Source organism: uncultured Endozoicomonas sp., assembly GCF_947495845.1.
Taxonomy (GTDB): Bacteria; Pseudomonadota; Gammaproteobacteria; order Pseudomonadales; family Endozoicomonadaceae; genus Endozoicomonas.
This window is the reverse complement of record NZ_CANMAO010000001.1, coordinates 173,015-288,357: the sequence shown is the minus strand read 5'-3', so window position 1 is coordinate 288,357 and position 115,343 is coordinate 173,015. Positions and strand designations below refer to the sequence as shown.

Below are 115,343 nucleotides of genomic sequence, written 5' to 3'. Positions count from 1 at the left end.
TCAACGAATCGTTAATCAACACTAACTGCGAGAAAATCGCCAGGGTTCGAACCTCTGAAGAAGGCCAGGAAGGTTTATCCGCTTTTCTGGAGAAACGAACGCCTGCCTGGAAAGCGGGAGGCAACTCATGATTAAACGACTGTTGATTGCCAACCGTGGTGAAATTGCCTGTCGGGTTATTAACACCGCTCGCGCCATGGGCATCGAAACCATCGCTATCTATTCAGATGCGGATGCTCAGGCCCTGCACACCGAGCTTTCGACCAAAGCCATCTATATTGGGCCGAGCCCTGCGAGCGAAAGTTATTTAAAGGCTGACCACATTCTGGAGATCGCCAAACAGGAAGCGGTTGATGCGATTCACCCGGGCTATGGTTTTTTATCCGAGAACGCAGGTTTTGCTGAAGCATGCCAGAAAAGTGGAATTATCTTTGTTGGCCCACCCGCATCTGCCATCGATGCCATGGGCTCAAAAAGTGAAGCCAAAAAGATTATGGGGGAAGCGGGCGTTCCGTTAACGCCGGGCTATCACGGGGATAATCAATCCGATGAGCAGTTAACAAAAGAAGCGCAGCTCATTGGTTACCCATTATTGATTAAAGCCGCCTATGGTGGGGGCGGAAAAGGCATGCGGGTTGTGGATAACCCATCTTCCCTGCAGCAGCATCTGGACTCTGCACGACGGGAGGCAAGTAAAGCGTTTGGTAACGACAAGCTATTGCTGGAACGTTTTGTCACTACGGCTCGCCATGTAGAAGTTCAGATTTTTTTCGATCACCACGGTAATGGGGTTTATCTCTTTGACCGTGATTGTTCATTGCAGCGTCGCCACCAGAAAGTCATTGAAGAAGCGCCGGCACCGGGCTTATCGGATGAGTTACGCAAAGCGATGGGAAAGGCCGCCGTTGCTGCGGGTAAAGCGATTGGCTATCAAGGTGCCGGTACGGTGGAGTTTCTATTGGAAGGCGAGCAGTTCTATTTTATGGAAATGAACACTCGCCTGCAGGTAGAGCATCCGGTAACGGAGATGATAACGGATCTGGATCTGGTGAACTGGCAGCTTACCATTGCCGCCGGAGAACCTCTGCCGCTTCAACAACAGGAACTATCCGTCAATGGTCATGCTATAGAAGCGCGTCTTTACGCGGAAAATCCCCGACAAGATTTCCTCCCCGCATCCGGTCGAATTTTCTCACTGGCATGGCCTGAAACCCACGGCAATCTGCGCATTGATACCGGCATTAAAAAGGGCGACAGTATCACCGCCTGGTACGATCCGATGGTTGCTAAAGTGATTGCCCGGGGTACAACCCGTAATGCTGCCATCCAACGATTGCACGAAGCGTTAATGGAATACGGTCAGGCGGGTGTTTACGATAATCGTGATTTCTTAATACATCTGCTGAAAACGCCGGACTTTCAACAAGGGCTGTTGAACACTCACTTTATCGAGCAACATCCGTTTTCATCTGAACTAGACGATCAATATCAGGTACTTTCCCTTGCCGCTATTTATCAATATGAAGATCAATGTCAGCGTGTTGAGATAGCTTCCGCTTCCCTACAGCTTCAATCGATCGTGCATCTCACATTGGATGAACAGCTATATCAGATTCGTATCCATAAAGATGTGGATACCTATCATCTCCACTTCAATGATCAATCATTAAGCGTGATTGCCCACTGGCAACAGGAAAGTGAAGGCAAGTCGTGTCAGTTCACATTTTCCGCCTCCAGCAACATGGCAAAGGGTCGTGTGATTCCAATGCCCGGCGAGCAGCTAAAAGTTTTTCTTCCTGACACCAGTTATGAAGTCACTCTGCCTGGCCATAAGATTGACCATGATAACGATCAGGATCATAAACCGGTCGCACCCATGAGCGGAGCGATCACAGCCATTATGGTTAAAGAAGGTGAAATGGTTGATCAAGGCGCACCCCTGGTCATTATGGAAGCCATGAAAATGGAGCACTGTATTGCAGCCCGCGAAGCTGGGGTGATTAAGCAGATTCACTTTCAAACCGGTGATCAGGTGGCGGCAGGTGCAACCCTGCTAACGTTTAACGAATAAAAAACTGGAGACGTCAGATGACTGATAAATCTGTCACGTCATTAAAAGGATTCCCAAAAGCGGTGTCGCTGGTAGAGATGGGAGCAAGAGATGGTTTACAGAATCAGCCGGAAACCTTTTCTGCAAGCCAGCGTGCTGAACTGGTTGATAGTTTAGCCGCAAGCGGGCTTAAACGGATTGAAGCGGGTAGCTTTGTGTCACCTAAGGCGGTACCACAAATGGCTGGCTCGCAGGATGTTTTTTCAGCATTGAACAGAAAGTCTGGTGTCGTTTATAGCGCCTTAACACCAAACTTAAAAGGTTTTGAAGCTGCAATAGCAGCAGGTGCTGATGAGGTGGCTGTTTTTGCTTCCGCCTCTGAGGGTTTTAGCAAGAAAAATATCAACTGTACAATAACAGAGAGCCTTCAACGGTTTGAACCGGTCATGGACGCAGCTCAAAAGCATCACCTGAAGGTCAGAGGGTATGTTTCCTGCGTGATGGGGTGTCCATACGATGGCGAAATATCACCGGAACAGGTTGCCAGTGTTGCTAATGCACTTTGGCAAATGGGTTGTTATGAAATCTCTCTGGGCGACACGATTGGCGTAGGTACACCGCTCAAAGCAAAACGCATTTTTGCAGCCTGTTCCAGAAATATTCCAACTCAATCGCTTGCTGCTCACTTTCACAACACTTATGGTCAGGCCTTAACCAATATTTATGCACTGTTGGAAGAAGGGTTAACCGTGATTGACTCATCTATCGCTGGGCTTGGTGGCTGCCCTTATGCACCCGGAGCATCCGGTAATGTGGCGACGGAAGATGTCGTCTACATGTTGGAAGGCATGGGGATCAAGACCGGCATTGATCTAAAGGCACTCTTAAACACCGCCCGCTTTATTCATAGGGAGCTTGGCATTCCATCTCGCTCCAATGCAGGTGTTGCTCTGATACACTCAAACCTGAATTCATAAGAAAAAGAACAAGAGATATTCCATGACTGCATTATGGAAACCTGATCAAGAAGCCATAGCTTCATCGAACCTTCATGGGTTTATTGAGTATGTGCAAAACCATACTGGCTTATCCATGCCGGACTACCCAACACTTCATAATTGGAGTATCGAGGATCGCCCTCGTTTCTGGCAGTCTCTGTCTGACTTTTACCAAGTCATTTTCCATCATCAGCCATCTGCCATTCTGATCAATGATAAAATGCCCGGCTCTGAATGGTTTCCTGATTCCACTTTGAATTATGCGGAACACCTCCTGAAAAGGCGCGATGATAAAACAGCACTGATCTTTCGTGGAGAAAACGGCCATCGACGTACACTGAGTTATCAACAGCTGTATGAAGCCGTTGCTTCAGCTCAGCAAGGCTTGATGAATGCCGGCGTATCAAAAGGCGATCGTGTTGCCGCGTTCATGCCCAACTGCCTGGAGACAGTTACCCTTATGCTGGCAGCAACTTCTCTGGGCGCTATCTGGTCATCATGTTCACCGGATTTTGGCATTCAGGGGGTAATGGATCGATTTGGTCAAATTGAACCAAAACTGTTGCTTACCGTGGATGGCTATTTTTACGGCGGCAAACAGATCGACTGCCTTGAAAAAGTACGCACTATTTTAGAGAAGATTCCATCTATTCAGCAGTCCGTGATAGTTCCGTTTCTGAACACAAAGCTGGTGACGACGGATTTACCAAAGAGTGTGCTCTGGTCAGATTTTTGCAGCAGTAGTACGACTACAGATGTCATTTTTGAACCCGTTGCGTTTAACCACCCTCTCTTCATCATGTACTCATCGGGCACTACCGGCGTGCCCAAGTGCATCGTGCACGGCCATGGTGGAACATTACTGCAACATTTGAAAGAACTCGGGCTTCATACAGATTTGAAACCGGATGACACCATTTTCTACTTCACCACCTGCGGCTGGATGATGTGGAACTGGCTAGTGTCGTCACTGGCTATTGGCGCGACAGTTGTCCTTTATGATGGATCACCCTTTTATCCAGAACCGGCATCTTTAATAGACATGGGCGACGAAGAGGATGTTTCTATCTTTGGCACCAGTGCGAAATACATTGCCGCATTACAGAAAGCAGGTGTGAAACCAGCCGAATCCCATAATCTTGATAATTTGAAAGCGTTGCTTTCCACCGGTTCGCCCTTGCTTCATGAAAGTTACGACTACGTTTACCGTGATGTAAAACCGAATATTCGTCTTTCCTCCATTTCTGGTGGAACCGACATCATGTCCTGCTTTGCTTTAGGGTGCCCGATACTGCCGGTTTATCGGGGCGAGTTGCAATGCAGAGGGTTGGGCATGGACGTGGAATTTGTCGATCATGAAGGCAACCCTCAAGTTGCCGTGAAAGGTGAATTGGTTTGTCGATCCAGCTTTCCATCCATGCCCATTGGGTTCTGGAACGATCCTGATGGGAGCAAGTATCACGGCGCTTATTTTGATGATTTCAATGGCGTTTGGGCACACGGTGATTATGGCGAACTCACCAAGCATGATGGCGTTATTATCCATGGTCGTGCAGATGCCGTGCTGAATCCTGGTGGAGTGCGTATTGGCACAGCAGAAATCTATCGTCAGGTGGATAAAGTCGTTGAAGTGCTTGATAGCATTGCGGTGGGTCAGGAGTGGGGGGATGACACCAGAGTCGTTCTTTTTGTTCAGCTCAGAGATGGGCTTGAGTTGAACGAAGCGCTGACAAATAAAATCAGCACGACAATTCGCAGCAATACAACCCCGCGACATGTGCCAGCTAAGATACTGCAAGTGACGGATATTCCCCGAACGATCAGTGGCAAAATTGTTGAGGTGGCGGTAAGAGAAGTGATTCACAACCGTCCGGTAAAAAACACCGATGCTCTGGCAAATCCAGAAGCATTGGCGCTTTATAAGAATCGGCCTGAGCTATCAAGCTGAGCTATCAAGCCGAGCTATCAAGCCGTGCTAGCACAGTGATAACTCATTCTTTGTCCCAGCCTGCTTCAAGATATCCCAGCCTTGGTTCAGTCAGGCTGGTGACAATCAGTTCACCATCCGGGCCGGAGATCGCCCCCGTATTCATGGCATAGCGACCTTCTGCATCCTGCAATGTTTCCAGTACCTGACCATCGCCGTCAATATGAACAATATGAGCGTATCGCTGCGGTTTTGGCCTCAGGCTTTCAGGCAGCATTTGTACGATTTTACGAAGATATGGCCAGCTGGATAGCTTATCAATCGCCGCTGACCTTGGGCTAACCAACCCGAGCCAGAAGGTATTGTTTGCTGCCCGGGTCAGGTTATCCGGAAAACCAGGCATATTGGTTAACACTGCTTCACGCTGTCCCTGCTTATGCCCATCTAACCAGATACGATGAACTTTATAGGCTCCCGTCTCAATCACCAGAAGGTATTGTTCATCCTCGGAGAGTGCAATGCCATTGGCAAAGTTAAAACCATCCGTCACCACGTCCACCGTTTTAGACGCCGGGTCATACTTCAAAACCCTGCCGGTGGTTTGATGTTCCATCAAATCCAGCATGGAAGCCGCAAGGGTATCGCCACTGGCTGCAGCCCCAAAACGGGTACTGGAATCGGTAAAATAGATGACACCTGTCTTCGTGATATCCAGATTATTGGCATAGAGAATCGGTGAACCGGACGCTGTTTTATCCGCCAGTAACTCGACTTCATTCTTTTCATTCAGAACCATCAAGCCAAGAAAAGCATCTGCAATATAGAGCAAACCATCAGGGCCAAAAGCAAGGCCTAGAGGACGTCCACCAGTAGAGGCCAATGTCTCAGTAGTGCCTGTCTTTATATCAATTTGAATGATGGCACTGTCATGGGTGGCACCATAAAGATAACCATCGTTGCCTAATACGACGTCTTCCGGACCAGACCGGCCTTTAAGATCAATATACTTAAGGTCTGCCAACCTGTTATTAGTTGCAAAGCTGCCTGTATAACCTTTGCTTGATGGTGCTTCCCACGCTATTGGATCGATCTGAGCAGCCAGCAAAGTTGAACAGGAGAGCATCATCAGGAAAGCGACTATCTGAGGTTTCATATTATGTCTCTACCTGCGTATTAAATGGCCCGTTTGGCCTTTTCACCATACCCGTTAAATAACGCTCTCATTCGTTGGCACCAGATATTGACAGGATCATTCTCTGCCAAAATTTGTATCGCGGAGACACAATGCACCCACTGAAAGGCACCAAATAAAATATAATCTGCCCCTGCCGCCTGCTCGCCACTGAGAAATGGCTGCCACTCCAGCGTTTTTCTTACGGGTTCCAGCAAACGTCTGAAGGAGGCAATCGCTTCGTCCGATCGGTCACACAGCGATTCCAGGCTCATGCCCAATCGCTGCTCTCGGGTCTCCCGAAAGTACGCTTTATCTTTCTCATGGATGGCGTTGTAGATATCCAGAATCGTTATTTTTAATAGCGGTAAAAGTAATGTTTTATCCCCCCACTCTTTCAAATTAAAAGCGGCTTCTTTTGCTATCTGGTCGGCAAACAAGAGGGGCTTATCGCTATAAGCCGTATCCAGATAATTGATAATAGTCCATGAATCACTAATGATTTGGGCGCCATCCACCAGCACTGGCACTTTGCCTTGACCTGACAAAGCAATTGTCTCTTTTTCAGTAAATCGCCAGGGCCTGCTATCCACCTCAAGGCCTTTATGGAGCAAAGCCATTTTTACTCGCCAGCAATAAGGGCTGAAGCGCAGATCATCATTCTGACCGGCTAGATCATATAAGGTCATTCTCGTCATTATTGTTATCGTCCACTTCTAAGACATTAGACAAATGTATGTTAAACCGTAGGTAGATTCAGCATACATTATTCAAAAGAAGATGGCATTTCAGCCTAAGAATGATTTCATATTACATCGGGCATCAGTTCACTTTCCGCGATGTGCTGGTAGAGATTTTCGTACATTTCCCAGAGGTGGGCGCCAAACAGCGGGTCAGCCATCTGCTTCAAATCATCCTGAACTTGAGCCAGGTCATCTTCAGAAAGTAACGCCTGCATGGCCGGAATCATATACTGGTTTTCCAGCTCCATATGCTCTCTTTGCAACTCGCTATAAAGCACGTATTCAGAAAGCAAAAGATTAATCGGAACCACCTGATCTTTGGCTACGCTGGAAAAAGCCGCATTCAATTTCTGGGTCATCGCGGTGATCTGTTGATGCTGGTTTTCAATAAGGTCAAACTGTATACGATCATTCTGTCGTTCAAGTCGTGGACGTAGTCTGACCATCAGTCGAGACTCAATAGGGTGATGAAATGCATCCGGGTAATGATGGAGATAGTCCAGTGCCTCGAGAATCAGATTTATTCTGGGGGCGTATTCATTATCGTCGCGATACCTCGACACTTCCTGGTCGAGAAAGTCCAGCAGCCTGGTCATGTGCTGATGGTCTTTAATGATTTGCTCAATGACTGTCATCTTTCTATCCCTCATTCTATTTGTTCTTGCTTTACTTTGTATAAGGGTAGGCAGTGCCGTGTATTGACCTATATCATATTTTTCCTTTAAAACAATACACTCAGAAAGATCAAGGCCTTTGTTCTTTCTTACATTGCCTTTTCAATACACTACCTTCTTTTTATGCTCTGCATCAAAAAAAACAATATTCTCCATGGTAATATTCCGGCCATATTTTTACCCAAAGCACTTCAAGTTGCTACGCGGCGGCAAATGAGTGAAAACCCATGAGCTTACAGCTAGTAAGTGATTGGGGAGAACGAGTGCAGCCAACAAAGTAGCAACTTGAAAGGCAAAAGATATAACCCAGCCGGAGGACATTGTGCTTAACCCTCTGCACATGCTTGAGTACCTGGAATATGCAGGTATTGATATAAAACCCTTGATTGATGCCAGTGCCATCGAAAAAGAGTATCTGCGACAAATCTACCGCGTTGATTCCCGAGAGAAGGTGCTGGATAGAGAAGGAAAGGTCATCGGCAAGCCTAAGTGCCCGAGATGCCTTCATTGATCAACTGCCGCTTTATTCTCACTTTTTTTCAGCATAGAATGCCTCAATGGATGTATTACTCTGGCTGACCCTGCTTTTTCTCCTGCTCTATTATTGGTTTGATACCGCCAGAGCAAAAGAGGCCGCTGTCGTTTATGGCAAAAAGGCCTGTCATGATATGAGCGTTCAGTTTCTGGATGACTCCGTTGTTCGGTATCGTACCCGTTTCCGTCGTGGTTATTCTGGCCAAATGGTCTTCGAGCGTTTTTTCAGGTTTGAATACACGTTGAATGGCCAGGATCGAGTACAGGGGTTTATCCAGATGCTGGGTACACAACTCAAGCAGATCGATATTGATGACCCTGAAATAAAGCAGCGTTCTGACAATAGCCAGCATTCACCCCGATTGTTTTTGCACACTGAGGAATCCCATGCCGTACGCTCGAGAGCTGGCGTGTCTATTTGCAAAGAACTTCGAGAGGATAATAACTGAATAGATGGCTGTTGTCCTCTGGCTTTCGCCCCTCCGTCGCAGTAACGACTTTTCCACCACTGGTGGATAACTACTTTCCCTTCACCGCAGTAAAACCCAAGCCCTGCATCTAGCCCGATTCGATTCTGAATTAGAAATTTCTGTGAGCGTTTAAGACTGGATAATTCTGTCCGGTGCCCCGTATGGCTTGTTGCTGCATTCAAATTATTTGAACGAGAGTTCGCCTTGATTAAAGTTGCTCTATTGAACAGGGGATACTTCCCGAGAAAGTCGGAGCAAAGTATTCCCTTTACTGAAGCGATGCGGATTAGCTGTGCTTGTGCCTGCTGGCTCGGTGCAGGAGTGGGAATAGTCCCCTAAGTATCTGCTGTTGAATTTGATTTAAGACGCCTGAGAGGGCGTATACGGAGGTTTATTATGAGTGAGAAGAATGTACCAGCTAAGGCTAAATGGCTGACTGAGGAGCGTGTACGGGCGATTTATGACGCTCTGGTAGAGAATGCAGACCGGAAGCGAAAAGGGTACAAGACAAAGACTATTAACCAGATCGCTGAAGAGCATGGCACTACTAATAAGACTGTGCAGAAAGTGAAGAACGGGAGTCATCGAGTATTGCAGCAGATGCAGGAACGAGGCGAGCTGAATTATCAACCGCTGGCTATGGTCGGGAATCATACACAGAGAGCAGAGCTGTATAGGGAATCTACTATGGCAGACCTGAAGCGTATGGTTCGAGCTGGGTTGATTACTAAGGAAGCCAGTAAGGAAGCTGCCAAGGAGATTATGACTGAGTATAACCGCTTGTGTCGTATGAGTCTGTACCAGAGACGGAAGCAAGCCCCTGAAGCCATTGCGAGAGCTAAGGCAAAGATGCGGAGTCTTGAGGGTATGGCACGTTCTGAGGAGCTGAAGAAAGAGATGCGGAAGGAAGCCCGACAGAAAGCGTACTGTAAGCGGATTGAGAATGTAGCCGCTAATCTGGTGACTGCTATTGCTAAGGAAGAGATTAGCCCGAAGTCTGCTAAGAAGATGATGTTCTCAAAGTTCAGAAAGGAAGAAGCCCAAAGCTATTGGGATACAGCTGTTGAGGTACTGGCTGAGCAAGGGATTGAGGTTGCTTGCTGAGAGTGATTGGGCTACAGGGCTGAGAAGCCCAGAGAGTAGCCCCGCTCTTGGGATTCTGGAGCGGATAGAGATAAAGTGTGACACCTTGAAAGCTCGACAGACCAAGAGCCGCAAGGGATTGCGGGGATTCTGGAGTGAGATATACCCCTCTAATTTCCCTTAAGTGAATTGTCTTTCAAATACCCCAAATCTGGGGAGTTTAAACCCCGCAAATTTGCCTGTATTTAACAACCACCTTTTACACCTGATTATCAGGAGAAGATTTATTATGTCTACACCAAAGAACAAGACAGAGTTCAACCAACTTATAAACGAATATATACAGATGGCTGTTGAAGCTGCAACAGTTGCATGGAAAGAACAGAACGTACCGCACACTATTTATTTCTCTCATTTTAAGAAGAGACTGAAAGAGGTGCAACCTACATGGAGTGATGAACTTATTATCAGGGTTGTAATAGCAGCTACTAACACTTGGGAGCAGCTTAATCCGATAGAGGAGGAATGAAGGTGACAACTATTCGTAAACGATGCAGTAATAAGGAGTGCCGTAAACAATTTAGAACCACGGATAAAAGAAAGAAGTATTGCACTGAATGTAAGCCCACCAGCAAAGCAAATAGAAAAGAGTTAGAAAGAAAACAGAAAGCTAAAGTTTGTATTAGGTGCGGTAAACCCACCAGCAAAGGAGCAATCTTTGAGGGAAAGAAACGTATCTGTGAGGAGTGCCAGCTTGAGAATAACTCTATTGTGCTTACTGTTTATTATAAGGCAGAAAGATATGGAACTACCTGTTGCCTTCCAGAGTGGGGAGATGTACTCAACCTAATTGAAGAAGTCAGAAATCAAAATAAATTCTGTTATGTTTTGACCTTTACAGAAGAACAGCAGGAAAAGCTAGGACTAAAGAAGAGAGCTTTCTATATGCCGGGTGATGTTCACCTATGTCATGCTGTTTCCTTCAAAGCTGGAGGGAAGCTCCAAAAGGAGAATATATTCCCGTGGCCTGCTAAAGACAATCAAGGATTTAAAGAAGATCATAGCCGAGTGCTGGAACCTTTGATAAATACTCTTGGAGAAGTTACGCCGCAGTCTGTTAATAGAGAGATGCGTGTAAGGTTTGGCGATAAATGGCTGAAGTTGATTAAGTCAGGAAAGATTAAGGCTGCTGCTAGCAAGAACTGGAAGAAGGAAATTGAACCAGCTATAGGGAAAGTATTCACAACTAAAGAACAGGCTGTGAAGGATGTAATAGCAAAAGGAGGAAAGCTCTATAAGGATGGAAGTAGAAAGGCTTTCTTTGATGCTTACATTCAAAAAGAGCTTATGAGCTATTGGCAACTTGTTAATCACAGGTTTGATTATGGCGTTCCGGTTCTGGACTTACCGCATGAGGTATTAGGTTTTCAGAATGAAGAGGGTCAGCCTGTTAAATGGGCTGAGAAAGAATGGACTGTTGCAATTCACAGAGAGAATGCACAGAGATATATAGAGCTGGTGGCTTAAGCCAGCTCAAAGGAGGTTAATTGTGTTGGAGTTTATTGGTACAACTTTTGAAGTTAAAGGAAAGAAGTTAAATGTAACCGCTGCAATGAGAAAGAATGCTGCTGAGATGCTGGGTGCTCTTATTTATGCTGAACCTGAAGTAGTTAAAAGGAGACAGGATGCTTTGCTATGGGCTACTGAGAATCACGGTGCAGGAAATAAATATAAGGTTCCGCTGCTTGCTTATGCTGGGTACTGGAATTATAGACGTTTGTGCAAAAGAGAGATGAAGCCGAGAGTCGGAATGATGGACAATTACGCTCGGAGTCTTGTAGCCCTGCCGAGAGCTGATGATATTCTTGATTCAATCGAGAGCCGATTGTAAGCCTGCCGCCTGCATAAGCACCTTTCTAAAATTCTGCTGGAAATATTTCTGAGGTCTGCACTCTTGGTTTGTTCTGAGAGTTCGGAATCTATCAGGTTATCTTGTACTTGCCCAAAGCTGGCTGTCCCCGTATGCCGACTAGCCGCTACTTGTTTCTGAGTGGCGGTGGGTATTGCTTGGTTGTCTGGCTGGTGGCTGGATAGTCGAGAACAAAGCAGGAGGATAGTAACTGAATAATCGCTTGTGTCATTTGGGTATAATCTAGTGACACGTGTCATTACTTAGAGAATAGTGTGTCATTTAAGTTGACTTTGATTTATGACACAGTAGAATGAATCACATCTTAGATGTATATGACACACCTCATAAAGATACAAGGAGAGAGAATGACACAAGTTAAGACACAGAGCAGAGAGACAGCTATCAGAATGCAAGACTTAGCTGAAGCACTGGAAGCTAAGACAATGACTCTGAAGGATGTTAAGGCTATTGCTGCTGAAGAGTTCCCAGAGCTGGGAATACATAAGGGAAGATGCACCAGAGAGATAGCGTACAACGTACTTAAGAATAATGCTGAAGGTATCTTTAAGAAGTTGGAGCAAGGAGAGCCAGCCAAAGAAAGCACCAGCAAGCCAGAGCATAAAGGACAGCAAGTAGCTTATGTTAGGGTGTCTACTGTCTTGCAGAATACAGATAGGCAGTTTAACGGGCTGAATGGAAAGATGAGCTTTGATAGGACTTTTACTGATAAAGCCTCTGGTAAAGATGCGGATAGACCAGCACTCCAAGAAATGAGAGAATATGTACGCTCTGGCGATACTGTGAATGTATGGAGTATTGATAGACTGGCTAGGAATCTGGATGATTTGCGGGAGCTGGTTAATAGCTGGCTGGCTGCTGGTATCTCTGTCAGGTTTCATAAGGAGCAACTTTGCTTTGATGCTCAGGCAGAGGGACAGGCTAAAGCAATGCAGGTAATGATGCTCTCTATGATGGGTGCATTCGCTGAATTTGAACTTGCTATCAGAGCTGAGAGGCAGAAGGAAGGGGTAGCCATTGCTAAGGCTGCTGGGAAGTATAAAGGTAGACAAAAGTCAGTGGATAGACAGGCTGTGCTTGATCTGCTGGAAGCTGGCAAGGGTGCTACTGATATTGCTAAAGAGTTGGGCATAGGTCGAAAGACTGTTTATAGGATAAAGGCTGAAGTGGAAGCAGTATGAAGTATTTAGAAAAGCTAGCTGTTGCTGGTACTCTGGTAGCTGGTTTGTCGGTGCAAGGGGCTGTAGCTGGGACGATTATTGATTGCAAGGAAGTTAAAACAGGTGAGGATGCTAGCTTTTATATTGCTGATGATGGCTGGCAGATTACTCATGAGGTGCGGGAGGGAAAGAAGCACATCGGTAGTATGTACAAGATTGTTGAGAGGTCAGAAGAAGGTATACGGGCGAAGTACCAAGGGAAAGAAGACAGAGAACTTGTGTTTAATAAGGAAGGAAACTTTATCGTAACAGTCAAAGGCCAGAACAAACACTATCAAGAGTGTGACGTTTCAGGATCTTACTAAGGATTTATTGAAGTAGAAGAATAATGAGCAAGAAGTTTAAAATTGTAATTGGTAGTTTGTTTGCTGTGCAAATGGTTGTTAATGCTGGAGGCTTTATCCTGTACAGAGAAACTATCAGGAAACTAGACAGTGAAGCGATGAGCATATATAAGGCTACCTCTTCCGGTGATAAGAATACAAAGCTTGAGCTTAACTCTGAGTACAAGAGTGAGCTTGAGTGGTTGACTTATAGGTTTAATGAGCATTTATTGTGGTCGCATAATGAGCGAGCTTTGAGGAAGTTCTCAACACTGGATGAAACTACTATCAAGTTGATGGTAGATCAGAAGGAAAGGGAGCTGAGAAAGTATCCTGATATTAACCTGCACGATTAAAAAGAATGGGGCTACAGACTGAAGTCAGAAGTAGCCCCGCTCTTGGTATTCTGGTGCTCTTTTGTGACGAGCTGTGACACCTTGAACTGCCCATACCCCTTGTGGCTCTAGGAATGGAGGCGTATTTAGGAGCGAGGTATACCCCTCTAGTTTCCCTTAAGTAAAACCTGCCGTTAGGCTGCTGTTTCCTCTGGCTGCATTCTCTCAGATTCACTTTTCAGGCTGGAATTTAAATCACTAATATCCTTGTGTATTAGCCGAATTGTTCCAGTACTGCCGCTCTGTTTCTTTCTGTAGTTAATTGCCTCTGCCTGCTGGCTGGTGTGCTTGCTGGTTAGTACAAGTCTGTACTTCACTTCAGAGTCGTCCTTGTTTACTTGTAGTCCTATAGTTGAGCAATGACGGTGCAGTAAGGCTCTGGCTGTAATTCTATTGTCGTCTGTTATCCCGTTGATGAAGGCTGCTGCCTGCTGTAGGTCTGAATCGCTCTGTGCTGCGTTCTGGGCGGCTTTCTCCTGTTGGAGTAGTGCTAAGTCGGCTTGTGCCTGCTGTAGCTCCTGAGCCGCTGCTGTGAGTTTCTGCTGTATAGCGGGGACAGTGCCAGAGTCCACCAGCAGGAGCGTACTGGTGAGGCGTTCTGTCTGATCTTGGAGGCGTTCTATTTCGGATTGCTTGAGCTGGATTGCATCGGCTTTAGAGTTGTCCTCTGAGCTGCTGTATACGCCCTGTATCAGCCTTTCGAGTGCCAGTAGTGCATAGCCTTCAGCCTCGTAGTACGGCACAGAGGGAGCCTTACAGGTTCCTTCTCGGAGCGATGCCCGACAACGGAGATAATGTTTGTAGCCTGCCCTTGTCTTGTACCTGCTGTACTGTAGCGAGTAGCCGCAATGGTGACACTTGCCAATGCCAGTAAAGACAGAGTTACAGTTACCCGCTGCTGAGCCTGCCAGCTTTGTATTAGCTTTCCTCTGGGATTGCAGGAGGTTGAATTGATCCTCTGTTAATACTGCTGGATAGCAATCCTTGATTAGTCCTTGCTTACTCTGCTGGTGGCCGCAAAGAGCGGGAGACTTTATATACTTTGATATGGTTGTCTGGAACCAGTATTGATTACCTGTTCTGTTATTGGTTCCAGAGGTAAAACCCTTTGTACCTTCAGAGTTAAGTAGCCCTGCTATCTTCTTGCAGCCGTAGCCAGACTGATAAAGCTTTATTATACGTCTGAGTATTGCTGTCTTCTCTGGGTTGAGGCTGAAGCCTTCAGAGGTTTTATCTAACCATGCTGGGTAGCTCCTGCCGTAGACTTGCCCTTGCTGGTATTTCTGCTGATACGCTGCCTTGATACGGTCGCTCTTGATCTGACTTTCTTCTCTGCCTCTTGCCATTACTGAGAGGGAGATTATTAGTTGTGTCCAGTTGTCATTAACTGACGAGGCAGAATAGACCTGCTTATCGGATAAGGTGTGAAGTTCACAGCCTGCGTTTATTAGTTGCATGAAGACGGCTAGAGCGTCGGTTATGCTGGCTCTGCTTATTCGGTCTAGGGATTCAACCACTAAAGCACAGGGAGTTTGTACCTTGCCTGATTGGATAGCTTCAAGAAAGGAGCCGAGAGCCGCTGTGCTTTGAAGGTTCTTCTTGTGGTAGCCGGATAAGCCTACATCTTGCAGGGACTCGATAAGGTTTAGCCCCTTCTCGGTGCAGTAGGTTTCAGTCTGCTGTAGCTGTCTGGCTATGCCTGAGCCTTTAGCTTGTTCTGGTGTTGAGATACGGAGGTATGAGTAAGCTTTCATTCTGATATAGTACGCTGCATAGATTTCAGTTGTTATAAGGAGTTATGCAAATATGTATGCTAGAGAGCTGAAGAGAGGCCAGATCGTATCCATTGATGGCCTGTATTATCAGGTTCGTCTGGTGGAAGCCAAAAGCCCTTCTGCCCGCGGTGCCCAGACACTGTATAAAGTGCGTTTCAATGCTGTACCCGGTGGCCAGAAACTGGAGCAGACATTAACCGGTGATATTCTTTTAGCGGATGTTGATATGCAACGCCGTGGAGTCACACTGCTTTACCGTGAAGGCGATGAATGCACCTTTATGGATTCTGAGGATTACAGCCAGTATCTGGTGAATGCCAGCACCATTGAAGAGCAGTTGCTTTATATCGCTGATAATGCAGAAGGGATTGTTGCTTTGCTGGTTGAAGGTCAGCTGTTGTCTATCGATTTACCGGCTTCTGTAGCGCTGGAGATTGTGGATACCACTCCGGGCATTAAAGGGGCTTCGGCTGCAGCCAGAACCAAGCCTGCAAGGCTAAGTACCGGCCTTGAGGTTCAAGTGCCTGAGTATTTGAGCAATGGTGAAGTTATAAAGGTGAATACTGAGACTGGGAAGTTTATGTCCCGGGCTTGATAATTAAAGCGTTTCTCAGACTTTATTATGTTGAGAAACGCTTTTGCTTTTTATGCTTTCTGACGTATCTGATTCAGAAATTCAACAACATTCTCTATTGTTTTAGGATTTTTAAGGCTTTTGATGAAAGAAATCTCTTCTGTTGGTCTAAGTCCTCTATCATCATAAAGACTGGCACCAATGGAAATAACCAGATTATCCCCATTAACAACTTGAGATCCCTTGGAATGATATTTATCCGCCTTTTCAGCAAATTCTGCCAGCTGTTGAAGCAATAACTGTTGGTATTTGGTTTTTGAATCAAATATTTTATTTGTAGTGTCCTTCACCGTCTCTGGTGTAGAATCTCTAATTCTATCAAAATCATTCATAGAGAGTATCTTTTCATCCTTAAGAATTGATTTGAAAGCACTAGAGACTGCATGAGGTTGAGTACTTTTCAAATACTTGGCATCCAATTCACCGCTCTTGGCTTTCTCTTTTATAGAGTTAATATCTTTTACTGTTCCTGGTTGTCGAAAAAGATTTTCTGTTAACTCCGATAATTTTTCATTAAGAAAACTAGACATTGTACTTAAAGATCGAAGATCCACTTTATAATCACTAACAACCTGATAACTAGACAACTTTTTTTCAGTTAACGTTTCCTTTGCTTTTTTAATACAATAGCTTTTCAAGGAGTTGGGAAGCCTAGTGGTACTTTTTCCCAGATATAGTTTGATACCCTTCCGGACCACCTTCTCTTTTATCCATTGTTTAGGGCTATCTCGAAGCTCAACCTTTAAAGCAAGAAAATCACTCACATACTTAGCATTTTTGGTAACATCATTGGTAAAATGTTTTTGACAATACTGTTCAGTGACAGAGCATCCTAGCTTATCTTGACCTGCTGCTTTATTTAACACTTCCTTTGAATAACCAGTACTGCTGACACCATTACTATTTACCTCCATAAGAATAACTCCTATCCATGTGAGTACACCTTTATTTATACGACATAAAATACATTTCAAACATTATTATTTAGTCGAACATCACCCATACGCACACCAACCTTTGCTTCATTACTTTTCCCGAGTTAAACCCAACACGCTGTTTCCAAAAGCATTTTTCAAATCCAACCTTATACCTTTTTTGAATATAATACTTTGGTTTCAAGGAGTTATTACGAAAAGACCATTAGAATTAAATTTGTAACACGACATTCTTTACCGATTGAAGGATATCTAATGGAACGAATTTTCCATACAGCTATCTCATAGAAATGACATCGGAGATAAAACCAACGTAACTGTGAACGATATATTTAGGAAGGACGCCATGAATATTACCAACCCAGTGAAATATATCATCCATACGCTATGTCTTGCATGGGCGATTACCCACGCAGTCACTCTCCATGCAACAACGCTTCATTCAGAGCCTGTTTCGTCGCTGGAGTATTACACTCCCTACACCCACGGGCTTGCTGACAGCTCAACAGAGATGCCTGAAATAAGCGCCCAGACAACCGGCGCCAACAACAAGCACAATTTTTTCAGGCGAGAAAATAAACGTAACTCTGAACGTGCGGGCTCCTTTGTCTACAAGTCAATCGACGATCCTAATAAGGTAATAAACCAGACTGTCGGCACTGTGCTTCTTTATGGGCTTGATGGGATCGGGCTTGGGGAGAGTGTCAGGGAAGGTGTTGAATTCATCAAAAAGAACACCCGCTACTCTTTTGGCGATTGCGCTGACCTGAAATTGAACCCCGGCAAACTCACTGCTACCAGCTGTATGGCAGATGGTGGTAACGTTGAACTGAATTCCGATTACGACTTCGACGCTGTCAGTGTAAAGTTTCGTTGGCCTTTATAATAAAATTTTGCCGATCATGAAAAAGTGACTGAAGAAAGGTTAAAATAATGCTTGCTTTAACTTACCTCGGAAGTCACATTTGAACACCCGCAGCCTATACTCACAATTCCATCGACAGCTCCAAACGTTCTCCTCATTGCAGCTGACCGCTATCGCCAATGCAGTCACAGAAAGAGCATGGCCCAACTTCGCCCTATTTTGTGAAATCACCGAGTTTGGAGAATCAGCTGAACTACGCCATTGCCTTGATATGCTCTGGGACTTCGTTGCCGGTCTTCAATCATCAAAAAATTTTGAACGCCTGCTTGAACGGCTGGACGAACAATCACCGTCACCAGACGATTTTGACATCTTTGGCGTGGAACCAGCCCTGGACTTTACCGTCGGCCTTCACTGCACAATCAACTGTGCAATGAAAGCGTCTGTTGATGAAGCCGCCAGCGCACTAACCGTATCGTTAAGCACCATCGGCAAATTTATCAAGTATGCGGAAGCGGAAGATCTGAACGGTACGGAACTATCCCAATACATCGAAAATCACGAGCTTTATCAGGTACAGCTGGACTTCATCCATGAACTGATCACTATGATCAGTGATCAGCCCACGCCTTCAAAAGCACTTTCAAAGGAACTTAAAATATTCTCAGCCAATGACTGTATCAGCCAGCTGGGTATCAGTGTGGACTGATAAGTTTCCTCATCAACGTCCAATATTACCCATAATATCTCGAAGCAGGTTGTATATTCTCTGCTGGGCGTTAGACATAGCTTCATAGTTCTGATTGTAAGTCTGCATTGCCCGCTGCAACTGGACTGTTTGCAGCTGGCTACTGCCGGTCAGGTTGTCTCTGACATTGTCTAACGTTGTCCTCAGTGCACCCCAGGCGGCTGGTGTCAGGTCTCCATCGCCAGCAGGGTCACTGAAAGGAACGCCCAATTCAGTCAGAATATCTTTCTCCCGTTGGGTCAGTATGGGTCTTCCCTCAGAAGTAAACTCACCAGCAACCGATCCGTTAAAGGCCAGTTTGCGGGCAAAAAATCCATCAATGGTTTCCCCATCATGGGTTGCGGTTAGATCGCTGACATTTTTACCATTGTATTCCCAGTTATGGAGGCCCCCAGATTCATACAGAACGTAGCCGTCGTCACCGGAGTTGCTGTCATGGGCATAGCCGTTGAGATCAGGTGAAGGTATTGTCGGTGTGGTGGTATTTACATCGGTTATCCACAACCCCTGATTTCTTCGGGTAATAACAACTTGAGAAATATCATGGGTACCCCCGGACAAATCATCAGGATCAAGACCGCCGGTGGCGTTTGGAATTAATGAAATTTCAGTACCATCTTCCAGTAACAAGGTCATCCTTTCCGTGACAGGAATACCCACCTCTAATGCATCTACGGTCGTTCCACTAGGCACAGGAATTAATAATTGATTCCGATAAATCAGCTGATTGCCCATTGCATCCGATAAAACAAAGGATGAATTTGAATCCCCATCTTCACTGAATTGAAGGCTATAACCATTTTCCAGCGTGATATTGCTACCATCCACGCTCCAGGTATTACTGGCATAGTCAGCAGCACCAAACTGCGCCACATTTGACTTGGCAATCATGCCATTAATGGCATCAGCCGCTTTGTTACTGACATCTATTTCATCGATAATCCGCCGGACTTCAGTATCCAGCATCTCGCCTCTTTCCAGATACACAGCGGCAATAAAATCCTGCTGGCTCATTTCCAAAGGGTTTAGGGTACGAACGCCGTTGTTCGTTGTTACGCCGCGAATTGGATCCATACTGTTCTCATCCCTGAAAACTGTTTTTGATTAAATGGCTGACCGTGACTGTGCTGCTAAACAAAACCAGAACGTTTCTTCTTTACCCGCTGGCCTTTTACCACATCGTTTTCCTGCTTGAGTAAGCGCCGGCCAAGTGCCATATCCTTTCGCTTTTCATCGGCTGCCTGCTTCATATTACTTTTCAGCTCTGAATGAAAGCGAAGAAGCTCTTCACGAGCCTTCTGCCTTTGCTTGGCAGACCAATGGCCGCTATTAATAAACGCTCTCAGTTTTTCTCTGTCCATACCGCCTTTTTCCATAAACTCTTCCTGCTTTGCCAGCATTTTTCTGGCACTTTCAACAACGGCCTGAGATTCAGCCATGACTACTGAAGAGGTTTTCTGTAATTTCCGAACATCCACAAGTTTCAGTGTTATCGGCATTGTACCCTCCGTTGTCCTTATGCGTTGCCCTGATGGAAACTCTCTGGATACCTTTATCGGTAAATCTTCACATCTATATAGGGGCTATTAGCGTTTCATTGACTACTCAGCGGGGCGTAACAGCAGGAGAATGACTTTACTTTGAAGGGAAACCCGATAATCTTCACCGGATAAAAGTAAGACACAGCTAAATAGCGAGCAGAATAAAGATGGATGTAGCCGAGTTCGAAGCCCTGATGTTACCAGTCCTCGTGGGTGGGCTTGTACTGTTCATGGCCTTTATCGTTTATGACCTTGCCAAAAAGTCCAATGCTGGAAAATGGGGTACCTTTGTACTTTTTGGCGCACTGGGTCTGGGAGTGCTTGGGTTTTTGATAAAGACCGTATTGGTGGAATTTGTTCTTTAAATGATCGGCACCTTCACAGATAGCCCAGCCATTCCAGCCACAAAATGCCTGGGCCAAGCCATATGGACAAATAGAGCAGGCTCATGATGATACCGGCAAACCACCAACAGCCCAGAGAAACATAACCCGCTCCGAATAAAATGGGGGCAGGGCCATTACCGTAGTGAGTGATCACTCCACACAAACTACTCATAAATGCCAGCATCAGTGCGCCCCCCAACGGCGAAATGCCAGCGGCGAGAATGATCAGCAGAAAGCTGGTATACATTGCACTGATCTGTGCTGTGGCCGCGGCAAAAAAATAGTGAAACAGGTAATAAATCACACAAAGCATCAATAGGGTCATACTTGCTGAAAAGCCGGAAAATAATCCTCCTACGTGGTCACATGTGAACTGCACAACACCATAAACGCTGAGGTAATGAGCCATGGTGATAAAGGCGCCAAACCAGATCATGGTATCCCAGGCACCTTTATTGCCAATCACGTCTTGCCAGTCCAAAACGCCTGTAAGAATCAACAAACTCACACCTAGCATGGCTACCAGCGTTGGCACAACACCAAAGCCTGACCCGAATACCCAAAGCAGTAAAAGTACGATGAAGGTAACCAGCATGATCCACTCATCCCGTTTTAATGGCCCCAGCTGAGCCAGCTTCTCTTTTGCGAGACTGACCGCTCCTGGTGTTTTTGTCATCTCTGGAGGAACCAACTTATAAAGTGCCAAAGGCATAATAATCAGACTGATGATACCGGGTACAATGGCCGCCAAAGCCCAACTTCCCCAGGTAATCTCAATTCCCTGACTGCCCGCCAAGCTTAGAATCATTGGGTTGCCCGCCATTGCCGTTAAAAACATGCCACTGGTAATGGCATTTCCATGAAAAACAACGAGAGTAAGAAACCGACCAAGACGATTTGCCGTTGGCCCTGGGTGGCTGTCATAGATATGGGCAATTGACTTCATAATTGGATGAACAACGGCACCCGCACGGGCAGTGATGCTTGGCATGGCAGGTGCAAGAAGCAAATCCGTAAGTGTTAAACCATAAGCCAGAGTCAGCGTGCGCCTGCCAAGAATACGCATAAAACAATAGGCTATACGCATTCCAAGACCCGTTTTAATAAATCCATGAGAGATAAAAAAAGCCAGTACTGATAACCAGGTAACCGGATCGCCATAGCCCGACAACGCTTCCTTAATTGACAGTGTACCTGTCAGGCCCAGAACAGTTAGCCCAACCAAGGTTACTGCTGACATCGGTGCCGGTGCCAGCATCACACCCAACAATGTTGATAAGAAGATAATCAACATATGCCAACCGAGGTCATCCAGCCCTTCTGGAGCGGGTAATAACCAGAAGAAAAGACCAAGAGAAAAGGGAATCAAATAACCCGATAGCACTTTAAAATTGATTTTTTTTGTATCTGTTTCTTCGCTACCTGCTGCTGACTGCCTCACAATCTGTCCTTCTCGTGTCTGATATTATGAAGGCAAAGTCTAGTAGAGGTCTGGTTATACACTTATAATTCCAACTCTGTTTATTCATTATGCCTTCCCTGCCAATGCACCTACCCAGTAAAAAACAGCCAAAACGGCCCGGTCAATCACCCAGATTGTTTCTGGTCAATAAACCCTATGGCGTGTTGACACAGTTTACGGATCAGGATGGTCGCCAAACGCTGAAGGACTTTGTTGATATTCCGGGTATATACCCTGCGGGCAGGCTTGACCGTGATAGCGAAGGTTTGCTGCTTCTGACCAATAATGGTCAATTACAAAATCTGATCAGCTCGCCAAAACACAAAATGCCAAAAACTTACTGGGTACAAGTTGAAGGGATTCCTGATGAGGCAAGTTTGGAAAAGCTGAGACATGGTGTGATTTTAAACGATGGTCTGACCTTGCCAGCAGAAGTAGACATTATTGAGACGCCTGCCGTCTGGGATAGAAACCCACCCATCCGGGAGCGGAAATCGATTCCTGATTGCTGGCTCCAACTCACCATTAAGGAAGGTAAGAACCGTCAGGTAAGAAGAATGACGGCAGCGGTGGGCCATCCAACTCTTCGGCTTATTCGTGCCAGAATTGGTCCCTGGGATTTGAATAATTTGGAACAGGGGATGTGGAGAGAAATCGAAGTCCCAAAAGATATGATAGAAGTAATTACAAAATACAAACATCAGGCACAAAGAAAAAAGCCCACTTATCAATAAAGTGGGCTTTCAGTAAAACACGTTATCAACTGATATTACTTTTAATACACTCTTCCATTTTTTAGAGACACAGGATAATCCAAAGCTAACCAGGAAAAGTAACCATCCCTGAGGAAGAAAACCCGTTCATATCCCCACAAGGCTGCCAAGTAGCTGCCTATCGCACCTCTCATGTGATAAGTACTATTCCCATAAATAACAATTGGGGTTTCTTTATCAAGTATCCCGGGAACCAATAGCTGACGAAAGCTGCCTCGCAAATCAAGATGTTCCGAACCATCAATATGGCCGTATTTCCATTGCTTTACCGGCCTGACATCAATAAAAAGAGCGCCAATATCGTGAAGACGTTTGGCCTGATGGGTATTAATAGTAATGACACCGTTGATTTGCTCTGGTGCCTCATCTTGCGCAGCAACATTTGTGGATAACAGAAAGCAAACTATCCACAGGGGTAAAAAATTCCATTTCATGATATGCGGATCCATTATTAAACAACACTAATTAAGAATTATATGGAGCTAAGACCCGCCTACTTGGAACGATTAGGATTTAAAAACTCAATGTTCAAAGCAATGCAGCATATAAGCGGCATATATTCCTCATCACGGCCAGATTCCGAAGATTCTTGTCAGAATTAAAGATGAATTACACCAGCCACTGAAGGACCGACAGAAAAATGCCTGAGGACTAACTAAGGGCTAAAAAGCCAACCGAGTAATTAACTCAGCCAGCTTTGCAGCTTGCCTCTAAGGCGTAAGGCAGCCTGTGAGTGAATCTGACTGACACGGGACTCACTGACTCCCAGTACTTTCCCAATCTCTTTCAGATTCATTTCTTCGTTGTAATACAACATAAGCACCAGCTTTTCCCGCTCTGGTAACTTATCGATAGCCTCTACAAGGGCTGTTTTGAACTTATCTTCCTGTATATCCCCTGATGGTCCGCGATCACCAGAGCGGGCCTGCATTCTGGACTCTTCGCTATCGAAAAGCTCTTCATAGCTGAAGAGACGGCAACCTCTTAGATCACTGAGAATGGTGTAGTATTCATCAATCTTCACATCCAGCTCTTTTGCCACTTCCGAATCTCTGGCATCCCGCCCTAATCGAGCTTCAACCACCTGGACAGCTTCAGTAATCTTGCGACTGTTTCGATAAACAGATCTTGGACCCCAATCCCCTTTACGAATTTCATCCAGCATCGCCCCGCGAATACGGATACCGGCAAACGTCTCAAAGCTGGCCCCCTTATCCGCATCGTACTTCGAAGCAGCTTCCAGCAAGCCAATCATTCCAGATTGAACCAAATCATCAATCTGAACACTGGCCGGCATCCTGGCCGCCAGATGATTAGCAATTCGTTTTACCAGAGAGCGGTGATTGGTCACCAACTCATCCATATTTATGTTCTTTTTTTGTATGTCCTGTGCAGTCAACGTCATGATTAGATCCTCTCCTTGATCCTGTCAGACATAAAGAATTCAATACGGCCTTTAGGCTCAGAAATTGGAAGCTTAGCCAGTTGATGTCCTATCCGGTGAAACGCTCTTGCTGCACGACAATCATCATTGACTGTCAGCAGAGCCTTCTGCTGCTGCGTTGCTTCACCCACTGCTTTATCAAATGGTATAGCGCCCAGAAAACTGATCACTATTTGTTTGTCGTCTTTAATAAGTTCCTGCAGTTTTTCAAACTGTTTGGCTCCGCCACGTCGACTACTTACCAGATTCACGACGATGAAAAACTGGTGAACATTGAAAACCCGGTATAGAAGTCGAATCTGTTTAACAGCATCGACAACAGAAACATCTTCCTGACTGATTACAATAATGACTTCGGTGGCTGCCTGAATAAGTGTTACATTATCCGGCGCCAGCCCAGGTGCAGTATCAACAACCAATGTATCCAGTTCTGACTCAAGAGCATCCATGCCCTGGATCAGTTCGACCGCTTTAATAGTCTGGATACTGTCCTGCCACTCGCCATCTTCCATCGGTGTATACAGTCTTACACCAGACGGCCCATCCTGTAATCCCTTATGCTTTTCTTCAATCGTAGAGAACAGCAAATTCGACGACAATAGATCTCTATTATTCTTTTTATTTACTCCAAGAGTAAACTCAACATCAGGAACAGAAAGATCACCATCCATAAGAACGACACGTTGTCCAAGCTTAGTCAGAGCCAGGGCCAGATTAACTGCAACGACGGTTTTTCCAACACCACCTTTACAACCTGAAACCGCAACCACTCTCTTATTTACTTGCGTCATCATTCTCACTTGAATTTTCTATGGTTTAAAAAAACGCATATATAAAAACGACATAGTTTATATATCAATGTGCATGCCAATTTTGTTTCAACACCAAGAAATACAACCATAATCAACGCCAAAAACCAGCAAACTCGTAACTTATTGTTTTTTATGTACTTATAATTATCAATTTCTTTTCAATTTCGTTATTTTTTTGACATAAATTAAATTTCGGTAACCCAAGGAAAAACTTGAGGGTTTTTTCGCTCTCGCCAAAGATAGATATTTGACAGTGTCACTATATAGTGACGTTAATTCGTCGTTTAATATTTTAAAAAAGATGAAATACAGCGGGAAAAACAATGGAAACAAACAACCAATATTGAGAAACACCTGAAAATCAAAAAACCGAAAAACCGAAAAACCGAAAAACCGAAAAACCGAAAAACAGAAAAACAGAAAAACAGAAAAACAACTAGACCAACAAAAACAAAAAAAAACCCTATCTCTAAAAATAAAACAAAAAAAATGGCTACCAATTGGTAGCCATTAAATTCAAGTCAAAACTTAATCAGTCTTTTACCGCTTCCTCATAACGCTGTAATCCATACTTCCTCATTTTTTCAACCAGCGTCGTTCGTCTAATTTGTAGTTTATCTGCTGCTCTGGCAACAACACTATTACAATCACTCAACGCCTGCTGAATCAGACTTTTCTCCAGCCGAGTTAAATATTCTTTTAGATTTAAACCACCAACTGGTAGAACGGCTAAATCTTCAGAAGAGGCCGTACCTGCTGGTTGAATACTATCAGGAAATAAATCAGCAACCCCATCGTCATCTTGATTCATCATATCAAGATGACGGAAGCTGTCTGGTAAATCCTGAACACCAATAACCCCGTACGGATACATTATGGCTAATCTTTCCAGTAAATTGGCCATCTCACGAACATTGCCAGGCCAATCATGCCGACACAGAGACAAAATCGCTGCAGAACTTAGTCGAATAGAACCACGCCCCTGTTTTTCCATATTGTGCGTCAATTCATTGATCATCAGAGGAATATCTTCAGGGCGTTCTTTTAGCGAAGGCATTTCAATAGGGAATACATTTAATCGATAATAAAGATCTTCTCTGAAGCTACCTTCAACAATCATTCCCTCCAGATTTTTATGGGTGGCGGCGATAATTCTGACATCCACCGCAATAGGCTCGGTACCACCAACACGTTCAAACGTTCGTTCCTGTAAAACACGAAGAAGTTTTACCTGCATATGGAGTGGCATATCACCTATTTCATCAAGAAACAGAGTACCACCCTGAGCCAGTTCAAACCGACCTTTTCTGGTCGTTACAGCCCCCGTAAAGGCGCCTTTTTCATGCCCGAAAAGCTCACTTTCCAGAAGATCTGTTGGAATAGCACCACAATTTACCGGTACAAAAGGTGCGCTTCTCCGGTGGGATTGCTCGTGTAAATTTCGCGCAACGACTTCTTTACCTGTACCAGATTCACCGGTGATCAAAACATTGACATCACTTTCTGCCACCTGCGCCATGGCAGATCGAACCTTGCGAATTCGCTCACTTTTCCCCACAAGACCACGGAAAAGCTGAACCTGTTGAGTATAACCAGTTTGATGTGCCTGCTTCCATTGCTCACGGTATACCTGTCCATAATGCAGACTGGATAAAAGCTCTGGTTTGCTGCAAGGCCATTCAACTCTGGAGATAATCTGTCGGGCTAATGAATTAGGAAGGTTACTTGGAAGGTCATCGGCAATTCGGACAACAGGCACCCCGCCACACCAGTTTTGTATTCTGGAGAGCATACCTTGAAGGGAGCTTTCAGCCTGAAGAAAATCACCAAGAAAAAGTGCAGAAAAAGACTCAGGAGGATACTCACTAACCGTATCCTCCCAATAGACCGCACCAATTGCGACGGCTCGATAACCCATAAACTGCAGTATTGTGCTCAGATCATGACGGCGAGATTCGATATCTTCAATGATCAGTACCTGTTCAGCTGTTTCCATAAGACGACGATCCTTGTCATCCAGTAAGTTAGTACAGCGTAGATACAAATATTCTGAATTAAACTACCTCTTTATATTTCAGTAAAGATGCAAAAAAACTTTACGTCAAATTTTTGTTTATTTTTTATTTCGAAAAAATATAAAACTTTTTCTTTCAGATCATATAAACACAAAAAAGCCCCGATGTGAAATCGGGGCTTGATTTAAATCAAATCAGAAAACGTATTGAATTCTACCCACCAGTGCATCGCCACTATCATCGGCATTAGCCACGTTTTCAATAGATGCATGATTATCAACCTGTCCAGTCACGTAATTCATACTCGCCCGTACATTCTTGGTTGGAAAGTAATTAACGCCTAATGTATAGCTTGAAGCTTCTATATCTTTCCCATTAAGTCCTTCAGATACTGCACTACCAGCATCCACGTCCATTACCGTATAACGAGCAAATACCTCCCACTGGCCACCTTTTGGCTTACTGAAGCTGCCTTTCTTATAAGAACGCTTACCGCCATCAATCATGTAAGAGATTTCTCCATAATAACCGCTGAGTTCTACATCTGAATTGGCATCTTTGGAGTCAATTTCTCTTTTGAGGTATTCAGCCTGCAGTTTCAATGACTGCATTTGGAATGCGGCTTCAAGGGCATATTCCGTATCACCGCTGACATTAGATACATCGCCAAACAGATCCACCTTCTCACCTTTTTTGATACCGATCCGGTCACTTCCGCTGGCAGATCCCATATCCGGATTAGCATCGAACAAGCTAAAGCCAAGATGCACTAGCATATCGTCGTTCATAATAGGAGCGTAGGTGCCTCGGAAGGAATAACCCATGGTATCCATGTTGTCATTGTCTTCTTCCTGATACCCCATATTCATCAAGGTAAATTGTGCCGTGTAATTTTTAGCGACACTGGACACCCCAACGCCATAGTCATTGCCATCACCGCCCTGCATAAAGTTATAGATGAAAGGTCTTTCAATGGCAGTAATCCAAGAGGAACTGGTGGAATCCTCAAGGCCAAAATCCAAATCCCAACGGCCAACTTTTAAATTGATCGGCTTGAACCCTGTGTAAGCGATATACGCATCATCCAGCTTGATGGTGTCGTCTTTATTTTTCAGTTTCAGTGCGTACTTCCAAGTGTTATACGCCTTACCACTGAATTTCACCTCGCCTCTACGAATATAGGAGGTCTGGCCATCTCGCTTTTCATCAGCAGACGGCATGCTCTGCCCATAAAGCCCATCGTAACTGGTAATATCCCACTGCAGCTTCCCGCTGACTTTAAAGGAGAAATCGCCATTTTCCGTTTTCAGCTGCAGCCCACCATTCTTGGTGCTGACAATGATGTCTTCACCTTCCGTTTTTACTACACCGGCATTGGCTTGAAGAACAATCCCCATTCCCAGAAACAGAGCAATTGGCTTGAGTTTCATGTTGAGCACTCCCACTTGTAGTTATTGTTGATGCCATATCAGCACAGCCTGTTGGCTGCTTCCCCTTGGCATTTTTTGAATACTGCGGAAGGTATCTTGTAGGTTGGGTATGTCAGATTCGTTAACGGGAAGTGAACGTTTCGTTGCAAAAAAAGCCCTTTTGATGACAAAAGGGCTTTTAAATCAGGATTACACCTCTTCAACCTCCTCCCATAGTTTCCGGAGTCGTTTATCAGAAACCGGGAATCGAGTGCCCAATTGCTGAGCAAACAGGGAGACTCGATATTCTTCAATCATCCAGTAAAACTGCTGAAGATTAACATCGACGATTCTATGCTGAGCATGTGCTTCCTGTCGTTTTTCATACTTCTGCTGAAGCATTGCCAACTCTTCAGTCCAGGCTCGGTCTTTATTCACCTGGGCAGGTAATTTTTCAAACCGGGTTTCCAACGCCTTAAAGTACCTGGGATAGTGAGTCAGCCACTCCATTCCAGCATCTGCCATAAATCCCGGGCGCAACAGCCTTTGCAAATGCTGTTTGATATCCGCCAGAGCCAAAGCCCGATCAAAGCTGATCTTGCCTTTTAACTGTTTACTGACTCTCTGCCCAATTTTGAAGACTTCATTGATGATGGGGTCAATCTTCTCAGCAAAGGGAACAATGTCGCCTTTTCGGCTTTCCAACAGCTCAACAAAGGCCTCGCGATTCTTTGGCAACGCCTGACTTTCTCCCAGATACACAGCACTGATGATCAAATTTTGCAGATCATCTTCCAGCTGGTTCTGATTCATCAGGTTGGTCGCCAGCAGCTTGGTTTCTTTCAGCCCTTTCATCTTGCTCAAAGCAAATTTTAACTGCGTAGACAGCCGAATTCTTAGCAACCTGGTCAACCCTTTTCTATTCTCAGCCTCCGCCAACGCGGGGCTTTCAAACAGCTGAACCGCCACAGAATCCTTTTGATCCACCAAAGCCGGGTAAGATTTCAACACCAAACCACCGGCTTTTCGGGTGATTTCGTGGGGCAACTCACCACAAGTCCAATCCAGTAGGCCTTCCTGCTCCACGTGGCTTTTTGACAACTTACGGATAGTCTCTTGAGCATGATCAGCAAACTGCTTTCGCAGCTCATTCAAGTCTCTGCCCTGACCAATCATGTCACCGTCGTCATTAACGATGCGGATATTCATCAATAGATGTTTATCCAAACTCTCAGTCTGCCAGTGCTCTTCAAGAACCCGTACACCGGACATACGCAGCAACTGTCGTCCGAGCATCTCCGTCAATGGCTCATCACAGGCGGTCAACGATTCCAAAGCGCCATTGACAAAATCCGGAACCGGCACAAAATTCTTCCGCACCGGTTTCGGCATGGCACGAACCAATGCCACGCACTTATCAAACAGCATTCCGGGTACCAGCCACTCCAGACGATGTTTGGGCAGCAATCGCAGTGCTTCCACAGGAACAGTCAGAGTGACACCATCATCCACCTCACCCGGCGCAAAATGATAACTGAGCGGTAACTCCAAGCCTTCAAAGCGGAAGCGATCCGGGTACCGGTTAACCGTCACATGCTCTGCGTCGTGTTTCATCAGATACTCTTTCGTTAGAAAGAGTATCTGTGGCTGTTTACGCTCAACATCCCGCCGCCATTTTTCAAAACCGGCACCATTACTAATCTCAGCAGGAATTAATTCATCGTAAAACTGATACAGCGTCTCGCTGTCCACCAGAATATCCCGTCGACGGGACTTGGCTTCCAGCTCATCCACTTCTTCAATTAATTCAAGATTGTGCTGCTGGAATGGGCCTTTGGAATCAAAATGCCCTTCGACCAGGGCCTCGCGGATAAATATTTCTCTGGAAACCACCGGGTCAATCAGCCCGTAATTAACTTTACGACGGCCGACCACGATCAATCCGTAAAGCGTGACTTGCTCGAAAGCCACCACCTGGGCACGTTTCTTTTCCCAGTGAGGTTCAAAGTAATTGCGTTTCACCAAATCCGTAGCCAGCGGCTCTATCCACTGGGGCTCAACTTTGGCATTGGTGCGGGCAAACAATCTTGAGGTTTCTACCAGTTCACCGGACATCACCCATTTTGGTTTGCGCTTATAAAGGGTCGACGCCGGGAAAATCCAGAAACGACGATTTCTGGCACCCATGTAATCCGCTTCATCATCCTTATTGCCCAGCTGTGATAAAAGGCCAGACAGCAACGATTTATGCACATCACCATAACTGGCAGGGGTATCATTAAACCGGAACTGAAGGTCTTTACAGGCTAACGTCAGCTGTCGATGAAGATCACGCCATTCACGCATCCGCATAAAAGACACAAACTGCTTAGTACAGTATTTGCGAAGTTGGTTTTGCGACAATTCCTGTCGCTGCTCTTCATAGGCTTCCCAAAGGTTCACATAAGTCAAAAAGTCAGAGTCATCGTGGTAAAACTCACGATGCCGTTGATCTGCGGCTTGTTGTTTGTCTTGAGGTCGTTCTCTTGGGTCTTGCGCTGCCAGGGCACTGACAATAATCGAGACTTCATGAACTGCATTATTTTTGTTCGCCTCGATCAGCATCCGCCCAAGCCGTGGATCAACCGGAAGCTGGCCAAGCTGTCGACCTACCGACGTTATACGACGATCTTTACCAACAGCGCCCAGCTCCTGTAACAACTTGAAACCGTCGTTAATCGCTTTGCTGTCTGGCGGATCAACAAACGGAAACGCGGCAATATCTCCCAATCCCATACGCAACATCTGCAGTATAACCGCTGCAAGATTGGTGCGCAGAATCTCGGGGTCCGTAAACTCTGGCCGGGACAGAAAATCCTCTTCGGAGTAAAGCCGGATACAAATACCTTCCGACACACGGCCACAACGGCCTTTCCGCTGATTAGCCGATGCCTGAGAAATCGCTTCAACCGGCAGGCGCTGAACCTTGGAGCGTACACTGTAACGGCTAATTCGAGCGGTACCCGGATCAATCACATAGCGGATACCCGGAACTGTCAACGACGTTTCTGCCACGTTGGTGGATAAAATCACACGACGACCAGAGTGTTCCCGAAAAATACGATTCTGTTCAGCCGCAGAAAGTCGGGCATAAAGCGGTAAAATCTCGGTATGGGCGAGCTTGACATCTTTGAGAAACTGATGGGTTTCACGAATATCCCGCTCACCACTGAGAAAGACCAGAACATCCCCCAGTCGTTTACCCTTTCCAGATCGTTCAAACCCGTCAATGTCTTCCAGGGCAGCCAAAATACTTTGCTGTAGTCGCTGATCAGCATCCCGTCCTTCCAGCTCAAGATCTTCCATTGGGCGGTAAAGGGTTTCGACAGGATAGGTACGACCAGACACTTCGATCACGGGTGCATTATCAAAATGCTTTGAAAAACGATCTACATCGATGGTGGCAGAGGTGATAATCACCTTAAGATCAGGACGCTTAGGAAGAATCAGCTTGATATAGCCCAGCAGAAAATCAATATTCAAGCTGCGTTCGTGGGCTTCATCAATAATCAACGTGTCGTATCGATTCAGGAACCGATCATTCTGAATTTCGGCCAGCAGAATACCGTCGGTCATCAATTTGACCAGTGTCGTATCCGTAGAATGATCCGTAAAACGAACCTGATAACCTACCTGCTCGCCCAACGTTCCACCCAACTCTTCCGCAATTCGAGTGGCAACAGAACGTGCAGCAAGGCGGCGAGGCTGGGTATGTGCAATGGTTCCGAAAATACCGCGCCCGGCTTCCAGGCAGATTTTAGGAAGCTGAGTGGTTTTACCCGAACCGGTTTCACCGGCAATCACAACGACCTGGTGTGACTGAATGGCTTTAGCAATATCCGCTTTTCGATCAACAACCGGCAGTTCTTGTTCATAGCGAACTTCCGGCATAGCAGCCTGACGTCGCTCAACCAGATCAATAGACGACGCAATTTTATTGCTTATCTTTTCCAGACTCGCTTCATCATTCTGTTTGATTCGACGCAATTGCCCCCGCAACCGGTAGCGGTCACGCAGCATGCACTGCTGAATGGATTGGCGAAGTTGTTTGTCGGAAAAGCCGTCACTCAAGCCGGATACTCCAGTAATTACATCGTGATGGAAAAAAGCGACCGGAAATGGTCGCTTCTATTCTTTAGGTAAGCGGCATTAAAACGTACCACCGTTCGTGCTGAGCCTGTCGAAGTGCGTTGCTACAATCCTTCGACAAGCTCAGGATGAACGAATTATCTCGTATTTTTTCTTGCCCCCTATCCGCTTACTTATACGTCAATCGTATAGCGATTAACGTTTACGAACGCCAGTTCTTCGTCACGCAGCTGACGATGGAGAATTTTCCCCACACTGGTGGTTGGCAGTTCGTCACGAAACTCAACCAGTCTCGGGATTTTATAGCCGGTCAGATTTTTCCGGAAGAATTGAATCACTTCTTCGCTGGTCAAATCCGGGTTAGTGGATACCACAAACATCTTAATGGCTTCACCCGATCGTTTATCCGGCACGCCAATTGCAGCGCATTGAATTACATCTGGATGAGCGGTCAATACATCTTCGAGCTCATTAGGATAAACGTTAAAACCAGAAATGCAGATCATGTTTTTCTTACGATCAACAATCGTGACATAACCTTCTTCATCAATATGAGCAACGTCACCGGTCTTCAGCCAACCATTAATCATCACTTCAGCAGTGGCTTCTTCACTCTGCCAGTAGCCCTTCATCACGTTCGGACCTTTGATGCACAACTCACCAATTTCACCCATCGGCAAATCGTTATCATCACCATCAATGGTCTTAAGCTCACAGGAAGGCACTGGCAAACCAATGGTTCCCAGTTTGATTTTGGCCAGCGGGTTGATGGTCACTACCGGAGATGTTTCGGTCATGCCATAACCTTCACAAACACGACAGCCGGTTACTTGTTCCCAACGTTCCGCTGTATCCAACTGTAAGGCCATGCCACCGGAGATGGTGTTTTTCAACCAGGAAAAATCCAACTTACGAAACGCTTCCTGATTCATCAACCCAACAAACAACGTGTTTAAACCAATAAACATGCTGAAAGGCTTGCCGGTCAAGTCTTTAATAAACGACTTCATATCCCGGGGATTGGTGATCAACATATTGTGTGCGCCCAGAAGCGTCGCCACCATGCAGTGCACTGTAAAAGCAAAGATATGGTACAGCGGCAAGGGCGCAATAATCAGTTCTTCGCCTTCTTTCAGGTTGCCGCCCACCAGCGCCTTAACCTGAAACATATTACTCAGAATATTCTTGTGGGTTAGCATCGCACCTTTTGCCACACCCGTTGTGCCACCGGTGTACTGCAGTATAGCGACATCGTCGTTTTCTCGACGGGCATCCACACAATGATGAAGTGCACCGCGGCGCAGAACCGCATTGAACGACACCGCACTAGGCAGTGAGTATTCTGGCACCATTTTCTTAACATGGCGCACCACAAGATTGACAACGGTGCGCTTAATAACAGGCAGCATATCGCCAACCTGAGTGACAATCACATGCTTGATGGCTGTTTTGGACAACACCTTTTCAGCCATATTGGCCATGTTCGCCAGAACCACCAGCGCTTTCGCGCCAGAATCCCGGAATTGGTGTTCCATTTCCCGCTCGGTATACAACGGGTTGGTGTTCACCACAATTAAGCCTGCACGAAGAGCGCCAAACACCGCCACCGGAAACTGCAACACATTAGGCAGCATAATGGCAATACGGTCACCGGGGCGCAAATCAGTATGGTTCTGCAGATAGCTGCAAAAGTGTCCACTGAGTTCAAACAGACGACTGTAGGTCAGCTCGTGGCCCATATTGCTGAACGCTGGTTTGTCAGCAAACTTACGGGTACTGTATTCCAGAACATCGATAATTGAGCGATACTGCCCGACATCAATGGTTGCAGGAATGCCTTCCGGGTACTTGTCTTTCCAGAATCCGGCGATCATGGAATCAGCCTCCTGCATCCCTGATGAAGCTGTAAAGGTATTAAACTAGCTCGCAAATTGTTTGACCTGTCGTTTATAACAGTGGTGTTCACTAGGTGAAAAAATGAGGCTGAGATTACCAGTTTTCTGGCTTTGCTGGTAGACGACTAGTGGAAAATAATACCAATGGCGCTTTTAAATTTTGGAGTGAGCAAGTTATTTTGAGGGACTGGGCAAGGCGAAGTGACGAGGCATAGCTATGGTGAGGAGCTTCAACGCAGATCCAGTCGCTCAAAATGGCTGCACAGCCCATAATTGAAAAGCAGAATTGGTATATAACGCCTTTACTCTCTGAATTTCCGGATGCCTGATAACGAGAAGAATATGTCATACCCGAAACCTGAGTTTTTACTGCCATCGACGAACAATGAACACACCATTCCTGTTTACTGCTGGAAGACGGACCAGTCATCAAAGGGCGTTATTCATATCAGCCACGGCATGGGTGAACACAGCGCCCGCTATGATAAGCTGGCCAAACAGCTAAATGCCATTGGTTTTAACGTGCTGGCCCATGATCATCGAGGTCATGGCGCTGCTATTGAAAACAACCATGCCACCGCCGGTGAGTTTGGTGCAAATGGTTGGAAACATGTCATTCTCGATACAAAACAGATGGTGGAATATATCGAGGAACATTATCCCGGTCAGCCTCTGTTTTTATTGGGTCACAGCATGGGCAGTTATATTCTGCAGGGCTACCTCAATCGTTATAACCCGAAGGTTCAGGGTGTAATTCTTTCTGGCTCAAACTTTGTTCCTACGCCACTGTTAATGCTGGCAAGACTGGTTGCAAAATTTGAGGTTTGGCGTCAGGGAGGTGTTGGACACAGCGCCATTATTAATCAACTGACGTTTGCTGGTTTTAACCGACAGTTTAAACCAAATAAAACTGAGTTTGATTGGTTGAGCAGAAATCCTGAATCCGTTCAGCAATACGTTGATGACCCTCTGTGTGGCTTCCGTTGTTCAAATCAACTTTGGAGCGATGTTTTTGATGGGCTTTATGAAATATGCTCTACAACCACGCTTGAGAAAATTGATAAGAACCTTCCTGTGCTGATTATTGGTGGCGATAAAGACCCGGTCAGCGCTCCAAACGGTTTAAAGCAATTGCATAAAGCCTGGCTGGATTCTGGTCACCAAGAATCACAGTTAAAGCTCTACAAAGATGCTAGACATGAGTTGTTTAACGAAACCAATAAGCAGGAAGTATTTGATGATTTAATGGCCTGGCTTCAGCAGCGCGTTTAAATAGTCAAAGCTTAACCCAACCTCGTTCCCACGGTCCTGAGGTTGTCGCGAAAGGGTGAAAAGGGCTAAATATTCTAATATCGTCTTTCCCGCGTAGGCGGGAACCCACCACGAACAGTGGATCTCCGCCTGCGCGGAGATGACGACTAAGTGTTTTATCCTTATCAATATACCTTTTGCGACATCCTCGGTTCTCCGTGGGAATGCATACCCTAAACATCAGAATTTCCGGCTCCCACGCAAAGCATGGGAGCCAAAGCTAGAGGGTTTAGCGACAACGCCAGAGGATGAAAACAAAGCTAAAATCAACAAACCTACGCAGAACCACGTGCAGCCCTAGTCAATACCCCCCATTTTATCCACAACCCATTTTTTATTAATAAACCATTAAGGTTGGCTGTGCATAATGGCCTCACCAAAACGGTACATGGTGTTTGCAAAAAAGCTTTTCTTAATTAAAGCAGTATTGGATTGCAGCGTTTATTGACAGGAATGTTAATTAACCACCAGACAACACTTAACACAATGATGGCAGATAAATTCACATCGATGACTTTCTGCTTGAACAACTTGGGTAATTCATATGTTAAAACCTATTGCTTCTGCACTGATTGCTTCTTCTGTATTAATGGCTTCCTCCGGTGTAATGGCTGATGATTGGTTTGTTGGTGGGACTGTTGGTAAAGCTAAGATAAAATCCGACACAAAAATGACTGCGGTTGAAAAAGATGGTACTAGCGAAAGCCTTAAAACTCCTGGAGTATCATCCAGTGATAACTATTTTGGACTGAGAGCCGGTAAGTTCGTGAATGATAATATTCGCGTATATATTAACGCTGCAAGAAACAGCGCAGGTGGAGAGAAAACGCTTTTTACTGATGAAGACAAGAAGACTACAGACACACTAAAAGGTGGAAAAATCAAAAACACCGAATTAAGCCTGTCTATGGATTATGTCGACAATCTCTTTAGCATGAAAAATACAAAATATTTTGCTGGTGGTACTCTAGGCCTCAACAAAATGGAAGTAAAATCGACATTCACACACATTGATCACGGTAATCCCGATGAAAGTGGATCAATGTCAAAATCCAAGAAAGACACCGGTTATATTTACGGCGTTCAATTTGGTGTAATCCAAGAATTTACTGACAACTTCTCTGCGGAACTTGGATATAGATATGCTCGTACAAATAACAAAGCAAGCATCAGCTTTCCTGGAGACGACGGCGATAGCATCAAGTCAACTTTCAAACAGAAATCCCAGAAAATGCCTTACATGACTGTCAGCTACCACTTCTAATTTGAGTTAAGACAACGCTGTCAAAAAATCTCCCAACCCCGGACGGGAGATTGCCAGCCTCCGGATGCAAACCCGAACCTTGTTCGGGCTGGGGCTGGCTTTATTCAAACACCTATCCACTGCTCAACATATACCAACAAATTGATTTAACCATCGAATAAAAGCACAGCAACTATAATCCCTAATATCTACCTACCGAAATCAAACTCCGTCGTCTATTATGATCAATCTCAGTCTAAAACACATACTTACTCTCTTTGCCGTCATCTTCCTGCTTGCCGGTTGCACTACGCTAACCACAACTCTGAGATACACAGAAAGTGGTGATCAGGTCGCCATTGGTCAATTTCCTCCCAAGCCCGAATCAGAATGTGTGATGGTTCATAACGAAGAGCTTGAGCAAAGCTTGATCGAACGTTATACCGACACTGGCATGATGATGAATGCTTACGCAAACTCTGAAAAAATGCTGGCACTTGCAGAGAACAAATCCGCCAACTACGTTCACTTCTATATTCCACCCAAAAAAATGCTATTCGGTATCATCGATCTAAACTATGGAGACAAACTACGAGCGACGTATTACCAGTGTAAAGAGCTGCCCTACCTTTAAGGAGCCGAATCCATGAATGTACTTGTGGTGGAAGATGAGGCGCTGCTGCGCCATCATCTGGGCTATCAGTTGAAAGAGGAAGGCTACAATACCTTCGAAGCCGACAGTGGTGAAACCGGCCTTCACTTCCTCCGGGGATTTAAACCGGATATCGCCATTGTTGACCTGGGGCTTCCTGGCCTTGATGGCGTCCAGATGATTGAAAAAGCTCGAAAGGAAGGGTTAACGACACCGATTCTGGTACTCACCGCAAGGGATAACTGGCGAGATAAAGTCACCAGTCTGAATGCCGGCGCGGATGACTATCTGGTAAAGCCCTTTGAACTCGAAGAGTTGAAGGCTCGGATTAATGCACTCATACGACGAAGTGCAGGTTTCTCCAAACCGGCAATGGAGGCGGGACCTTTCAAGCTAGATACACTGTCCAAACAATTCTTTATTAATGAAGAACCCGTTGCTCTTACCAGTTACGAATTTACCTGTTTCGAGCTCTTTCTGCGTAATCAAAATAAGGTGCTTTCCAGAGCCGCTCTGCAAAATCAACTGTACGGCGCAGACCATAGCCCTGAGAGTAATGTGCTGGAAGTGCTAATTAACCGACTGCGCAAAAAAATCAATGAACACGCTGGCTTTAACCCAATAGTGACGGTGAGAAGCAAAGGCTACCGGTTTGATTTACCATGAAAAGACTCACCGGCTCTTTGAAAAGTCGAGCCATCATAGCGCTGTCTATCTTGCTGGGGTTCTCTTTTTCATTGATTCTGCTTTCCGTTCTGGAATCTTTTGATGAAACCATTGATCAAGCCACTCGCGAGCAGATGGCCTCCAACGCCAATGCGTTAATGGCAGCGGCGGCGAAAGAAGTGGATGGTCAATTATTGATGCCAGAGCGTACTGGCGTTAAACGTTTTGATAAACCCAATAGTGACTTACTGAGAGGTTATATCTTCAGTGCTAACGGTAAACTGCTTTGGCAGTCTATTTCCAGCAATGGCAAGCCCATCGATTACCAGCCTGTCTTTGATCTTGACCATAGGGTCGAACTCACAACAATAGAAATGGATGGTAAGACTTATCTGGTCTACGAGGTAGACACCTTACTGGGCAGTAGCTCTTCGGGTTACTGCTTTGTCACCCTGGTGCCCGCCAATAAATATCTATCTATTGTGGAAATATTCACAAATCATTTACGAATGTGGGTATCTATTGCGGTATTACTGGTCGTTGCCGTGTGCTGGATGGTGCTTTGGTGGAGCCTTAAGCCGTTTCGGGAAGTCGAAGAACAGATCAGCGAGATTGAATCTGGTCACCGTGATTCTATTGAAGGCTCATTTCCATCCGAGGTAAAGCGGCTAACGGACAGTATTAATACCCTAATCATCTCAGAACAGCAGCAGCGACAAAAATATCGCACGACCATGGATGATCTTGCCCATAGCCTGAAAACACCACTAGCGGTTTTACAAAGCTTCAGCAGCAGTTTGAAAATTCAAAGCAAGGCACCGAATGAAGCTGAAATCGTGAACCTGTGTAAGAACATTAATAGTCAGGTACAACGTATGAACCAGATTATTGGCTATCATCTGCACCGATCCGTGACGGGGCATCATGGCCTGCTTCGCCAGTCCGTTCAGGTAGAACCGGTAGTAAATGAACTCAAGACCACGCTGGAAAAAGTATACAGTGGAAAACAGATCAACTTTATTACTGCCTTAGATCCATCCTGTATTTTCCATGGTGATGAAGATGATCTTCTGGAAATGCTGGGCAACCTGCTGACCAATGCTTTTAAGTTCTGTAACAACACGGTTTCCCTAACAGGCTATGTTGAATCAAAACAACACAATCAACCAGCACGACTGACGCTCTTGATTGATGATGATGGTTCAGGTATCGACCAAGAGGACAGAGAACAGGTATTCCATCGAGGCATACGGGCTGATTGTGAGAAACCCGGCCAAGGCATCGGACTGGCCGTTGTAAAAGATCTGGTTGAAGGCTATCAGGGGCACATCATCATAGAAGACTCCAGCCTTGGTGGCGCCAGAATAAAACTCATTCTGCCCACCAAAGCCTGATTCTCTATTTAGGGTATCCGGTGATTTCCCGAATGGATTGATACAGCGGCTTCATCCGCTTATACATTTGTAAATACACTTCTTTATACAAACGATCATAGAGCTGCACCGTCGGGTAGTTCGGCTCGAACACATCGCCTTTACGGGTCATATTCTGGATGGCTGTCTGATAATCCGGATACTCCCCAAGCCCTACGGCACAATTGATAGCCGCACCAAGCCCTGAGGCTTCATAGGTATGGGGGCGCTCAGCAGCAATACCAAAAATATCCGCCGTCAGCTGCATAGCCGCATCGCTTTGCGAACCACCACCGGAAACCCTCAACCGTGTGATGGGTACACGACTGCGTTTTTCTATTTGTTCTTTGCCCAATCTAAGCTCGTAAGCGAGCCCTTCTAAAATCGCCCGGTAAATATGCGCACGCTTATGCACATCCCCAAAACCAATCAATGCACCCTTTCCTTCAGGGCCTGGTTGTCGGACACCCGGCGACCAATAAGGCTGCATCATCAGTCCCATGGAACCAGCAGGCACCTGATTTAACAGATCATCAAACAGCTGCTCAGTCTCCAGCCCAAGTTCTTTTGCCTTGCGCTGCTCATAATGAGCAAACTCCGTCTTAAACCAGCTCACCATCCAGAAACCACGGTACACCATCATCTCGGTGTTATAGAAACCGGGAATGGCTGCCGTGTAAGGAGGAATAAACGGAATGGTTTCAATGTACTTTGAGGTCGTCGTATTGATCGTGGCCGTAGTGCCGTAACTTAAACAACCAATATGAGGATCAGAACCACCAGCACCGAGCACTTCACAGGCTTTATCTGAAGCTGCTGCAATCATTGGTAAACCAACAGGGAGCCCTGTTATTTTGGACGCTTCAGCTGAAATATGACCAAGCAACTCTCCGGTTTTTATCAGCTCTGGCATCATATCCCGGGTACAGGATAATAACTTCCATTTTAAATCCGACTTTTTAGCCCAGCATTGTCGCTTATAATCATAGGGTAGATACCCCATGGTAGAGCCAGTGGAATCTTTTAACTCACCAGTCAGCTGATACGTTAAATATGAAGACAGATTCACATAGTGTTTCGTACGGCACCACACTTCCGGCTCATTTTGAGCAACCCAGTTGCATCGCGATTTTGAACGTAAGTCGTTTATAAGATTGCTCAACCCCAGCAGCTTGATACCAACACCTATAAGCCCACCGACCGGTTTCTCCGGTTCAGCTTTTCGCTGATCCATCCAGACAATAGCCGGGCGTAACGGCTTTTTGTTTTCATCAAGATTGATCATGGTGTAGCGCTGAGTCGTCAGAGATACACCTCGGATATCTTCTGGTCGAACAGTTCCCAATGCCCACAGCCCATCAAAGGCTTTACCCATGGACTGCCAATAATATTCCGGATCCTGCTCAGCCCAGCCTGGATGTTCTGAGATATAGGCATCCAGCTCTATTTTGCTCTTTGCAACTTCATTGCCCTGATTATCAAACACCAGAACACGGACACTTTGGGTACCATTATCAATGGCTAAAAAATACGGTGACTGCTTCACATCCAACTTCCTATTTCCTGATTCTTATTATTCTTATTCAGGCTGGGACACTATAATGCCGTTCCCATATTTGTTGATATCGGGCTTTTTCTTCAGCCCACTTTTGCTCTGTCCAACCTAGAGTTTCACGACAGATTTTGTGTATTTTATCTTCGTAGATCATACCGCCCTTTGCCAGCAATAAACCAAGGCGGGTTCGGCGAAGCAGCAGATCATCAAGGTGTATAATGGCTTCATTGGCCGCTGCCCAGCGAAATTCGGCCCAGGTTGAGCGCGTCCCGGGAATCAGTTCAAGCTCAGAGCTTTCCGCATTCGACACCAGAGATTCTGCATCTTTGCCATAAAAACCACAAAGCCTGTTTTTCAAATAGGAAGGTAACTCTGAAAACAGTGATGCCTTCGGCAAATATTGCGAAAAAATCGTCTTCGCGTGAGGCTTGGTTTCATAGCTTGGCAAATATTTACTGGCTACGGATAACACATCCAGCGCAATCAGACGGAACGTTGTTAACTTACCACCACTGACGGACACCAAACCTTTATCGTCCCAAACGCTGTGATTTCGTTTTTCCTTTGAAGGATTCAATGCACCAGAAGCGATCAATGGTCTTACACCCGCCCAAGATGAGAGGATATCACGCTCTTTCAGTTTTGCGGATGGGAACTGATACTGTACGACGTTAATCAGATATTCCATTTCTGCACGGGTCATACTCGCTTCGACGTTCTCAATAGACTTCTCATCAAGATCCGTTGTGCCGATGACGATTCTACCCTCCCAGGGATAGATAAAAATGGGGCGCCCATCTTCTGGATGATGAGTCGTCAACGATTGTGAAACCGGTAAACGCCAGAAAGGCACAATAATATGACTGCCACGGGCGGGGCGTATCTTTTTCTCATCAACCATTTCACTGCGCAGCTCGTCAGCCCAAACGCCGGTTGCATTGATGACCACTGCAGCTTTCAATTCGCAGCATTTCCCAGTGATTCTATCTTCGATAACCACACCGGACACATTCCCGTCTTTTTTAAGAAGCTGCTTCACACCCACGTAGTTGAAAATTGCGGCACCGTCTTTCTGAGCTTCTCGCAGCACGCGCATCACCAGTCTGGAATCATCGGTCACGGCATCAGCAAACTGGGTTCCCCCAAGCAGATTTTCTTCGTTGATATAGGGGCATACTAACCTGGTCTCTTTCAGAGAGTGGTATTTACGGTAACGCCGGCCTGCGAAAAAATCATAGATTGTCAATAACGAGTTAAAGATAAATGGACTGGGAAATGATTTTTTGTAGTGCGACATCATAAATGACATCTTCTCCACCAATCCCGGTGCCTCTCGCATTAAACGTTCACGCTCGTGTACGGAGTGAAGGGTTGTTTTGATATCACCTGCGGCAATATACCTCAACCCACCATGCACCATTTTTGAGGATCGGCTAGAGGTTCCCCAGGCAAAATCCTGACGCTCTAACAACAGGGTTTTCAGTCCTTGTCGGGCGGCTTCCCGGGCAATACCAGCACCGGTAATGCCACCGCCGGCAATGATGACATCCCAGCCTTCTGATTCATTTTCCAGACGACTTAACTGTTCTTCCCGTTGTCCTGACTGCCAGTTCTCTTGCCACATAGGTTTATCCCTGCTCGGTTGTCTGAACCAGCAATGTCCCCGGATTCAGGCGACCATCGCTATCAAAGTCTTCCGTCATTGTGCGGATTAGCCGCATTCCCAGCTTGCCTTTCTCTGCTTCCAGATAAGGTGCATGATCCTTACCTACACCATGCTGATGGGAAATCGTTGCACGACTACGGGCGATCACTTCCGATGCAGATAACTTCATTTTCTGCCAGCGTTGCAAAGTTGCCTCATAACTGTCGGCACAGCGGAAAAAGTATGTCGTATAAATGCTACAACCCTGTGAATACATATGAGAGAGATGGGTAAATACCATCACGTTTTCGTTGTCATCCTTCAGGGCATTTTCCAGGCTGACTTCTATGCCCTGAAGAACGGTGTCGACATTTTCCCAATCGGTAGATGTTTCCAGGGTGTCAATGGCAATGCCTTCCTGCCATGTGGTTTCACGAAGGTATGGAAACTTAAAGCGCCCTTCTGCCCAGATTTTGCCCATTACCTGAGCAATCGGGCCACCAATGCCACCATGCCCTTTTAAGGTTTTACGAATCTGTTTCAGGGAGGTTTTATTTTGAGCCTTTGAACCGGTTACGCCAAATGTCAGCATACAACGATCATCGCCTAACCCACGGAACCGCAGATAACGATCCATCAGCTTAAACTGTGATTCTTTCGTGCCAAGGTGGATATGCGCTTTCGATTCTTTCGCATTACTTACCCGCATCATGGACATGGGCACGTTATTCTGAACCAGCTCACGAACCGCCTTCTTTGCTGAATTCCAGTTCGGCATAAAGACGACGAAGAACTTTTCTTCTTCTGCCAGACGCGTCACCCGCACTTGCACTTCGGTGAAAATTCCAAGCCGACCTTCGGTACCCATGGTCATTTCCCGGATATCAGGTCCTGCGGAGGAGGCTGGAATGCTTGGGATATCCAAAGTTCCATGGAGCGTTTCCATACGACCACCGGCAAACATTTGCTCAATACGGCCAAAACCCAGTGACTGCTGTCCGGAGGATCGTGAGGCAACCCAACCACCCACGGTTGAAAGCTCCCAGGATTGTGGATAGTGGCCAAGAGTATAACCACGAACTCTCAGTTGAGATTCAACCAGAGGCCCCGGTGTACCCGCACCAAACGTTGCGACCTGACTTTCTTCGTTCAAATCCAACAGCTGGTTCATTCTGCCCATATCGATGGTGAGAATGGCACGCTGACTTTTCTGCGGTGTAATATGGCCTGCAACTGACGTTCCGCCGCCGTAGGGAATCACTTCAAAATCATGCTCAACCGCTAGATCTAATAACTCTCGAACCTGCGAACTGCTTTCCGGATAGGCGACACCATCCGGAAATATATCATATTCGCCATTGTGCATGGCAAGCCAGTCAGGGAAGCTCTGTCCGCGGGCATGACGAACACGCTCCTCCTGATCTTTCGAGATCAAGGCATGATCTGGTAAACGAGATGCCGGCACCTTAGCGACGACCTCTTCAAGAGAAACACTGGGTAATGGTTTTGGCTTACCTATAATTGAGTGAATTAAACGACGACCATGTTCGGATACTTCTTTGACATAGCTCTCATCACCCCAGCCATTCCAACGTCGGCCCATGCTTTTTCACCTTCTTATTCTGATTTTTTGTTCAAGCTTGTTTTATCTATTTCTGGCAAACTATAAAGACACAGTGAAAAAACTCACTGACCGAACGGGACAGATGAAGTAGCAAATTCAGCCAGACTATGAACAACAAATGACCAGTTCAAGTACCTTGGGCACTGTTTCAGCCAATGCCATTCGCCAGTATCTTCGTACTGCACAAGACTATGACATCCAAGCGGAATCCGCTCTACTGGCTGCCAGTATTCCTGTTGGTATTTTGGATAACTCAGTTACCCGAGTGCAGGGGCGCGCATTTCAAACGTTAATTCACTGGCTGGTCAAAGAGACCGGTGATCCTCTGTTTGGCTTGAAAAGTGCCCGTTATGTTCAGCCGGGGTCTTATAACCTACTTGGTTATATGGCAATGAATGCCCATTCCGTTGGGGAAATTCTCAAACTTGCCCCTGAGTACGAAGCCATCGTTGGGGACATGGGCATTACTGATATTCAGCAGAAAGATGGCTTGATGATTATGCGCTGGATTTGTCAGTACGATGATCCTGTCGTACGACCCCATATGATTGATAACGTCATGGGTTCATGGTTGATTTTTTCCCAGTGGCTAACCGATTTACCGGATAAAAAGCCGGAGAGCGTTCTTTTTGAATACCCGCAACCCGATGACCGATTGATTCAGACCTATCGAGAAATTTTCGGAGACAACCTGACATTTAATGCCGGGAAAAACGCCTTACTATTTTCTGAAGATGTGCTGGATATTCCTTTACGGCAGCCTGACCCCATTTTGCTAAACACGCTGGAGCAGCAAGCCAGCACCTTTGTTGCCGAACTGCAGCAAGACAAGCCGATTGTCGTCCAAACCCGTGAACTGCTTCGTTCCCTGATGGAGGATGGGATTCCCAGAAGAGAAAAAGTCGCAGAAAAGCTGAACATAACGGAACGCACTCTGCAAAGAAGACTGCAGGAAGCAGGGGCTGGCTATCAGCAATTGTTAGATGATCTCCGGCAGGAAACCGCCATTGAATGGCTGGCTTCCACAGAGCTGCCGTCTGGTGAAATAGCTGAAAAACTGGGGTTCAGCGAAGTTCGTTCCTTTCACCGGAAGTTCAAAAGCTGGACAGATTTAACACCCGGCGAATATCGACAGAAACACAGCCACTTAAAAAAAGGAAGAACCGATTAAAAAGACGACCCCGGCTGTTTAAGAAACTCAACCTCTTCTGTCATGGATTCACGACCCAGTATTTTATTGCGATGAGGGTAGCGCCCAAAACGATCAATGATGTCTTTATGCGCCTGCTGCCAGCGAAGTTCTAGTCCATATTGCTCCCTTAGCTTCATCGCCTCTTCATGGATAACCGAAGATTCACTGTGCATATAGGGCATGATCAGAAAATTCTGTTGCGCTTCATTGAGCTGATCCAAAGCGCCCGAGCGTACCGCTTCCTGAGCTAACACAAGGGACAGACTGTCATATACAAACGCTTTAGCATCATTTCGAAACATGTTACGGCTAAATTGATCCAGAATAATCACTTCAGCCAGCCGTCCTTCCGGCTTATCTCGCCAATGAGACAGCTCCCCTTTAATCGCCCGCTCATGCAGCACTGAAAATTGACTTAGAATCCGCTGATCCAATTCAGCATCTTTCTTAAACCACTGCTCAGGTTTTAATTCATCAAACCAGAAATCCAAAACGGAATGATATTCTTGCATGGTCTCGCTCCCTTTCATGGCAGTACAGATACACAACAGTATCAAAGTAGCTATCTGCCATCACTTAACGAGTTTCATAGCTGACAACCTAAAACTCTGCTTTCATTGGCATTCGTATAATTTGAGCACTTCTTCAGCGATGATCGACAATCCTTTCTCAACGGCTGCATGATCCCGGGTATACGTTAATCGCAGGCACTCATGTTTATGAGGCCAGTCATCATCAATCCCCGGGAAGAAGTAATGCCCGGAAACTACCAGCACATTTCTCGCTTTCAATCGTTCATACAACTCAAGACTGGAGACCGGTAATCCTTCAAACCAGAGCCAGAGGAACATGGCACCTTCCGGTTTATGGACGTGCCAAGGCACCGAATCACCTAAACGCTGCTTGAGGATATTCACCGCAAACTCAGCTTTTTCCTGATAGTAAGGGCGAATCACGTTTTCACACAGTGTGTTGATGCTGTCATCACGAATCATATCCAACGCCAGCAAGCTACCGGTGCTGTTCGGTGCCAGGTTCATAATGGCGTTAATACCCGACAGTGCTCTGATAACTTCTTCGTTCGCAACCACAATACCGGTTCGAGCGGCAGGTAAACCCAATTTGGAAAGACTCAGGCAAAGAATGGTATTTTCATTCCACACAGGCGTGGCTTGGGTAAATATCAATTTGGGGAATGGTGTACCGTAGGCACCATCGATAATCATCGGAATGTCGTGTTGCAAAGCAAGCCCATCAAGGCGCTCAATTTCCTGATCCGTCAGTACGTTGCCCGTTGGGTTCGTCGGTCTGGAGACGCAGATGGCACCTATACTGTCGTCTACTACCAGCTCCTGAAAATCCACCCGATATTTGAAAACATGTTGATCCAGATGTTCGATATCCGGTTTATTCGCCGCAAAGAAATCATGGCTCAGACCCGCATCGGAATAACCAATATATTCTGGCGCCAGTGGTAACTGAATGCGTTTATGACTGCCATCGCCATAGCTGCCGGCAAACATATTGAAGATCATAAAAAAGGCGGACTGGCTGCCATTAGTCAGCGCAATGTTGCGTTCAGTGAGCTTCCAACCAAACTGCCGGTTCAAATAACTCGCCATTTCACGAACAAAATCTTTTTCCCCTTGTGGTGGGTCGTAGGTACCCACCAGCCGGGTAAACTCGGTCTGGCTATCAGTGATTTTTTGCAACCGCTGGCGAAACACAGCCTCCACTTCGGGAATGTGGGCAGGATTTCCACCGCCCATCATGATCATATCCTTGCCATCGGCGAGTGCGTTGCCGAGATCATCCATTAAAGAAAGGATGCCGGAGTGACTGGTAAATTTTTCGCCAAAGGCGGAAAGCTTCATGCTTACCCCTGATTATTTTGGTAAGTACCCGGCCATATGGAATCGAATATTTCTGGCTTGTTGATCAGGTTCTCTGCAAGGCGCAACGCCGGGAGCATAGCGAGCTATGTGACCAGAGTTGCAACGCAGTCAGAGGGGCTGATCAATGAGTCAGAAAATATGATTTCATATGGTTGGGTACTTAACTAGGTAAAAAAGGCTTTATAACAATGCAAACAGCAAACTTCTAGGGGTTTACCACAATTTAGTGAGTTTGAGCCAAAGGACGAGTCGTCAATTCCAGTTCATTGGTTTTCATATTGACGGTCATCAGATACTCAACTGTCGGATCACCATAATGCAGAAATGAGAATGTATAGAGGTGTGCTGGCTGAAAGATCGGGACATCTCTAACCAGTTTTAACTGGTGGCCATCCTGCTGATAAATCTCACTAGCCATCGCCTTGGCGTGAGCCGCTTTGATTTCAAGCTCATTATGATAAACAGGCTGCATTGATGGGTTGCCCGGGTACTTCTCACCATCAAAGTTCATTTTCCGCATAGCGCCATCATTCCAGACGTAGATCGCCCGCCACCCATTATTTTTGTTGTCAGACAGTAAAACAGGCTCATCAGTCACGCTCATCTGGCTCAACTCGTTGCCTTGATTATCAAAAATAAAGGCAGAACAGCCTCCCGTTCCACAAAACCATAGGCTTTGCATCAGAACAAAGATTTCTTGACGACCATCGCCGTTTAAATCAGCACAGCCAGCTTTGTAACCTATGGGTTTCTCGCTGTTTGATAACCCTTCCGGTGCCAGAATTTTCTGTTGCACCAAAAGTTCAACAACATCGGAATGACAGGCTGATAAATCAGAAAGTGGTTTTGTTGATACCTGGCTGCAGCCAGCAAGCACAGTCAGAAAAAGCACGGGAATTCGTTTGATGGGGGAAAAGAGATGCACAACGTCCTCTCTATAAGCGCTTAGGAAATCATATCACTAAATGATAACTCAGCTTGAGAGAACTTTTTAAAAATAAGAGACTAAAAATAAAAGGCTAAAAATAATCGGAGGAAAAAAAAGAAATGGCGTCCCCTAGGGGACTCGAACCCCTGTTACCGCCGTGAAAGGGCGGTGTCCTAGGCCACTAGACGAAGGGGACGTAAACCTTCGTGCATTGGTGCAGCGGATGCGTATACTAATGACCCTCAGGCATTGAGTCAAGTACTCTGATGTGACCTATTTCCTTGTAATTACAATTGATTACCGATTATAAAGGTTGTTATGAGACATTCCGTCTCGATGTTTAGGGTCTGTTGATGCTACGTTGCGAGGCTCAGTGCCCCAGAAAACGTCAACCACGCGGAAGGCTTGTGCAGTGCGTAGTTATTCTACGCCAAGCAAGCCTGACAAAGTGGGTGGCGTTTTTCTGGGGCACCTGCTGAGCCCGCAACGAAGCATCAACAGACCCCAGCCAGGGATCGGCCGAATAATGAATTTCAGAGACAGACTTTCGTACAAGCAAGTCAGGTACACGGTTACCGTTGCGTTTATTCTGGGACTAGTGTTTGGATCGCTAGAGGTTACCCACGACTATCTTACTCAGGACAACAGTATCGATGCCTCGATACAGGCCTACCTGGATGTCAGTATGGCTCCAGCCTCCCGCATCGCCTATAACCTTGATGAAGAGTTGGCATCGGAGCTGGTTAGCGGCCTCACTGAATCGCCGTTGATCCTTCAGGCAACCATCGCTACACCTGAACAATACCTATTGGGGGATGCAACCCGCCCGGTTGACACTGTCGAACAGGTAGACGACAGCCAACTGGTAGAATATTTATTTGGCACTACCCGTGTATATCAACAGCGACTCTCAGTCCCTTATGACCGCGAAGAAGACCTCGGCAACCTGACAATTGTTGCTGACACCCGAGCCTCTGCCCAGGCTTTCATCGACCGTTCCGTACTGACTCTAACCTTTGGTATTGCCAGAACTCTGCTTCTCGCCCTTGCCCTGCACTTCATGCTCTACATCATGCTCACTAAACCCCTGCAGAGATTGACCCAGCATGTGCAAAGAGTCCGCGCAGGTAGTACACGACAACCAATGTCTATACCCCGAAGTCATCAACATGATGAAATTGGCCAGCTCAGTCAGAGCTTTAACGACTTCCAGGAAGATATAAAACAACAGTTATACCGCCGGAGTCTGGCGGAAAGTGAGCTACGTGTTCACACTCAGGAACTTGAGAACCGCATTGCTGAGCGCACCCAGGAACTGCAGAAAAATAACGACGCCCTGTTCAAAGCCAACAAGGCATTAGACAATGCAAGACAAGCGGCGTTGCAATCCGCAAGAATTCGCGGCGATCAACTTTCCAGCCTTAGCCATGAAATCCGGACACCACTCAACGGTATTCTTGGCATGCTGGAGCTGGCCATTAATGACGAACTGAGCCCGGACCAACACTCCCGGCTTGAGCTCGCTCACCAATCCGGTGCCAGATTAGTGAAGCTATTGAACAATATGCTGGACCTGGCTCGCTTGGAATCGGGTAAAACCGTTGTTGATCAGGTGCCGTTTAATCTCAAAAAAGTGCTTGAAGAGTCCGTGATGGTCATGGGTCAAAAAGCCCATATGAAGGGAATTCCACTCACCTGTCAAGTTGACCCGGCATTGCCTGCAACCTTGATGGGAGACCCTATTCGCATCACTCAGGTAGTCAATAACTTGCTTGGCAATGCGATCAAATTCACGCACTCTGGCATGATTAGCCTGTCACTGGTCAGCGAGTCACTTGAGGATAATAAGGAGCGTATTGCCATTCATGTGCGTGACACTGGAATAGGCATATCCAAAGACGCCCAACAGGCAATTTTCTCTCCCTTCACTCAGGCCAACAATGATATCTACCAGCATTACGGTGGCTCCGGTATGGGCCTTGCCTTAACGAAAGAAATCATTAAAGTGATGAATGGCACCATTGAGGTTAAGTCATTAGAAGGCAGTGGCAGTACCTTTACGGTCCAATTAACACTTGGGGCGATTGTTGCTAAAACCAGCGATACCAGCACAACATCTGTCGTTCAAAATTTTGAACCCACAGAACAACTGTTTTATCAGAAAAAGAAAATACTGGTGGTTGAAGACAACGCCATTAACCGACTGGTAACAGAAGGCATGCTGGAACAACTGGGCCACGAAGTAACCCTTGCCCATAACGGTGAAGATTGTATTTCAGCCTGTATCAGCGATACGTTTGATCTTATTCTGATGGACTGCAACATGCCCGTTATGGATGGATACACCGCAACACAGCAACTTCGGGAGCGCTCAGAAACGCGAGATATTCCGATTGTAGCGTTGACGGCCAATGCACTGAACGAGCACCAGGAACAATGCAAGCAAGCGGGTATGGATGACTACCTCTCCAAACCCTTTAACAAAAAAGCATTAAGTAAAGTGATCTCAGACTGGCTATGAACGCCGATCCTTAAAACTCATCGCCACAGAGTTAATGCAATATCGTAAACCGGTGGGCTCTGGCCCATCGGGAAACACATGCCCCAAGTGGGCATCGCAGTTTGCACACATGACTTCAATACGCTGCATTCCAAGACTGTTGTCTTCTACCGTTTTCACCGCATCACTATCGACCACTGCATAAAAGCTTGGCCAGCCACAACCGGCATCAAACTTAACGGTGGAATCAAACAGCGGTTGCTGACAACAAACGCAATGGAAGACGCCCTCTTTTTCAAAAAAATTATACTCTCCGGTAAACGGGCGCTCCGTTCCTTTTTCCCGGCAGACCCGGTATTGCTCATCGGTCAGCGCTTCCCGCCATTGCTGTTCTGTTTTTTTTGTCGTCATTATCAACTCTTCACAATCGAAAACACTATTTACGGGTATACCCATCGCCTTTCAAGTTGCTACTTTGTTGGCTGCGTTCACTCACCCCGATCACCTACTACTTGTAGGCTCTCGGGGATTCACTCACTTGCCGCCGCGTAGCAACTTGAAATCCTTTGGGTATACTATGCATCCAGATCCAAATACACAAAATATCGGAAAGGATATCAATGGAAGTTACCCAGCTGGCCATCTACCCCGTGAAGTCGGCTCAACCAATAAACCTGAATTCAGCAAAGGTCACTCTCAGAGGCTTTGAGCATGACCGCCGATGGCTACTGGTGGATGAAAATGGCCGGTTTTTGACTCAGCGTCAGCATCACAAAATGGCATTAATTCATATCTCTGTTGAAGCAGATGGACTGCAGGCATCCGCTCAGGGGGCAGGCAAACTGCATATTCCAACTCCGACGACAGATGCCGCTCATAAGCCAGTAACGGTCTGGAAAGACAAATGTGACGCACTGGATGCCGGCGACCAGCCTGCCGAATGGTTCAGCCGTTTACTTGGCTTGCGCTGCCGACTGGTCTATCAACCTGTTGAGGCAATCAGGGTTACTGACCCACAATTTTCCAACCCCGGTGACCACACCAGCTTTGCCGATGGTTTTCCATTTTTGCTCACCAATGAAGCCTCATTGCAGGATTTGAATCAGCGCCTTGAACAGCCAATTACTATGAACCGGTTCCGCCCAAACATCGTTGTTAATGGTAAAACCCCATTTGATGAAGATAACTGGAATACCCTGAAAATTGGTGATATCACCTTTCGTGTAGTCAAACCCTGCTCCCGTTGCATTATGACCACCATCAACCCTGAGACCGCTAAAAGAGACGGTACTGAGCCACTGACGACTCTGTCCAAATATCGCCGTACCGATATGGGCGTTATTTTTGGGCAGAATCTAATTCCGGATGGTGAGGGCGTCATTCATATTGGTGATAAAGTTTCTATCTTAAGCTAGTGCAACAGAGGCCATATCCCTTCATAATCCAAGGCTGAGTCACACCCAGCACCGGAAAAGCACCAATGAAGGATATAGAGAAATCCACCAAACTGGATAATGTCTGTTACGACATCCGCGGCCCTATTCTTCGGGAAGCCAAACGGCTTGAAGAAGAAGGACATCGTGTTATCAAGTTAAACACGGGCAACCCTGCGGCGTTTGGTTTCGATGCACCGGATGAAATCACTCAGGATGTCATCCGCAACTTGCCTGTCTCCCAAGGCTACTGTGACTCAAAAGGCTTATTCTCTGCCCGCAAAGCCATCATGCAGTACTGCCAGCAGAAGAACTTTCCGCCCATTACCGTGGAAGACATCATCGTTGGTAACGGTGTCAGCGAACTGGTCGTAATGACCATGCAGGCCTTGCTGAACAATGGCGATGAAATGCTGATTCCGTCTCCGGATTACCCACTGTGGACAGCTGCCGTTAATCTATCCGGCGGCCGCGCCGTGCATTATCGCAAAGATGAACAATCCGACTGGTATCCGGACATTGACGATATCCGCAGTAAAATCACCGCAAAAACCCGTGGTATTGTGGTAATTAACCCAAACAACCCAACCGGTGCCGTTTATCCAGATGAGATTCTGAAAGAGATTATTCAGCTGGCCAGAGAACACGACCTGATCATCTTTGCCGACGAAATCTACGATAAAATTCTTTACGACGGCGTTGAACACACTGCCATGGCGTCTCTTGCTCCGGATGTGCTTTGCATCAGTTTTAACGGCCTGTCCAAATCTTACCGCGTAGCTGGCTACCGTGCTGGCTGGCTGGTAGTTTCTGGCCCGAAAGACCATGCCAAAAGCTATCTGGAAGGTTTAGAAATGCTGGCCTCCATGCGCCTTTGCGCCAACGTACCTTCCCAACACGCCATTCAAACGGCATTGGGTGGCTATCAAAGTATTAATGAATTAATCGTTCCGGGTGGTCGCTTCTACGAACAAAGCCATCGCGCCTGGGAAATGCTGGAACAAATCCCCGGGGTCAGCTGCGTAAAACCCAAAGGGGCACTCTACCTGTTCCCAAAACTGGACCCGAAACACTTTGGCATTATCGATGACCAGAAGCTGGTATTGGACTTTCTGCTGCAAGAGAAAGTACTGCTGGTTCAAGGCACCGCTTTCAACTGTCCAGACCCGGATCATCTACGCATCATCTCACTGCCTCGGGTTGACGAGCTGGAAGATGTGATGACTCGACTGGAACGTTTCCTCAGCCGATACAGACAGTAATAGAAGACGGATCGCCCATGGCTGATATACACATTGACGAGTTCTATCAGGATTGTTTGAAAACCCTGGTTCAGCTGTACAACGCTTTTCCAAGGCTGACCACAGTGTATGTGGATGACCTGATCAGTAATGCCGGCACCGATGAGTTTGGCATTCCCAATCGCCGCCATAAAGCGTGCTTCGACACACTGCTATGGCTGGCGTCGGAAGGCTATATTCGTTATCAGGACAACATCCGCCAGGATGCTTTGGACCAGGTAGTTCTGACCGAGAAAAGTTTTCTCCGACTGAGCTTGCCGACCTTCCAGCCAGCATTGGAGGAACAGGCTCTCAACCTGCCACCATTGGTTGCCAGAAAACAATCCACCCTTGCCTGGCAGTGCAGAGAGGCTTTAAAAGACAAAGGTTCCGACGCCATTGCCGCCGCCGCACAAAAGTTCTTCACCGCTGATTAATGCTGCTAACCGTGGCTGTGTCAGCAGGTTGTAAAAACCAAAATACGCACTCCATCAATGCTTGAAAGGTGGGGTGCGCATCTCCATACATACCCAAAGGATTTCAAGTTGCTACGCGGCGGCAACCGAGTGAATCCCCATGAGCCTACGAGTAGTAGGTGATTGGGGTGAGCGAGGGCAGCCAACAAAGTAGCAACTTGAAAGGCGACGGGGATACCCCTTAATGATAATGATGACGATGAGGTCACCCTAAAGAATGAAGAGGATTCTCTTGTTTCTGGCCACCAACATGGCAGTTATTCTGCTGGCCAGTGTCACACTGAATATTCTCGGCGTTGGCAGCTACCTGACCAGTGAGGGGCTGAACCTGAGCTCTCTGCTGGTGTTCTGTGCGGTATTTGGCTTTGCCGGCTCTTTTGTGTCCCTGCTACTTTCCAAAACCATGGCAAAGATGAGCACTGGCACCCAGATTATTGACCAGCCACGAACTGCTCAAGAACGCTGGTTGCTGGATACGGTAAAAGAGCTGTCGGACAAAGCCGGTATCGGCATGCCGGAAGTGGGTATTTTCAACTCTCCGGAATCCAATGCGTTTGCGACGGGCTGGAACAAAAACTCAGCACTGGTTGCGGTCAGCCAAGGACTATTAGATCGCTTTAGCCCCAGCGAAGCCCGGGCAGTGATTGGTCATGAGATTGGTCACGTTGCCAACGGCGATATGGTGACATTGACGCTTATTCAAGGTGTCGTGAATACCTTTGTGATGTTCTTTGCCCGCATTGTGGGTTATGCCGTTGACTCGTTCCTGCGCCGGGATGATGAAGGTGAAGGCGGTGTGGGTATTGGCTTCTACATTGCAACGTTTATTGCCGAAATCATTCTTGGCTTTCTGGCCAGCGCCATTGTTATGTGGTTCTCCCGTCTACGGGAATTCCGTGCCGATGAAGCCGGTGCCGAACTGGCCAGCCGTGGCGATATGATTGCCGCCCTGGAAAGACTTCGCTCCGAATACGAAGCCCCTTCAGCCATGCCAGCAACCATGAGTGCTTTCGGCATTCGCAGTGGCGGCAAGAGTGGACTGGCAGCGCTGTTTACCAGTCATCCGCCGTTGGATCAGCGTATCGAGGCATTGCGTAACCACGGTTAACACTCTCAACCTATTCCCCCTTCAGACCGGCTTTCGCCGGTCTTTTTTTGTAATAATCTCAACGTATTAACAATCAGCACTCCACTCTAAATCGCTTTAATGGGAAGAATGTATAGTTATATCTAACTTAATGGAACTAAAATCGCTTTTTTATATCCGAGATAGTAATGACAGCTGCGGCTATTGCACCCCAAACCACGCACAAATCCAAGTAACGGTTACATGGCTGTGTAAAAAATAAATCAAATAATGATTGCAGGAGAAACTCAAATGGACAGAATACGCATTTTGCTAAATACTCAATTTAAACAACGGGGTACGAGCAACCCTCCGGAAAAAACTGAAAATAACATAACGCCCATGATGGTGGATGATGCATCCAACACTTTTGATGGGCAATCAATCCGTAATCGGCATGCGACTGAAATCCCGCCAGAACTACGACTTTCTCAAGAGATATCGAAAGTAGCGAAACACCTATCAGCGCTGGCAGGCTCTGCAAAAACCATCAACCCGGATATTCAAGCACAGCTAACCAGCATTTCAACCCACTTGCAAACCATTGCGCCACAAGCGCTACAACCTTTTAGTGACTCTCTGAAGCGCCAATCGGACGTGATTGAGTATCTGCAACTGATGAAACAGGTGCAATCAGAGATTACTGAGCACAGTAACCTGGCAGCTTATGACAAAGCCTTTCTGGTGTATCAGAAAAATTTGACACAAACACTCAATTCTTCACTGGATCATCAAAAACGGGTTGCCAGAAACCCGGAGTACAGACCAAAACTTTATGCCCACGACACCACTGAAGGAAAATTTGTATCCGCAAAGATGGAGACCCTCTCATATTATTTTTATTCCAACAAACTGCATAATGTCGATGGCTATGGTATATATGGCAACTGTAGTGTTATGGCGCATAAACTCTATGTCAGCATTAAAAAATCCCACCCTGAAAAACACATATTTCTTGTGCACTTAAATCATGATAAGGCTGGTGACCATCAGTTTGTTATCGTTTGCAACACTCCTGATATAGACGACCCTGAAAACCTTGTATTAGACCCGTGGGCAAATATCATTTTCAAACTTAAAGATCGCGCTACCTACCTTTATAATCCAACCAATGCTAATCTTATTTTATCAACCCCCTCCAATAAATTAATAAGCTCTTTCTCGGGAGAAGACAATTTTGAACCTGAAAAGCAGTGTGCCAATAAATCTCTCGCATACAAAATTTCAGCATCTAACACAGATGTCGGTATCATTAGCTATGGATATTCAAATTCTAAAAAAGGAATAGCGGAAATACTGAGTGACATGAAGCTTCCCGATTCTGAACAGTACATACTCATCTCTATAGATAACAGCAGTAGTGGCTTTACAGACAGAGGCAATGTAAGTGACATTGTCATGACAGATCACAATAAAAAAGAATTGGATAATGATAACAGACTCATTCTCGCTTGGCCGGCAAAAAATAAAAACCATTTATTCCATTTTTCGAAAACATACACAGAAAATACATTAAATGATAAGTACTTGAGATTAGATCTTGTTTCAAAACTGTTGAGACAATTGATCGATTGCCGCCCAGGCTATGCAGACGAGGCCGTAAAGGCATGCGCCCAGCACTGCACTCAACAGATCCTTAAAAAACTAGATACAGTTTCAACATCTAAACCAGTAGAATTGATAAAAAATAAAGATTTCATCTACCTTACAAACATCATATTAAAGCTTTCCAGCAAGAAGGAGGTAAATAATTATTTTCTTGACTTTAACACACCGATAAAAAAATTATTTGAACATTATTCAAATAAAGTGGGATTAGGTTTCATCGTTGAAGAAAGTGTCTCTTTACACTTATGTTCAACGCAATGGATTCAGCAAGCTGTAGATATCATCCAATCCCATTTGAAAATACACTCCTCATACTTTGAAAGATATGATCACACACGTATCAAAAATATGAAAAAACCATTAAAACAATGCTATCAAGCATTATCCGCTTATAGCTGTAAACTGAAGATTGATATAGCTGGGCATCTGAGTACGTTCAATGACCTGATAAATGAATTAATGAATAGCCCAGAAGCAGATGAAAACGTCGACGCTGTTCTTAACAAGTATAGAAAACTTGCTGCATACTTAACGCAACAGGACCCTGACAAAAATCCTTCTTGGACAGGCTTTGAATTATAGGCACTCTGTAGCCCCCAAAATGTAGCAACGTTCTCTGCCTGTTTTCGACATCCTATGGTAACAGCAAGGCCTTTGGGTATAATGAGATTTTCTGATCTAACATCTGATGATAAAAAATCGCTTACCCTCGCCAATCTGGATAAACAATAATCAAACACTGGAAGACCACTGCCAGCAGTGGTCCGAGCTGGACGCCATCGCTCTGGATACAGAGTTTATCCGCACCGACACCTTCTACCCGCTGCCTGGCTTAATACAGGTTGGGACTGGCACAGAAATTTTCCTGATTGACCCACTGACCATTGACCAGTGGCAACCGTTAGCGATGTTGTTTGATAACAACAGTGTCATCAAAGTGTTGCACGCCTGCAGTGAAGATCTCGAAGTGTTCAAACTGCTCACCGGCACCGTTCCACGACCACTGTTTGATACCCAACTGGCCGCAGCCTTTGCCAATCTTGGCTTCTCTCTTGGCTATCAAAAACTGCTCAATCAATTGTTAAACATTGATGTACCCAAGGATGAAACCCGCTCCGACTGGCGTCAGCGCCCTTTGACCGACGCTCAAATCAACTATGCCAGTCTCGATGTTGCCCATCTTCTGGATGTGTATAAGACATTGGATCAGAAATTACCCGCCAGCTCTAAAAAAGCATGGCTGGAAGACGAATGTCTTGCGATAACGTTGAACGTGCTACCCAATGATCCGGACAATGCCTGGCAGGATGTGAAAAAAGCCTGGCAGCTTAACCCACAACAGCTTGGTGTACTGAAAGCGCTGTGTACATTTCGTGAAACAGAATCACGGGCGTTGGATGTACCAAGAAACCGGGTCATCCCCAAAGGCAGCCTTTGGCCTCTGGCAAAATACCAGCCAAAAACTGTCGGAGAACTGCACCGAATACCGGATATGCGTTCCAATATTGTTCGTCAACAGGGCGAGCAGATGGTGGCCGTTATCAAAGCCGGCAGTCAAATACCTGATCACGAGCGCCCTGGCAAACTACCGCCTCCGCTACCAAAAGCCGCCAGAGACTGGGGCAAACGTATCAAGACTATATTAACGCAGCTGGCCGACGAGCTGGATTTACCCCTTGAGCTGCTGATACCGGGCAAATTAACCACGCCAATTCTGAGAAACTGGCTGAATACCGGACACTTTGCCCTACCCGATACCCTCACCGGCTGGCGACGTGATATCATCGGCACCCCGCTGATCAAGCGTCTACATCAATTAAGCGAATCGGATCATTGAATGAAGTCTCTGGTTTCCATCTACAAAAGCCCGAAACGGGATGAGATGTACCTTTATGTCAGAAAGGGTACGGTACTGGATAAAGATCTGCCGGAAGCGCTGATTCAAGTCTTTGGCAAACCAGCACACGTATTTGATATGTTACTGACGCCAGAAAAAAAGCTGGCACGGGTTGCAACGGCAACCGTTCTGCAATCCATTGAAGACAGTGGTTTTTATCTGCAAATGCCGCCCGCAGAAACGGAGCAGGATGATTACCTGATCAAACTTCCCGATGAATTTCTGTCGTTTAATGACCCGGTATGAACAACTCACTTAATAGCTCCCCCTTCTGGCAGACCAAATCTCTGGAAGAGATGTCGGCGGAGGAATGGGAAAGCCTGTGCGACCGCTGCGGAAAATGCTGTCTACACAAATTGGAAGACGAAGACACCGGTGACGTGTATTACACATCCGTTGCCTGCAAGTTGCTGGATACCAAAAGCTGCCAGTGTACTGATTACCCAAATCGCAAACAGATTGTGCCGGATTGTACTGTGCTGACGATTAAAGATATCCGACACTTTCACTGGCTGCCGGATACCTGCGCCTATCGGCTGATTAGTGAGAACAAGCCTTTATACGACTGGCATCCACTGATTTCAGGCTCTGGAAAATCCATTCACACCGCAGGCATTTCGGTAAAAGGCTGGGCGCTGTCGGAAAATGATATTGGGGATGACGATCTGGAAGATTTTATCATCCCTCATCAAATGGTTTAGGACCTACCCTTAGGAACTGTCACAAAATAACTTCCACCTTTAACCAGAACCGTTATCCGTTATCCGTTGTCCGTTGTCCGTTGTCCGTTGTCCGTTGTCCGTTGTCCGTAAAAGCCTTGCTGCTTGTGCTTTTACGGACAACGGAATACGGAATACGGAATACGGAATACGGTAAACGGTAAACACTTCTCTGACCAGTGAAGTTATTCAGTACCAGCTCCTTAATTACCCGACCATTCACTGACAAAATCGGAAACCTCCATCACCGGCAGCTTTTTCTGGCTGCCTGATGGTGTGCCCAGATAAATAAAGCCCATTAATGCTTCATTCTCCGCAAGCCCTAAACCCTCTGCCACCACCGGGTGATAGCACAAATCACCTGTCCGCCAGACTGCACCTACGCCCTGAGCATAAGCCGCCAGCAGTAATGACTGCACAGCCGCAGCTAGTGACATTTTCTGTTCAATCTCCGGTACTTTGGGGTGCTCTTTGACCGGGCAAATCGCCAACACCAATGTGGGTGCTCTTAAGGGCATGCCGCGAAAACGACTAAGGGCGTCTTCTGAAAGATCCTGCTGATCGAACCTAGCCGCCTTAGCCAGTAATTCACCCAATGCTTCCCGGGCTTCTCCACTCACGGTCAGGAAACGCCAAGGCCGAAGTCGAGCATGATCCGGTGCTCGCAATGCCGCCTGAAACATAACTTCCAACTGTTCAGGGGTTGGCCCGGGGCTTTCTAAAACGGGAGACGATCTTCGATTCAATAAAAGCTCTATTCCATCCATTATTCTTTTCTCGACTATTCTTTTTCAAGCCTGCGTTTTATTTAACGCCATAGACAACACGATTTCAGCTAACTCAATCAGTGAAAGACCTCCATCGGGCTTGTACCAATTAATCGTCCAGCTGATGGCGCCCGTTAATAATCGTCGGAGTACGACAGGTTCAACAGACGTCATCTGTTGCTCATAAGCTTGACCCAGTATATCCAACCATAACTGCTCGTAGGTGTCTCTAAGCGAGAGAATCTCTGCCTGATTTTCTTCGTTTAAACCCCGCCACTCATAAACCAGAACCACCATCTCAGAACCTGTGTCCACCAACACCGATTGCAACTCGCACACAATTAAAGCAAGCAGCTGTTCTCTTACACCGTCATTTAAGACAAGCGACTGCTTCATGATTTCAAGATTGAGCTGAATGGTTTCTTCCACCACGCTGCGAAGAATAGCTTGTTTGCTGGGATAATGATGAAAAAGGCTGCCGGACTGAATACCGACTTCTCTGGCGATATCCCGCACCGTCGTCCGCTGAAACCCTTGGGTTTTGAAAAGCTGAGCGGCCTGTTTGAGTAAACGCCCTTTGGCACTTTGCGGATCAACAATCGTACCCTGCGCGATGAGTTGTTGAGTCAACTGCTCAATGTCCTGGGAGCTCAATAAAATAAACGACATATAACGCTTGAATGATACCTGATTAATTATTCTGTTCTTGAAATGAGTATGCCTGAGAAGCACAACAAAGCAAACGCTTGGTTTTTTTGCCTCAAGGTATTCCCAACCAATCATGTGCTTGGTAGCCTACGCGTTATAACAATTTATAATGATCAGGCTTCACCATGTCTGCAGAATTTTCCAAAGAAAAAACCGTCCGAATCGGCTGTGCTTCCGCCTTTTGGGGAGACACCGGCGCCGCAGCCCACCAGCTCGTTCATGGGGGGCAGCTGGATTACCTGGTTTTTGATTATCTGGCCGAGATGACCATGTCCATCATGGCCGGCGCCAAAATGAAAAACCCCGATGCAGGTTTTGCGCCCGACTTCATCGCTACCCTGAAACCATTACTCAACGATATTAAATCCCAGGGCATTAAAGTCTGCAGCAATGCCGGTGGCATCAATGCCAGAGGCTGTGCTGAAGCCCTTGCTCATATCATCAAGGAATCCGACTTAGAGCTGACCGTTGCCGTTGTGGAAGGAGATGACCTATCACAAATTATCAATTCCGGTGACTATAAGACCAATGTCGTTGATATGTTCAGCGGTGAACCTTTCCCGGAACGGCTGGCCAGTGTTAATGCCTATTTGGGCGCACCCGCCATTGCCGAAGCGCTTGATGCCGGAGCCGACATTGTTATCACTGGTCGAGTCGTCGACAGCGCCGTGGTGCTCGCCCCGCTGGTGCATGAATTTGGCTGGTCATGGCAGGATTACGACAAACTGGCACAAGGTTCTCTGGCCGGTCATGTCATTGAATGTGGCACTCAAACGACAGGTGGCAACTTTACCGATTGGCATCTGGTCAAAGACGGCTACGCCAATATGGGCTTTCCCATCATTGAGTGTCATGAAGATGGCAGCTTTGTCGTGACCAAACCCCCGGAGACCGGCGGACTGGTCAGTTGCCATACCGTCAGCGAACAGATTCTTTACGAAATCGGCAACCCACAGGCGTATTTATTGCCCGATGTGACCTGCGATTTCAGCCAGACCTCACTACAACAAATCGACAACAATCGAGTTCTGGTAACCGGCGCCACCGGACGACCAGCGTCTGACAAATACAAAGTCAGCGCTACCTATATTGATGGTTATCGCTCTATCGCCAGCTTTATGATCGGCGGTATTGATGCGGCGGAAAAAGGTCAGGTGGTGGCGGAGTCCATTCTTAAACGGGTGCGCGATTTGCTGTCAGCTCGTGGATTCAGTGACTTCAGCGATACGGCCATAGAAGTGCTCGGTAGTGAAGCTACTTACGGTGCAAATACCACCGCACTGTCTACCCGCGAAGTGGTGGTAAAACTTGCTGTTTCCCACAGTGACAGAAAGGCACTGGGTTTATTTGGTTTGGAAATTGCCCAGGCGGCAACGGCCATGGCGCCCGGAATTACAGGCCTTGTGGGAGGCCGACCGAAAGCCAGCCCGCGAATTTGCCTGTTTTCATTTTTGCTGGATAAAACAGCCATCGCACCCACATTCACCCTGATCAATGACGATGACAAACCACAAAGTGTCTCCATCCATACCGGCGAATCTGTTCAGTCATCACCAGCACAGTGGATTGAAAAAACACTCCCTGAAAAGCTGGACGACACATCTACAATAACACTTCCTTTGATCAAACTGGCTCTGGCCCGCAGCGGCGATAAAGGTGACCACTGCAATATTGGTGTGATCGCCAGAAACACGCTTTTTCTACCTTATATGGAGGCCGCTCTGACACCAGAGAACATTGCCGCCTACTTCAGCCATATGCTAAGCAATAAGAGTGAAGTCACCAGATACCAACTTCCCAACATGGAAAGCATCAATATTCTGATCACCCACTGCCTCGGTGGCGGTGGTATGGCCAGCCTGAGAATTGATGCCCAGGGCAAAGCCGTTGCTCAACAACTGCTATCCATGCCAATCCCCATCAATAAAAAGCTATACGAACAGGTGACGGGAGAAGTCCAATGAGAGTCATCGAATCTCAGATAGACGTCTATGGATCAGAGTTTAACGATAATCGTGCATCCATGCAGGCAGCCATTGAACAGTATCGCACTCTGGAAAAGGCTGTTTTTGATAAAGCAGACAGTGCTCGTGAGAAATTCCATAAAAAGGGTAAGCTTTTACCCCGTGAGCGACTGGCACTGTTGTTAGACCCCGGCTCAGGTTTTATTGAACTGAGTTCATTAGCCGGTTATAAAATGCACGATGATAAAGATGGCTCTTCTGCCGGTGGCGGTATTATTGCCGGAATCGGTTATGTGGCCGGTGTCCGATGCATGTTGCAGGTAAATAACAGCGCTATTAAAGGCGGCACCATTTCGCCTGCTGGCCTTGATAAAACACTCCGCCTTCAGGAAGTAGCCAGAGACAATAAATTACCACTGATCACTCTGGCAGAAAGTGGCGGCGCTAACCTGATGTACGCCACCGACGTGTTTGTTCCCGGCGCTCGTGCTTTTGCCAATCAGGCTCGACTCTCTGCAGATGGTATACCTCAAATCACTGTCGTACATGGCAGTGCAACGGCCGGTGGTGCTTATCAACCCGGGCTTTCGGATTATGTAATTGCCGTAAAAAATCAGGCCAAAATGTTTCTGGCAGGCCCTCCCTTGTTGAAAGCGGCAACCGGTGAAATCGCTACCGATGAAGAACTGGGTGGCAGCGATCTGCATACTTACGAAGCGGGAACTGCTGACTATCAAGCTCACAACGATCACGAAGGCATCGCCATTGCCCGGGAAGTGGTTGAAAGTCTGGGTTGGAATGAGCAACTGACATTACCGGAAAAAGCGGTTGCCAAACCTCCCCGCTACGACATTGAAGAACTGCTGGGCATCATCCCTTGTGAAAGCAAAAAGCCCTACGATGTTCGCGAAGTCATTGCCCGACTGGTGGATGATTCCGCCTTCAGCGACTTCAAAGGCGATTTTGATCTGCAAACCGTCTGCGGATTTGCAGCGATAGATGGCCATCGAATCGGCATTATAGGCAACAATGGCCCAATAACTGCCAAGGGCGCCAACAAAGCCGCGCAGTTTATTCAACTCTGCCAACAGAGCAATCGTGCCCTGCTCTTTTTACACAACACCACTGGTTTTATGGTCGGCACAGAGGCAGAGCAAAGCGGAATCATTAAACATGGTTCAAAAATGATTCAGGCCGTTGCTAATGCCACTGTTCCCAAACTGTCCATTTTAATTGGCGGCTCCTATGGCGCAGGTAACTATGCCATGTGTGGCCGAGGCCTAGACCCACGATTTATCTTCTCCTGGCCTAATGCCAAAACGGCCGTTATGGGCGGTGAACAGGCGGGCAAAGTACTCCGGATTGTCAGTGAAGAAAAACTTCGCAAGATGGGACAGGAACCAGACGCCACCCAAATGGAACAACTTGAAGTAGCAACAGCAGCAAAACTGAATGCCGGATCCACCGCAGTCTTTGGCACTGCGCGCCTTTGGGATGATGGATTGATCGACCCCCGGGATACCCGTGAGCTGTTGATTAATTTTCTGGACATCTGCTGGCAAGCTGAACACCGGAATTTGCAAAAGAATACATTTGGCGTCGCTCGTTTCTAACGAACCTATTTTAGGCGTCTCGTTCCCACGCTGTGAGACTGCCGCAAAAGGTGTTTAAAAACAGATCTCGTAGGTCGGTAACACTCAGGGTTGCCGACAATCAGCCTCTACAGCGCGGCGAGATGTCGGCAATTCTTGCAGAATTACCGACCTACGTGGTTTTGCGACACCCTCGCTGTGCTTGGGAATGCATACATAAGACTCCCACGCACAGCATGGGAGCCAGATTTTTAAAACCAACTATAAGAATGAAGGACTAACCATGCTACTCACTCAGGAACACCTTGAACTCAAGCGCACCATCGCCAATTTTGTCGAAAAAGACATCAACCCTTACGTAGATGAGTGGGAAGCCTCCGGCATTTTTCCAGCCAAAGAAGTCTTCAAAAAGATGGGAGACCTTGGTCTTTTAGGAATAAGCAAGCCTGAAGAATTTGGTGGCATGGGACTGGATTACACCTACGAAATGCTCGCCGCCGAAGAATTTGGTGCCATTCGCTGTGGCGGTATTCCCATGGCCATTGGCGTGCAAACCAATATGGCAACACCAGCGCTGGCTCGTTTTGGTAGCGACTATCTCCGGAAGACTTATCTGGCACCTGCCATTGCCGGTGATATGGTGGGCTGTATCGGCGTCAGTGAACCCGGCGCTGGCAGTGATGTAGCCAACATAAAAACAAACGCCGTTAAAGACGGCGATGATTACGTAATCAATGGCACCAAAATGTGGATCACCAATGCGACACAGGCAGACTTTATCTGCCTCTTGGTGAACTCTTCTGACGAGCCGGCCCATAAAAATAAATCGCTTATCGTGGTACCTACCAACACCCCAGGCGTTTCGTTCTCAGAAAAACTGAACAAACTGGGAATGCGCAGTTCTGACACAGCCCAGATTTTTTTCGACAATGTTCGCGTACCTCAAAAGAACCTGATTGGTCATGAAGGTGCAGGCTTTGTCATGCAGATGCAGCAATTTCAGGAAGAGCGGCTTTATGTGGCGGCCATGTCGATCAAGGGCATGGAAATCTGCATCAATGAAACCATGACCTACACCCGAGAGCGAAACGCATTCGGTAAGCCGTTAATTGCAAACCAATCTGTTTTATTCCGTCTGGCTGAACTGCAAACCGAAGTGGAATCACTTCGGGCACTCACCTATCAAGCCTGCGAGCGTTACAGTCAAGGCGAGGATGTTACAAAACTGGCTTCCATGGCCAAATTAAAATCCGGTCGCTTGTCCAGAGAAGTGAGCGACGCTTGTCTTCAATACTGGGGCGGTATGGGCTTTATGTGGGACAACATTGTCAGTCGCTTCTATCGAGACAATCGCCTTGGCTCCATTGGAGGCGGTGCCGATGAAATCATGCTGGGGATTATTGGCAAATACATGACATCCACCCAAAGGTAAGCGCCATGACGACCTTCAGTGATTATAAGACATTGCTCGTTGAACAAGCGTCAGGCGTGACAACCGTGACTCTGAATCGCCCGGAATTGGCGAATGCCATGAATCTGCAGATGGTAAAAGAACTGTCTCAAGTCATGAGCTCTATTGAACATCACCCCACCAGAGCGCTGGTTATTCATGGAGCCGATGGCAACTTCTGTGCCGGTGGTGATATTCGTGAAATGCAGTCTATTGCCAATGACAAAATTGAGTTAGCAAATTTCAATCGCTCTTTTGGCTTGATGATTGAACAGGCGGATCAACTTCCCTGCGTAGTGATTACTCTCTTACAGGGCGCAGTGCTCGGTGGTGGCTTTGGTCTTGCCTGCATTTCTGACGTTGCTATTGCCGATCATTCCGCGCGCTTTGCCATGCCAGAAACATCACTCGGAATCATCCCCGCGCAAATAGCGCCTTTTGTCGTGCAACGCATAGGCCTTACTTCAGCACGAAGGCTTGCCCTTCTTGGCGTGAGAATCCAATCAGAAGAAGCCTTACGGCTCGGCATTATTCACCAAATTGCTGATGATCAGGAAGCACTTGAACAACAACTGACGTCGGCGGTTAATCTTGCTCTGAACTGCGCACCGGTTGCTACCGTAACCACTAAAAAACTCCTGCATCAAATGTCCATAAATAATGACCTGCCCTCTATTCTGGATCAGGCCGCCGTCGATTTTGCCAATAGCATTCAAGGCGAAGGTCGTGAAGGTGCCATGGCATTTGCCCAGAAAAGAAAGCCCAACTGGCAATAGGAAAAGACCATGTTTGACAAAGTATTAGTGGCAAACCGTGGTGAAATTGCCAAACGAATTATCACGACGGCAAAAGCATTGGGCTACAGGACAGTGGCAGTTTACTCCGAACCTGACAGCCAAAGCCCTCATGTGTCATTAGCGGATGAAGCGGTTTGCCTCGGCGCTGGTGCTGCCAGCGACAGTTACCTGAATATCGATAACATTCTGAAAGCGGCCAGAATGACGGAAGCGAATGCTATTCATCCGGGCTACGGCTTCCTGTCTGAAAACAGTGCATTCGCAGAAGCCTGCCAACTGGAAGGCATCATCTTTATTGGCCCAAATACGTCGGCCATTGAATTGATGGGCAGCAAGCGCGCAGCCAAAGAAGCAATGATTACAGCCGGCGTGCCCTGCATTCCCGGTTACGAAGGAAAAGACCAGAGTGACTCTGTTCTGATAGACGCGGCAAATGACATTGGCTTTCCTCTTATGGTGAAAGCGTCTGCTGGCGGTGGTGGCCGGGGAATGCGTATTGTTGAAGCTGCCTCGGACCTTGCCGGCGCGATTAAATCAGCGCGTTCAGAAGCTCTCAATGCCTTTGGCTCTGATGAGCTGATTCTTGAGAAAGCATTACGCGCCTGCCGACATATTGAGATTCAGATCTTCGCTGATAATCATAACAATGTCGTACATCTCGGTGAGCGGGATTGCAGCATGCAGCGCCGTCACCAGAAAGTCATTGAAGAAGCACCTTCTCCGGTCATGACACCAGAGCTGCGTGACAGCATGGGAAAAGCCGCCATCGCTGCGGCAAGAGCTTGCAATTATCAAGGCGCTGGAACCGTTGAATTTTTGCTGGATCAGCATAATGAATTCTATTTCCTGGAGATGAATACACGACTACAGGTAGAACATCCGGTCACCGAACTGATTACCGGATATGACCTTGTTGAATGGCAGCTCAGAGTCGCTGCTGGTGAGCCACTGCCACGCACTCAGGATCAGCTGACCATTAACGGCCATGCCATTGAAGTCCGTCTTTATGCCGAAGATCCCGCCAATAACTTTATGCCGCAAACGGGAGAAATTGCGCTTTGGCACCCAGCTTCCCATGATGATCAAACGGGTGAAGCTTATCCCGGCGTACGGGTGGATTCAGGCATTCAGGAAGGCAATACCGTTAACGCTTTCTATGACTCTATGCTGGCAAAGTTTATTACCTGGGGAGAAAACCGGGAACAAGCGCGCCGTCGTCTGGTTCGGTTAGTTCAGGATTCCCACCTGCTCGGCCTTCGAGATAACCGCAGCTTCCTTAGTGAACTTCTGCACAGCGATACTTTTATTCAGGGTCAAACCACAACAGATTTCATTGAAACAGAGTTTACGGCTAACCCAAGCCTGTCTGTGCAAGAAGTATCCGACAATGAATGGATGCTGGCTGCTCTGCTGCTAAGTCATGGCATTGAAAACGACAATAGCCGATTACAAACCAGCATGATAGGAGAGCGGCAACTGTCTTTGGGCTGTGGGGATGTCAAAAAGATCTGTCGGATTCAGCAGATGGACAGTCACCAGTTCTGCCTGCAGCTGGATGACACAGTATCCATTTTTCATGTGATTAGCACTGACGACAATCAGCTGTGTTATCAACTCAATAATGTGCGAAAAACCATCACCTTTCACAAATCAAAAGCCAACGGATTCTGCTACAGCCTTTGGTTAGCATGCGCAAAGGGTAACCTTCATTTTCATGATCTTACTTTTCAAACCAGCCAGGATGAAAAAGCAGGTTCCAATAAGGTGCTGGCATCCATGGACGGTGTGGTGATTGACGTGCTGTTCAGTGAAGGCCAAACCGTGAAACAGGGCGAAGTGGTTGCCATTATCGAAGCCATGAAAATGGAACACCCATTGAAAGCCGGCGTGGATGGCAAAATCCGCCAGATTCTCGCGAGCCCCGGTGATCAGGTCAAAGGTCGACAGTTACTGATCGAAGTAGAAGAATAAGGAAAGCTGAAATGATCCAATCAATATTACCCGAACAGTGGCAAGACAGATTATCAATTCCTGTGGTGATGGCACCTATGTTTCTGGTGTCTGGCCCTGAAATGGTCATTGCTGGTTGTAAGAAAGGTGTCGTCGGTACGTTCCCGGCTCTTAACCAGCGAACCAGTGAAGGCTTTGAACAGTGGCTGATTCAGATTACGGAAGCTCTGACAACGTTTGAACAGGAAACCGGTAAGAAGGCAGCACCTTTTGGCGTTAATCTGATCACACATCCATCCAACCCACGAATGGAAGCGGATCTGGCACTTTGTATAAAATATAAAGTGCCACTGATCATTACCGCCTTGGGTGCTATGCGCAGTGTGACGGACCAAGTGCATCAGTATGGCGGTGTCGTATTTCATGATGCCATTAATATTCGTCATGCCAGAAAAGCAGCCGACGCCAATGTGGATGGTATTATCGCCGTCAGTGCAGGAGCCGGTGGCCATGCGGGCGCCATCAACCCTTTTGCATTAATTGAAGAGATCCGCGGTTTCTGGACTAAAACGTTACTACTTGGGGGCTGTATCAATCGAGGCCATCAGATTCATGCTGCGCAAGTGATGGGTGCAGATCTTGCCTATGTGGGTACTCGTTTTATCAACACATTAGAAAGTCGGGCACCGGAAGGCCACAAAACAATGATTCTGGAATCCACTGCCGACGATGTTGTGCATACTCCTGCAGTCACAGGCGTTCCTTCTAATTTTATGAAGCAGAGCCTACTCAATTCTGGTTATGATATGAAGGCACTGCTCGATCAAGGCCATATTGATTTCGGGAAAAAACTCACACCCTCTGGTTCCGACAGCTCTAAGGCCTGGCAGGATGTGTGGTCTGCTGGTCATGGTGTTTCAGGCATTAAAAACATTGTCAGCTGTGAGCAGTTAATTGAACAATTAGTCCTTGAATATAAAAACAGCAACTGTCGTTAGATTGCAGGGGTTATGCATGGGTTAGTATTGTATCAATCGGCACTATTTCAGGGTCACTTATGAATTTTCATTCATGAAAGAGCATGAGTCCCTGAAGATTCCTATGATATTCCATGTTAGAATAACTAAATTACTGAATCCATCGGACAGTCATAAAACCTGAGAATCATGCAAGCCAAAAACTACACCCCTGCAGCATCCTTAAGCACAACGGCGCCTATTCAACCACGAGTACTTGCCTACTGGATTGCTGCGTCTGTAGTTGTCTACTTTCTCGCCAACGAACTGCTTTCCTGGACATTTCTGAGCCTTGTTGGCTACTTTTCTATTTTCCCCTGGGCTTCTAATAAACTGGTCAACAATTTTATTCAGAGTGAAAACAAAGCTGTTGTTGAGAATAGAAGACGCCTTACCCTGTTCCTGCTCGACAGCCTGAACACAGCGGCTGTGATCACCTTTATGAACTTCCCGCTGGTCAGCAGCATGTTGATTGCCGCACTGATGATCTCCAGAGCCCTATATCTGCAAGGAGCAAAAGGATTTCTTCTATTAGTGCCTGCTGCCGGTCTTGGGTTTGCTATACAACAGTTTATTGATATTCAGACCAAGATTACCAAAGGTCAGGATTTAGTTTTTATCAGCCTGCTGGTCTTTACGCTATTTTCAGCCTTTCTGGCTTTTGTCATGCGGGATAAAGAAAAAAAATACCAAGAAATTCAGATGAATGCCCAGCAACAACGACAGCGTTACAGCAAACTCGCCAGTAACCTTTCCAAATACCTTCCCCCTCAAGTGTGGGAATCTATTTTTGCCGGCAAGCGCAATGTAAAGCTGGAAAGTCAGCGAAAAAAACTGACTGTTTTCTTTTCGGATATCAAAGGCTTTACGGATCTTGCTGAAGAGTTAGAACCGGAAGCCCTGACCGGCCTTCTGAATACCTATCTGAACGACATGTCACGTATTGCCATGAAGTATGGTGGCACCATCGATAAGTTTGTTGGTGACAGCATCATGATTTTCTTTGGTGACCCCAAAACCAAAGGTGCACGCAAAGATGCGCTGGCTGCAGTAAGCATGGCCATTGAAATGCAAAAGCATATGCAAGTACTGCGCAAACAATGGATTGGAGAGGGGATTGAAAATCCACTGAGGATCCGCATTGGTATCAATACCGGCTTTTGTACGGTGGGTAATTTTGGCGCTGAGTTCCGGATGGATTACACCGCTCTCGGGCGGGATGTAAACCTGGCAAGCCGTCTGGAAAGCTCTGCAGAGCCTGATCAAATTCTGGTTTCCCACGAAACGTGGTCACTGGTAAAGGATGTTGTTCTGTGCCAATCCAAAGATGAAATTCAGGTAAAAGGCTTTAGTCGTCCAGTTCCGGTTTATAGAGTCATTGATCTTCGCCGGAATATGGGCCTGCAGAAAAGCTATTTGGAATACGATGCTAAAGGGTTTTCTTTAAGCCTTGATACTGACGACATCAATGTTTTTGAACGCAAAAAAATTCTGCAGAAGCTGGAAGAAGCCACTCAAAAGCTCTTGAAGGATGATGTAGCGACGACAGCAAACCCGGAAGTATAAGAAAGAGAAATCATTGACGATAAATCTATAAATATTTCATCCATCCAATCTGCTGCCAATAGCTAAGCTGAACTGATTTATATAAAGGCTTTTCAGCGCTTCATGGATCAGTTACTACATCAAACCTGCAGCCTTGGCTCAGAGACTTGTTCCAGCTATTGGGAATCGTCTTCACGATCAAGCTCAGTGAAAACAGTCCTTGCTTACAGAAACCATAAAGTTACAAAACCGGATCCGGAAAAAGTCCCCACCTCTGTTCAACTGGCTATGGCCCGCGTCAAAAGCGAGTTAGGTGGTGCCCCTGATTATTGTTCGAAGTTGGCTATAGCAGGATATGTGATTTCAGTCGTTAATAATTCCGATATAAATAAAGGGCTTTATATAGCGCCCAAGAATAAAACAGAACACGAGCAACCAATCAAAGAATTCATACCAAACCCGCCTTGCTGGCATGAACGGCTTGACGCACTTATCGAACAGTATAAAGACACACAGGATAAGAAGGACATCAAAACCAGTTGGCGACATCGTCTTCTAAGAAACCCCTTTACACGACACCAATCCAGCCACGTTTCACACCTATGTAAGGAAATGAAAAACCACCTGCCTGATGACACCTATAAATCCATCCATAAATATTACAAAGCGGGCACTAGCAAACAAAAGCTTGAAAACCTAGCCAAAGCAATAAAGAGTCATGGTGGTGATGAGGTTGTCACAGCCTTTGAAAAGGCAATGGGCATACAGCATACAGACGCTCTTAATCAAGATACCCAGCCTCATTCATCAGGTTATTCCCTTCCCAGCCCCCCACTCGATGAAACAAAGAATGTTGAAGTTACTCTTGAGGATTTTAAACCCAAGGAAAGCGAGTCAAACTTTGCAACCATCAGGCGCACACCTTCAGGGAGCAGCAGAAGGCACCAACTAAGGGGAGAAGCAAAACAGAATTTACCAGCCACCCGTCATTCCCACGCAGGAGGGAATCCACCACGAACAATGGATCCCCGCCTTCGCGGGGATGACGATGGTAAGAAACCGAATGCCTCTCCCCTAAGGACGCCTATGCTCTATGGCACGCCAAGGCTTGGTGAAAATACAGCCAGCACCGATCTACTTCCTCATAGAAGCAATCACAATGCATATCTACAGCCACAGCGCCCTTTTTCCATTGCCGAAGAACCTCGAAGAAATAAACCTGAAGAAATGACTCGACACTGGGCCTTTGACAGCAGGAGGCAAACAAGTGGCACTCAATGTCAAAGCAGTGAGTCGCGCCCCGTGTCACTCAGTGGTACTTTGCCCACTAATAAACTTAAGCCACTAATACCAGAGCGGCGTTCTAGCCGTGCTTCAACCATCTCTAATTACACGAACGTCAGGGCTGACCAAAGACCTTCCGGTCAGCAGTATCCATCCACGCATTCTTATCAACAATCATTATTAGAATATAAATATCCAAACTTAGACCCGGATGATAAAGAAGAGGATTATTCGTTCATGTGGGGTAGCCCTTATTACCCAGAATCTCCAGAGGAAGGTTCATTTGACTTCTGGTCATCATCATCAAATGCAGCCCAGCCCTCAGGCGTTTTGCCACCCTTATCATCAGTAGCCGGAGTAGGTTCATCGAACACATTAAAAGCTGTGCTCATTGAGTCGCCTTTCTCTGCGGAGCCATCTTCTGACACTCCTGAAAGCTTGCTTGATGAAGCAAAAAGTACACCTCCACTTCTATGCTCTCGATTCCCAACGCTGGTCTGATGAGCCGATAGCTTCAGTCTGCTTGCGGCAGAGCCTTGATAGGAGGAGCGCAGCCCCCCTCTTGTAAACATGCCAAAACTGGTTTCCGATGAAGCTGTTGTAACTAGACAATCAAGCCTGGAACTGGCAGGACTTCTCCTTTCCAAAAATGGTGTTTGCAACAAAAATCGGCTTGAGCTGACAGGTATTTGTCTATTGAGTACTCTTTCGACATCACCTCTCAGTGATGACATGCCAGCCTGCCCCAGCACTGCCAAAAAAGCATCATACGCCTCTATTCCAGTAAGCTTGATTGCTTTGAGTAGCCTATGTGAGTCAGATCCCATTTGTTTTTCAAACTCCTGTTTTAACTCTTTGGACTTATCTGGCTTTCTTTGTATCTCAAGTTCACTGCTGATGCTTTGAAGCAGATTTTTCCCATAAACATCATCGCTTCCCAATAATGACTTAAAAGATTGTTTTTTTGTTTTCCTGGGAAAAACGCTTTCCATTAATAAAGTAATTTCGTCATGCCAGCATATTAGTTGATAAGGAATATCTTGATTTTTAACATCTACTTCTTCCACTGTTTCTTTTTTGGGGTTACCCCTGAGAGTTTCAATTATTAAGGGGGGGGAGTTCTCCTCCCATCAGCACTGCAATGGCTCTCTGTTTATGTTCGGGCATATCAGAAGCAAGCGCTCCAATCTGTGTAATAAGACTAAAGACGTGTGAAAATTCACCGCTATCAGACACTATGCTTACATCATGACCGAAAAAAGCGTTTTTTTTCGGTGTTTCAGGAGCAGACCCATTTTGACAAAATGGGTTCGTGCTTTTACTGAGATTCACTTCTGAGTTTGTAACATAGCTATCAAAGTATGCCGAGTCTGATCCACTTCCAAATTTCACTTCCATAGTGAGCCTTACCACCTTAAAAACTGAATTTAGATAGTCAAAATAGCAGCTAATTTCACTCTAATATGCAATTTATGAGATAGCACATTTTACTTTTATAAAAAAAGCTCATAGCGAATAAGATAATAGAAAACAATATCTCTGTCGATTGAAAAATCTACTATGCTAAATCACCTAATTACTTTCATAATCAAGTCATGGATAACTCTTCTTCATTAAGCCGAACTTCGTCTGACTCTTACGGTTTACATAAAAAACCAGATCAATCAGTCGGGAGCCGACCCACTTCTGTTAAATACAGTTCAAGTCAAAGTACATATTACGTAACCTGTGTTTTTCTGGCGGAAAATCTGGCGATATACAGCAAAGAACTTCCCCCCGAAGAAAAGAAAGAGATTAATGTTCTTTTAAGGAGAGTCATAGAACACTCATCTTCTCCCACAAAAACATCCACTAACCAGGCACAAAACAGCTCTAATGAAACTCAACTCTGGCACGATGAAGTGAGTAAATATTTCACCGATTTAAAGCATGGCATTGAAGCAAAAAAGACGACCTCCACCTTGTCGCTCAATAAAGGTAAAAAAGGTATCTCAGAATCAACCATATGCAGAGAGCTTTGCGATATAATAATTCATCAGGTAGGACTAACAGACAAAGCATCAACAATAAAAAAGTTAACCTCATTAACTAAATTCGAGAAATTTCTGTTAGAAAATGAGAAAAAAACATATGACGCTTTTAGAACAGTAATAGCTCTTAGTGGGCAACTCCAACAATATTTTCCTTTGAAATCTGAATCGGAGCAACTTCAACTAAGCTCTGTTCCAATGAATATAACACCCTCTCAGGAAAGTCATTTTAAACGTGGAGGCAACAGAGGCAACAGAGCCATCGTACCATCAGGGGATAGATATGAGATGCCAGCACCAATGACTGCAAATCCCTCCGATTCCTATATAGAGCGAGATGAACGTAGCCGCACTGGCTCAATGTCACAATATGAGCAAAATAGAGTAATAACACCTGACAGGCCCTGTAGAGCTACAAAAGATAGCACTAGCTCTCCTTTAGCAAGGCATACGCGCCATCCATTAATACCAGTAGCAAGCAACCCCCTGCCCAGAATAGATAAGAGCTTTCCGGAAACATCTATAGTTACTGCTACAAACGTTCACTCATCTCCGGTTTCTGCTCCTTGTTTTCCTATACATTTTTCACAAACCGGAAATATAGACCGGACAGGTCAGGAGGAGCCAATATTATCTTCCGGAAATGTTCATAATTTTACGACCCAAAAGACTGAGCAGCCCAATAGTGTTAAGCAACCTCCTGCTAAACCAAAAAGAAATAAATTATTGCAACAAAGTAATCATGGCTCAGCAGTAGTGATCACAAACCAGCCAGCAGATGGTAAATCAGGAAGAAATCATGCAAATATTGCGTCGGTGTTAACAAATGAATTACATTCCAGCAAACACCAAAATCGTAGAGATATACCGTCAACAAGTTTTATAAGGGACACTGGTGATAGCGATGATGAGGTATTCCCTGTCTAACCAAGGAGAAATATGAGCAGAGCAAGAAACACTCTGCTCCATCACTGAATCAGCACTACATGTACGTAATAATAGATAGAAGTTACTGCCGAACAAACCGAAGCGCTTCCGGATTCACATCCAACGTGCTGCGCCAGGGGTTTATGTCCAACCCTCCCCGTCGCAGGTATTGGGCATAAACCGTCAAGACATCCAGCTTGTAGTGTTTCTGCAAATCCACAAACACCCGCTCGGCACATTGTTCATGAAACTCTTGATGGTTGCGAAAGGAACAGATGTATTTCAGCAACGCTTCACGATCAATGGCTTGCCCACGATAACTGATCACCAACGTGCCCCAGTCGGGCTGATCCGTTACCGGGCAGTTGGATTTCAGCAGGTGGGTATTCAGGGTTTCGTTGATCATTTCCCCATCATTGGGAACACTTCCAGCCAGTAAATCCGGGTTGTATTGATAGCAATCGATGGCAATATCCAGGTCATCAATATTCACTCCGGGAGTGCTATCAACACCGCGGTCTTCGAATGCTTCTATCGTCATCAGCATTACTGAAACCTGCGCCTGAGCCGTGTTGGAAAGATCACAGATCAGGGCTTTTTCAACATCGTGTTCACTGTCGAACCGGGTTTCATTGAATGAGTTCAGATAGAGTTTGAACGACTTGGATTCAATCACACAGGCGGAATCGCAGGGAATTTCAAACCGGGCAACCCGCACCATCGGCTTGCCGGAAGCACTCAGCCACGAGAGCTCATAGGCATACCAGAGATCACGACCAAAAAAAGGCAGGATATCTCCAGAAATGCCCAGCTCTTCGCGCTTCTCCCTGCGCTCAATAGGATACAGAATCGTCGGATCGTATTCGGATTTGTAGCCACTGTTTTTACCCAGCGGCGAAGCGTGCAGAGCATCAGACATAATTCAACTTCTTATGGAACGAGCTACTTATAAAACAAGCAATTTCCTAAGCAATCAACTTCTCAGCCCCCGGCCACTTTTCAGCAGGTGCAAACTGAACACACCCAGTGCAACAATGGCCAGTAGCATCACAGCAAAAGCAAAACCGGTATCAATGCCACCGGCTTCACCCAGAAGTCCATAGCGAAAGGTATTCACCTGGTACAAAATCGGGTTCAGCATGGATGCTTTCTGCCAGAACGCCGGAAGTATCTCGATAGAGTAAAATACACCGCCCAGATACGTTAGAGGCGTCAGGACGAATGTCGGAATGATGGATACATCATCGAACTTTTTAGCATAGACGCCATTGATAAATCCGCCCAGTGAAAAGAGGCTTGCCGTCATCACCAGCGCAAGAATCGTAACAGTCAAATCGTATAACTGGATATCGACAAAAAACAACCCGAGGGTCATCACTATCGCACCGGTGATCACGCCCCGGGCAACACCGCCAAGCACATAACCCGCCAGGATAATCCAGTCCGGCACCGGCGAAATCAGCAACTCTTCAATGCTGCGCTGGAATTTATTACTAAAAAACGACGATGCAACATTGGCAAAACTATTGGTAATGACAGACATCATTACCAACCCCGGCAATACATAGGTCATATAATTGAAACCGCTCATGGTACCGATTCTGGAACCAATCACTGCACCAAAAATCAAAAAATAAAGCACCATGGAGATGGCTGAGGGCAGCAGCGTCTGCGGCCAGATCCTCATAAATCGACGGACTTCTTTGACAAATATAGTGACAAAAGCGACCCAATTATAATAATACTCTGTGCGCCACTGTCGTTTTTCACGGTAGGATTTCATACTGCAGCCTCCTGCCCTGACGCCCTTTCCTCACTATTTGCCAAACCACCATTGGTCATGTTGACGAAGAGTTCCTCAAGTCGATTACTTTTATTTCTCATACTGGCGACTTCTATTTGATACTCGCTGAGCTGACGAAACAGATCATTTACTCCGCGATTTTTATCCACTTCCACTTCCAAGCTCATCGGATCTAATTGGCGCACTTGATAGCCGGAAAAGGTCGGTAGCGCTTCCATTGGCTTACTCAAATCCAGAACAAAGCTCTCTTTTTGCAGCAAACTCAGCAGTTCTTTCATGCTGGTGTTTTCAACAATGTCGCCCTGATCGATGATGGCAATATTCCGACAAAGTTGTTCTGCTTCTTCCAGGTAATGTGTGGTCAGGATGATGGTCGTGCCCTGATCATTTATCTCTTTAATAAACTCCCAGAGACTTCTTCTCAATTCGATATCCACACCCGCAGTGGGTTCATCGAGAATCAACAACTCCGGTTCATGCACCAGCGCCCGGGCAATCATCAGCCGTCGTTTCATACCACCGGAGAGCATTCTGGATTGACTGTGTCGTTTATCCCAGAGGCCAAGTTGCTTCAGGTAATAATCAATCCTTGGACGAGCCTGTCGAGTAGAAAGGCCATAGTAGCCGGCCTGTGTGTACAGAATATCTTCCACTTTCTCGAACAGGTTAAAATTAAATTCCTGGGGAACCACACCAAGAGATCGCTTGGCTTTCACCAGATCATGGTCAATATCATGCTCAAACACAGAAACTGAGCCCGATGTCTTACGAACCAGTGAAGAGATAATGCCAATAGTGGTGGACTTGCCAGCACCGTTCGGGCCCAGCAGGGCAAAGAAGTCACCGCTGGAGACATTGAGATCAATGCCTTTGAGAGCGGTAAAACCGCCGTCGTATATTTTCTTAAGATTTTTAATGGACAGAGCCTGGGTCATGATCCTCAGCCTTGAGATCGTTTTATTCTGTCCACGATTGTATTACAAATTCATATCTTAATTTTCATTTTTATAATGAATATACCCAAAGGATTTCAAGTTGCTACGCGGCGGCAAGTGAGCGAAGCCCGTGAGCCTACAAATAGTAGGTGATCGGGGTAAGCAAACGTAGCCAACAAAGTAGCAACTTGAAAGGCGACGGGTATAGTACTTTTCATTCATCTCAAACCTGAGTAATCCAAGGTTACAACAGAGATGACAGGGCTTGAGTAATATTGCGATAACTAAACGTAAAACCAGCTTCCTGCAAACGCTTGGATTGTACGGCCTGCCCTTCTGTTAATAACTGAGCCGCTTCACCAAGCGCCAACTTTAAAGCACAGCCTGGCACCGTAAAAAAGGTTGGCCGCCTCAGCGCTTTTCCCAAAGCCTGAGTCAACTGTTTGTTCGTCAATACCTCGGGGGCAACACCGTTAAAGATGCCACTGGCACTGTCTTCTGAGATCAAAAACAGCAGTGCATCCACCAGATCCTGTCGGTGAATCCATGGCATCACCTGTTTGCCATCACCAATGGCGCCACCCAGCCCAAGCCGGAATGGCGGTAGCATCTTTTTAAGTGCACCTCCGTCCGGATGCAACACCACACCAATGCGAACGATACAGGTTCGGACGCCAAAACGCTCAACTCGCTTGGCGGCACGTTCCCAGTTTTCACAGAGCTTGGCGGCATAATCCTGCCCGCGACCTGCAGACTCGTCTAATGGTTCAGAGCTGATATTCACGCCGTAATACCCCACCGCTGAGGCACTGATAAAGCAATCCGGCTTGTTTTCCATCTGATCAATAAGATCCACAAGCTCTGTCGTTAAACCTATACGACTGTCTTCCAGTGCTTTTTTACGGGCTGGGGTCCAGCGTTTATCCATTATCCCCTCACCAGCAAGGTTAATAACGGCATCGAAGTAGGTAGAAGGATTCACCGCAGAAATGGACGAGACTGACTGCACCCGGTTAGACAGTTTGGATCGAATAGTAGATGCTGGCTGCCGACTAAGCACCATCACCTGATGGCCACCATCCAGAAGGTGGTTAACTAATTGACTGCCAACAAATCCAGTTCCGCCAGTAATTAGAACTCGCATTATTCAGGAAACTCCCATAATTGAGACAGCCTTTAAACTTTATATCAGCAGAGCAGCATAAGTTCCATCATAAAAGCTTCACCTGATGCCTACAAAGACCTCCGGTGTTATCAGTACAGATTAAAGCCCCAACTTCTCAACAACAAAATCGAGATCTTTATCACCGCGCCCACTAAGGTTAACCAGAATACTCTGGTCAGAGGGCAGGTCTCCTGCCAATTTCATTGCATACGCAACCGCATGAGCGCTTTCCAACGCCGGAATAATGCCTTCTTTACGAGACAACGCCATAAATGCATCCAGACACTCCTGATCCGTTGCGCTCTGATACTCCACACGACCAATGTCTTTCAAGTAACTGTGCTGAGGGCCAACACCCGGATAATCAAGACCGGAAGCAATAGAGTGAACCGGTAAAGGCTCTCCGGCTTCATCCTGCAACACATAGCATTTGAAACCATGGATCGCACCCGGTTTACCCAACGTCATGGTTGCTGCATGTTCTGGAGTGTCCAGCCCTTTACCGGCTGGCTCTACGCCGATAATCTTTACATCGTTATCGTTTAAAAATGCGGTAAACAAACCAATGGCATTACTGCCACCGCCGACGCAGGCCATCAAATATTCTGGCAGCTTGCCTTCCATCTCCTGAAACTGATCACGGGCTTCTTCACCGATAATCTGTTGAAAATCACGAACCATCATGGGGAATGGGTGTGGGCCAACCACTGAGCCAATGGCATACAGTTGAGTTTCCGGATCAGCAAGATAGGCTTCAAAAGCACTGTCTACCGCATCTTTCAGCGTTCGGGTACCAAAGGTCACAGGCACCACTTTACAGCCCAGTATTTTCATACGTGTGACATTGGGCGCTTCTTTTTCGATATCAACCTGACCCATGTGGATTTCACACTCAATCCCCACCAGGGCACAGGCAGTTGCCATGGCGACACCGTGCTGACCCGCACCGGTCTCTGCAACCACCTTTTTCTTGCCCAGGTATTTTGCCAGCAGTGCTTCACCAATGGCGTGATTGATTTTATGGGCGCCGGTGTGATTCAAATCTTCCCTCTTGAGGTAGATTTTCGCGCCACCGATAGCATCTGATAGTCGTTTGGCATAAAAAATCGGGCTGGGCCTGCCTACGTAGTGCTTGTATAACGTATGCAATTCTTTGCGGAAAGCGGGGTCCTGACGAATAGTTTCGTAAGCTGCTGTCACGTCAGCAATGGCTCTTTCAAGCGCCGGGGGAACCATGGAGCCACCATACTCACCAAAATGGCCAGTGGCATCTGGCATGGGTGCGAATTCTATTGTTGTACTCATGTCGCTTACCTGCTGTTAGATAATCTCTGTTATCTTGGGGCTAATCATTGCCCTGACTTGTTATCTTTCTATCATTGTAAGAATGCCATTATTTACAATATTTGTCCTACCGTTTTGAACTCGTTAAGTACCCGTCCATATGGAATCGAATATTTCTGGCTTGTTGATCAGGTTCTCTGCAAGGCGCAACGGCGGGAGCATAGCGAGCTATGTGACCAGAGTTGCAACGCAGTCAGAGGGGCTGATCAATGAGTCAGAAAATATGATTTCATATGGTTGGGTACTTATATGAAGTGATAAACAGAATCAAAGCCATCAGGACGTTTTCTGTTTGTACTCACATAGGTCTTCAATGATACAACTGCCGCACTGGGGCTTTCTGGCTTTACATACATATCGGCCATGCAAGATCAGCCAGTGATGAGCATCCATCAAAAACTCTTTTGGAATAAGTCTCACCAAACGCTTTTCAACTTCCAGTACATCTTTGCCAGGCGCAATGCCGGTCCGGTTGGAAACCCTGAAAATATGGGTATCCACCGCCATGGTTGGTTGTTTAAACGCAGTATTTAAAACGACGTTTGCCGTTTTTCTTCCTACACCCGGCAAGGCCTCAAGGTCTTCACGACTGTCCGGAACGATACTGTTGTGTTTTTCTATCAGGATACGGCAAGTCTTGATGACGTTCTCCGCCTTAGCGTTAAACAAACCGATCGTCTTTATGTATTCTTTCAACCCATCGACTCCCAACGCCAGAATAGCCTCTGGTGTATTGGCTGCCGGGTAGAGCTTATCCGTCGCCTTGTTCACTCCAACATCGGTTGCCTGGGCAGACAGAATAACCGCCACCAACAGCTCAAAGGGTGAGGTGTAGTTTAACTCTGTGGTTGGATTTGGATCAGCATCACGGAGCCTGCTGAAAATCTGGGTGCGTTTTTCTTTATTCATTTTTTCCAACAAAAACAATCGGTTAAAAAAAAAGCAACAAAAATCGATTGATATTTGAACGTTCGTATCATTTTTTGGTCTAAAGAGTAAACCCAAATGCGACGGAGAAGAATATCATGGATGTCAATAATGTCACCCCAATACCAGATCAAGCTCAACTTCACAATACCCAATACCGTTCAGTCAGGAAAGAAACTAATAATTCCGGTACGTTTACCAATCCAAAAAAAGTAGAGCCCACATCTCATTTATCATTTCAAACGATGAAACCGACCAGAGGTGAAAGTATCATCTTTAGAGAAGTCGCTCACAAAAATAATGGTGCACTCTCTCTTAAGTTTAAAGAAGCCTTGGAGGATGAATTTTCCACAGCTGCAGAGACGATACTGGAAGACACAGAGTTATTTGCTGACAGCATTGTTATTGAGGCTGAGCAGTTGAACGAACCTGAAGGACCGAGTCCAGATACCCGAGCCATTGAGGACATGATAACTCACACTGAGCAGGAGGATTTGCGGATACAACAAGCTGCCGAGGAGCTCTCTGGTGATGCACTCAATAGCGCTATGTCGGAACTTATGGATGAAGAGCTTTCCACCAGCACCCAGCCCCACCTTGCAGATGAGCAACCTACAACGTCCTCTGCAATACAGAACAATGAACATCCGGTAAATTTCGAAGCGACACCTTCTATCGTGACACTATGCAATATGTTGCAACACTCTACCTTCTCTCATGATCAGATAGAGATCGTTCACAGTGTTTTAAACGAACAATGCAGGCTCTTTAATAATAAGCATTTGGGAGACCTGGATGAAGCCAGCCGAAGAGCATTTGTTACTGAGCGCTTTTCTGCCTGCGACTACCCCAATATGCCTAAAATCTCTGACATATTGTCCCCTTTGAACAGTCATCATATTAACGCAGAGTCGGTGCTAACTATTTTACTAAGTTACGACTATCGACTGGAGTACAAGCTCAAGAATACGCCTGAAAGTTCAATGACAACATCAATGGGAAACCGCCTTCAACAGCCTTCATCCCTGATAACATTGAGCGGAATGCTACAGTATTCACGCATAAACCCATCACAGCTTGATTATATCCACTCTGTTTTAGAGGCAGAATGTCGACTATTTAAAAAATGTAAACTCATGGAACTGAACGCTGTCGATCAAAGACAATTTATTTCGCAGCGATTTGACGTTCGGAATTATTCCAAGCCTGGCAATATCAGCAAGGTTCTTGAGCGTGAAAGAGCACAACAAGTAGAACCTGAATATGTTGTTGAACTGTTTACAGAATATAAATACAAGCTGGAACATGCGATCCAAGTTTGGATGAAGAACAATAAAACAACATCGAGTGATCCCCTCACTCTATACCGGTTTGGTCGATGTGACCTCATCCCTGGACGATTAAATGAAGCTGGAAGAATCACTGAATTTAAGCTGGGTTTAGGTGCGCCGCTTTACGATAGTGACTACAAGACACCCGCCAATCAGTTTAATGGCAAAGGGATAAATGCAACGGACAGAAGAGTAGGTACTTACGAATACATTGATTATGCCCATAACAAGGGACAATGTGGCATTCTGGAGATCGAACTCAAATCAAAAACAACAGTGATTGACCTGACTGAAACATCAAAAATATTCACGAAAGAAGACCTCTCCAAGTTCAGGACCGCCATCGAAAATGGTTATTGTCATAATACGGGAGTGATCTATAAAACCCAAAATCATAAAGATAATCTTGGTCACCCCCATCATTATTACCTGATTCGGGATGATAAGGTTATTGCCAATTTGGAACTATACCATCCAAGCATGGCAGCTAAAGCTCATTATAATTTTCGGCCTGAGCACTTTGAAGGCTTTTCCTTATTCCCATGCATGACTCAATATCCGACATCTGAAAAGATTCCTGACTGCAAGTCTTTAGGGAAACGGAAAGTATACTCTCTTCGGCAATCGGGTGGTTTCAAAACAAAGGTGTATGCTTATAAAGTAGGTATTTTACAACCCGACTTACACAGACGATGTGTCACTTTTGGAGACTATGAAACCCGCTATTGCATTAAAGGGGTTAGTAACGAGCAAAATTACGTAGAGGTCAGACCTGCAGCACCTTTCAACAAAAAAGGTGACACATACTTTGATGAACCAACTTTTAAAGATTTTCATGTCCAGTATGGTTTACGCAAAAGGTAAGTTATGACTCCTCAAAGCAAGTATGTTGTTTTAAATTCCCATGGAGAATCATATAGTCAAATATGCATTTCATAAAAAATGCACCATCGCATGGTAGTTGCAAAATTCAAGACCTCTGCGAATATATGACTTCCTGATTATTTAAGGACAACAGCTGATGGCATTCACCTACGGCGTCATTGAAGGGCTGTACGATAAAGAAAACCTGTGGAATTGGAATTCTCGACAGGCGTATGCAAATTTCTGTGCCAACCGTGGTATGGATTTCTTTATCTATGCGCCTAAGAATGATCCCTATCTTCGGGAGCAATGGCAGCAGCCCTGGCCTGATGCTGAATTTGATGAATTGAAAAAGCTGGCCTCGGCGTTTCAAACAAAGGGGATTCGCTTTGGCATGGGCTTCACACCGTTCAATGTTCGTGAACTGGACGATGACAACCGCAAGCAGCTGAAAGAAAAGATATCCACAATCAACGAACTGAAGCCGGATATCCTCTGTATTCTCTTTGATGATTTCACCAATGATGTGGGCAACCTTGCCATGGTGCAGGCAGACATTGCTGACTATATTGCCAGTGTCAGCACGGCTCAGCAGTTTATTGTTTGCGGCACTTATTACTCAAACGATCCACTGTTGCAGCGAGTTTATGGCCCGATGCCGGAAAACTACCTGTCAGACCTTGGAAAATTTATGGATCCCCGGTTTGACCTTTTCTGGACCGGTGACCACGTCATTTCGTTGGGTTATGACCAGCCGGGGCTGCAACAAATCGCAGATGACTTCCGCCGAAAGCCTTTTCTCTGGGACAACTATCCGGTAAACGACCCTGACTGGCTAAAAAATCGCCTGCGCATTTACACCTTCACCGGGCGACCCTGGCAAATCAGTGAATGGTGCAGTGGTCATGCTGCCAACACCATGATTCAACCCTGGTTATCCATGATCCCGATTGCCACGTTGAGCGATCTTTATCAGCAGAAAGAGCGCTTTGACGGTCACGCCAGTTTCAGAAACACGGTTCATGATCTTTGCGGTGATTCACTTGCGAAGGCTATTATCGATAATCTGATTTACCTCACCGAAGAAGGCACCCTGAACTTTTCGGAGTTTACCCGACAACGATTACAGGATACCTTTTCCGTCCTGCAGTCACCGGTTGAAAAACCTTTTTCTGACGAAATAGTGCACTGGTTGAGCCTGAAGCAGTGAACTAATCCGATAAATTTGAATCCAACAAAAACAGCGACGACTTACAGGAATAGTGAATGTTATCAAAGACGCTTGAGCTGGCCATAGATTTGATGAGCCGTGCATCGGTTACCCCTGATGATAAAGGTTGTCAGGAGTTAATGATCAGCCGCCTCGAGCCCCTTGGCTTTAAAGTAGAAAGACTGCGCTTTGGTGAAGTGGATAACATCTGGCTGCGCAAAGGCGATACAGCCCCCGTTCTCGCCTTTGCCGGTCATACCGATGTCGTACCTACCGGACCAGAAGAGAAATGGGACAATCCGCCTTTCAAACCGGCCATCATTGACGGCATGCTCCATGGCCGTGGCGCTGCTGACATGAAAGGTAGCCTCGCTGCAATGGTCACAGCCTGCGAAGAGTTTCTTTCTGCCCACCCGGATCATGAAGGCTCCATTGCCTTTCTCATCACCAGCGATGAAGAAGGCCCGGCAAAAAATGGCACTGTGAAAGTCATTGAGCATCTGGAAGCACGCAATGAAAAAATAGACTGGTGTCTTGTGGGTGAGCCTTCCAGCACCAATACTGTGGGTGATGTGGTCAAAAATGGCCGACGCGGCTCTCTACATGGTCATCTGACCATCAAAGGCATTCAAGGTCATGTGGCTTATCCACATCTGGCCAGAAACCCGGTGCATGAAGTGGCGCTGGCCATTGCTGACCTGACTGGCGAGGTTTGGGATGAAGGTAATGAATACTTTCCACCGACCAGCTTTCAGATTTGGCAAATTCACGCAGGCACCGGTGCCAGTAACGTGATTCCCGGTGAGTGCCAGGTGAACTTCAACTTCCGCTTCTCTTCGGAGCTGACTGCGGATGATATCCAAAAGCGCGTGCTTGGCATTCTTGATGGCCATCAGCTGGAATACGATATTGAGTGGCACCTCAGCGGTCAGCCATTCCTGACGCATCCGGGCGCGCTGGTTAACGCCGCCCGGGAGATTATTCGTGAAATCACAGGCACTGAAACCGAACTTTCCACTTCTGGCGGTACCTCTGATGGTCGCTTCATTGCGCCCACAGGTGCCCAGGTTGTGGAGCTTGGCCCGGTGAACGCCACAATTCACAAAGTGAACGAATGTGTTAAAGCGGAAGATCTGGATACCCTTCATAAAATATATACGGGTATACTGAAGCACCTGCTCAGCTGAAATCATTTCTTCTGGTTCTCTGGTCATGCGCTCTACTGTGTTGCAACTTTGGTTACATAGCGTTGCTATGCTCCCTCCGTTGCGCCGTGTATAGCGCACAACCCGAAAACCAGCTATAAATGCTTTCAACTAACCAGGTACTTTCCGCTTACTAACCAACAAATGATGTTTTACGATGTCTGCTTCCCATCAAACTGAAGTGGATGACATTGAGATTTACGCCAAAGGCCTCTCGATGGAATCCATTCAACAATGGCTTGAAAACACCTTCGAGCACCTTGCCACCCTAAACAGCGGCAAGGTGGTTCATGATCTGGAAGTTACCTACCAAGGCAACACAATCCCAGTCATGATTGTGGCCAATGCCGTTGGCAAAGCCTGGACCAGTATCTGGTTCAAAAGCAGCGGCACCCCCTGGGAAGATGACACCCAATGCGCCAGAAGTCTAAATCAATTTACCCAGTGTCGTGTACGCTGCAACTCCGGCCCATGGCAGGAAGGTGCAGATATGGATGAATGGTGGCAACTGGATGAAAGTGGACAAGACAGCCTGATCAAATGGCCGAATGCCAGCTAATCTGATCTTCCATATTGGGTTTCATTGATTTGATACCAATGTCGTTTTTAAATTGTGGAGTGAGCAAGTTATTTTTGACGACTGGGCAATACCCACAGGGCATAAAGGCGAAGCGACGAGTCATAGCCTTTATGCCCTCGGGTAGTAGCTATGGCGAGGAGCTTCAACGCAGATCCAGTCGCCTAAAATGGCTGCGCAGCCCATAATTTAAAAACAGAATTGGTATTAGACCCTTTTCACAGGATTAAAACCTGTGGTTATCTTTGCGTAACAATAGGTAATCACGCTAAAATACCCTATTAAATCACTACAAACTTGAGTAGAGGCTAAGCCTCTCAAGCCAGAGATCACTGGCAATCCACTTGCCTTCTGATCGTTTTTATCTCCTTTTATTTGACGGATGCAGGCCAAGAGCCAATTCCATGCTGAAGCCTATTACCCTGAATCGCTATGTCTTTCATAGCCTGAGAAAACTGTTATCCACGTGGGTTCGCCCTACCGTTGAGAATAACAGTACCGAAGCCCTGGGTCTGAAACCTGGGAAACCTGTCGTCTACGTTATGCATCAGCGATCGCTGACAGACCTATTGGTTCTGGAAAGCGCCTGTATTAAAGCTGGCCTGCCGCGTCCTTATCATGCCATTGACGCCAATCATCCGGAAAAGAAATCCCACTTCTTTCTTAGCCAGCACGAAGGCTTGATTCTCCAGCGAGAACGGCCGGAGCCACCAGAGCTACTGGAAAACCTGGTTAGCCAGGTCGAGTCTCAGCAGGATGACATACAACTGGTACCGGTAACGATTCTCTGGGGACGCTCTCCTGAGAAAGAACAGTCTGCCTTTAAATTGCTGTTTGACTGGAACTTCAGCCTTGGCGGGCGTTTTCGCAAATTTTTGGCGACGCTGCTTCATGGTCGTCAAACTATGGTTTACTTCAGCCCAGCCCTGTCTCTGCAAGAAATTGTAGGCGACAGTGACAACGTGTCCCGCAGTGTTCGCAAAGTAAACCGTATTCTCCGGGTTCACTTCCGCCAGAAAAAAGCGTCAGTTCTGGGGCCTGATCTGTCTCACCGCAGGCAGCTGGTGAATACGCTGATCGGCACACCGAAAATTAAAAAAGCAATTGCCGCTGAAGCCGCTGCCCAGGAAATCACCCTGGTTGAAGCAGAGTCTAAGGCGCGTAAATACGCGAACGAAATTGCTTCCGATTTCTCCATGCCTGCGATCCGTTTTCTGGATATTCTGCTGACCTGGTTCTGGAACAAACTCTATAGCGGCGTCAAAGTCAGCCATGTTGAGCCTCTGAAAAAACTGGCTCAAACCCATACGGTTGTTTATGTGCCGTGTCATCGCAGCCACATTGACTATCTGCTGCTCTCCTACGTGCTGTTCTACGAAGGTTTACCACCGCCGCATATCGCTGCTGGCATCAATCTGAATATGCCAGTGGTGGGAACCATTCTTCGTAAGTGCGGTGCGTTCTTTATGCGTCGTACCTTCCGTGGCAATCCGCTGTACAGCACTGTGTTTCATGAGTACATGTACACCCTGACCAGCAAAGGCTTTGCAACGGAGTACTTTATTGAAGGTGGCCGCTCCAGAACCGGACGAACACTGACGCCTAAAACCGGCATGCTGTCCATCACCGTAAGAAGTTATCTGCGAGATAACCGTAAGCCACTGGCTTTTGTTCCCGTTTACATCGGTTATGAAAAGCTGCTTGAAATGGCCAGTTATCTGGGAGAGCTTCGTGGCGAAGCCAAAAAGAAAGAGTCGCCTTTTGATATCGTGAGAACCCTCGCGGCTCTCAGAAATGAATTCGGTAAAGCCTGGATCACCTTTGGTGAAGCCATTGATCTGAACAGCTTCCTTGATCAGCAAGCGCCGCACTGGCGAGACAGTTCATTGCCAGAAGAGAAGCCAGAATGGCTGATCAAAGCCACCGGCAACCTTGGTGATCTGATTGCCAGCAAGATCAACTCGGCGGCAGTCATCAATCCCGTAAACCTGGTTGCCACGGCACTGTTGTCTTCACCTCGGCATGCACTGGGTGAAGAAGAACTGATCCGACAGCTGGATGCATATACACGTCTTCTGTCCATGGTTCCGTACAGTGATAAAACGACAATGACAGAGCTTGATGCCCGCAGCATGGTTCACTATGTGGAAAAACTGCAGCTGGTCACCCGTCAAACGGATGCCCTTGGCGATATCATCAGTATGGATGAGAAAACCGCCATTTCCATGACCTACTATCGCAACAACGTGCTGCACATGTTTGCGATTCCATCACTGATCAGCTGCTTCTTTGTTAACCATGCGGATATCGCTGGCAAAGACTTATTGCGCATCTGTCGTATTCTCTACCCATATCTGAAAGCGGAGCTTTATCTGCAGTGGACTGAGGAGGAGATCGAAGCGGTTGTACAACAGTGGTTGGATTGCATGGTGGATGAAGGCCTGATTACCTGCACTGAAGACAATGGAGAACGCTATTATCATCAGCCAGATCCAGCCTCCTCCGAGTACATCATGCTGAATGTCATGTCCCGCGCTATTATGCAGACGCTGGAACGCTTCTACATGGTGATTAGCCTTCTGCTCAGAAATGGCAGTGGTAATATCGAAGCAGAAGCTTTGGAACACCAAAGCGGTGTGCTGGCTCAGCGCCTGTCAATTATTCATGGTTTAAATGCGCCAGAATTCTTCGATAAGGCACTGTTCAGAAGTTTTATTACTCAGTTGCAGCTTCATGGTGTTCTGAACATTACTCAAACCAACAAACTGGTATTCGACGACAATGTTCAGAAGGTGGCTAATCAGGCGCATATGCTGCTGACGACGGAAATACGTCACAGCATTGATCAGACCAGCCGCCACGGTGTGAGCAATAGTAGCGAGACAGTAGCGAGCCAAGGGTAAAAACATTTAAGTGTTTACCCTCGTTATTCCCGCACAAGAAGTTGTCGGAAAACGCCAGAAACCTCGCTCCCATGCTTTGAGGTTTTCGCGAATCCTGTAGATACAAGGTCGGTAATTCTGTAAGAATTGCCGACATCTCTCAGGGCTGTAGGTGCTAATTGTCGGCAACCCTTTGGGTTACCGACCTACGACACCTGCTTTCAATAATCTATCGCGACAGCCTCAGCACCGTGGGAACGAGGATTAAAGTGAACAAAGCTCAAACGAGCATTTGAACAGAAAAAAAGCCCTAGAGAATAAACACTGATTTGATACGATTAAATACAAACAAATAGACGTGTAATTACAAATACCAGGCACAGTAATTACGATATTGTGTCAGGATTTCTTAAACCTATAATCCTCTGACTTTTTAATATATCAGCGTTGTCTATTGCATGATCAAGAATGTAATTAAAGCTGTATCTGCAGTGATTATTGCAGCTCAATTATCCGGCTGCATGGGTTCCATGGGCGTTTCCCAAAAGGTCACTGACTTAAACCTTAAGCTAACTGATAACAAATATGGCCGTGCTGCCATTTATGTTCCAGCGTGGTTGGTTGTATACCCTATTGCAGGTTTATCCGATGTTGTTATTTTTAACAGCATCGAATTCTGGAGTGGTGAAAACCCAATTACAGGAAAGCCTGCGATTATTGATGTTCCCTACAGAAACATTAAGAAGTAAAAAAATTAACAAAGGACGCATTGGCGTCCTTTGTTATTCAAAACCACGTTATTCATCCTATCAAGAATAGACATTGCGCTGATTGGTATCGTCAGTCAGGTACTCAACAAACTCCACTTCAATACCATCCGGATCCAAAAAGTAGCGGTTTTTTCGATGTTCCTCATCGCCACCACTGTCAGTCGCTTCAAAACCGGCATCCTGCATTCTCTTCACTAAACGATCAATATTGTCCGTCACATAGGCAAAATGGGCCAGACCTGGCTGGGTTCCCTTGAGGTCACGGGATTTTCCCTGACCATGGTCGCTTATCGCAATATATTGGTAGTCATCGCCCAGATGAACCCACTTTCTTGGCCTGCCATACCATTCACCTTCTCCACCACCCCGTATTCGCCAATGGGGGAAAGCGGCCTGATAAAATTCCAGAGATTTTTCCAGATGACTGACCACCAGGTTAACGTGTTCTAAATGAATCATTTGTAGCCTCCTGAGTTTATTTATCCTTGTTATAAAGCAATAAACTCAGTCTAATACTTAAAGTTAAGTTTAAGTAAAGGGCTTTTTTACTTATCAACTGTCATTCAGATCCGAAGGCTTTCAATGCATAAATATCATGGCGACAGGATTTACCTTCGAGGCGATAAGTCGGTACTTGGCCATTCAAATCCGGAGCCAACTTTGGCCTTTTCACTACAACGCGATAGCGAGCAATTGCCAGTGCGGGCTGCAACAATTCGTCCGCGTCCAGATCCTCGCCAAGAAGATCCTGAAATAAGCGCATCTCTTTTTTGACCAGTGCGGATTTTTCCCGATGGGGAAACATTGGATCCAGATAGACAACATCGTATCGCTGATCCGTTGACGTCATCCAGTCAATGGCATTGTGTTTCATCAGTGACATTCTTTTCGCAATATCACTGATCTCATTATCTGCCAGCCCTCGACGTAAACCATCTTCAAGCAGCGCCGCCACAATGGGAGAGCGCTCCAATAGAGTGACGTTGCAACCCAACGTTGCTAGCACAAACCCATCCCGTCCCAGCCCGCCCGTAGCGTCCAGAACAGAAGGGGTAGCCCCCTTATTCAGTCCGACGACTTTGGCGATATCCTGGCCTTTGCCACCACCAAACTTGCGTCGATGCCCCGCCTTACCGCCGACAAAATCCACCAGTATGGGCTTGTCTTTATTGCCTGAACGAGCAACAGACAGGGCACCAGAATGTTCAGAAACCACAATCACACCGTCAGGTATAGGGGCGTTATCGGGATGAAAATCAATACACAACTGCTGTGCCAGTGACTCCAGTGTTTTCTGTATATCCGGGTGGCTGGCGGGAAGAATCAGGCAGTGAGTGGACATCGGAGGAAAGTACTTTCTATGGAAAGTGCTGAATTTACCACCTCACCGCCGATAGAAACAAATGAAGCACCAAGATTTTTCCAGCTAAGCTTGGTATTGATTCAACACGTTCAAGGAGTGAACCGCCATGTCTCAATTAATTCAAGAATTCAAGAATGAGCATTTACAAATCAGTGACTTACTGGTTCAAGCCAGTGCGATCGGGGTAGAAAACCCGCAGGCAAAAGACCTTCTATTTTCCGCAAAAAAACTGCTTCTGGCGCATCTAAATAAAGAAGACCAACATTTATACCCTGTTCTGCGGGAAGCGGCGGAAAAGGATGACAGCCTAAGGTCAACCCTGACCGATTACGCGCTGGATATGGATAAAATCTCCACCGATGTGATGGCCTTTTTCAGTCTTTACGAGTCGGGTGAAAACACTGCTGCTAACTTCCAGTCCGATTGCAAAAACATTCTGACAGCCCTGAGTAAGCGTATCGCCAAAGAAGAAGCTGTGCTCTATAAAACCTACGACAAGATCAAGCCAAACTGATTCTACCTATGACTGGTATTCGGCCTGGTTTCCGGGCTGGCTTCTCAGTAAGCCAGCCGATACCAACAATACCCAATATATTCCCGCACCGCTTTCTCACTGTCCATTAGATGCCTCGCACTGGGTATCCACCGGCGAAGTTTGAAGCCGCTGTCGGCTTTTTCGGTCAGCATGCCCGGCGCGGGAATCACATCAAACCCTGCCTGCTCATAACTGTAAACCGCCCTTGGCATATGCCAGCCATGGGTCACTACTATCACACGGGTGATTGTTTCTGGCAGCACTTCCCGAGAGTAAAGAGCATTTTCCCAGGTGTTGATACTCTGATCTTCCTGCCAAGTGACAGGAATGCCAAATTCCTCATTCAGGCTGTGAGCCATGATCTCCGCTTCCGGTCGAAAACCACCGCCACTGACCAAGACTGGTAAATCGGTCTGCTTTTGCAACCAGGCACCGTATCGCAAACGTTCCAGAGTGAACGTTGAGGGACGAAATCCCTGCGTCTCCGGGCTTGGCCTGGGTAACCCACCACCGAGAATAACGATCGCCTGAGCATCCGATGTCGTATGTGCGGCAGGTTCAAATACAGGATAACGCTCAAGGCTTCGGATCAAAAACGATGAAACGGGCTGTGTAGACGTGAGGTACACAATAATCAGAGCCAGCCAGGCAATCCATGATTTAAAAAGCAATCCCATTACCAATAACTCGCAAACCAGTGGCGTGATAGAAAGTGAACTTCTCAGTATGCTGCGCATGTTCATCATCGGGTTCATTCTTTCATTTCAGACATTGTGACATTTAACTCAATTATCGGGCAATCACCGTCTATTCTGAGAGACCAATGACGTTTATTAAACGGTTTATCGACAGTGCATGGATCCTTTGACAATCTGGTTCTGGAGATGGCGATCATCTTTGGTGGCGCCTCAATACTGGGCACACTGTTTGTCTGGCTGAAGCAGCCTATTATCCTTGCTTACATATGTTTGGGAATTATTGCCGGCCCCTACGGGTTCCAATGGATCAGCAATAACGGTCATATTGACGCCATCTCAACCATGGGCATTATTTTATTGATGTTTCTTCTGGGATTGCATCTTCATCCTAAAAACCTCCTGAAACAGCTGAAACAAACGGCACTGGTCACGTTGTTGTGCCTCAGCATAACCAGCTGCCTGATATGGGCATCCATGGTCTGGTTATTCCAGTTCTCAACCATGGATGCGATCATTGCCGGCGTTGCACTCTCCTTCTCCAGCACCGTGCTGAGCCTGAAACTCATTCCGACCACGACTCTGCACCACCAACGGGTAGGGGAAGTGATTGTCAGCATCCTGCTGTTTGAGGATATTCTGGCCATCATTACCATTCTAATTTTATACAGTAATGGCGAAGCCGCACATATGCAGGTACTTCTGCTTCCACTGAAAACGCTGCTGTTTGCGTTAGCCGCCTGGTGCTTTGTTCGATATGTTCTTATCTCTCTGATGTCTTGTTTCGACATTATCTCCGAGTATATTTTTCTGGTGTCTCTTGGCTGGTGTCTGACGGCGGCACAACTGGCACATATGGTTGGTTTATCCCATGAGATTGGTGCATTTATTGCCGGCGTTAGCATCGCCACTTCGCCTATTTCTTTGGTCATTGCCGAGGGGCTGAAACCGTTGCGCGAGTTTTTTCTGATACTTTTCTTTTTTTCTGTGGGTGCGGCGTTTGACCCTGTTTTACCAAGCCGACTACTCTGGGCCATTGGCTGTTGTGGATTGATTGTCTTGATCACAAAGCCATTGTTGTTTAAGTATTTTTTGAGATACTTTTCTGGCGAGAGCTCAGGCAATGCACGGGAAATGGGCTGGCGACTTGGCCAGAGCAGTGAGTTTTCACTGCTTCTGGCCTATGGGGCATTAAATGTGGGGCAGATTCACCAGGATGCCGCCCTGGTGATCGAAGGAGCAGCCATACTGACCTTTATTATCTCTACCTATCTCGTGGTTTTCAGATTACCCACACCTATTTCACCCACCAAAGCGCTTAGAAGTGATTAGCCTCTCAGCGCTCGGCCACACCCGTTATGCGTTACACCATCCAGAGTAATATCAACTCTCACAGAATAAGTTTCATCGGCCATGGAATCGTTGCAGGTTTTTCCTTCAAGCTTCACTTTTAGAGTATGTCCGGCAGAACTGGCCATGTACTCGGTTATACCTGACCGTTTATCAACCACTTTTTGTGCTGATGAAAAATGATAACTTTCCTGTCCATAGGCGTAGCGCAAATTCAGCTCATTACTGTTGCGAATGGTCAGCACCCAGCCCGGCTCATTGCCAACCCCACGAAACTCATAGCCTTTCAGTTTCGCATCCTCCCAGATGGATCGTTTGCGATTTATCTTGCACTGTTTATAGGCTTTTCCCTGATACTCGACCAGCGCTTCCTCTTTAGAGCTCCAGTAAGTATTCGCACCATGATTAAACTTGGCTCCGGAAGCTGAAACCGCTCTGGGTAAACTGATGGTTTCACCAGAGATAAACAGCCAGGCATGATCTGGCTCGACACTGGCAACAAACCGAAAACCATGCTCGCAGTCATAAGCCAAGTTCGTCGCTTCCGCTGTACTCAACACGCGAGTATCTCTCTGAACACAACCAGACAAATAGAACACACTGACCACTATCAACGAGATGGCGCAAAATGATTTATAAGGAACAAAAGTAGCCATTAAAAAATCCTCTAAAAACTTTTCTCGGAATAAGAAAGCAAATCAGTGAGTTACCCCACAACCATACCAGCAAAAAGGCATAGGATAAGAAAACCTTATGACCGTAAGGCTGTACTGCAGCAAATTTGATCTATGCTTGCGTTTGCGATGAAAATTTGATCGATATGTCAGGAGGTGGCCATGATTAGTTTTATATGTGCTCTAGCAATATTGATTGGTGGTTACCTTACCTATGGAAAGTGGGTCGAACGGCAGTTTGGCGCTGACCCTGATCGGCCAACACCCGCCATCACCCATAATGATGGCGTGGATTTTGTGCCACTGTCCTGGAAAAAAATTTTCCTGATCCAGTTTCTTAACATAGCTGGTCTTGGCCCTATTTTTGGCGCCATTTTAGGTGCACTTTATGGGCCAATCGCATTCCTCTGGATCGCCTTTGGCTGCATTCTGGGTGGGGGGGTGCATGATTATTTTTCAGGCATGTTGTCCATTCGCCATGAAGGTAAATCTATTCCTGAAATCGTAGGGCACTACATGGGTGACAACACTCGCCTTGTTATCCGTGGCTTTACCGTTGTGCTTCTATTATTGGTCGGTGTTGTCTTTATGGTAGGCCCTGCCGAACTACTGGCCAGTCTTGGAATGGGCGGTGTGTTTGCAAAATCCGGCTTCTGGCTTGGCGTTATTCTATTCTATTATTTCATCGCTACCATTCTTCCTATCGATAAAGTCATCGCTCGGATTTATCCCGTATTCGGCATCACTCTTCTCATCATGGCCTTTGGTGTTGGCGGTATGATGCTGTTTAACGATTTACCCATTCCTGAAATCACTGCCAGCCATTTGCATCCAGACAACCTACCCGCCTGGCCGATGCTCTTTGTCACCATCGCCTGTGGCGCGATCAGTGGATTCCATGCCACACAATCACCACTGATGTCTCGCTGCTTACCCACTGAAGCTTATGGTCGTCGGGTTTTCTTCGGTGCCATGGTTGCTGAAGGTATTGTCGCGCTAATCTGGGCGGCGGCGGCTATGTCCTTTTTCCCCAATGGTATTGGTGGGCTGGCTGAAACTCTTAATAAAGGTGGCGCTGGCCTGGTGGTCAATGAGATATCTATGGGGCTGCTCGGCAGCTTTGGTGGCCTGCTTGCCATCCTGGGTGTTATTGCCTGCCCCATCACTTCGGGGGATACCGCCTTCAGAAGCATACGGCTGATCTTCGCCGATGCCTTTAAATTAAATCAAACCAGCATATTATCCAGACTATTGCTGGCCACCCCCGTTTTTGGTTTTGGCCTTGCCCTGGCCTTTGTGGATTTCAATGTGATCTGGCGCTACTTCGCATTCTCCAATCAGGCCTTGGCAACCATTGTGCTCTGGACATCGGCAATCTTCATGGTTCATCACGGAAAAAGACACTGGATCGCTTCTTTACCCGCAACATTTATGACCGCAGTTTGTGCTACATACCTATTGATTGCCCGCGAAGGACTCAACCTGCCGACTTCCATTGGTTATCCGTTGGGCATCTTGTTGGCACTGGGCTGCCTGGTGTGGTTCAGTTTTTCTTCTCAGAAGGAAGAGAGTCCTACCAGTAGTAGCTCACCATCCGTATAGGCCGCAGAATGGAAAGGTAGTATTGCTGCATTTGTTGATGTATATCTCCATAAGCATAGGTAGTTAGTGATAAGTAGGTGATCATTTGGAATCGAATATTTCTGGTTCATGGGGCAGGTACATGGCAAGGCGTCACGACGGGAGCATAGCAAGCTATGTGACCAGAGTTGCAACGCTGACAGGTGCTTGAACAAGGAGTCAGAAAATATGATTTCATGTGATCACCTACTTAGCCCGGATATTTCATAAACTGCCCCGAATCTCGCACAGGCATTTGTCGTACTAAGGGATTTTGCGATGGAGCGCCGTACCCACAGGGCATAAATACCGGGGAGTACGGTCGACTGAGTAAAGCTCCCTTAGTGCGGCAAAGGGCAAGTGAGAACGGGAGCATGTTTATGAAATATCCGGGTTAGCCCAAATGACAAAGTCAGGAGTTAAACATGGCAAAAGCAATCAATACTGAACAGGCACCTGCCGCTATCGGCCCTTACGTACAGGCAATGGATACCGGCTCGCTGGTCTTCACTTCCGGCCAGCTGCCTATCGACCCAGCGACTGGTGAAATGCCAGCCGATGTTGCCGAACAGGCACTTCAATCTCTGAAAAATGTTCAGGCGATCATTGAAGCGTCTGGCCTGACGATGAACTCTGTGTTCAAAATGACTGTGTTTGTTAAAGACCTCAACACCTTTGGTACCGTAAATGAGGTTTACCAGAAATTCTTTGACGACATGGGTGCTGGCTATCCAGCCCGTTCCTGCGTAGAAGTTGCTCGTCTACCTAAAGATGCTCTGGTAGAAATTGAGGCGATTGCTCAGCGTTAAACGTAAAACGCACTAAGTACCCGGCCATATGGAATCGAATATTTCTGGCTTGTTGATCAGGTTCTCTGCAAGGCGCAACGGCGGGAGCATAGCGAGCTATGTGACCAGAGTTGCAACGAAGTCAGAGGGCCTGATCAATGAGTCAGAAAATATGATTTCATATGGCTGGGTACTTACATTAAGAAGCGGGTCTATGGGCCTGCTTTTTAATGAGCGTTTATCTCACATAATCTGACAGCATGATGTTTATTAATATCTGCCTCTCGCCTTCTTATAAGGTTCAATTTGTCCGAATATTGTAATTTCCTTTCACTTCTTCTTGCACTTATTTTGTCCGTCGCTACATTGAGAGCTGCATCTGAATCGATAACGCTCAAGACCTCTTTAAAATCTTTCAATCCAAAATACATGCTCGCATGCATAATTATTTCAATCTGAGTTTTTTCATTTACCCCTTCAAAGCTACCTTTCGCCTTTAGAAATTGAAAACAATTAAAACATTTATATTCCATGGCACTGATAAACGTTTGAACCAGACATTCTTTTTCCCAAGAAAGCTCATCATAGAAAAAATCGAGAATACTTACGTTATCTTGCTGCAACACCTCCTGTAAAAGAGACATCTTCATCTCTTGAGCTAAAGGTACTTGAAGCTTCCCATAAAGGTAACGAACAGTCTCAAGCTGTCCTGAAGCAGTTGCCACCTGAAGATAGTTATAAGTGGTCGGACGAATAGCATTTAAGGGCCATAAGTTATGATCCGGATGATTATTTTCCAAAAACTCAAGGTTACCCTCCTGACATGCCAGCTTCATCCTTCTCTCCTGTGACAAACTTTCTTCCCAGTCCACTGGGGAAGAAAATAATATCGAACTATCTAACTTTTCCACTTGTATTTCTTTCGCATAAGATTTAGCAGAGCAGAGATCAATTTCCCACGGATCATCAGGCATTTTCTTAACAAAAAAGCCTTTCCTTAGTAAGAGGAATGTCAGGAGTATAAAAAATGTACGACCATTTCCATCAGCAAAAGGGTGCAGCCTTTGAATATCCCTACATGTTGCTACTGTTGCTGTTAAAAAACCAACATCATCCAAAGACTCAGACATAGAGTCAAGCCATTGAAAATAGGTTGCCAAAATACTTTTCGCCTTTTCTTTTTTTGGCTGAGCGCCTATGTATTCAATTTTAATCTGGCCGGCCAGGGGATGATTACTATTTTTAAGAACCAGCAAATAATCATACTTCCCGCTAGACCTTATCACTTCAGAAGATGGCTCTCTATTGATCGAGTCTTTTAAATCTGGGCGACATTGAAGAAATTGTTTTTTCAACTCTTGATCAAAATCACATAAACTCGATTTCAGTAACCTCCTGAGCTCTTCTTCATCTAGCTCATTTTCTGGTTTTATTTTCTTTACGCCAAATCCGTACCAATACCCTTCCCCAAGCACTATACCACCCGTTACTCTGTTGAGCTTGAGTAGCTCATCATAGGAAAATACTCCCTCCATACCAACCATGTTGAATGAGCATATCAATGCACAAAATGCATTGACCAGATATCCCGGTTCATCTTCAAATGCAAAGCGTCCATAGTGGTGTGAGCGATTATCTATGAGTAGCTTCCATAGTTCGTCAACCTGCACAGCATCAGACACAACCTTGTCTTTACATTGCTTAACTACTGATTCATAGTTAAAAGCATTAGTAAAAAACTCTCTCAGTAGATCAGGCAAACCGAGGCATGCTTGATTTAGCGTTACTTCATCCCCATAAGTTTTCGCCAAAAGCACAGCAAATATGTCACATCGCCAACCATCCATTGAGCGATCTTCATAAATAATCCGCTCAAGCTCTCTCGATAAGTTTTTTACAAGCCCTCTGCCCACCGAGCAAAGTCTCTTTAGCGTCCCCGAAGCGGCTTGAGATAGTGAATCAACCCTAAAACTACAAAGAGGCTCATCCATAAAGGTTTTACTATTGCTTCCAACGCTACAACCATGAGCTATATTATTTGCACCATCCTTGATTTCTTGAATGTCATCCAGAACAGTCTTGAGAACCTGATCAGCTTTGTCTGTTATGTTCCTTGTTCTGACAAGAGTCATGACACTTTTTTCACTGCCAGTATTTAAAGCTTCACCACCTCTTGGGGTTTCAGGAAGGGTCCCACCTAAAACCTTAACTTCATGAGTAGCAAATGAAGATACTGCGTTGCCAGAGCCTTGTTGGATACTCTCTTTAAAATGTACTGTGCTGGGTATCAAAGATAGTTGCGTGCACGATGCCATTACACCTCCTACAGGCAATAAACATTTTTATAAAATAATTATTAATAGAGGTATTTTAAGAGCAAAAGTTCCTAAAACCGTTGGCGGCGCTGGTCTTTCCTTCATAAGTACCCGGCCATATGGAATCGAATATTTCTGGCTTATTGACCAGGTTCTCTGGAAGGCGCAACGGCGGGAGCATAGCGAGCTATGTGACCAGAGTTGCAACGCAGTCAGAGGGCCTGATCAATGGGTCAGAAAATATGATTTCAGATGGCTGGGTACTTAAGTGACTGAGATTGAACAGGAACAGTGCAGTCAAGCATGCAGTGTTGTATCCTACCCGATTAGTATGTATTACCGACCTCTTACTGCTGAAAACAGGCAGTACACCTTAATTGATTAAGCCCGTTGAGCGATGATGGAAGAGCATTACCAACCGCATCAGATTGAGAGCGAAGCCCAGAAATTCTGGGAAGACAACGACAGTTTTGCTGTCACCGAAGACACTTCTTCAGAAGAGAGCAGGAAAGAAAAGTATTATTGCCTCTCCATGTTCCCGTACCCCAGCGGTCGGCTGCATATGGGGCACGTGCGTAACTACACCATTGGTGATGTAATCTCCCGTTACCAACGCATGCGTGGCAAAAACGTATTGCAGCCCATGGGTTGGGACGCTTTCGGTCTGCCAGCTGAAAACGCAGCGATCAAAAACAAAACCGCACCCGCACCATGGACTTACGAAAACATCGAATACATGAAAGGTCAGCTGAAGCGTTTAGGCTTTGGTTATGACTGGAACCGTGAAATCGCCACCTGTAAGCCCGACTACTACAAGTGGGAACAGTGGTTCTTCACACAGCTCTATGAAAAAGGCCTGGTCTACAAAAAGATGGGCACCGTTAACTGGTGCCCTAATGATCAGACGGTGCTGGCCAACGAACAGGTTGAAGACGGCCGCTGCTGGCGTTGTGATACCACGGTTGAGCGCAAAGAATTACCTCAGTGGTTTGTAAAAATCACCGCCTACGCGGATGAACTTCTGGCGGATCTGGATAAGCTGGAACACTGGCCTGATCAGGTTAAAGCCATGCAGCGTAACTGGATTGGCCGCTCTGAAGGTGTTCAGATGACCTTCAAGGTAGCCAACCCTGCCGACGGTACTCCAGAAGAATTCAAGATTTACACCACTCGCCCAGACACCCTGATGGGTGTGACCTATGTGGGCGTTGCGGCAGAACACCCTCTGGCGAAAGCAGCAGCGGCTAACAACCCTGAATTGGCTGCCTTTATTGATGAATGCAAATCCAACGCAGTCACCGAAGCCGAAATGGCGACCATGGAAAAGCTCGGTGTTGATACCGGCATTCGCGCCATTCACCCAATCACTGGTCGCGAAGTGCCCGTGTGGGCAGCTAACTTTGTATTGATGGATTACGGTACTGGCGCCGTTATGGCAGTGCCAGGACATGATCAACGTGATTTTGAGTTTGCCACCCGCTATGGCCTTAATATTGAACAGGTCATTGCACCAACCAATGGTGAAGAGATCAGCGTTGCTGAAAGTGCGTTCACTGAGAAAGGCATACTGGTCAATTCTGGTGAGTTTGACGGTCTGTCTTCAGAAGAAGCCTTTACTGCGATTTCCGACAAACTGGTTGCTGAAGGCAAAGGTGAGAAACAGGTTAATTACCGCCTTCGCGACTGGGGCGTAAGCCGTCAGCGTTATTGGGGTTCTCCAATCCCCATGCAATATCTGGAAGACGGCACAGAGGTACCTGTTCCTCTGGAAGAACTGCCCGTTCTTCTGCCAGAAGATGTAGAAATGGATGGCGTTCAGTCACCGATCAAAGCGGATCCTGAATGGGCGAAAACCACCTACAACGGCCAGCCTGCAACCCGTGAAACAGACACGTTTGATACCTTTATGGAATCAAGCTGGTACTACGCCCGTTACTGTTCACCAAAATCCGATGATCAGATGTTGAACCCGGAAGCTGCCAACTACTGGCTGCCAGTGGATCAATACATCGGTGGCATCGAACATGCGGTGATGCATTTGCTTTACTCCCGCTTCTACCACAAGCTGCTCCGTGACGCCGGCTTGGTTAACAGCGACGAACCCTACAAGCGCTTGCTTTGCCAAGGTATGGTGCTGGCAGATACGTTCTACAAGCTGGATGAAAAAGGCGTTAAACAGTGGATTGCTCCTACTGACGTAGACTTTGAATTAGACGATAAGGGTCGTTTGGTAAAAGCTACCCTGAAAGATACCGGCGAAGCCGTTGAGCATGCGGGCATGAGCAAAATGTCCAAATCCAAGAACAACGGTATTGACCCTCAGGAACTGATTAATCAGTACGGTGCAGACACCATTCGACTCTACACCATGTTTGCCTCACCACCAGAGCAAACACTGGAGTGGTCTGAAAGCGGTGTTGAAGGTGCTAATCGCTTCTTGCGCCGTGTCTGGAAACAAGTTGCTGAACACATTGCCGACTGCGAAACCAGCGGCAATCCTGTTGCACTGGACTCCAGCGCACTGACCAAAGAACAGAAAGACCTGCGCCTTAAGGTTCACGAAACCATTAGCAAAGTGTCTGACGATTGTGAGCGTCGATTGACGTTCAACACCGCTATCGCGGCCATCATGGAACTGAGCAACGCCATCAATAAATTCAAGGCTAACAGCGATCAGGATCGAGCTGTGATGCGTGAAGCTGTTGAAGCGACGACCTTGATGCTGGCACCTATTGCACCTCATGCTATGCACAGCATTTGGAAAGCACTGGGTCATGGCGATTCGGTATTAGACGCGAGCTGGCCTGTAGTCGACCAGGAAGCGCTAAAGAAAGACGCTATCACCATGGTCGTTCAGGTTAACGGTAAGGTGAGAGCTAAGCTCGAAGTACCTGCAGAGTTAGACAAAGATGCTGTCGAGAAACTGGCTTTGGAAAACGATAACGTGACGAAATTTACGGATGGCCTGACGGTTCGTAAAGTAATCGTCATCCCAGGAAAGTTGGTGAATATTGTTGCTAACTAAGTGAACGGGTTACAGTTCAGGGTGGAACATCACCTTGGACTGTAATTTCTAATCATCAAGATTATCGTAAAAGTCGTCGTCATCAAACTGACCATAAGAATCTTCTTTTTCTTCTTCGTTATCATCTCCACGATCGCTCTTACCTTTTTTCTTCTTATTTATTCGACCGTTGTTTCCTCCGCTACCCACTCCCGGAATAATAATATTGGTTGGCAATTGTTTCTGCAAACCTTCTATCATAGCTATAGGAGCAGCCATCGTTGCCATATTCAAAGCCATCGAACCCACTAATGAGGCTGTTGCTGCTGATGCCAAAGGTGCTGCCTGATTGAGAGCCGAGCTTGAAAAAAGCGTTAGGCTCGACTTTAAAGCTGCTTCCAGCATCGTCCCTATTTTTTGTTGTCCCTCTTTTAATAAAACTGCGTTTTTGTTAGCCAGACGATGATCCGAAGCAAGATCCGATTTATCATCAGACTGACTAGACGACAACAGGCTAGAAAGCTTGGGGTATTCGGGATCACACTCCACTTGCGAACAAAGTGTTAGCAGCTCAGGCAATTGCTGTTCCAGTGCTGTGGCTAAATCAGCATCACTGACCATTTGATTGACAGTCTGAGATTGATCACCTCTTGAATCCTGAATATCAAGATGACTCGCTCCGGGCGTCTGTTCCCTGAGAATCATCGATAAATCCACCCCCTCATGTACCTTCACACCAAGGCTCAAAAGCACATCACAGAGCAACATTTGCATAGAATACATATGCGCTCTAATTCCCAGATGACCACCCTGCAGCATTCCCTTGCACAGCTCCGGGTTATCCGAAATCCCCAAAAAGCACTGAATCACTCGAATGATTTGCGCACTCTCATCTGAATCAGCACCCTCCATCGATAAAATCAGCCCAGGTAACATCAACAGCACAGGCCGGATTTGCTGGAACTGGAAGTCACTGGGAGAAAAGCTTGGTGGCGGCAACAGTGATAGTCGCGGCGCAAGCAGCATTGGGCGAGCCAGAAGGTCGGCAGGTGTCAGCTGAGGTGTCGGGTAAAAACCCATCAGCCTGGAAGGGCTTGGGGACATCGGACAAATTTGCCGATTAACCATCAGCAACGAAGACTGAGCCCGGTACTCAGCCCTTTGCCCAATGAAGGCACTCTTCACATTCAACGAGGCAGAAATGCCCCGCATTTCGCAGGAGCCTGCTCCGGTTTTACTGAGCAACGAAACGGTTTTTATGGCTGTCTGTGAAATCACAGCCGCTCTGTTAGTGCTTACTCCCACTGTCATAATGAGGCCAAAATCCCCCAGCAAAACGCTGACACGTCTCAAATCCCCCCATTTTCCTGATAAAACAATAAAACAAAGGCTCCCTGTAGTGATATTTCAGACCCTTGAATAACAAATAAGTTCCTGTTTTCGATTAAAAATCAGCCATTTATTGTAACCATCGCACATAGTTACAATTCCCCCTATAACAAGCTGGAATCAATGAGCATTTGCTGGCAGAATTTTGCAACATATAACCCATGCTCAAATCAGGACTCATACCGTGTTTCGTCTATTAAAAGGAATTTTCATTGTTTCAGTTCTGCTGGCTTCCATAGCAGCGGGCATGGGCTATTTCTTTTCCAATAAAATCGGCCTGATGGCCAATCAATGGGTAGCCAACCTATCCCCTTACGTCCGTATAAGCTATGAAAATCTAGACGTGGATCTGAGCGGCAAGGTCATTTTGAATAATGCCTATGTGGATATCCAAAACGATACCCAGCCACCCATTCATGTTCAGCGTATTGTCGTACGATTCCCGGATATTTATGGCCTTTATCAAATGGCCATGAGTGGTGATTTCTACCACGTCCCTCCTCGCCTGAATATCGAGTTTCAAGGTGCCAGACTGTTCTTCCTGGACAACAGTCGGCTGGCCTCACACTTTACTGTTCGAAATGCGTTGCTCAACAGCAACTCAGTGGCAACCTGTGGCGCTAATTATCTGATGGGCCCGGAACAGCTCAAACGCATGGGGTACTCTTCAAATACATTGTTCAATCTCGGTGTTAATTTCGAATATTTTGCCTTCAATCAAACCATGGACCTGGTGTTTGATGCCGAAATACAAGGCCTTGGCTTTTCGACTCTGGGTATGACTCTCAGCAATGTAGCTGGATTACACTACGAAGCACTGGACGCTAGCGATAAGGTGGCTATCCAACGATTATCGATCAATTATCTGGATGATGGTTACACTGATAAAAAAGTCAGCTTCTGTGCTAATGCTTCAGGCATCAGTAAAGCGCGCTATATAAACAACCTAGTGACTCAGGACGATGCTTACTTCAGTTCCGTTTGGGGTATTATTCCCGGTCAGGAGTTCAGAGCGACCTACGGAAGCTTTTTCCAGAATCCACGTCGCATCGCCATCAATTTGGAACTGCAACAACCGCTCCCTCTGGCCAAGCTCAACTGGGACAGCACACCTCCTCCTATTAGCCAGCTCTATATCGCCATCAATAATGAAGAGCTATTGATGCCGGAGCTGGCACTGAATCCTGTGGCGCTTGGCAATCGGGTAGATGACATACTGATGGCTTTCACTCAACCTGAAGTACCCAAACCCCTACCTGAAACAAAAGCAACGCCTGTCGTCGATACTCAGGTGCCGGCACAACCTTCAACAGAAGATCGTGGTCAAAGAGAGATGTATACGGGCCAACACCAAGTTTTTACACCGATATCTATAGAAGAACTGGCAGAGGGTGAACCACGCCCGATACGAATCACATTGTTCAGTGGTCGACAGTATGAAGGCTTTCTGGAAAGCCTTGATGAAAGACTGATGAAACTGAAAAGTGATCAGGCCGGCGGTGAAGTGATCAGACCAGTAACCCTCAGTCGTATCGCCTCTGTGGAAGTCTTAATGTAAGACAGATTGCTTTTAATACCTGCTGGCATAAACAAAGCTTCTGCCAGCAGGTATTAAACGAATACTCAAAATCGCTCAACCCTCACCTTTTGTTCGCAAAGACAATCAAGCATTAAAAAATACACCTATCCTTATTCGATATTTACAAAACAAACACCGCTTTATCGGTAGAAATACTGACCAAAATCAAAACTCACTCACCCAATGTTTTTGATAATGATTACAGTTAACCTTCACGAAGAACTGGAAAATGAGTAATTCTCACGCTGGAAAATGCCCTGTGATGCACGGTGCCGTCACAGAAAGCGGCAAGTCTAATATTGATTGGTGGCCAAAAGCCCTCAACCTGGACATTCTGCATCAACACGATCAGAAGACCGACCCGATGGCACCGGAATTTAACTACCGGGAAGCGGTAAAAACCCTCGATTTTACTGCTCTAAAACAAGACATCAAAGACCTGATGACCAACTCCCAGGAATGGTGGCCTGCGGATTGGGGACACTACGGCGGCCTGATGATTCGTATGTCCTGGCATGCTGCCGGCACCTACCGAACTGCCGATGGCCGTGGCGGTGCTGGCACCGGCAACCTGCGCTTTGCACCATTAAACTCCTGGCCAGATAACGTCAATCTGGACAAAGCCCGTCGTCTACTGTGGCCAATCAAGAAAAAGTACGGCAACAAACTGAGTTGGGCTGATCTCATTGCCTATGCTGGCACTGTCGCCTATGAATCCATGGGCCTGAAAACCTTTGGTTTTGCCTTTGGTCGGGAAGATATTTGGCATCCAGAAAAAGATACCTATTGGGGTTCAGAAAAAGAATGGCTGGCGCCTTCTGGCGCGGAAGGCAGCCGTTACTCCGGTGAACGTGATCTGGAAAACCCTCTGGCTGCCGTCATGATGGGACTGATCTACGTGAACCCGGAAGGCGTTGACGGCAACCCTGATCCGTTGAAAACCGCTCGCGATATGCGCATCACCTTTGAACGCATGGCTATGAGTGACGAAGAAACCGTGGCACTGGCTGCCGGTGGTCATACCGTGGGCAAATGTCACGGCAACGGCAAAGCTGAACTGCTGGGCGAAGCGCCAGAAGGTGCGGAGCTGGAAGATCAAGGTTTGGGCTGGCTGAACAAAACCAATCGCGGCATTGGTCGCAACACTGTGTCCTCAGGCATTGAAGGCGCCTGGACCACCAATCCAACGAAGTGGGATAACGGCTTCTTTTATCTGCTGTTCAAATACGATTGGGAACTGAAGAAGAGCCCAGCCGGCGCCTGGCAGTACGAACCTATCAACATCGAAGAAGCCGATATGCCGGTGGATGTGGAAGACTCTTCCATTCGCTATAACCCGATCATGACCGATGCGGATATGGCACTGAAGGTTGATCCGGAATATCGCAAGATTTCCGAGCGCTTCCGTGATGATCAGGCGTACTTCTCTGAAGTGTTTGCCCGGGCATGGTTCAAACTGACCCACAAAGACTTCGGGCCAAAATCCCGTTACATCGGCCCGGAAGTGCCACAGGAAGATCTGATCTGGCAAGATCCAATTCCTGCCGGTAAAGCGGATTATGATGTAGATGCCGTTAAAGCCAAAATCGCAGCCACTGGCCTTAGCAACAGCGATATGATTGCCACTGCCTGGGACAGCGCCAGAACCTTCCGCGGCTCCGACAAACGAGGCGGTGCCAACGGTGCCCGCATCCGTCTGAACTTCCAGAAAAACTGGGAAGGCAATGAGCCTCAGCGCCTTGATAAAGTGCTGACTGCACTTGAGCCGATTGCCGCAGAAACTGGCGTCAGCATGGCGGACTTGATTGTTCTGGCGGGTAACGTAGGTTTGGAGGCATCCATTAAAGCCGCTGGCTTTGATGTGAAAGTGCCTTTCGCTGCAGGCCGTGGTGATGCCACCCTCGAGCAAACCGATGTAGCGTCTTTTGAAGTACTGGAACCTCTGCACGATGGTTTCCGTAACTGGCTGAAGAAAGACTATGCAGTGGCAGCAGAAGAAATGCTGTTAGACCGTGCTCAGCTTATGGGATTAACCGCCCATGAAATGACAACACTGGTGGGTGGCATGCGTGTTCTGGGTACTAACCATGGCAGCACAAAGCATGGCGTATTCACGGATCGTGAAGGCCAGCTGACCACCGACTTCTTTGTCAACCTGCTGGAGATGAATTACAGCTGGAAGCCTTCAGATAACGGTCTTTATGAGATTTGTGACCGTAAGACCGGCGAAGTCAAGTGGACTGCTACTCGGGTTGATCTGGTGTTTGGCTCAAACTCCATCCTCCGGGCTTATGCCGAGGTGTATGCTCAGGATGATAATCAGGAAAAATTCGTGACTGACTTTGTTGCCGTCTGGACGAAGGTGATGAATGCGGATCGGTTTGATTTGATCTAACTGGAATACTTCTGAAAATAAACACCGCCGCATTCATTGCGGCGGTGTTGTATGTTTGAATTTTCTTTTCCCGCCCTATCCTCCTCGTGATAAAGTTAGCCGTTATTGTTCCTGTATCAGTGATACTATCTATGAAGAGAACATCGGACTATGAAGAGAGCATCGGAGAGATCATGAAACACACCCATCGTTCAGTAGCGTTGTCCATGCTGCTGCTAATGACCAGTCTGTTGACCGCCTGCGGCTTCCAACTCCGAGGGCAGATGAACGCTACAGGCGATCTCAAACAGATTGCCATTGCTGGTGAAAATGGTGGTGGTGAATCCGTGTTCAGTCGTTACCTGTCCAGAGCCATGGAAAACAGCGGTATCGATGTTTCGGCTGATGCACCCTACAAAATCCACCTGCTTGAGGTAGAACAACGCTCTGAGCAGGAAAATGTGGCTATTGCCGATCGGTATGAACAGAAAATCAATTTCTCCGTCACCTATCAATTAGAGACGATGTCTGGTCTGCCGTTGTTTGCGCCGGTTAAATTGAACCGTGAGCGTTATCTGACTCTGAATGAAAACACCACCAACGCTTCTGATTCCGAACAGGCGGTTGTATTCAACGAACTTCGTCAGGAGCTCATCGCTGCCACGCTGATGCGCATCAGCAGTTTGAACAAAGCAGACGTTGAAGCCGAAGTTCAACGAATGCGAAATATCGAAAAACAAAAAAAGGAAGCTGTTAAGCCTTGAAGCTTCGAGTTGACCAGCTTGAGGGGCAGCTGAAAAAACAGCTTGCCCCCGTTTATATTATCAGTGGTGATGAACCTTTTCAGGTATCCCAATGCTGCGACCAGGTTCGCCAATATGCACGGGCTGCCGGTTTCTCTGAACGACACGTTTACCACGTTGAGAACAATTTCGACTGGGGCGATTTTCTAGCCACAGCCAACAGCCTTTCATTATTCGCCGAAAAGCAAATTCTTGAAATCCGTATGCCCAGCGGCAAACCAGGCGATGCTGGCAGTAAGGCGTTCATGGAATATACCAGTCACCTGTCTCCGGACAACTTGTTGCTGCTGATCACCGATCGACTGGATAGCACCCAGCAAAAAGCCAAATGGTTCCAGACATTGGAAAAAGTGGGCAACTTTGTCGCTATCTGGCCCGTTGAGTCTGCACAGCTGCCAAGCTGGCTGGGGCAACGATTGCACTCTGATGGTTATCGGGCAACCCCTGAAGCACTTAGCCTTGTGGCTGAACGAGTGGAAGGTAATCTTCTCGCCGCCTCTCAAGAACTTGAGAAACTAAAACTGCTGGCAAAAGACCAAACCATTGACGAAGAAACGGTTCGGAACTCTGTTGCTGACAGTGCCCGCTACGATGTTTATCAGCTTATTGATACGGCACTTGCCGGTAATACACGACAGTGCACTAGAATCCTTGGGGTATTAAAAGGTGAAGGGCTTGAGCCGCCAATTATTCTCTGGGCTTTGGCTCGAGAAATTCGGCTGTTGAGCCAATTGAGCCGATCCCTGTCCAGAGGGTTGGCACTGGATCTCGCCATTGATCAATCGGCAAAAGCCATGGGCTTCAATGCCTTCCTGTTAAAACGCAGAAAAGGGTTGTTAAATAAAGCGATTACCCGTCATAGCGAAAGAGACTTCCGGGCGATGCTGAACGCCTCCGGAAACGTCGACCGTTGTATAAAAGGCATTGAGAAAGGCAATGTCTGGGATCAGCTCTTATCGCTCACCCTGTATCTTTCTGGCCTTCCCCCCATGGCAGTTATTCGATGAGACTGCTTTGACCATGATAAAAATACCTACGACCACCCCCTTATAGGCGACATAACTTTTATTTATAGTGGGATCAAATTGTCATTATAATGCTCGACATAAATCACGGCTTTTTTAATCAAAACACTATTTACGGCCTATCTTGATGCAAAACCCAATACTCAAACTCTGGTTAGCGTTCTGCACACTGTTGCCGCTTGGGATTTTTCTGCTGATCGGCGCCAGCTATAAACCGCCCGAATCCCTGTTTTATTGGTCCTGGATTCCATCACTGGATATTAACTTTTCGCTGCGTCTTGATGGTCTCAGTGTTTTGTTTGCCAGTTTAATCAGTGGTGTCGGGTTTCTGATACAGCTTTACGCTGTCGCTTATATGAAACCCTATAAAGGCCGGGCTGCGTTTCATCTGTACCTGACGCTGTTTATGCTGGCTATGTTGGGATTAGTGCTGGCTGATAATCTACTTCTGTTATTTGTGTTCTGGGAGTTAACAACACTCACCTCCTATCTATTGATTGGCTTTAACCACGAAAAAGAAATTTCACGTAAAAATGCCCTGCAAGCCATGCTGGTCACTGGTTCCGGCGGTCTGGCAATGCTGGCTGGTTTAATTATGCTTGGCGAAATGGCGGGTACCTACAGTATCAGCGCCATCATTACTCAAGGTACATCGCTGGTTCAGCACTCGTGGTTTACCCCTTCACTGTTGCTTATTCTGCTCGGCGCATTTACCAAGTCGGCACAGTTTCCCTTTCATTTCTGGTTACCCGGTGCCATGGCTGCGCCAACACCGGTCAGTGCTTACCTGCACTCCTCTACTATGGTGAAAGCTGGCATTTACCTGCTGGCGCGAATGCTCCCTGTATACGGTGACAGTGCCTTATGGTTCACTCTGCTGTGCAGCGCCGGTGCCTTTACCGCGCTGTGGTGTGCGATACAGGCTTACCGTCAAACTGACTTAAAGCTGATGCTCGCCTTCAGTACCAATGTCATTCTCGGTCAGTTGGTGATGCTGATCGGTATTGGCAGCAGTTATGCGGTCACTGCCGCTTTATTGTTGATTGCCGCTCATTCCTTTTATAAAGCCGGGCTGTTTATGGTGGTCGGCAATATCGATAAAGCCACCGGCACCCGCGAATACCATGAACTGGCAGGCCTGCGAGCCGTGCTTACGATCAGCTTTATCGCCGCTTTAGTGACCGCTGCCTCCAAAGCGGGTCTGCCACCGTCGTTTGGTTTTCTGTCCAAAGAATATCTCTACAAAGCGGGGCTCGAATTTGGCTGGTTGCTGTCCGGTTCCATGCTGCTGGCTAACGCCATCATGGTTGCACTGGGACTGTTGATCATCATCAAACCGTTCTTAAGCCCCCATCACGAAAAAGCAGCACCGATGAAAGCGATTGAGCATAACCAGCTGTTATGGATACCGCCTATCGTGCTGGCACTGTTATCTGTTGTTGTTCCTGTGGCACTGCTGAACTGGTATCAGGGGCTGGTGATTGATCCGGCTGCTGCAGTAATGCTGCCTGACACTCAGGTGAAAACCGTCAAACTTTGGGAAGGGTTCAACCTGCCACTGCTGCTCAGTGCGCTAACGCTGATATTGGGTATTGTGCTCTATGTCGTTTATCCACGTTTGAAGCCACGGCTCGATCAACTGATGTCTGGATTACCATCAGGTCCGGGGGTTTACCAGCATATTCTGAACGCTGTGATTAAATTGGCGAACTGGCAAACCCGTATTTTACAGCACGGCCATCTGACTCAATACAGTTTGCAGTTTTTCATTGTTCTGTTGGCTTTTCTCGGGACAGCTCTCTGGAAAATAGTACTCTGGCAAGTACATCCATTGCCGTCTATTGAATTGGATTTATATTACTACGACATCATACTCGCGGCATTTCTGGTTATTGCCGCTTTTGTGGTGGTCAAGGCGCGAACCCTGCTGTTGGCGGTTGCCGCACTCGGTACCATTGGCTTCCTCACCACAATGGTATTTCTGGTTTACAGCGCACCGGACGTGGCCAAAACGCAGCTACTGGTAGAAACCTTGATGGTCGTCTTTATCGCCATCGTGTTGCGCCACTTATCCGCAGTCAATTCCGTCCCCAGGCATTCAACCTCTCGTCGTCTGGTTCATGCCTGTGTCGCCATCGGCATCGGGGTCAGCATCAGTCTGGCGTTGTGGATTATTACTGCAACCCCCATGAATCAGGAGATTTCCGAATTCTACGCTCAAACCAGCGTCAGCGGTGGTAAGGGACGCAATATTGTCAATGTTATCCTGGTGGATTTCCGCGCTTTCGACACCCTCGGTGAAGCCGTCGTTGTCGTGATCGCCGGGCTGGCTGCTGTCGCGGTCATGGCCGGTAAACGGATTAACAAACTGGTCTCTGAAAGCACCAGGGAGAATCGTTAATGTCATCGATTATTTTTCGCACCAGTGCCCATATTGTCACGGTGCTGATGCTGGTGTTTTCCGTTTACCTGCTGTTGCGTGGGCATAACAATCCGGGGGGTGGGTTTATTGCCGGCCTTATTGCTGTTATTGCCTTTGCCCTGTTAATGCTGGCCGAAACCACTGACTACGTTCGCCAGCGTCTGGTTTATTCGCCCGCCGCCTTTGCAGGCTCAGGTATTCTAATCGCACTATTGGCCGGACTGCTGCCATTGTTTTTCGGGCAGCCTTTTCTTTCTGGTCTGTGGTGGGGAAAAATTGGTAGCCCACTGTTGTTTGATATTGGTATTTATCTCGCCGTCATCGGATCCGTGCTCATGGTTCTGCTGAATGTGGAAGAGGAGTTAAGTTAATGGAATTTCTCTGGTGCCTGGTGGTCGGCCTGATGACTGCCTGTGGCGTATTCCTGATGCTGGAGCGCCATATTGTGCGCTTCCTCTTCGGCATGATTCTGGTGAGTAACGCCATCAACCTGGCTATTTTTGTCGCCGGCCGCTTAACCCGCGGAAACCCACCGCTGATTGCCAGCGATGCCTTACTGCCTGCGGCCGGTTATGCAAACCCGTTACCACAGGCGCTGATTCTTACCGCCATCGTCATCGGTTTCGGTCTATTGCTGTTCACCCTGTTATTGGCCTATCGAGCCATCAAAGAGCTTGGCACTGCTGATATGGATAAAATGCAACACGCGGAGACTGAGCAATGATGCAATGGCTGCTCGTTATGCCTATTTTTATTCCGTTGCTGACGGCAACGGCCTGCGCTTTCAGTTTTCGTAAACAGTCACTGTCGTCGGTGATCAGCTGGACGGGGGCCATTGCTAATCTGCTGGTTGCCATACTGTTGATTCAAACGGTTATTTCCAATGGCCTGCAAGTGACCGCTTTTGGCGACTGGAAAGCCCCCTTCGGGATTGTCTTTGTAGCCGACCTGTTGTCGTCCAGCATGGTGTTAATTACCGCCATCATCGGTATTGCCATTGTGCTGTACAGTACTGCCGATTTGCGCAGCAAACCTTTCTACGCCATTTATCACAGTTTGATTCATGCGCTGCTGGCCGGTGTGATGGGCAGCTTTTTAACCGGTGATATTTTCAATCTCTATGTGTTTTTTGAAGTCATGCTGATTACTTCTTTTGGCTTGATGGTATTGGGGGCGAATAAAGCACAGATTGATGCGGCGGTGAAATACGTTGTGCTCAACCTGATCTCCACCATGGTGTTCCTGCTGGCCATCGGGCTGCTGTATGGTGCCACCGGTACATTGAATATGGCCGACCTGCACGCCAAGGTTGCAGAACTGCCTGATACCACGATGATGCTGATTTCCGGCCTGTTTCTTTTTGGCTTTGCTATTAAAGCATCTGCGTTTCCAGTTTTCTCATGGCTGCCTGCGTCCTATCATCACCTGCCCAGTGCCATTGTCGCCTTGTACGCAGCACTGTTGACCAAAGTGGGTGTTTACGCATTGATTCGCGTCTTCACCATTGTGTTTGACTTGGTTGATAGTGGCTACCAGCCTTTACTGATTGTGATTGCCGGCCTGACCATGCTGACCGGCGTTCTCGGTGCTGCCAGCCAATTTAATATTAAACGTATTTTGTCGTTTCATATTATCAGTCAGATTGGGTATATGTTGATGGGACTCGCCATCTACACACCACTGGCCATTACGGGTGCGATTTTCTACATCATTCATCACATCATTGTTAAGGCGAATCTGTTCCTGATTGGCGGCTTCCTGAAACGCAAGCAAGGCAGCGATAACCTGCGTGAGCTGGGTGGCGCTTATAGCGCCATGCCCTGGCTGGCGTTGCTGTTTCTGATTCCGGCCTTTTCTCTGGCGGGCTTTCCGCCTCTGTCCGGTTTCTGGGGTAAGTTTCTGGTGATTAAGGCAAGCCTGCAAACTGAAGAATATCTGCTGGCAGCAACCGCTTTGTTTGTTGGCCTGATGACCATTTATTCAATGACCAAAATCTGGGCCGAAGCGTTCTGGAAACCGCTGCCGGAAAATGCGCCTGCACCCGTCACCCTGTCCTGGAAGGAAAACTGTCTGTACATCACACCTATTGCGGCACTGGCGGTGATTACCATTCTGATTGGTTTTATGGTCGAGCCGATTTACCAGCTGGCTGAAACCTCCGCAATGAACCTACTCAATCCACAGCCTTATATTAATGCCGTGCTTGGTGGCGACAGTATTTCACACACTGCGCCACTCTCTGCAAACGGAATCGCAGGAGGATCGCATTAATGAACCTGTTTTTATTAAACATTCTATTAGCATTTGGCTGGATGCTGCTAAACGGTAATTATGCCAGTACCGATTTTACCATTGGTTTTGTGGTCGGTTTTTTTGCACTGTTATTGACAGAGCCTTTCAGGAATAAACCTCATTATGGGCGCAAGTTTCTGGCGGCCCTGAAACTCTTGGTTGTTTTCCTCTATAAACTGCTGACCAGTAGCCTGCAAGTTGTTTGGGATGTGATCACGCCAACCCATCTGAGTCATCCGGCCATCATCAAAGTGCCGCTGGCAGTGGAGTCTGATTTAGAAATTATGTTACTGGCGAATATTGTGTCGCTAACGCCAGGTTCTTTGACGCTGGATGTCAGTGAAGATCGTAAATTTTTGATCGTACACGCCATGTTCAGCAAGGACGAACAATCGGTGATCGACGATATCAAAACATCATTAGAGCGTCGTATTCTGGAGGTAACCCGTGACTGATATTATGGGTTTTGCGATCAATTTTGCCTTTGCCGGTTTGCTGGCTGGCCTCGCCCTGGCATTTATACGACTGTGTAAAGGTCCATCACTGGCGGATCGAGTAATCGCTCTGGA

General features: G+C 46.7%; 101 protein-coding genes and 1 tRNA gene (2 of these 102 running past the window's edge). 62 read left to right on the top strand and 40 right to left on the bottom strand.

Annotated elements, in window-relative coordinates; genetic code table 11:
• The 4 genes in view from Q1B11_RS01240 to Q1B11_RS01225 are tightly spaced (at most 22 nt apart) and all read left to right on the top strand, a layout consistent with a single transcriptional unit that may run on beyond the window.
• Positions 1 to 131 carry the 3' end of an enoyl-CoA hydratase-related protein gene (locus Q1B11_RS01240; RefSeq protein WP_299726132.1) on the top strand. The gene continues 691 nt to the left of window position 1, outside the view, so 131 of the gene's 822 nt are visible here — the last part of the coding sequence; the start codon falls outside the window, past its left edge; it ends in the stop codon at positions 129 to 131.
• Complete coding sequence (locus Q1B11_RS01235; protein WP_299726129.1) at positions 128 to 2,071, top strand: biotin carboxylase N-terminal domain-containing protein; 1,944 nt, start codon at positions 128 to 130, stop codon at positions 2,069 to 2,071. The genes Q1B11_RS01240 and Q1B11_RS01235 overlap by 4 nt, the downstream gene beginning before the upstream one ends.
• A gap of 17 nt (positions 2,072 to 2,088) precedes the next feature.
• Positions 2,089 to 3,027: a hydroxymethylglutaryl-CoA lyase gene (locus Q1B11_RS01230; protein WP_299726126.1), complete on the top strand. Its 939-nt coding sequence runs from the start codon at positions 2,089 to 2,091 to the stop codon at positions 3,025 to 3,027.
• Between the two features lie 22 nt (positions 3,028 to 3,049).
• The gene (locus Q1B11_RS01225; RefSeq protein WP_299726123.1) at positions 3,050 to 4,996 is read left to right on the top strand and encodes an acetoacetate--CoA ligase; all 1,947 of its coding nucleotides are present in this window, start codon (positions 3,050 to 3,052) and stop codon (positions 4,994 to 4,996) included.
• A 43-nt stretch (positions 4,997 to 5,039) separates the two neighbouring features.
• On the opposite strand, the gene Q1B11_RS01220 is transcribed toward Q1B11_RS01225, so the two are convergent.
• The 3 genes from Q1B11_RS01220 to Q1B11_RS01210 all read right to left on the bottom strand — a co-directional run bounded on the left by Q1B11_RS01220 (position 5,040) and on the right by Q1B11_RS01210 (position 7,524).
• Entirely contained in the window at positions 5,040 to 6,128 is a 1,089-nt protein-coding gene (locus tag Q1B11_RS01220; protein ID WP_299726120.1) for an SMP-30/gluconolactonase/LRE family protein, read from the bottom strand.
• Between the two features lie 20 nt (positions 6,129 to 6,148).
• On the bottom strand, positions 6,149 to 6,844 hold the full coding sequence (locus tag Q1B11_RS01215) for a glutathione S-transferase N-terminal domain-containing protein (RefSeq protein ID WP_299726117.1): 696 nt from the start codon (positions 6,842 to 6,844) through the stop codon (positions 6,149 to 6,151).
• Positions 6,845 to 6,951: 107 nt separating this feature from the next.
• A complete protein-coding gene (locus Q1B11_RS01210; RefSeq protein ID WP_299726114.1) occupies positions 6,952 to 7,524 on the bottom strand; it encodes a hemerythrin domain-containing protein in 573 nt (190 codons plus the stop codon).
• Positions 7,525 to 7,885: 361 nt separating this feature from the next.
• On the opposite strand from Q1B11_RS01210, the gene Q1B11_RS01205 reads away from it, so the two are divergent.
• From Q1B11_RS01205 to Q1B11_RS01165, 9 genes are all read left to right on the top strand, one after another.
• Positions 7,886 to 8,074 carry a hypothetical protein gene (locus Q1B11_RS01205; protein WP_299726112.1) on the top strand — a complete coding sequence of 63 codons (189 nt, stop codon included), beginning with the start codon at positions 7,886 to 7,888 and terminating at the stop codon, positions 8,072 to 8,074.
• 46 nt (positions 8,075 to 8,120) lie between these two features.
• Complete coding sequence (locus Q1B11_RS01200) at positions 8,121 to 8,546, top strand: DUF3301 domain-containing protein (RefSeq protein ID WP_299726109.1); 426 nt, start codon at positions 8,121 to 8,123, stop codon at positions 8,544 to 8,546.
• A gap of 417 nt (positions 8,547 to 8,963) precedes the next feature.
• Positions 8,964 to 9,671, top strand: coding sequence for a hypothetical protein (locus tag Q1B11_RS01195; RefSeq protein ID WP_299726106.1), 708 nt, complete (start codon positions 8,964 to 8,966; stop codon positions 9,669 to 9,671).
• A 268-nt stretch (positions 9,672 to 9,939) separates the two neighbouring features.
• Positions 9,940 to 10,179, top strand: a complete 240-nt coding sequence (locus Q1B11_RS01190; protein ID WP_299726103.1) for a hypothetical protein — start codon at positions 9,940 to 9,942, stop codon at positions 10,177 to 10,179.
• Between the two features lie 2 nt (positions 10,180 to 10,181).
• A complete protein-coding gene (locus Q1B11_RS01185; RefSeq protein WP_299726100.1) occupies positions 10,182 to 11,177 on the top strand; it encodes a hypothetical protein in 996 nt (331 codons plus the stop codon).
• Positions 11,178 to 11,199: 22 nt separating this feature from the next.
• The gene (locus Q1B11_RS01180; RefSeq protein ID WP_299726095.1) at positions 11,200 to 11,541 is read left to right on the top strand and encodes a hypothetical protein; all 342 of its coding nucleotides are present in this window, start codon (positions 11,200 to 11,202) and stop codon (positions 11,539 to 11,541) included.
• 593 nt (positions 11,542 to 12,134) lie between these two features.
• Positions 12,135 to 12,761 (top strand): recombinase family protein, encoded by a 627-nt coding sequence (locus Q1B11_RS01175; RefSeq protein WP_366139425.1) that lies wholly within the window; start codon positions 12,135 to 12,137, stop codon positions 12,759 to 12,761.
• A complete protein-coding gene (locus Q1B11_RS01170; RefSeq protein WP_299726089.1) occupies positions 12,758 to 13,105 on the top strand; it encodes a hypothetical protein in 348 nt (115 codons plus the stop codon). Before Q1B11_RS01175 ends, Q1B11_RS01170 begins: the two co-directional genes overlap by 4 nt.
• Positions 13,106 to 13,128: 23 nt before the next feature.
• A complete protein-coding gene (locus tag Q1B11_RS01165; protein ID WP_299726086.1) occupies positions 13,129 to 13,479 on the top strand; it encodes a hypothetical protein in 351 nt (116 codons plus the stop codon).
• 173 nt (positions 13,480 to 13,652) lie between these two features.
• Here Q1B11_RS01165 and Q1B11_RS01160 read toward each other — a convergent pair whose 3' ends face one another.
• The gene (locus tag Q1B11_RS01160) at positions 13,653 to 15,272 is read right to left on the bottom strand and encodes a recombinase family protein (protein WP_299726083.1); all 1,620 of its coding nucleotides are present in this window, start codon (positions 15,270 to 15,272) and stop codon (positions 13,653 to 13,655) included.
• A gap of 52 nt (positions 15,273 to 15,324) precedes the next feature.
• Between Q1B11_RS01160 and yeiP the strand changes: the two genes are divergently transcribed.
• Complete coding sequence (gene yeiP, locus Q1B11_RS01155; protein ID WP_299726080.1) at positions 15,325 to 15,888, top strand: elongation factor P-like protein YeiP; 564 nt, start codon at positions 15,325 to 15,327, stop codon at positions 15,886 to 15,888.
• 50 nt (positions 15,889 to 15,938) lie between these two features.
• Here yeiP and Q1B11_RS01150 read toward each other — a convergent pair whose 3' ends face one another.
• Positions 15,939 to 16,841 carry a RhoGAP domain-containing protein gene (locus Q1B11_RS01150; protein WP_299726077.1) on the bottom strand — a complete coding sequence of 301 codons (903 nt, stop codon included), beginning with the start codon at positions 16,839 to 16,841 and terminating at the stop codon, positions 15,939 to 15,941.
• 367 nt (positions 16,842 to 17,208) lie between these two features.
• On the opposite strand from Q1B11_RS01150, the gene Q1B11_RS01145 reads away from it, so the two are divergent.
• Together Q1B11_RS01145 and Q1B11_RS01140 are read left to right on the top strand one after the other, a co-directional pair.
• The gene (locus tag Q1B11_RS01145) at positions 17,209 to 17,748 is read left to right on the top strand and encodes a hypothetical protein (RefSeq protein ID WP_299726074.1); all 540 of its coding nucleotides are present in this window, start codon (positions 17,209 to 17,211) and stop codon (positions 17,746 to 17,748) included.
• Positions 17,749 to 17,827: 79 nt separating this feature from the next.
• Positions 17,828 to 18,436 carry a DUF416 family protein gene (locus tag Q1B11_RS01140; protein ID WP_299726071.1) on the top strand — a complete coding sequence of 203 codons (609 nt, stop codon included), beginning with the start codon at positions 17,828 to 17,830 and terminating at the stop codon, positions 18,434 to 18,436.
• A 12-nt stretch (positions 18,437 to 18,448) separates the two neighbouring features.
• On the opposite strand, the gene Q1B11_RS01135 is transcribed toward Q1B11_RS01140, so the two are convergent.
• Positions 18,449 to 19,549: a hypothetical protein gene (locus Q1B11_RS01135; RefSeq protein ID WP_299726068.1), complete on the bottom strand. Its 1,101-nt coding sequence runs from the start codon at positions 19,547 to 19,549 to the stop codon at positions 18,449 to 18,451.
• Between the two features lie 56 nt (positions 19,550 to 19,605).
• Positions 19,606 to 19,974 (bottom strand): hypothetical protein, encoded by a 369-nt coding sequence (locus Q1B11_RS01130; protein ID WP_299726065.1) that lies wholly within the window; start codon positions 19,972 to 19,974, stop codon positions 19,606 to 19,608.
• A gap of 209 nt (positions 19,975 to 20,183) precedes the next feature.
• Between Q1B11_RS01130 and Q1B11_RS01125 the strand changes: the two genes are divergently transcribed.
• Positions 20,184 to 20,381 carry a DUF2788 domain-containing protein gene (locus tag Q1B11_RS01125; RefSeq protein WP_299726062.1) on the top strand — a complete coding sequence of 66 codons (198 nt, stop codon included), beginning with the start codon at positions 20,184 to 20,186 and terminating at the stop codon, positions 20,379 to 20,381.
• A 13-nt stretch (positions 20,382 to 20,394) separates the two neighbouring features.
• On the opposite strand, the gene Q1B11_RS01120 is transcribed toward Q1B11_RS01125, so the two are convergent.
• The gene (locus tag Q1B11_RS01120; RefSeq protein WP_299726059.1) at positions 20,395 to 21,843 is read right to left on the bottom strand and encodes a DASS family sodium-coupled anion symporter; all 1,449 of its coding nucleotides are present in this window, start codon (positions 21,841 to 21,843) and stop codon (positions 20,395 to 20,397) included.
• Between the two features lie 104 nt (positions 21,844 to 21,947).
• On the opposite strand from Q1B11_RS01120, the gene Q1B11_RS01115 reads away from it, so the two are divergent.
• Complete coding sequence (locus tag Q1B11_RS01115) at positions 21,948 to 22,598, top strand: pseudouridine synthase (RefSeq protein ID WP_299726402.1); 651 nt, start codon at positions 21,948 to 21,950, stop codon at positions 22,596 to 22,598.
• A 41-nt stretch (positions 22,599 to 22,639) separates the two neighbouring features.
• On the opposite strand, the gene Q1B11_RS01110 is transcribed toward Q1B11_RS01115, so the two are convergent.
• From Q1B11_RS01110 to Q1B11_RS01080, 7 genes are all read right to left on the bottom strand, one after another.
• Positions 22,640 to 23,071: a rhodanese-like domain-containing protein gene (locus tag Q1B11_RS01110; RefSeq protein WP_299726056.1), complete on the bottom strand. Its 432-nt coding sequence runs from the start codon at positions 23,069 to 23,071 to the stop codon at positions 22,640 to 22,642.
• A 248-nt stretch (positions 23,072 to 23,319) separates the two neighbouring features.
• On the bottom strand, positions 23,320 to 24,042 hold the full coding sequence (locus Q1B11_RS01105) for an RNA polymerase sigma factor FliA (protein ID WP_299726053.1): 723 nt from the start codon (positions 24,040 to 24,042) through the stop codon (positions 23,320 to 23,322).
• A 2-nt stretch (positions 24,043 to 24,044) separates the two neighbouring features.
• Positions 24,045 to 24,872 carry a P-loop NTPase gene (locus Q1B11_RS01100; protein ID WP_299726050.1) on the bottom strand — a complete coding sequence of 276 codons (828 nt, stop codon included), beginning with the start codon at positions 24,870 to 24,872 and terminating at the stop codon, positions 24,045 to 24,047.
• 553 nt (positions 24,873 to 25,425) lie between these two features.
• Positions 25,426 to 26,889 carry a sigma-54 dependent transcriptional regulator gene (locus tag Q1B11_RS01095; RefSeq protein ID WP_299726047.1) on the bottom strand — a complete coding sequence of 488 codons (1,464 nt, stop codon included), beginning with the start codon at positions 26,887 to 26,889 and terminating at the stop codon, positions 25,426 to 25,428.
• Positions 26,890 to 27,102: 213 nt separating this feature from the next.
• The gene (locus Q1B11_RS01090) at positions 27,103 to 28,338 is read right to left on the bottom strand and encodes a porin (RefSeq protein WP_299726044.1); all 1,236 of its coding nucleotides are present in this window, start codon (positions 28,336 to 28,338) and stop codon (positions 27,103 to 27,105) included.
• Between the two features lie 189 nt (positions 28,339 to 28,527).
• On the bottom strand, positions 28,528 to 32,427 hold the full coding sequence (gene hrpA / locus Q1B11_RS01085) for an ATP-dependent RNA helicase HrpA (RefSeq protein ID WP_299726042.1): 3,900 nt from the start codon (positions 32,425 to 32,427) through the stop codon (positions 28,528 to 28,530).
• A gap of 191 nt (positions 32,428 to 32,618) precedes the next feature.
• Entirely contained in the window at positions 32,619 to 34,319 is a 1,701-nt protein-coding gene (locus tag Q1B11_RS01080; protein ID WP_299726039.1) for an AMP-binding protein, read from the bottom strand.
• 363 nt (positions 34,320 to 34,682) lie between these two features.
• Here Q1B11_RS01080 and Q1B11_RS01075 point away from each other — a divergent pair, with 363 nt between their 5' ends.
• The 5 genes from Q1B11_RS01075 to Q1B11_RS01055 all read left to right on the top strand — a co-directional run bounded on the left by Q1B11_RS01075 (position 34,683) and on the right by Q1B11_RS01055 (position 39,606).
• Positions 34,683 to 35,612, top strand: coding sequence for an alpha/beta hydrolase (locus Q1B11_RS01075; RefSeq protein WP_299726036.1), 930 nt, complete (start codon positions 34,683 to 34,685; stop codon positions 35,610 to 35,612).
• A gap of 583 nt (positions 35,613 to 36,195) precedes the next feature.
• Positions 36,196 to 36,915: an outer membrane beta-barrel protein gene (locus Q1B11_RS01070; protein ID WP_299726033.1), complete on the top strand. Its 720-nt coding sequence runs from the start codon at positions 36,196 to 36,198 to the stop codon at positions 36,913 to 36,915.
• 220 nt (positions 36,916 to 37,135) lie between these two features.
• Positions 37,136 to 37,528: a hypothetical protein gene (locus tag Q1B11_RS01065; RefSeq protein WP_299726030.1), complete on the top strand. Its 393-nt coding sequence runs from the start codon at positions 37,136 to 37,138 to the stop codon at positions 37,526 to 37,528.
• A 12-nt stretch (positions 37,529 to 37,540) separates the two neighbouring features.
• Positions 37,541 to 38,212, top strand: a complete 672-nt coding sequence (locus Q1B11_RS01060) for a response regulator (protein ID WP_067519278.1) — start codon at positions 37,541 to 37,543, stop codon at positions 38,210 to 38,212.
• A complete protein-coding gene (locus tag Q1B11_RS01055) occupies positions 38,209 to 39,606 on the top strand; it encodes an ATP-binding protein (RefSeq protein WP_299726023.1) in 1,398 nt (465 codons plus the stop codon). Before Q1B11_RS01060 ends, Q1B11_RS01055 begins: the two co-directional genes overlap by 4 nt.
• Before the next feature lie 4 nt (positions 39,607 to 39,610).
• Here the strand turns inward: Q1B11_RS01055 and Q1B11_RS01050 are convergent, their stop codons facing one another.
• Genes Q1B11_RS01050 through Q1B11_RS01040 form a run of 3 tightly spaced genes read right to left on the bottom strand, consistent with a single transcriptional unit; the run spans position 39,611 to position 44,427 of the window.
• Complete coding sequence (locus Q1B11_RS01050; protein ID WP_299726020.1) at positions 39,611 to 41,170, bottom strand: FGGY-family carbohydrate kinase; 1,560 nt, start codon at positions 41,168 to 41,170, stop codon at positions 39,611 to 39,613.
• 37 nt (positions 41,171 to 41,207) lie between these two features.
• Positions 41,208 to 42,803, bottom strand: coding sequence for a glycerol-3-phosphate dehydrogenase/oxidase (locus tag Q1B11_RS01045; protein WP_299726017.1), 1,596 nt, complete (start codon positions 42,801 to 42,803; stop codon positions 41,208 to 41,210).
• 4 nt (positions 42,804 to 42,807) lie between these two features.
• On the bottom strand, positions 42,808 to 44,427 hold the full coding sequence (locus Q1B11_RS01040) for an FAD-binding oxidoreductase (protein ID WP_299726014.1): 1,620 nt from the start codon (positions 44,425 to 44,427) through the stop codon (positions 42,808 to 42,810).
• A 139-nt stretch (positions 44,428 to 44,566) separates the two neighbouring features.
• Here Q1B11_RS01040 and Q1B11_RS01035 point away from each other — a divergent pair, with 139 nt between their 5' ends.
• Entirely contained in the window at positions 44,567 to 45,619 is a 1,053-nt protein-coding gene (locus tag Q1B11_RS01035) for an AraC family transcriptional regulator (RefSeq protein ID WP_299726011.1), read from the top strand.
• On the opposite strand, the gene Q1B11_RS01030 is transcribed toward Q1B11_RS01035, so the two are convergent.
• The 4 genes from Q1B11_RS01030 to Q1B11_RS01015 form a co-directional block, all read right to left on the bottom strand.
• Complete coding sequence (locus Q1B11_RS01030; RefSeq protein WP_299726008.1) at positions 45,616 to 46,152, bottom strand: DUF924 family protein; 537 nt, start codon at positions 46,150 to 46,152, stop codon at positions 45,616 to 45,618. The genes Q1B11_RS01035 and Q1B11_RS01030 overlap by 4 nt on opposite strands.
• 102 nt (positions 46,153 to 46,254) lie before the next feature.
• Positions 46,255 to 47,514, bottom strand: coding sequence for a valine--pyruvate transaminase (locus Q1B11_RS01025; RefSeq protein WP_299726005.1), 1,260 nt, complete (start codon positions 47,512 to 47,514; stop codon positions 46,255 to 46,257).
• Between the two features lie 244 nt (positions 47,515 to 47,758).
• On the bottom strand, positions 47,759 to 48,460 hold the full coding sequence (locus tag Q1B11_RS01020) for a hypothetical protein (RefSeq protein ID WP_299726002.1): 702 nt from the start codon (positions 48,458 to 48,460) through the stop codon (positions 47,759 to 47,761).
• 123 nt (positions 48,461 to 48,583) lie between these two features.
• Positions 48,584 to 48,659 (bottom strand) — tRNA-Glu (locus Q1B11_RS01015).
• Positions 48,660 to 48,989: 330 nt separating this feature from the next.
• On the opposite strand from Q1B11_RS01015, the gene Q1B11_RS01010 reads away from it, so the two are divergent.
• Positions 48,990 to 50,984, top strand: a complete 1,995-nt coding sequence (locus tag Q1B11_RS01010; RefSeq protein ID WP_299725999.1) for a response regulator — start codon at positions 48,990 to 48,992, stop codon at positions 50,982 to 50,984.
• Here the strand turns inward: Q1B11_RS01010 and msrB are convergent.
• On the bottom strand, positions 50,979 to 51,374 hold the full coding sequence (gene msrB / locus Q1B11_RS01005; RefSeq protein WP_299725996.1) for a peptide-methionine (R)-S-oxide reductase MsrB: 396 nt from the start codon (positions 51,372 to 51,374) through the stop codon (positions 50,979 to 50,981). The genes Q1B11_RS01010 and msrB overlap by 6 nt on opposite strands.
• A gap of 209 nt (positions 51,375 to 51,583) precedes the next feature.
• Here msrB and Q1B11_RS01000 point away from each other — a divergent pair, with 209 nt between their 5' ends.
• The 8 genes from Q1B11_RS01000 to Q1B11_RS00965 all read left to right on the top strand — a co-directional run bounded on the left by Q1B11_RS01000 (position 51,584) and on the right by Q1B11_RS00965 (position 59,484).
• Positions 51,584 to 52,378 (top strand): MOSC domain-containing protein, encoded by a 795-nt coding sequence (locus Q1B11_RS01000; protein ID WP_299725993.1) that lies wholly within the window; start codon positions 51,584 to 51,586, stop codon positions 52,376 to 52,378.
• A gap of 65 nt (positions 52,379 to 52,443) precedes the next feature.
• Positions 52,444 to 53,658 carry a pyridoxal phosphate-dependent aminotransferase gene (locus Q1B11_RS00995; protein WP_299725990.1) on the top strand — a complete coding sequence of 405 codons (1,215 nt, stop codon included), beginning with the start codon at positions 52,444 to 52,446 and terminating at the stop codon, positions 53,656 to 53,658.
• A gap of 17 nt (positions 53,659 to 53,675) precedes the next feature.
• Complete coding sequence (locus Q1B11_RS00990) at positions 53,676 to 54,113, top strand: hypothetical protein (protein WP_299725987.1); 438 nt, start codon at positions 53,676 to 53,678, stop codon at positions 54,111 to 54,113.
• Between the two features lie 256 nt (positions 54,114 to 54,369).
• Entirely contained in the window at positions 54,370 to 55,260 is an 891-nt protein-coding gene (gene htpX / locus Q1B11_RS00985; protein WP_299725984.1) for a protease HtpX, read from the top strand.
• A 270-nt stretch (positions 55,261 to 55,530) separates the two neighbouring features.
• A complete protein-coding gene (locus Q1B11_RS00980) occupies positions 55,531 to 57,468 on the top strand; it encodes a hypothetical protein (protein WP_299725981.1) in 1,938 nt (645 codons plus the stop codon).
• 106 nt (positions 57,469 to 57,574) lie between these two features.
• Positions 57,575 to 58,723, top strand: a complete 1,149-nt coding sequence (gene rnd, locus Q1B11_RS00975; RefSeq protein WP_299725978.1) for a ribonuclease D — start codon at positions 57,575 to 57,577, stop codon at positions 58,721 to 58,723.
• Positions 58,724 to 59,029, top strand: coding sequence for a YcgL domain-containing protein (locus Q1B11_RS00970; RefSeq protein WP_299725975.1), 306 nt, complete (start codon positions 58,724 to 58,726; stop codon positions 59,027 to 59,029).
• Entirely contained in the window at positions 59,026 to 59,484 is a 459-nt protein-coding gene (locus tag Q1B11_RS00965) for a YcgN family cysteine cluster protein (RefSeq protein ID WP_299725973.1), read from the top strand. The genes Q1B11_RS00970 and Q1B11_RS00965 overlap by 4 nt, the downstream gene beginning before the upstream one ends.
• A gap of 39 nt (positions 59,485 to 59,523) precedes the next feature.
• Here Q1B11_RS00965 and Q1B11_RS00960 read toward each other — a convergent pair whose 3' ends face one another.
• Genes Q1B11_RS00960 through Q1B11_RS00950 form a run of 3 tightly spaced genes read right to left on the bottom strand, consistent with a single transcriptional unit; the run spans position 59,524 to position 60,938 of the window.
• A complete protein-coding gene (locus Q1B11_RS00960; RefSeq protein ID WP_299725971.1) occupies positions 59,524 to 59,670 on the bottom strand; it encodes a hypothetical protein in 147 nt (48 codons plus the stop codon).
• 35 nt (positions 59,671 to 59,705) lie between these two features.
• Positions 59,706 to 60,269: a nitroreductase gene (locus Q1B11_RS00955; RefSeq protein ID WP_299725969.1), complete on the bottom strand. Its 564-nt coding sequence runs from the start codon at positions 60,267 to 60,269 to the stop codon at positions 59,706 to 59,708.
• A gap of 24 nt (positions 60,270 to 60,293) precedes the next feature.
• On the bottom strand, positions 60,294 to 60,938 hold the full coding sequence (locus Q1B11_RS00950) for a TetR/AcrR family transcriptional regulator (protein WP_299725967.1): 645 nt from the start codon (positions 60,936 to 60,938) through the stop codon (positions 60,294 to 60,296).
• Between the two features lie 164 nt (positions 60,939 to 61,102).
• On the opposite strand from Q1B11_RS00950, the gene Q1B11_RS00945 reads away from it, so the two are divergent.
• The 7 genes from Q1B11_RS00945 to Q1B11_RS00915 all read left to right on the top strand — a co-directional run bounded on the left by Q1B11_RS00945 (position 61,103) and on the right by Q1B11_RS00915 (position 71,312).
• A complete protein-coding gene (locus Q1B11_RS00945; protein WP_299725965.1) occupies positions 61,103 to 62,941 on the top strand; it encodes an acyclic terpene utilization AtuA family protein in 1,839 nt (612 codons plus the stop codon).
• Positions 62,938 to 64,554, top strand: a complete 1,617-nt coding sequence (locus tag Q1B11_RS00940) for an acyl-CoA carboxylase subunit beta (protein WP_299725962.1) — start codon at positions 62,938 to 62,940, stop codon at positions 64,552 to 64,554. Before Q1B11_RS00945 ends, Q1B11_RS00940 begins: the two co-directional genes overlap by 4 nt.
• A gap of 262 nt (positions 64,555 to 64,816) precedes the next feature.
• Positions 64,817 to 65,965 (top strand): acyl-CoA dehydrogenase family protein, encoded by a 1,149-nt coding sequence (locus Q1B11_RS00935; protein WP_299725959.1) that lies wholly within the window; start codon positions 64,817 to 64,819, stop codon positions 65,963 to 65,965.
• Between the two features lie 5 nt (positions 65,966 to 65,970).
• The gene (locus tag Q1B11_RS00930; protein ID WP_299725956.1) at positions 65,971 to 66,759 is read left to right on the top strand and encodes an enoyl-CoA hydratase/isomerase family protein; all 789 of its coding nucleotides are present in this window, start codon (positions 65,971 to 65,973) and stop codon (positions 66,757 to 66,759) included.
• 9 nt (positions 66,760 to 66,768) lie between these two features.
• A complete protein-coding gene (locus tag Q1B11_RS00925) occupies positions 66,769 to 68,751 on the top strand; it encodes an acetyl-CoA carboxylase biotin carboxylase subunit (protein WP_299725952.1) in 1,983 nt (660 codons plus the stop codon).
• A gap of 11 nt (positions 68,752 to 68,762) precedes the next feature.
• Positions 68,763 to 69,728: a nitronate monooxygenase gene (locus Q1B11_RS00920; protein WP_299725949.1), complete on the top strand. Its 966-nt coding sequence runs from the start codon at positions 68,763 to 68,765 to the stop codon at positions 69,726 to 69,728.
• Positions 69,729 to 69,896: 168 nt separating this feature from the next.
• Complete coding sequence (locus tag Q1B11_RS00915; RefSeq protein ID WP_299725946.1) at positions 69,897 to 71,312, top strand: adenylate/guanylate cyclase domain-containing protein; 1,416 nt, start codon at positions 69,897 to 69,899, stop codon at positions 71,310 to 71,312.
• Between the two features lie 1,517 nt (positions 71,313 to 72,829).
• Here the strand turns inward: Q1B11_RS00915 and Q1B11_RS00910 are convergent.
• Both Q1B11_RS00910 and Q1B11_RS00905 read right to left on the bottom strand, forming a co-directional pair.
• Positions 72,830 to 73,642: a hypothetical protein gene (locus Q1B11_RS00910; RefSeq protein ID WP_299725943.1), complete on the bottom strand. Its 813-nt coding sequence runs from the start codon at positions 73,640 to 73,642 to the stop codon at positions 72,830 to 72,832.
• Between the two features lie 31 nt (positions 73,643 to 73,673).
• Positions 73,674 to 73,973 carry a hypothetical protein gene (locus Q1B11_RS00905; RefSeq protein WP_299725940.1) on the bottom strand — a complete coding sequence of 100 codons (300 nt, stop codon included), beginning with the start codon at positions 73,971 to 73,973 and terminating at the stop codon, positions 73,674 to 73,676.
• Positions 73,974 to 74,170: 197 nt separating this feature from the next.
• On the opposite strand from Q1B11_RS00905, the gene Q1B11_RS00900 reads away from it, so the two are divergent.
• A complete protein-coding gene (locus Q1B11_RS00900) occupies positions 74,171 to 75,532 on the top strand; it encodes a hypothetical protein (RefSeq protein WP_299725936.1) in 1,362 nt (453 codons plus the stop codon).
• 82 nt (positions 75,533 to 75,614) lie between these two features.
• Here the strand turns inward: Q1B11_RS00900 and queF are convergent, their stop codons facing one another.
• From queF to nth, 6 genes are all read right to left on the bottom strand, one after another.
• Positions 75,615 to 76,451, bottom strand: a complete 837-nt coding sequence (queF, locus tag Q1B11_RS00895; protein ID WP_299725933.1) for an NADPH-dependent 7-cyano-7-deazaguanine reductase QueF — start codon at positions 76,449 to 76,451, stop codon at positions 75,615 to 75,617.
• A 54-nt stretch (positions 76,452 to 76,505) separates the two neighbouring features.
• A complete protein-coding gene (locus Q1B11_RS00890) occupies positions 76,506 to 77,315 on the bottom strand; it encodes an ABC transporter permease (protein WP_299725930.1) in 810 nt (269 codons plus the stop codon).
• Positions 77,312 to 78,271 (bottom strand): ABC transporter ATP-binding protein, encoded by a 960-nt coding sequence (locus Q1B11_RS00885; protein WP_299725927.1) that lies wholly within the window; start codon positions 78,269 to 78,271, stop codon positions 77,312 to 77,314. Before Q1B11_RS00885 ends, Q1B11_RS00890 begins: the two co-directional genes overlap by 4 nt.
• 244 nt (positions 78,272 to 78,515) lie before the next feature.
• Positions 78,516 to 79,415 (bottom strand): TIGR01777 family oxidoreductase, encoded by a 900-nt coding sequence (locus Q1B11_RS00880; RefSeq protein WP_299725924.1) that lies wholly within the window; start codon positions 79,413 to 79,415, stop codon positions 78,516 to 78,518.
• 120 nt (positions 79,416 to 79,535) lie between these two features.
• Complete coding sequence (gene trpB, locus Q1B11_RS00875; RefSeq protein WP_299725921.1) at positions 79,536 to 80,741, bottom strand: tryptophan synthase subunit beta; 1,206 nt, start codon at positions 80,739 to 80,741, stop codon at positions 79,536 to 79,538.
• A 315-nt stretch (positions 80,742 to 81,056) separates the two neighbouring features.
• Positions 81,057 to 81,689, bottom strand: a complete 633-nt coding sequence (nth, locus tag Q1B11_RS00870) for an endonuclease III (RefSeq protein ID WP_299725918.1) — start codon at positions 81,687 to 81,689, stop codon at positions 81,057 to 81,059.
• Positions 81,690 to 81,805: 116 nt separating this feature from the next.
• Here nth and Q1B11_RS00865 point away from each other — a divergent pair, with 116 nt between their 5' ends.
• The 6 genes from Q1B11_RS00865 (at position 81,806) to Q1B11_RS00840 (ending at position 90,525) form a co-directional block, all read left to right on the top strand.
• Positions 81,806 to 83,902 (top strand): hypothetical protein, encoded by a 2,097-nt coding sequence (locus tag Q1B11_RS00865; RefSeq protein WP_299725915.1) that lies wholly within the window; start codon positions 81,806 to 81,808, stop codon positions 83,900 to 83,902.
• Between the two features lie 157 nt (positions 83,903 to 84,059).
• Complete coding sequence (locus Q1B11_RS00860; protein WP_299725912.1) at positions 84,060 to 85,112, top strand: beta-N-acetylglucosaminidase domain-containing protein; 1,053 nt, start codon at positions 84,060 to 84,062, stop codon at positions 85,110 to 85,112.
• A 56-nt stretch (positions 85,113 to 85,168) separates the two neighbouring features.
• Positions 85,169 to 86,299, top strand: a complete 1,131-nt coding sequence (gene dapE, locus Q1B11_RS00855; protein ID WP_299725908.1) for a succinyl-diaminopimelate desuccinylase — start codon at positions 85,169 to 85,171, stop codon at positions 86,297 to 86,299.
• Positions 86,300 to 86,474: 175 nt separating this feature from the next.
• Positions 86,475 to 86,876, top strand: coding sequence for a hypothetical protein (locus tag Q1B11_RS00850; protein ID WP_299725905.1), 402 nt, complete (start codon positions 86,475 to 86,477; stop codon positions 86,874 to 86,876).
• A gap of 422 nt (positions 86,877 to 87,298) precedes the next feature.
• Positions 87,299 to 89,797 carry a glycerol-3-phosphate 1-O-acyltransferase PlsB gene (gene plsB / locus Q1B11_RS00845; protein ID WP_299725902.1) on the top strand — a complete coding sequence of 833 codons (2,499 nt, stop codon included), beginning with the start codon at positions 87,299 to 87,301 and terminating at the stop codon, positions 89,795 to 89,797.
• 437 nt (positions 89,798 to 90,234) lie between these two features.
• Positions 90,235 to 90,525: a DUF3332 family protein gene (locus Q1B11_RS00840; RefSeq protein ID WP_067517215.1), complete on the top strand. Its 291-nt coding sequence runs from the start codon at positions 90,235 to 90,237 to the stop codon at positions 90,523 to 90,525.
• 60 nt (positions 90,526 to 90,585) lie between these two features.
• On the opposite strand, the gene Q1B11_RS00835 is transcribed toward Q1B11_RS00840, so the two are convergent.
• Positions 90,586 to 91,005, bottom strand: a complete 420-nt coding sequence (locus Q1B11_RS00835) for a VOC family protein (RefSeq protein ID WP_366139423.1) — start codon at positions 91,003 to 91,005, stop codon at positions 90,586 to 90,588.
• Between the two features lie 100 nt (positions 91,006 to 91,105).
• Positions 91,106 to 91,888 carry a class I SAM-dependent methyltransferase gene (locus Q1B11_RS00830; RefSeq protein ID WP_299725889.1) on the bottom strand — a complete coding sequence of 261 codons (783 nt, stop codon included), beginning with the start codon at positions 91,886 to 91,888 and terminating at the stop codon, positions 91,106 to 91,108.
• 127 nt (positions 91,889 to 92,015) lie between these two features.
• On the opposite strand from Q1B11_RS00830, the gene Q1B11_RS00825 reads away from it, so the two are divergent.
• Entirely contained in the window at positions 92,016 to 92,423 is a 408-nt protein-coding gene (locus Q1B11_RS00825) for a hemerythrin domain-containing protein (RefSeq protein ID WP_299725886.1), read from the top strand.
• A 44-nt stretch (positions 92,424 to 92,467) separates the two neighbouring features.
• Here the strand turns inward: Q1B11_RS00825 and Q1B11_RS00820 are convergent, their stop codons facing one another.
• Entirely contained in the window at positions 92,468 to 93,181 is a 714-nt protein-coding gene (locus tag Q1B11_RS00820) for a YdcF family protein (protein WP_299725883.1), read from the bottom strand.
• A gap of 114 nt (positions 93,182 to 93,295) precedes the next feature.
• On the opposite strand from Q1B11_RS00820, the gene Q1B11_RS00815 reads away from it, so the two are divergent.
• Positions 93,296 to 94,471 (top strand): cation:proton antiporter, encoded by a 1,176-nt coding sequence (locus Q1B11_RS00815; protein WP_299725880.1) that lies wholly within the window; start codon positions 93,296 to 93,298, stop codon positions 94,469 to 94,471.
• On the opposite strand, the gene Q1B11_RS00810 is transcribed toward Q1B11_RS00815, so the two are convergent.
• Complete coding sequence (locus Q1B11_RS00810; RefSeq protein ID WP_299725877.1) at positions 94,468 to 95,145, bottom strand: MliC family protein; 678 nt, start codon at positions 95,143 to 95,145, stop codon at positions 94,468 to 94,470. The two genes, Q1B11_RS00815 and Q1B11_RS00810, sit on opposite strands and share 4 nt — an antisense overlap.
• 180 nt (positions 95,146 to 95,325) lie before the next feature.
• Between Q1B11_RS00810 and Q1B11_RS00805 the strand changes: the two genes are divergently transcribed.
• Together Q1B11_RS00805 and Q1B11_RS00800 are read left to right on the top strand one after the other, a co-directional pair.
• A complete protein-coding gene (locus tag Q1B11_RS00805; RefSeq protein WP_299725874.1) occupies positions 95,326 to 96,765 on the top strand; it encodes a carbon starvation protein A in 1,440 nt (479 codons plus the stop codon).
• Positions 96,766 to 97,208: 443 nt separating this feature from the next.
• Positions 97,209 to 97,592: a RidA family protein gene (locus Q1B11_RS00800; protein ID WP_299725871.1), complete on the top strand. Its 384-nt coding sequence runs from the start codon at positions 97,209 to 97,211 to the stop codon at positions 97,590 to 97,592.
• Positions 97,593 to 97,798: 206 nt separating this feature from the next.
• Here the strand turns inward: Q1B11_RS00800 and Q1B11_RS00795 are convergent, their stop codons facing one another.
• Positions 97,799 to 99,886, bottom strand: coding sequence for a Fic family protein (locus Q1B11_RS00795; RefSeq protein ID WP_299725868.1), 2,088 nt, complete (start codon positions 99,884 to 99,886; stop codon positions 97,799 to 97,801).
• Positions 99,887 to 100,286: 400 nt separating this feature from the next.
• On the opposite strand from Q1B11_RS00795, the gene leuS reads away from it, so the two are divergent.
• Positions 100,287 to 102,911: a leucine--tRNA ligase gene (gene leuS / locus Q1B11_RS00790; RefSeq protein ID WP_299726396.1), complete on the top strand. Its 2,625-nt coding sequence runs from the start codon at positions 100,287 to 100,289 to the stop codon at positions 102,909 to 102,911.
• A 48-nt stretch (positions 102,912 to 102,959) separates the two neighbouring features.
• On the opposite strand, the gene Q1B11_RS00785 is transcribed toward leuS, so the two are convergent.
• Positions 102,960 to 104,168, bottom strand: a complete 1,209-nt coding sequence (locus Q1B11_RS00785) for a hypothetical protein (RefSeq protein ID WP_299725865.1) — start codon at positions 104,166 to 104,168, stop codon at positions 102,960 to 102,962.
• Positions 104,169 to 104,463: 295 nt separating this feature from the next.
• On the opposite strand from Q1B11_RS00785, the gene Q1B11_RS00780 reads away from it, so the two are divergent.
• From Q1B11_RS00780 to Q1B11_RS00735, 10 genes are all read left to right on the top strand, one after another.
• Positions 104,464 to 105,837: a hypothetical protein gene (locus Q1B11_RS00780; RefSeq protein ID WP_299725862.1), complete on the top strand. Its 1,374-nt coding sequence runs from the start codon at positions 104,464 to 104,466 to the stop codon at positions 105,835 to 105,837.
• Positions 105,838 to 106,087: 250 nt separating this feature from the next.
• Positions 106,088 to 108,253, top strand: a complete 2,166-nt coding sequence (gene katG, locus Q1B11_RS00775; protein WP_299725859.1) for a catalase/peroxidase HPI — start codon at positions 106,088 to 106,090, stop codon at positions 108,251 to 108,253.
• A 131-nt stretch (positions 108,254 to 108,384) separates the two neighbouring features.
• Positions 108,385 to 108,996: a hypothetical protein gene (locus Q1B11_RS00770; protein ID WP_299725856.1), complete on the top strand. Its 612-nt coding sequence runs from the start codon at positions 108,385 to 108,387 to the stop codon at positions 108,994 to 108,996.
• A complete protein-coding gene (gene holA, locus Q1B11_RS00765) occupies positions 108,993 to 110,042 on the top strand; it encodes a DNA polymerase III subunit delta (RefSeq protein WP_299725853.1) in 1,050 nt (349 codons plus the stop codon). The genes Q1B11_RS00770 and holA overlap by 4 nt, the downstream gene beginning before the upstream one ends.
• A 145-nt stretch (positions 110,043 to 110,187) precedes the next feature.
• Positions 110,188 to 112,461 carry a hydrogen gas-evolving membrane-bound hydrogenase subunit E gene (gene mbhE / locus Q1B11_RS00760; protein WP_299725840.1) on the top strand — a complete coding sequence of 758 codons (2,274 nt, stop codon included), beginning with the start codon at positions 110,188 to 110,190 and terminating at the stop codon, positions 112,459 to 112,461.
• Positions 112,461 to 112,853 carry an MnhB domain-containing protein gene (locus tag Q1B11_RS00755; RefSeq protein ID WP_299725837.1) on the top strand — a complete coding sequence of 131 codons (393 nt, stop codon included), beginning with the start codon at positions 112,461 to 112,463 and terminating at the stop codon, positions 112,851 to 112,853. The genes mbhE and Q1B11_RS00755 overlap by 1 nt, the downstream gene beginning before the upstream one ends.
• A complete protein-coding gene (locus tag Q1B11_RS00750; protein ID WP_257285214.1) occupies positions 112,853 to 113,206 on the top strand; it encodes a Na+/H+ antiporter subunit C in 354 nt (117 codons plus the stop codon). Before Q1B11_RS00755 ends, Q1B11_RS00750 begins: the two co-directional genes overlap by 1 nt.
• Positions 113,203 to 114,753 carry a proton-conducting transporter membrane subunit gene (locus Q1B11_RS00745; RefSeq protein ID WP_299725830.1) on the top strand — a complete coding sequence of 517 codons (1,551 nt, stop codon included), beginning with the start codon at positions 113,203 to 113,205 and terminating at the stop codon, positions 114,751 to 114,753. Before Q1B11_RS00750 ends, Q1B11_RS00745 begins: the two co-directional genes overlap by 4 nt.
• Entirely contained in the window at positions 114,753 to 115,229 is a 477-nt protein-coding gene (locus Q1B11_RS00740; RefSeq protein WP_299725827.1) for a Na+/H+ antiporter subunit E, read from the top strand. The genes Q1B11_RS00745 and Q1B11_RS00740 overlap by 1 nt, the downstream gene beginning before the upstream one ends.
• Positions 115,222 to 115,343, top strand: partial view of a cation:proton antiporter gene (locus tag Q1B11_RS00735; protein ID WP_067519269.1) — the 5' end (the start) only. The gene runs 190 nt beyond the window's last position; only the first 122 of its 312 coding nucleotides appear in the window; it begins with the start codon at positions 115,222 to 115,224; the stop codon falls past the right edge of the window. The genes Q1B11_RS00740 and Q1B11_RS00735 overlap by 8 nt, the downstream gene beginning before the upstream one ends.

What these genes read in the sequence shown, in the direction of transcription:
- Q1B11_RS01235 (WP_299726129.1), top strand. Translation starts at nt 128, where the DNA reads ATGATTAAACGACTGTTGATTGCCAACCGTGGTGAAATTGCCTGTCGG.
- Q1B11_RS01230 (WP_299726126.1), top strand. Translation starts at nt 2,089, where the DNA reads ATGACTGATAAATCTGTCACGTCATTAAAAGGATTCCCAAAAGCGGTG.
- Q1B11_RS01225 (WP_299726123.1), top strand. Translation starts at nt 3,050, where the DNA reads ATGACTGCATTATGGAAACCTGATCAAGAAGCCATAGCTTCATCGAAC.
- Q1B11_RS01220 (WP_299726120.1), bottom strand. Translation starts at nt 6,128, where the DNA reads ATGAAACCTCAGATAGTCGCTTTCCTGATGATGCTCTCCTGTTCAACT.
- Q1B11_RS01215 (WP_299726117.1), bottom strand. Translation starts at nt 6,844, where the DNA reads ATGACGAGAATGACCTTATATGATCTAGCCGGTCAGAATGATGATCTG.
- Q1B11_RS01210 (WP_299726114.1), bottom strand. Translation starts at nt 7,524, where the DNA reads ATGACAGTCATTGAGCAAATCATTAAAGACCATCAGCACATGACCAGG.
- Q1B11_RS01200 (WP_299726109.1), top strand. Translation starts at nt 8,121, where the DNA reads ATGGATGTATTACTCTGGCTGACCCTGCTTTTTCTCCTGCTCTATTAT.
- Q1B11_RS01195 (WP_299726106.1), top strand. Translation starts at nt 8,964, where the DNA reads ATGAGTGAGAAGAATGTACCAGCTAAGGCTAAATGGCTGACTGAGGAG.
- Q1B11_RS01190 (WP_299726103.1), top strand. Translation starts at nt 9,940, where the DNA reads ATGTCTACACCAAAGAACAAGACAGAGTTCAACCAACTTATAAACGAA.
- Q1B11_RS01170 (WP_299726089.1), top strand. Translation starts at nt 12,758, where the DNA reads ATGAAGTATTTAGAAAAGCTAGCTGTTGCTGGTACTCTGGTAGCTGGT.
- Q1B11_RS01165 (WP_299726086.1), top strand. Translation starts at nt 13,129, where the DNA reads ATGAGCAAGAAGTTTAAAATTGTAATTGGTAGTTTGTTTGCTGTGCAA.
- Q1B11_RS01160 (WP_299726083.1), bottom strand. Translation starts at nt 15,272, where the DNA reads ATGAAAGCTTACTCATACCTCCGTATCTCAACACCAGAACAAGCTAAA.
- yeiP (WP_299726080.1), top strand. Translation starts at nt 15,325, where the DNA reads ATGTATGCTAGAGAGCTGAAGAGAGGCCAGATCGTATCCATTGATGGC.
- Q1B11_RS01150 (WP_299726077.1), bottom strand. Translation starts at nt 16,841, where the DNA reads ATGGAGGTAAATAGTAATGGTGTCAGCAGTACTGGTTATTCAAAGGAA.
- Q1B11_RS01145 (WP_299726074.1), top strand. Translation starts at nt 17,209, where the DNA reads ATGAATATTACCAACCCAGTGAAATATATCATCCATACGCTATGTCTT.
- Q1B11_RS01135 (WP_299726068.1), bottom strand. Translation starts at nt 19,549, where the DNA reads ATGGATCCAATTCGCGGCGTAACAACGAACAACGGCGTTCGTACCCTA.
- Q1B11_RS01130 (WP_299726065.1), bottom strand. Translation starts at nt 19,974, where the DNA reads ATGCCGATAACACTGAAACTTGTGGATGTTCGGAAATTACAGAAAACC.
- Q1B11_RS01125 (WP_299726062.1), top strand. Translation starts at nt 20,184, where the DNA reads ATGGATGTAGCCGAGTTCGAAGCCCTGATGTTACCAGTCCTCGTGGGT.
- Q1B11_RS01115 (WP_299726402.1), top strand. Translation starts at nt 21,948, where the DNA reads ATGCACCTACCCAGTAAAAAACAGCCAAAACGGCCCGGTCAATCACCC.
- Q1B11_RS01110 (WP_299726056.1), bottom strand. Translation starts at nt 23,071, where the DNA reads ATGAAATGGAATTTTTTACCCCTGTGGATAGTTTGCTTTCTGTTATCC.
- Q1B11_RS01105 (WP_299726053.1), bottom strand. Translation starts at nt 24,042, where the DNA reads ATGACGTTGACTGCACAGGACATACAAAAAAAGAACATAAATATGGAT.
- Q1B11_RS01100 (WP_299726050.1), bottom strand. Translation starts at nt 24,872, where the DNA reads ATGACGCAAGTAAATAAGAGAGTGGTTGCGGTTTCAGGTTGTAAAGGT.
- Q1B11_RS01095 (WP_299726047.1), bottom strand. Translation starts at nt 26,889, where the DNA reads ATGGAAACAGCTGAACAGGTACTGATCATTGAAGATATCGAATCTCGC.
- Q1B11_RS01090 (WP_299726044.1), bottom strand. Translation starts at nt 28,338, where the DNA reads ATGAAACTCAAGCCAATTGCTCTGTTTCTGGGAATGGGGATTGTTCTT.
- Q1B11_RS01080 (WP_299726039.1), bottom strand. Translation starts at nt 34,319, where the DNA reads ATGATCGCCGGATTCTGGAAAGACAAGTACCCGGAAGGCATTCCTGCA.
- Q1B11_RS01075 (WP_299726036.1), top strand. Translation starts at nt 34,683, where the DNA reads ATGTCATACCCGAAACCTGAGTTTTTACTGCCATCGACGAACAATGAA.
- Q1B11_RS01070 (WP_299726033.1), top strand. Translation starts at nt 36,196, where the DNA reads ATGTTAAAACCTATTGCTTCTGCACTGATTGCTTCTTCTGTATTAATG.
- Q1B11_RS01065 (WP_299726030.1), top strand. Translation starts at nt 37,136, where the DNA reads ATGATCAATCTCAGTCTAAAACACATACTTACTCTCTTTGCCGTCATC.
- Q1B11_RS01060 (WP_067519278.1), top strand. Translation starts at nt 37,541, where the DNA reads ATGAATGTACTTGTGGTGGAAGATGAGGCGCTGCTGCGCCATCATCTG.
- Q1B11_RS01055 (WP_299726023.1), top strand. Translation starts at nt 38,209, where the DNA reads ATGAAAAGACTCACCGGCTCTTTGAAAAGTCGAGCCATCATAGCGCTG.
- Q1B11_RS01045 (WP_299726017.1), bottom strand. Translation starts at nt 42,803, where the DNA reads ATGTGGCAAGAGAACTGGCAGTCAGGACAACGGGAAGAACAGTTAAGT.
- Q1B11_RS01040 (WP_299726014.1), bottom strand. Translation starts at nt 44,427, where the DNA reads ATGGGCCGACGTTGGAATGGCTGGGGTGATGAGAGCTATGTCAAAGAA.
- Q1B11_RS01035 (WP_299726011.1), top strand. Translation starts at nt 44,567, where the DNA reads ATGACCAGTTCAAGTACCTTGGGCACTGTTTCAGCCAATGCCATTCGC.
- Q1B11_RS01030 (WP_299726008.1), bottom strand. Translation starts at nt 46,152, where the DNA reads ATGCAAGAATATCATTCCGTTTTGGATTTCTGGTTTGATGAATTAAAA.
- Q1B11_RS01025 (WP_299726005.1), bottom strand. Translation starts at nt 47,514, where the DNA reads ATGAAGCTTTCCGCCTTTGGCGAAAAATTTACCAGTCACTCCGGCATC.
- Q1B11_RS01010 (WP_299725999.1), top strand. Translation starts at nt 48,990, where the DNA reads ATGAATTTCAGAGACAGACTTTCGTACAAGCAAGTCAGGTACACGGTT.
- msrB (WP_299725996.1), bottom strand. Translation starts at nt 51,374, where the DNA reads ATGACGACAAAAAAAACAGAACAGCAATGGCGGGAAGCGCTGACCGAT.
- Q1B11_RS01000 (WP_299725993.1), top strand. Translation starts at nt 51,584, where the DNA reads ATGGAAGTTACCCAGCTGGCCATCTACCCCGTGAAGTCGGCTCAACCA.
- Q1B11_RS00995 (WP_299725990.1), top strand. Translation starts at nt 52,444, where the DNA reads ATGAAGGATATAGAGAAATCCACCAAACTGGATAATGTCTGTTACGAC.
- Q1B11_RS00990 (WP_299725987.1), top strand. Translation starts at nt 53,676, where the DNA reads ATGGCTGATATACACATTGACGAGTTCTATCAGGATTGTTTGAAAACC.
- htpX (WP_299725984.1), top strand. Translation starts at nt 54,370, where the DNA reads ATGAAGAGGATTCTCTTGTTTCTGGCCACCAACATGGCAGTTATTCTG.
- Q1B11_RS00980 (WP_299725981.1), top strand. Translation starts at nt 55,531, where the DNA reads ATGGACAGAATACGCATTTTGCTAAATACTCAATTTAAACAACGGGGT.
- rnd (WP_299725978.1), top strand. Translation starts at nt 57,575, where the DNA reads ATGATAAAAAATCGCTTACCCTCGCCAATCTGGATAAACAATAATCAA.
- Q1B11_RS00970 (WP_299725975.1), top strand. Translation starts at nt 58,724, where the DNA reads ATGAAGTCTCTGGTTTCCATCTACAAAAGCCCGAAACGGGATGAGATG.
- Q1B11_RS00965 (WP_299725973.1), top strand. Translation starts at nt 59,026, where the DNA reads ATGAACAACTCACTTAATAGCTCCCCCTTCTGGCAGACCAAATCTCTG.
- Q1B11_RS00955 (WP_299725969.1), bottom strand. Translation starts at nt 60,269, where the DNA reads ATGGATGGAATAGAGCTTTTATTGAATCGAAGATCGTCTCCCGTTTTA.
- Q1B11_RS00950 (WP_299725967.1), bottom strand. Translation starts at nt 60,938, where the DNA reads ATGTCGTTTATTTTATTGAGCTCCCAGGACATTGAGCAGTTGACTCAA.
- Q1B11_RS00945 (WP_299725965.1), top strand. Translation starts at nt 61,103, where the DNA reads ATGTCTGCAGAATTTTCCAAAGAAAAAACCGTCCGAATCGGCTGTGCT.
- Q1B11_RS00940 (WP_299725962.1), top strand. Translation starts at nt 62,938, where the DNA reads ATGAGAGTCATCGAATCTCAGATAGACGTCTATGGATCAGAGTTTAAC.
- Q1B11_RS00935 (WP_299725959.1), top strand. Translation starts at nt 64,817, where the DNA reads ATGCTACTCACTCAGGAACACCTTGAACTCAAGCGCACCATCGCCAAT.
- Q1B11_RS00930 (WP_299725956.1), top strand. Translation starts at nt 65,971, where the DNA reads ATGACGACCTTCAGTGATTATAAGACATTGCTCGTTGAACAAGCGTCA.
- Q1B11_RS00925 (WP_299725952.1), top strand. Translation starts at nt 66,769, where the DNA reads ATGTTTGACAAAGTATTAGTGGCAAACCGTGGTGAAATTGCCAAACGA.
- Q1B11_RS00920 (WP_299725949.1), top strand. Translation starts at nt 68,763, where the DNA reads ATGATCCAATCAATATTACCCGAACAGTGGCAAGACAGATTATCAATT.
- Q1B11_RS00915 (WP_299725946.1), top strand. Translation starts at nt 69,897, where the DNA reads ATGCAAGCCAAAAACTACACCCCTGCAGCATCCTTAAGCACAACGGCG.
- Q1B11_RS00905 (WP_299725940.1), bottom strand. Translation starts at nt 73,973, where the DNA reads ATGGAAGTGAAATTTGGAAGTGGATCAGACTCGGCATACTTTGATAGC.
- Q1B11_RS00900 (WP_299725936.1), top strand. Translation starts at nt 74,171, where the DNA reads ATGGATAACTCTTCTTCATTAAGCCGAACTTCGTCTGACTCTTACGGT.
- queF (WP_299725933.1), bottom strand. Translation starts at nt 76,451, where the DNA reads ATGTCTGATGCTCTGCACGCTTCGCCGCTGGGTAAAAACAGTGGCTAC.
- Q1B11_RS00890 (WP_299725930.1), bottom strand. Translation starts at nt 77,315, where the DNA reads ATGAAATCCTACCGTGAAAAACGACAGTGGCGCACAGAGTATTATTAT.
- Q1B11_RS00885 (WP_299725927.1), bottom strand. Translation starts at nt 78,271, where the DNA reads ATGACCCAGGCTCTGTCCATTAAAAATCTTAAGAAAATATACGACGGC.
- Q1B11_RS00880 (WP_299725924.1), bottom strand. Translation starts at nt 79,415, where the DNA reads ATGCGAGTTCTAATTACTGGCGGAACTGGATTTGTTGGCAGTCAATTA.
- trpB (WP_299725921.1), bottom strand. Translation starts at nt 80,741, where the DNA reads ATGAGTACAACAATAGAATTCGCACCCATGCCAGATGCCACTGGCCAT.
- nth (WP_299725918.1), bottom strand. Translation starts at nt 81,689, where the DNA reads ATGAATAAAGAAAAACGCACCCAGATTTTCAGCAGGCTCCGTGATGCT.
- Q1B11_RS00865 (WP_299725915.1), top strand. Translation starts at nt 81,806, where the DNA reads ATGGATGTCAATAATGTCACCCCAATACCAGATCAAGCTCAACTTCAC.
- Q1B11_RS00860 (WP_299725912.1), top strand. Translation starts at nt 84,060, where the DNA reads ATGGCATTCACCTACGGCGTCATTGAAGGGCTGTACGATAAAGAAAAC.
- dapE (WP_299725908.1), top strand. Translation starts at nt 85,169, where the DNA reads ATGTTATCAAAGACGCTTGAGCTGGCCATAGATTTGATGAGCCGTGCA.
- Q1B11_RS00850 (WP_299725905.1), top strand. Translation starts at nt 86,475, where the DNA reads ATGTCTGCTTCCCATCAAACTGAAGTGGATGACATTGAGATTTACGCC.
- plsB (WP_299725902.1), top strand. Translation starts at nt 87,299, where the DNA reads ATGCTGAAGCCTATTACCCTGAATCGCTATGTCTTTCATAGCCTGAGA.
- Q1B11_RS00840 (WP_067517215.1), top strand. Translation starts at nt 90,235, where the DNA reads ATGATCAAGAATGTAATTAAAGCTGTATCTGCAGTGATTATTGCAGCT.
- Q1B11_RS00835 (WP_366139423.1), bottom strand. Translation starts at nt 91,005, where the DNA reads ATGATTCATTTAGAACACGTTAACCTGGTGGTCAGTCATCTGGAAAAA.
- Q1B11_RS00830 (WP_299725889.1), bottom strand. Translation starts at nt 91,888, where the DNA reads ATGTCCACTCACTGCCTGATTCTTCCCGCCAGCCACCCGGATATACAG.
- Q1B11_RS00825 (WP_299725886.1), top strand. Translation starts at nt 92,016, where the DNA reads ATGTCTCAATTAATTCAAGAATTCAAGAATGAGCATTTACAAATCAGT.
- Q1B11_RS00820 (WP_299725883.1), bottom strand. Translation starts at nt 93,181, where the DNA reads ATGCGCAGCATACTGAGAAGTTCACTTTCTATCACGCCACTGGTTTGC.
- Q1B11_RS00810 (WP_299725877.1), bottom strand. Translation starts at nt 95,145, where the DNA reads ATGGCTACTTTTGTTCCTTATAAATCATTTTGCGCCATCTCGTTGATA.
- Q1B11_RS00805 (WP_299725874.1), top strand. Translation starts at nt 95,326, where the DNA reads ATGATTAGTTTTATATGTGCTCTAGCAATATTGATTGGTGGTTACCTT.
- Q1B11_RS00800 (WP_299725871.1), top strand. Translation starts at nt 97,209, where the DNA reads ATGGCAAAAGCAATCAATACTGAACAGGCACCTGCCGCTATCGGCCCT.
- Q1B11_RS00795 (WP_299725868.1), bottom strand. Translation starts at nt 99,886, where the DNA reads ATGGCATCGTGCACGCAACTATCTTTGATACCCAGCACAGTACATTTT.
- leuS (WP_299726396.1), top strand. Translation starts at nt 100,287, where the DNA reads ATGGAAGAGCATTACCAACCGCATCAGATTGAGAGCGAAGCCCAGAAA.
- katG (WP_299725859.1), top strand. Translation starts at nt 106,088, where the DNA reads ATGAGTAATTCTCACGCTGGAAAATGCCCTGTGATGCACGGTGCCGTC.
- Q1B11_RS00770 (WP_299725856.1), top strand. Translation starts at nt 108,385, where the DNA reads ATGAAGAGAACATCGGACTATGAAGAGAGCATCGGAGAGATCATGAAA.
- mbhE (WP_299725840.1), top strand. Translation starts at nt 110,188, where the DNA reads ATGCAAAACCCAATACTCAAACTCTGGTTAGCGTTCTGCACACTGTTG.
- Q1B11_RS00755 (WP_299725837.1), top strand. Translation starts at nt 112,461, where the DNA reads ATGTCATCGATTATTTTTCGCACCAGTGCCCATATTGTCACGGTGCTG.
- Q1B11_RS00750 (WP_257285214.1), top strand. Translation starts at nt 112,853, where the DNA reads ATGGAATTTCTCTGGTGCCTGGTGGTCGGCCTGATGACTGCCTGTGGC.
- Q1B11_RS00745 (WP_299725830.1), top strand. Translation starts at nt 113,203, where the DNA reads ATGATGCAATGGCTGCTCGTTATGCCTATTTTTATTCCGTTGCTGACG.
- Q1B11_RS00740 (WP_299725827.1), top strand. Translation starts at nt 114,753, where the DNA reads ATGAACCTGTTTTTATTAAACATTCTATTAGCATTTGGCTGGATGCTG.